Raw genomic sequence first — 111,139 nt, forward strand, 5'->3', positions numbered from 1 at the left:
TCGTTGATGCGAACGGTCGTCCTGCCGAGTGCCAACGTGTCCCCAACAGCAACGTCCAGCCGGGCAAGGAGCGCCAGATCTGCAACCGCGCCCCAGACACCGTCGCTTTTTGCAAGCGCATCATCGAGCGGTTGTCCGGACGCCAGATCGAGCGAACCGTAAAGTGGATAGGCGTTGTCGACGGCTTTCAGTTCGACGAGTGCCTGGTCGCTGTTGTCAGCACGGCGGGACATGGCACGAAGCGTGGCGACTCGCGACACGGATCCGAGCGTGTCCAGAAAGGCGGCCTCTTCGGTGTCGGCCTGACGATGTATCAGCGAAAACGAAAGATCACCGCCCAGAATGGCCTGGCCTTCGTTTGCGATACCATCCGTCAGGGCGCGCGAGACAGACGTCACGCCGGCAATTGCGGCGACGCCAAGCGCAATGCAGGCAATGAAGATGTAAAAGCCGCTCAAACCGCCGCGTAACTCGCGCAATGCGAATCGGGAGGCCAGCTTGAAGGTCTGGTGACTGGAATGCACGTTCGCAGGAACGAAGCTGCTCATGCAGATACCTCTTGCTGTGCAACCGTTTCGTCAATTTGCGCTTCTTTGATTTCACCGGAACGTACGCGAATCATGCGATCGCACTGTTGGGCAAGTGACGGATCGTGTGTCACCAAAACGAGCGTCGTCTTGCGGTCCCGCTGTGCCGTGAACATGAGATCGACGATCTGTGTTCCGGTTGAATCATCAAGGTTTCCGGTCGGTTCATCCGCAATCAGGATCTCCGGTTCCACGACCAGTGCCCGGGCGACGGCGACGCGTTGCTGTTCTCCACCGGACATTTGCGCCGGATAGTGATGCAGGCGATGGCCAAGACCGACGGCTTCAAGCTCTGCCCGCGCCTTGTCAAAAGCGTCGTCATCGCCTGCAAGTTCAAGAGGCACTGCCACGTTTTCGAGCGCGGTCATGTTCGGGACAAGATGAAAAGACTGGAAGATAATACCGACGTTCCTGCCACGGAACCTGGCCAACTGGTCTTCAGAAAGCGGACCGAGCTCCGAGCCTGCAACAGTCACTGACCCTTCGTCAGCGCGTTCAAGTCCCGCCATCACCATCAGCAGCGTTGATTTTCCGGAGCCGGAGGGGCCGACAAGCCCGACAGAGATGCCTTTTTCAATATCGAGGTCTATCCCTTTAAGAATATGTACCCTGCCGGCGCCTTCCCCCAAAGTTAGATGAACGTTCTTGAGGGATATTGCAGGAGAATTTGTCATCTTGAGGCCTTTACAACGGCTGCGTTTACCGGCTTCCTGAAGGGTGTTCGCCCTAGACAAGCGAACGCTTTGCGACCATATGGGCCCGATATGCTTGATCTTCCAGTCCCGAAAGAGTTTTAGCGTGCGCCGACTATACGTAATTCTGAGCTTCCTGGTTTTCTGCCTTTCGCCCATAGCGGCTTATTCTGCCGACCTCAAGCTTGTCGTTCTGGGAGACAGCCTGTCCGCTGGCTATCAGCTGGCCCCGGAAGAGGGCTTTCCAGAACAGCTGCAAAAAGCGCTGGATGCGCGCGGGTACTCCGTTCAAGTCGTGAACGCAGGGGTCTCTGGCGATACATCATCCGGAGGACTTTCGCGGCTTGACTGGTCTGTCGGTACGGATGCGGACGCCGTTATTGTCGAACTGGGCGCAAACGATGCGCTCAGGGGTATCCAGCCACAGATCACACGCAACAACCTGGATGAGATCACGAAACGGCTTCGGGAGCGCGGCGTCGAAGTGTTGCTGGCGGGCATGCTGGCACCGCGCAATCTTGGGCCGGAATATGCTGAAGTTTTCGATCCGATCTATTCCGAACTTGCCAAACTTCACGGGGCTCTGCTTTATCCCTTCTTTCTTGAGGGCGTCGCGCTCAATCCCGACCTGAACCTTTCCGACGGGATCCATCCCAATGCGGATGGCGTCGCCATCATCGTGGAAAACATCTTGCCGAAAGTTGAAGAACTTTTGGCCAAAGCCCAGTCTTCTTGAGGGATCCGGCCTGACCCCCAGCCTTCCAATCCTCTCGGAGGCCAATCTCAGCACTTGAAGGAATGCCTGATGGAACAGCGCCGTCTTGGCCGCACCGATATAAAGGTGAGCGCCCTTTGCCTTGGAACCATGACCTGGGGCGAGCAGAATTCCGAAGCCGAAGGCCACTCCCAGATGGACTACGCCTTCGATGCAGGGATCAATTTTTTTGATGCGGCCGAGCTCTATCCGATACCGGCGAAACGGGAGACCCAGGGCCGAACCGAGCGGATCATCGGATCCTGGTTCCAAAAGCGCGGGCACCGCGACAAGGTCGTTATGGCAACAAAGGTTGTCGGACGAACCGTCATGGACTGGTTTCGCGAAAACGGAGAGACCGGCGAACTGAAGCGCAGCCAGATAGAGTTCGCGGTCGACCGGAGCCTCAGGAACCTCCAGACCGACTATATCGACCTTTATCAGATACACTGGCCGGACCGGAATGTGTCAGGGTTCGGGTCCAATCCGACCCGCTGGCTGGATGCAGAACAGGTCGAAGACGAAAACAGTATCCAATCCGTTCTCGAAGTCATGGGTGATCTGGTGAAAGCCGGCAAGATCCGTCATGTCGGGGTCTCGAACGAGAGCGCCTGGGGAACAATGCGCCACGTCACGACTTCAGAGCTCTATGACGTACCCCGGATCGTTTCGATCCAGAATGCCTATTCGATGGTGAACCGGACATTCGAAACGGGACTGGCGGAGGTTGCACGCCGCGAGAATGTCGGCCTGTTGGCCTATTCCGCTCTCGCGCAGGGTTACCTGACTGGCAAATACCGCCATGGAGCCTTGCCGAAGGGCGCGCGTAAGACGCTGTTCAACAAAATGCAGCGCTATGAGCACCACAGAACGTTCGAGGCGGTCGAAGCCTATTTCAGTCTTGCCGAGGCAGCAGGGCTCGATCCGGCACAAATGGCTATCGCCTTTGCAAAATCGCGCAGTTTCATGACATCAGTCATCATCGGTGCGACGCGCATGGAGCAGCTGGAGACAGATATTGCTGCGGCCGATCTGACGCTGTCGCCGGAAGTTCTTGAGAAGATCGACGCGATCCATCAGGAATTCGGCAACACGGCTCCCTGACCTGATCCAGCGCAAAACTGTCCCAGAGAATCATTTTCGGGCGGGATGTCAGATTGACCGTCCATAGAGCGGTGCAATGGAACTGCCGCAGAGCGAATTATGATTCTGCGTCAGAAACTTAGATTTTTGTCTTGCGATTTTCATGAAGTTGATTCCTCATGGCTTTTGTCAGCGACAGCGGAGGGAGAACCCATGCCGCGCCTATTTACAGGCCTTGAGATACCGTCTCAGACAGGTCTCATGCTTTCACTGCTCCGGGGAGGCCTTCGGGGCGCCCGCTGGATCGATCCGGAAAACTATCATCTGACCTTGCGTTTCATCGGAGACATTGACGATCGCACTGCCGATGAAGTGGTCGCGGCGCTTGACCGTGTCCGCCGGGATCCTGTCGAAATCAGGATGAATGGTCTCGGATCCTTCGGCAACGGCAAGCCGCATGCGGTGTGGGCGCGGGTCGAACCGACGGCGCAGCTGGCAGAACTTCAGGCGGAGCAGGAAAGAATTCTGCAGCGCCTAAATCTTCCGGCAGAGCGGCGCAAATACACTCCACACGTCACGATCGCGCGCTGCAAGACGTCGACAAACGAAGACGTTGCGAAATGGCTCAGCGAGCGGGGAAATTTTCAGGCGCCGCCCTTTGTTGCCGGCCGCTTTGTCCTGTTCTCAGCAAAGTCGAGTGTTGGCGGGGGTCCTTATCTGGTCGAAGAGGCTTATCCACTCGCCGCCTGATCCAGGAGATTTGCATAAACAGCAAGCGTTCTGGCGCACATGGTTTCGACGGAAAAGTTCTGCTCCACGTGGGTTCGCGCCCGGCCGGTCAGTTCCTTGCGTGCGTCTTGCGGCAGCAATAGTGCATTCTGGATAGCGTCCGCCAGCGCAACCGCGCTTCCCGGCGGAACGCGCCAACCGGTTCGCCCGCCCTCACAAGTCTCGGGCGGAGCAAGAACGGTTTCCGGCACCGCGCCATGATCAGAGACGATCACCGGAACATTTGCGGCCTGGGCCTCGACTGCGGCTCTGCCGAAAGCCTCCGGTTCGACAGAAGCCACCACTGACACGTCGGCAAGCGCCAGGGCCGCCGGTACATCGGCGCAATGGCCGACTAAGCGCACCTGCTCCTGCAGCTCGTGATCCGCGATCATCTTCTTAAGCTCGGCAACATATCCGTCACGCCCCTGGGCGTCACCCGCAAGGATCGCAATGGGATCCTTCAATCCCATGGATTTCAGGTTGACCATCGCATCGATCAGGATTTTCTGGCCTTTCCAGGCGGTCAGGCGCGCCATGTTCAAAATGATCGGACGCCCGGCAGGAACGCCCCAGCTGTCCTTGAGTGCCTGCTGGCGAAGGGCGCTGACGTTTTCCGGAGCAAGGCTCTTTAGATCCGAGCCGCGCGGGATGACGGTTATTCTGGCCGCAGATTGCGGGTGCCTGCTTGCAATGAGATCCGCGATGAACCTTGAATTGGCAATGACGGCATCGCCGCGCGCCATGACCGAATTGTAAAATGCTTTCAGACCGTTGGATTGATTATAAGTGCCGTGATAGGTGGTCACGAACGGAATTTTTGTACGTCGCGCAGCCCTGAGTGCCGACCAGGCCGGCGCCCTGCTTCTGGCGTGAATGATATCCACGTGACGTGTGGCGATCAGATCGGAAAGAGCTGACGCGTTCTTCCAGAGCGTGATCGGGTTCTTCGATTTGACTGGCAGAACGATATGCTCAGCACCGGTTGCTTCCAGTTCGGGAACCAGTTGCCCACCCTCGCTGACCACCAGGGCGGAACTGCCCGCCTGGACCAGCGCGCGTGCCACATCAAGCGTCGTTCTTTCCGCGCCGCCGGAATTCAGGTCCGGGATCACTTGCAAAACAGTTGTCGCGGGAGGTAGTTGACGCAAATCGGATCTCCGAAGAACTTACTGCGCAATGGCGCTGAGATGTGTGACGGCGCGCCGGGAAACAGATACGGAATGAGAGCCATAATATGGGTGATAGAGAACCGCAATTCATCCAGGTTGGAAAAAATGCTCTGGCGCGCAGTATTGCGGTCGACATCGAGCCCGGAAACGAGCCGGCCCTGATGTGGCTTTCGGGTTTCAAGTCGGACATGAGCGGAACCAAAGCGGAGGCGCTTGCCGCTTTCGGTCGCGAGACCGGGCAGGAGGTCGTCCGGTTTGACTATTCGGGACACGGAGCGTCCGAAGGAGACTTTGAAGAGGCTTGCGTGTCGGATTGGCTGGAAGAAGCAGAAGCTGTTTTCGACAGGTTCTGCCAGAGTAAAACGATACTCGTCGGATCCTCCATGGGGGGCTGGATCTCCCTGCTTCTGACACTACGGCGGAAGGCAACGCACCGGATCAAGGGACTGGTTCTGATTGCCCCCGCAGTCGATTTCACTGAAGAACTGATGTGGAAAGAGCGCTTTTCCGAAGAGATCAGAGAAGCCATTTCGAAAGACGGGCGCTGGGAGCAGCCCTCACAATACAGCGCTGATCCTTATGTCATAACCCGGAAACTGATCGAAGACGGCCGAAGCCACCTGCTTCTGGACAAGGATCTGCATCTGGGCGTTCCGGTCACGATCCTGCAGGGAGCGCAGGATTTGGACGTACCGGCCCGGCATGTGCAGCGGTTGGTTGAAGCCCTGCCTTTGGACGACGTGACATACTCTCTGGTTCCTGATGGGGATCACCGCCTGTCGCGGCCGCAGGATATAGACCTGCTCTTGAGGGTCATAGGAGATATGTCGTCGCGCTAGGAAGCAGGGTCAGACCGGCAAAGTCTCCCGTCCCTGTTTCTGGACGCGGTACCAGGCCCAGAAGAGCCGTGCCGCGATCGCACGATGGGGCTTCCACGCAACGGCAATCTCGTCCAGTTCTTTCGGTGCGGGCCTGTTTCCCAGGTCCAGAGCGTCATGAACGGCGATCTGGAGTGCCAGATCCCCGCTTGGAAAAACATCCGGATGGCCAGCGCAGAACAGGAGAAAGATGTCCGCACTCCAGCGGCCGATACCCTTGATGGCACAGAGTTCAGCATGCGCTTCGTCGGCTGGGCAGGTCGCCAGGCGAGCGAAGTCCAGTCCGCCCTCGCAAGCGGCGGCGACGGCGCGCAACGTTCTGATCTTTGGCCGCGAGAGTCCCACGTCGGCGAGATCCTGATCCGAATGCAGGGCTATCGTTTCAGCGGTCAACGGAGTAACGCGCTCCTGGAAACGATTGAAAATCGCCGTTGCACTGGCAACAGAGACCTGTTGCGCGGTGATGATCTGTGCCATGCCGCCAAAATCCGCCGGCCGGCGCCGGAGTGGCAGAGGACCTGCAGCAAGAGCAATCTCCTCAAGGCGTGGATCGATTGAAATCAGGTTTGCAAGGCCGGTGTTTACGTCATCCTCGGTCGCAACGGGTTTCATCTTTTCGCTCACCTTTCGTGCCCTTGCGCGGATTGGTGCAAGTGATAGGAATACCGTCGGTCATGTTCCATGCCCGCGCGCACGTCAACCCGGTTCTCCTTGCCAAATGACAAAGCCCTGCTTTCGTTTCGCACCGTCTCCGAACGGGCATCTTCACATCGGGCATGCGTTGTCCGCACTGCTGAACGTTCGTGCGGCTGTTGCGCTCAGTGGCCGGTTTTTCGTGCGCGTCGAAGACATTGATCAAACAAGGTGCACGCAGCAGCTGGAAAAAGACATGTTCGAGGATCTTGCCTGGCTCGGCGTTCCGCTGGATGAACCGTCACCGAGGCAATCGGAAGCCTTTCCGTTCTACCGTGCGGCGCTGGAGAAGCTTCAGGACCTCGGGGTGGTTTATTCTGCCTTTTTGACCAGGTCGGAAATCAAAACCTTCGTTACCGAATACGAGACGGATGGCAAAACATGGCCAAGGGATCCCGATGGGGCGCCTCTTTACCCAGGGGATCTGGCCGTGTTGTCGGAGGGGACCATAAGGGCACGCGCCAGCAGCGATGCCTCCTTTGCGCTGCGGCTCGACATGAAGAAGGCTCTTGCCCGGATCGGTTCCGATCTGAGCTGGCAGGAGGCAGGTGCAGAGGGAAAGTCACTTTTCGACCCGGGAAATCGCGTTCCCGTCGAAGCGGATTGCTGGGGGGACGTGATCCTTGCGCGCAAGGACACGCCGACAAGTTACCATTTGTCAGTCGTGGTCGACGACGCCCGCCAGGGCGTTACCGACATTCTCAGAGGCCAGGATCTCTTTCATGCCACGAGCGTGCACAGGGTCCTTCAGGAGTTGCTCGGACTTCCCGAGCCCCGGTATCGGCATCACCGGCTCGTATTGGGTGCGGACGGGCGAAAGCTGTCCAAATCCAATCGGGATACCAGTCTGAACGCCCTCCGTGCGGAAGGGATGGCGCACACCGAACTTCGCAGGCGTATCGGGCTATAAGCGCCTATAAGAAGTCGCGGCCGAACCAGAAGCTCAGGAACGAAACCCAAAGGCTGGTGGTCACGATCGCACTCAAAGTCGTCATGGTGATCGCGTTGGCGGACATCGCATGCCCGGTCCCGTATCGATTGGCAAAGATATAAGCATTGACGCCGGTCGGGCAGCCCGCAACCAGGGTCGCAGCGGCGACCCAGAGCGGCGGCAGCTGAAACAGGAAAGCGCCTGCAAGAAACACGACCGTCGGCATGACGATGATCTTGATGGACCCAAGCAGGAACCCGGGCAGCATGTTTCCGCGCAGACCGTATTGCACAAGGCTCATGCCGAGGGACAATAGCGCGAGCGGCAGCGCTGTCGCGGCAATCCGCCCGAGCACTTCTTCACCCAACTCCGGCAGCTCCAGACCAGTCTGCCGCCACGCAAAAGCGAGAAGGATCGTTATGATCAGGGGATTGGTGATGATATTGCGTCCGGCGTCCAGAACCAGTTTGCCCAGTGAGGGCATCGCCGTACCGCTATCGATCGCCGCGGTGCGTTCCATGGCGATTGCCATCACGATTGTCATCGTCGCGAGATGGATCGAAATGATCAGAAGCACGGGAACCAGGCCCGCGTTGCCGTAAACCGCCGCGACCACAGGCATTCCGACCAGGAGCAAGTTGGCGTAGGAAGAGGAGATGCCGCCGATTGCGCCTGCACGTGCTTCTCTGCCAAATCCCTTGCGAATGACCAGCGTGCCAAGGATCCAGGCAGTTGCAACGCCCAGAAAGTAACTTGCCCAGAGTGCGAACGGCAGCCCGCCCGAAAGGTCTGCGCCAATCAGTGACCGGAATACAAGAACAGGCAGTGCAACCACGAAAACGAATTGGCCGAGCGCATCTCCGATGCCTTGCGACAGCACTCCAAATCGCGCCAGGCAATATCCGATGCCGATCAAGAGGAACACCGGAGCGACAATGGAAAAAGTCTGCGCAATCATGTGGGGTCCGGTTAGGGTCTGGAGAAGTGGCGTAGCAGGGCGAGCAAGAATTTGCGGTTGGGAACTGTTTTTAGGGGATTGGATCACGCACCGCCAGCCTTCAAAATGAACCCGCAAGAGGACGATGCATCATTCAGTCACGGCGGTGTTTGACGGCCGGAAATGACAGGTTGCCCCGTTCTTCAGGAGGAATAGGGCAGAATGCCGGATCATGACGACGACAATGCCAGGCTTGCGCTATTGGCGCATGATCTCAGAACACCTCTGTTTGCCATGCGGCTTACAGCCGATCTGATCGGAAACGGGTCCCTGGATGATGATCAGGCGGAAAAACTCGCGATCCTGATCAAATCCATAGACTCCCTGACTGAAATGACAGGCGATCTTGTGGAAACGGCGAGTGCTGGCCATGCCTCAAGCACCGGCCCGCAAAGTATCATCGCGCTTGTCACGGAATGCGCAGACCTTTTCCGGATCGCCGCGGAAAACAAGGGCCTTGCGTTTGACGTGCGGATTGATGCGCAATTGCGAGATCTGTGGACGGCGCATCCGATCGAGCTGCGCCGTATTCTGATGGCTGTCCTGGATAACGCGATCAAATACACCGAGACGGGAAAGGTGAGCGTCTCCGTGCAACAGTCGATGCACAGCGAGGCAGGCGACCAGAACCGGACCGATCAGGCTTTTGCCTGCATTGCGGTTTCAGATACCGGGCCGGGCATCGATCCAGACGAAGAGGTCCATCTCTTCCGCCCCTTTTCACGAGGCCGCCGAGGCGCCTCGGCGGTCGCCGGACATGGGCTTGGATTGTGGGGTGCCACCCGGCTGGTAGAGGTGCTGCGAGGACGGTTGTTCCTGCGCCGCCCGGCTGACGGAGGAAGCTGCTTTGAAATTCACATACCCGCATCCACGAGTGAGGCAGCGCCCGTTCCGGAAGCGGCGCCCGGCCTGACAGCGTCAAACAAGGAAAACACACGCGGTCTCAAGGCGCATGTCCTCATTGTGGACGACAACGCCACAAATTGCCGGCTGATGGCTGCTTTGCTGGAAACCTTCGGATGCACATTCGACGTTTCCCAGTCTGGCGAAGACGCGCTTGCGCTGATCGGGGCCCGGGACTACGACGCGATCCTTCTCGATCTTAACATGCCCGGAAAGAGCGGTATCGAGACGGCGCTCGAAGTGAAGGCGGATCCCTCGAAGTCGGGGCTGCCGCTTATTGCGGTGACGGCGGCATTGGAGGGTGTCAGTGAACGTCAACTGCGGGAGGCAGGGTTCCGCGAGACTGTGACCAAACCCCTGTCACCGACCGATCTCTATGCGGCGCTGGTTCGTGCTTGCAGTGATCCTGCCTGAGAAGCCGGGATCTCATTCGCACTCCGGCCAGTTGGGTACGGCTCCCGCGCATTCAAAGGCGTGCTGCCACTTCCAGGGCCTGTTCGAGACGATCGTCGCCCCAATAAAGGTCACGGTTTGACAGTACGAAACTCGGTGCCCCGAAAATTCCCAGCTGTTCCGCCTCCGCGACCGCCGCTCTCAGTCCGATTTTCGTTTCAGATGATTTGGCTTCATTGAGTGTCCGATCGACGGGTGCGCCCGTTTCCAGCAGGAGGTCTGCCATCAGAGCTTCATCGGAAATGTCGAAACCTTGGCCGAACTGCGCGACATAGACCGCACGTGTAAAGGCGCCGATCCACGCTTCCTGGCGGCCACAATAAGCGATCCGCGCCGCTGCCAGGCTGTGTTGTGGAAAAGGCGCTGGCATGCGAAACGGCAAACCGTACCGTTCGCACTGACGTTCCATGTCCCGCCACATGTAACTGCCCTTTGCCGGCTGCAGGTTGAAGGGCGAGGTGTCCCAGCCCTGCTTCTTGAAAATGGGGCCGAGCAAAAAGGGGCGCCAGACGATTTTCACGTTGCAATCGGTTGCGAGGGTCTGAATCCGCATGGCCGACAGATAGCTGTATGTCGACGCAAACTCGTACCAGAATTCGACGATCGGTTTGCCGTCGGACTGCAGGGACACGATGTTCGAGCCTTCAGGCTGATTGGACTGGCGGTTCATTGTCACCTTGTGATACTCCGCAAACGATTAGCCGGGCTTTCGGGGATTGGATGCTCCTGGCGAATGAGCTAGATCATGAGTTCTCAAATCGGCCTGAAATACAGTGATGACACAAAGCGATCTCTCCAAGAATAGTTCGAAGTCATGGGTTCGCAAGCTGGCCGTGCGGTGTATGGCCCATCCAATGATCGCCGTCACGGCTTATATTGTCGCCGTTTCGCTGTTTTTTCTGAGTTTCCCGGGCGTTGATTTTTGGGCCAGCGGCGTATTTTACAACGAGGTTTCGGGTTTTTGGGCGCAGAATGAACCGTTCCTGCGGGATGTACGGCACCTCGGCCCGTTTCTTGTGAAGGTGATTGCGATCGCCTGTGTCGGTGTGCTCGTCATCAAGTTGCTTGCACCCGGACGTCCACCCCTCATGCCGCTTCGCCAGCCGGTCTTTCTCCTGACGACGCTTATTTTGGGTCCCGGCGTGATCGTGAACGCGATCCTGAAGGACAATTGGGGGCGCCCAAGGCCTCGGTATGTCGAAGAGTTTGGCGGTGATTTGCCTTATCAGCCCGTTTGGAAAATCACCGACCATTGCGACAGCAACTGTTCGTTCGTCTCCGGCGAGGCGTCGGCGGCCATGTGGCTCACATCGATCGCGTTTCTGGTTCCAGTGACCTGGCGCAAGGCCTCGCTGTTATTCCTAGTGCCTCTGTGTCTGGTTCTTTCGGCCAACAGGGTCGCGTTTGGCGGACATTTTTTCTCAGACACGCTGATATCGTGGGGGATCACGCTATTGCTGATCCTGGCTGTCTATCACCTTCTGTACCAACGGGTTCCGCCAATCGTGAGTGACCGGAAACTGGATGAATGGTTCACGGTGAACGGACGCAGGCTGCACCGGCGGCTCAACCGTTTAATCCTTCGCTCCAGGATCATTGTGCGCGGAGTGACCCGTAAATTTTCAGAACACTAGCGCCATTCAAACTGGCAGAACGTTTTGCGATTTCATGTTCGGCTTTCCGCGTCTCGTTGATGCCGGATTTTGCGCGGCCGGGTTCGCTTCAAAATACGCGCGAAGCGAAGTGGAGATCTGTTTTCCACCCAGGTGATTGCGTCGTTCAACGGTGGCGTGTTCCTGCGTCGCTTGCGAAGATGGCGGGCGGCACTGCGGCTGGTGCCGACAATGACGACAAGCCCAAGCGCGAGTAGCGGGACGCCGGTTGGAATTGGGAGCCAAACCGTCGCAAAGCCGAGCAATAGGAGCAGAGCGGCCAGTGACCACCACAGAATTTTCATCGCAAAGCCAAGCTAACAATCACGAGGGCCTGTCATAACGCAGGCTCCAAGAAGAATTTATGAAATCGAACGCTCAAATTCTCTTAGCTGAGCAAGCAAGCCAGTATCAGGTATAGGCGTCGAGCAGTTGCCCGCATCCGGACCGGATGAGATGATACACCTCGTCAAAGCCTTCGGGACCGCCAAAGAAGGGGTCGGGGACATCTCGAGGCGGCGCGTTCAGCAAAAGGCGAACATCGGCGGGCGCGGCCGGACTCAACTCTGTCAGCGTCGACAGGTTCTGCGCATCCATGGCTACGATGACATCGAATGTCTCGAAATCAGCGTCGGCCACTTTGCGAGCGCGTTGACCGGAAATATCGATGCCATGCCGGGCTGCGATCTCAATCGAGCGGGCATCGGGCGGATTGCCGACATGCCAGGGGCCGGTTCCGGCTGAATCTATTGTGAACGTGTCGGAGAGGCCTGCATTTTCAACAAGGTCCTTGAAGATCCCCTCGGCGAGCGGCGATCGGCAGATATTGCCAAGGCAAACGAACAAGACAGCACGTGACAATATGGCCTCCAAAGTGCGCAATATGCGCAAGGTGCTGCCTTAGGAAGATAAATGCAATGGCATGTCAGGGAAATCGCCATCGTCTTCGTGACGTGATGCCACTAGACTGTGACATGTCATGTGTTCCATTGAAGGCACATCGTCAAAGGAGAGTAGGATGGCTGAGCGACTGAAACCTGAAGACCGCGCCGCGGGACTTACCACGTTGCCGGAATGGCATCTGTGCGAAGGGCGCGAAGCGATTTTCAAATCTTTCAAGTTCAAAGACTTTCGGGAAGCCTTCGGGTTCATGACACAGGTCGCGCTCGTGGCCGAGAAAATGAACCATCATCCCGAGTGGTCAAATGTCTACAGAACAGTAGACATCACGCTGGCAACGCATGACGTTGGCGGTTTGAGTGAACTCGACCTGGAGCTGGCCGGTGAAATCGAAAAGATCGCATCGTCGTCATAATTACGGCGACCCGGTCTTCTCACCCTTCGACAGCCGGAAGCGGTGTCCGAACTCGGTCCGTTCACCTTCGATCAGCGTATGGCCGTTCTCCTGGCAGAAGTGCGGGATATCGATTTCCGCCATCGGATCGGTTGTCAGGACAATGAGCTGATCGCCGTCGCTCAGCCGTGTCAGCGCCTTTCGGGTTTTTAGAACCGGGAGCGGACATTTCAGCCCCTTGAGATCGAGCATTGTTTCAGACACTGATATTATTCCATTGATTTTTGGCCGATATTTCAATTTCCACCCGGTGCCCTTGTCGGCTGAATCGCGGATCTTCAAGCGGCATTAATGGTTCAGAACTAGAATGGTGGCTGACTTTACAGAACCCCTTCAATGGTTCCTTGCAACAATTAGCAGAGACGTCAAATGCTTTGTTTTGATCCGGACAAGAGAACAAAACCTTTGCAGATCCTCGCCGTTGCGCTCGCGGTGCTGCTGGGCAGTGTTGTTGCCGCATTAAGCGAAGCAAGGGAAATCAGAATCGTCACGCAAAATTTCGCGCCCCTCCAGTGGGACAACAATGGGGTGCCCGACGGGTATGTAGCGCGCTACATCTCGGCGGTGTTTGAACGGGTGAATGAGGATCTGCCGGTAGAAATCGGATCGTTCGAGTTTCTGCCCTGGAAGCGGGCGATCCTGACAGCGAAGTCCGCTCCGAACGTGATGCTATTTTCCATGTCGCGGACGCCTCAACGCGAAGACCAGTTTCTTTGGCTCGGTGAGGTTTCACCTTACGGACAGTACTTGTTCCAGCTGAATTCGCAGCCCCGTTTTGTGGTCGACACAGTGGAAGATCTGCTGGATCTCGATGTGAAAATCGGCGTGCAGGACGGCGGAAACACACATTCCTACCTGAAGAGCCTGGGGCTTGACGCCTCCGGACAACTGGTCCCGATCACCGACTATCGTCAGGGTATCGAGATGCTCTATTTAGGCCGGGTCGATCTGTTGCCGCTGACCGGATTTCTTGCCGAAGCAGCCGCCTGCAAGCAAGGTTATGATGGCAGTCTCCTGCAGCCGGTTGTCTATATCGAAGATCTTGCAAAGCCCCTCTGGGCGGTCTTCAGCAAAGGGACTGACCCGGATCTCGCCGATGCCTTTCGCCTGGAAATGGTTGCGTTGAAAGAAAGCGGATATCTGGAAGATTTGACCCAGATGCATCGGGATAACTGGCAGATTCAGGCCTGCGGACAGTAAAGAAGGTTGCTTCTTGTTTGCATGAGTGCTTTCGAAAGACTTGTCTTTCGCTTGCACGCCTGAACTGGAAAAACCGATGAACGATACCGCGATAACGCCCTTGGATGTGCTTGATTTCTGGTGGCAGGCCGGGTCTGCGAAATGGTTCGCCGGCGGTGACAAGTTCGACGGCAGTTGCCGCGATCGGTTTGCCGCAAGCCTTGCTGCGGCAAAAGCCGGAGAGCTGGATCACTGGCAGGAAACAGCAGATGGAACGCTTGCGCTGCTTCTCCTGCTCGATCAGATGTCGCGCAATATTCATCGCGGTTCGCCCGAGGCCTTCAGCGGCGATGCCAAGGCGATTGCCATCGCAGAAAGAGCAATCGACCGGGGGTTTGACCGGGCTTTTCCAAAGGATGCGCGAGGATTTTTCTACCTTCCCTTTGAACACTCAGAGGATATGGAGCACCAGGAAAGGGCGGTCGACCTGTGCAGGCGGCTCGGAGACAAAGAGCTTTATCATTACGCGCTAGTGCATATGGATGTGATCCGGCGCTTTGGCCGGTTTCCTCATCGCAACAAGGTTTTGGGGCGCGCGACGACAGCGGAGGAAGACGCCTATTTGAGGGATGGCGGCTTTTCGGCCTGATGCTTTCAGGCTCCTGCGAAGCGTTCCGTTTCGGCCGGACGAAGTCGCCAAGATCAGCTGGCAGGTTCCAAGAGTTCCTGCCTTTTTTCGGTGCTTTTGCTCACAATTAGCCCTGCACAATTTTTCACCCGCAGCTCTCAATTTGTCTATTTTTTGAGCGAAGAAGCTGCCCAGTTTTTCATCATGCATCTGCAATTAACGAAGTCCTGAATCGCTAAATTCTCTTAAGTCTCTGAAAAACATATATTCTTTCATTCACCTCCCTAGTTGGCACGGTCCTTGATTAAGAAAGGCCGACGTTGGGCCGGCTCACCAGAAAATGGTGCATCTCAAGACCTGAGTACCCTTCCAGAGGGGGAACTGAACAGGCGCGTGTCCGGTGCCGACGACCGAGCTTCTTCGCAGGGAAGGGGCAGAAAAAGGGGAATGGTACGAGCAATGAAAATAGTGATGGCCATCATCAAGCCGTTCAAGCTCGACGAAGTGCGCGACGCCCTGACAGGCATCGGCATCCAGGGCCTGACGGTGACCGAAGTGAAAGGCTATGGCCGCCAGAAGGGGCACACCGAAATCTACCGCGGCACGGAATACGCGGTGAGCTTCCTGCCGAAGCTGAAAATCGAAGTCGCCGTCGATACTGCCGACGTCGAAAAGGTCATTGACGTTATCTCCGGCGCCGCGAAAACCGGTCAGATCGGAGACGGCAAAATATTCGTTCACTCGATCGATCAGGCTGTGCGCATCCGCACTGGCGAAACAGACGCCGAAGCTCTGTGATTTAGGTAAGGAAACGTATCATGAAAAAACTTGTCGCTAAGAGTGCGGCGACGCTTGCCGTGTTGAGCCTTTCGGTTCTTCCGGTTTTCGCTCAAGACACTGCGGCTGAAGCTCCGGCTGTATCTCCGGAAGTCGCCTATATTCTCAACACGCTTCTGTTCTTGATCGGTGGCTTCCTGGTTATGTGGATGGCCGCCGGTTTCGCCATGCTCGAGGCAGGTCTGGTCCGTTCCAAGAACGTGTCCATGCAGTGTCTGAAGAACATCTCGCTTTATTCAATTGCGGGCCTGATGTTCTGGATCACCGGCTATAACCTGATGTACACGGGCGTTGACGGCGGTTTCATGGGCTCCTTCGGCCCGTATTCATTTGACGAAGTTGGCGGCAATGCGCTCGACACCGGCTATTCGACAGCCTCTGACTGGTTCTTCCAGATGGTGTTCTGTGCGACCACCGCGTCCATCGTGTCCGGAACGCTTGCCGAGCGTATCAAGCTGTGGCCGTTCCTGATCTTCACGGTCGTTCTCACAGGTTTCATCTACCCGATCGCGGGTTCCTGGCAGTGGGGTGCCGGCTGGCTATCCGAAATGGGTTTCTCCGATTTCGCAGGCTCCACGCTGGTTCACTCCGTTGGTGGCTGGGCCGCACTTGCAGGTGCCATCATCCTCGGCGCGCGTAAGGGCAAATATGGCGCAGACGGCACCGTTCATCCCTTCCCGGGTTCTTCCATGCCGCTGGCAACACTCGGCACCTTCATCCTGTGGCTGGGCTGGTTCGGCTTCAACGGTGCTTCTCAGCTCGCTATGGGAACGATTGGCGATGTCTCCGACATCTCGCGCATCTTCGCGAACACCAACATGGCCGCCGCGGCCGGTGTGGTCGTCGCTGTTCTGCTCACCCAGGCTCTCTACAAGAAAGTCGATGTGACCATGGCTCTGAACGGTGCTCTGGCCGGTCTCGTGTCTATTACCGCTGAGCCGCTGGCACCAAGTGTCTGGCAGGCCGTGTTCATCGGTGGTGTTGGTGGTGCGATCGTCGTGTTCACTGTTCCGCTTCTCGACAAGCTGAAAATCGACGATGTCGTCGGTGCCATCCCGGTTCACCTCATCGCAGGTATCTGGGGCACCTTCATCGTGCCGCTCTCCAACGGCGACGCTTCCTGGGTCACCCAGATCATCGGTATCGTTGCTTACGGTGTCTTCACACTGGTGGCGTCCGCGGTTGTCTGGTTCATCCTGAAAGCTGCAATGGGCATCCGCGTATCCGACGAGGAAGAAGCGCTTGGTCTCGACAAGGTCGAAATCGGTGTGGAAGCCTATCCGGAATTCGGAACAGGTTCCCAGCGTCTCTGATTTAACAGAGGCGTTAGAACAAAATCTCCCAGGCGGTCTATTGGCTCGGACCGCAAACTGGAAACCCGGGGGCAACCCCGGGTTTTTTTTGCCTGCACCGGTAGCACGAGATGGGTCAGACGACGGCCGGTTTCAATTTTTCAGCAACGTCCTGAACCGCATCGGATGCGCGCTTTGCAAGCTCAATGTTTTTGGCTGAGCCCTTGATTGCGTTTTCCGTATCCTGCCGGATCTTGTGCAAGTTCGTTGAAACCTCGTCCAGCGCCGACGTCTTGTCGTTCATCTGTCTGGACGTCGCCTCATTCCTGGAGGTCAGGTCCTGCAAATAGTCTTCGACCGTCGAGATCTGTTCAAGGCTGCCGGCACTCTGCGTATCGGAAAGTTCAAGTTTCTCCTTGGCTGTCTTGACGAGCTCCCGGGTCTCGGCGAGCGACTGCGTCATTTCCGACAAGATCGTCGCAATCGACTCGACCGCCTTTTCCGTCGATCCGGCCAGTGCCTTGACCTCACTGGCTACCACCGCGAAGCCCTTGCCTGCATCTCCGGCCCGCGCTGCCTCAATGGTTGCGTTGAGTGCCAGAAGATTGGTTTGTGCAGAAATGGATGAAATTTCCTGAGCGAGATTTTCTATGTCGTTGAACTTGTTCGTCAGGTCCGAAGTTGCAGTGTTCAATTTCCCAATCAGATCGGCAGCACCGAGGCAAGTTTCGGAAATCGTCTGGATGCTCTCGCGCGCTTCGGTGATTTTCGTTCCAGCATTTGCAAGATCCTGCGTGCAGCTTTCGGCCCGCACGCCGACCGAACGCAGGTCGTCCTGGATCTGATCGGCCGTCGAGATGAGTTCGGCAAGGAATTCCGCCCGCTCCCTGCTGGCTGAATTCACCGCCCTGGCATTCTGACCGATCTGCGAAACCACCGCCCACGCATCCTTGAGCTGTTCGATTTCGGCTTCAGCGGCCGGGCCTGGCGGGGCTGCGAAGTTTTGCCCGTCACTGCGGGATGCCTCATCGGCGGGAGCTGCCTGCGGATCGAGCGCGTTGTTTTTGTGATTGGCGTCCTTGTGCCGTAATGTGAGGTAGGCACTGACAAGCGAGACGATGAACGGTACCGCAGTCGACAAAAGCGCTTGCCAGATGACAAGCTCTGCCTGGCCGAAAACAGCGTCCACCTGATTGATAATCGTCAAAATGGAGCCCACGACGATCGCCGTAATCAAGGCACGTTTAAACATCGGACCAGTCCCTTCGTCACTGTCTCAACAGGATCGTCGAACATGGTTAATAGTGTAAAAACCGTCGGTCCGGCGTCAGTTTTTGAGGATTGAGCGCGTGCCGTGGTAACCACCCTTTTGGGGCAAGGTCGTGTCTGAGCTGATGGATTGACCCGCAGGCTATGCCCGTCGGATGCCCGGGGGAAGGGGGCGAATTGCCGATATGGGTCGCCTTAGGCCGGTGCTTCGCTGCTCAAGAGTTCAGCCATGTTACCGTGGCTTTCAACAACCTTGTGTGCGCCTGCTTCCAGTAATTGTCCCGCATGGCCATCGTGACTGTGCCCGCCGCCGACAAATCCCCAAACCGTCATGCCGGCGGCAAGGCCTGCTTTCACACCGTTTGAGCTGTCTTCGACCACAAGCGTTGCTGCAGGGTCTACGCCGAGTTTTTCAGCGGCAAGCAGGAACAGATCCGGCGCCGGCTTGCCGTTGGCAACCTGTTCGCCGGAATAAATATGCGGCTCGAAATAGTCATAAAGACCTGTGTGCTGAAGCTTATGGACCAGCCGGTGAAGGCGCGACGAAGATGCAACAGCCCTTGGGCCGTCATGCGCCTCCAGCAGTTGTTTGATACCCGCTATCTCCGACAATTCCCGATCAATCCGGTCCATCGTCGCGGCATCGAGCTCGGGACCGAAGGTTTCGGGCAACGGGCCCTTGCCTATCGCGCGATGGTCCCGGTCGAGCGCGGCCCAGAAATCAGAGCTGCCAAGGCCCTGGAACCTGCTCATATATTCATCCAGGTCGTATTGAAGGCCAATACGCGCCAGATGTTCGCGTTCCACCTCGACATAGATGATTTCCGAATCAACCAGTACGCCGTCGCAATCGAACAGGATCGCTTCAAATGTCATGCGATATTCGCCTTCTTTGAGGTCAGTTTCATCAATGCGAGCCGTCAAACAGTCCTTTAATGACCTGTCTTTGAAACAAGATGACAAGGATTGACGGCGGAAGAATAGCCAGGATTGCCAGCATCAATCCCGGCAGGCTTGCCCGTCCGAAAAACTGCATGCCCCGGACGACGGTATAGGCGGATTCTTCTGACGTGACGATGACGGGCCAAAGATACTGGTTCCATCCGTTCACGAACAGAACCAGAAAAAGAGCCGCAGCCGTCGGAAGGGACAGGGGCAGCAGGATGTCCTTGAAAAATTTCCAGGCACCTGCGCCATCCAGCTTGGCCGATTCAAGCAAAGTATCCGGAACGGTCATGAGAAATTGCCGGAAGAACAATGTCCCCAGTCCGGACGCAACAAGCGGCAGCACAAGCCCGGTGCGTGTGTTCACGAGACCGAGATTGGCGACCACTTCATAGGTCGGCAGAAACCGCGATTCCAGCGGGAGCATCAGCGTGAGCATCAAGATTGCGAAAATCACGCTGGCTCCCCTGACCCGGAAATAAATCAAGGCGTAGGCGGCAAGCAGGGAGACAGCAACTTTCAATGCGGCAAAGCCCGCACCAAGAATGAATGAATTCCAGACCATGGCGACAACCGTGATGTCTCCGGAAAATCCCGCACTTGAGGTCAGAAACGAACCGTAATTTTCCAGCAGCGCCCCACCCGGATCGAGGCGGGGCATTATCGGGGTGCCGGGGACATGTGTGGTTGCCGCGAACAGGGCATAAACCGGCACGCACATGAGCAAGGCGCCCGCGATCAGCAGTACATGATCCAGGGCCTGAGTGACCCGGCGTTTGTGAGACGCGTTCAACGACAATTCCTGCTTGATTTCATCTTTGGCAAATCTCTCAAAGAACGACGATACCAGAGTGTTTGGCCTTGTGTTCGGGCTCGACATGTATCGTGATATGCGCTCCGGGAACGTCTTCCTTGATTGCGATTTCAATTCGGTCGCAGATATCGTGGGCGGCGTCTACCGACATATCGCCCGGAACGACAAGGTGGAAGTCAATGAAGGTCGATTTTCCTGCGATCCTTGTTCTCAGGTCATGCGCCTCAATCGCACCTTCGCCCTGCTCTGAAATCTGATCGCGAATTTTTTCAAGGACATCGCCTGAGGCTGCCTCATCCATCAGTCCGCCAATGGACTCCTTGACCAGTTCCCAGCCTGACCAGAGGACTGTAAGGCCGACGAGAAGCGCCAAGGCCGGGTCGAGCAGGTTCCATCCTGTCATGAGCGCCAGGACAACACCCACAAGCACCCCAAGCGAGCTGAGAACATCGGTCCTCAAATGTTTGCCGTCGGCGATGAGCGCAGGCGATCTCGCCTTCTTGCCGTATCGCATCAGATAGCGCGCCCAGGCTCCGTTGATCAAAGCTGCCGCGAGATTCATCGCGATGCCCTCGGGCGAGAACTGGGGGCTGTCGCCAGCGGTGAAGCCTATCCACGCGGCTCTGAAAATAGATATCGCGGCAAGCACGATCATGACGCCGACCAGAACAGCGGCAAAGTACTCAGCCTTGTCGTGTCCGTAGGGGTGGTTGCTATCTGCCGGCTTGGAAGCAAACCAGATCGCGGCGAGAGCTGCAAAAGACGAGGCAATGTTGACCGTTGTCTCAAGCGCATCGGATAACAGCGCGACAGAGTCGGTCAAAAGGTATGCGCCTGTTTTCAGGGCGAGCACCAGAAAGCCGACAAAAATGCTGATTACGGCAACCCGGATCCTGACCTTAAGGTCCATGCCTTACCCCTGTCGCGAAGATCAAGCCGCGGCAAGGGGTATCAGTTTTTACAAAGGTTACAAGGCTGCAGCCGCGATAATCCTGCACTTTCTGCGGGCTCGCCGCTGGCCAACGCATCCAATTGTTCTAGGAAGCGTCCTGCCAGTCCATGACCGCCGCGCCTATGATTTTTCCCGGACCATCCCGGTCCTCGACCTGGATCAGGATCGCGCACCGGGCATCGCCTTTCAGCATCAGCTTCGACTTCGGCATGCGGAAGGTCACAGACCCTCCTTCCCAGACGCCCATCGGCTCAAGGTTGCGGACAATGTTCACATATTTGATCTGACGGCCCGCGTTTTCGCCGCGGCCGATTTCAACTGTGGCCTCGTCTTCGATCCTGAGGAAGTACACGGTCGCCATTTTCGCGCCGCTGGGCAAGGTGCCATCCACCTTGGCCTGGACAACCATGTCAGAGATCGTCAGATCGACATCCGCGGTAAAGGGTTCCGCCCGGTTCAAGGCCGCGCGGACTTCGCGCTCCCGGCTACCGACAACGTGTTCTTCACCGTTGATCACCATTTGCGGCGTATAGACGGACCTGTCACCCCTGCGCGTGGCGTAGGAGCGCTGACGCTGGGAGTGTACCGGGCTTGCGAACGTGTCCTTCCAGCCCAGGTAATCCCAATAATCAACGGGCATGAGAACCGTCAGAACATCCTTGTCTTCCTCGACCAGGCGCTCAGCAAGCTGATCGGCCGGTGGGCAGGACGAACAGCCCTGGCTCGTAAAGAGTTCCACAACCTTTTGCGGCTGGGCGACCGCAGCCTGCATAGCGGCGATTGAGCCGGCTATTCCAGCGATAACAACAATTCCTGTCCGGAAAGCCTTGCGTGCTTTCCGATATGAGAGACCCACCATTTGGCTCGTTTCCTGTTTTGCTTGACCGTAAAGTATGCAACTTGGCATTCAATCGCGAGTCACGAGCCGGTGACATGCTGATCAGGATATGGAATTCGCGGGAAAGTGACAAACGCTGGAGCTGCTGTTACTGGCCCGAAGCAATGATTTTTTGCAGTTCCGGCAGGAAGACCTGCTCATAGCTCAAAGGGCCAAGCGGTCCGATGAACTTGTAGCGGATCGTGCCTTCGCCATCGACAACAAAGGTCTCAGGAACACCGTAAACGCCCCAGTCAATCGCGGTTCGCCCTGCAGCGTCAGCGCCGATACGGTCGTAAGGATTGCCGAGGCTGCCAAGAAAACGGCGCGCGTTTTCAGGCTTGTCCTTGTAGTTGATGCCGATGAGCTGAATTCCTTCGACCTTTGCAAGCCTTTCCAGAAGCGGGTGCTCGTCCCGGCAAGGTCCGCACCAGGACGCGAAAACGTTCACGACTGAAATCTTGCCGATGAGATCGTCCCGGGAAAAACCAGGCACTGCAGTTCCATCCTTCGAAAGCCCCTCAACGGCGCTCAGGGTGACGTCCGGCGCCGGTTTGTTGATCAGGGCGGATGGTATCGCCTGTGGGTCGTTTCCAAGAAGGAGCTGAAACATGAACAAGCCCGCCAAGGCCATGAACACGATCAGGGGCAGCAGAACAAGGATCGGAAAGCCGCGCTTTTGGTTAGGTCCGCCGGTCTCTGGATCTGTATTGAGGTCAGATTCGGAGGTGCTCATTTCCTTCACCCGCGCTCGTGCTGGGGACGCGCGCGCGAAATGCCCTGATCGGCGAGCTCCTTCAAGGCACGGTCCTGATTTGCCCTGTCAATTTTCACCCATGCGACAAGACCAAGCACGGTCAAAAGGCAAAGCCCGTAAGATGCCAGAATAAAGCCAGCGTGTGGTCCGAGATCCATGGTGCTACTCCGCTGGCTGTGCCGTTGCTGCGGCCGTACCGGGCTGTGATGCGCTTGCAGCCCGCATCCTCAGGGCACGCACGCGGCGCCGCAGCACCTCATTGCGCATGGCCATGAGATGCAGCACAAGGAACAACAGGGTGAAGGCAACCGCCATGACCAGCAGCGGCCAAAGCTGATCGGGATGAATTGTCGGCCCGTCAAGGCGGACCACGCTTGCAGGTTGGTGAAGCGTGTTCCACCAGTCGACGGAAAACTTGATGATCGGAAGGTTGAGCGCACCAACGAGTGTCAGAACCGCGGCGGCCTTCCCGGCCTTGATCGGATCATCCATGGTCCGCCACAGCGTCATCAGACCAAGATACATGATCAAGAGCACAAGTACGGATGTCAGCCGTGCGTCCCAGACCCAATAGGTGCCCCACATGGGCTTGCCCCAAAGCGAGCCCGTCACCAGTGCCATGAACGTGAACGCCGCTCCGATCGGTGCAGCGCTTTTCGCCGAGACGTCGGCCAGCGGGTGCTTCCAGACGAGGGTGCCGATCGAGGACAGCGACATGACCGTGTAACACATCATGCAAAGCCAGGCGGCCGGTACATGGATATACATGATGCGGATGGTCTGGCCCTGCTGATAGTCTTCAGGGGCCAGGAAGCTCATATAAAGTCCGGTGGCAAAGGCGAGCACGCACAATGCAATCAGCCAGGGCAGTACGACCTGGACGATCCTTAAAAACCGCGTCGGATTTGCATAATCCCAAAATGCCATAGCGTCTTACTTACTTTACTCTCCCGCGTCCTTCAATGCACCGCGTCGCCGCAGACTGCATTGCGATCGATCAAGACAGAGTGAGCAGATAGAGCGGACTGTCCGGATCTTGTCGCTGCAAGCGGTAACGCATTTGCCCTGATCGCGAACGGCCGGAAGCACGAATGACGCGCCTTGCGCAGGTGTTCAAGCCTGATCCGGCAATGTCAGCTCAAGCCGGATTGCGACACCCAGACCTTCAAATTGATACCCCGGGAGAATCTCCAGCTCCGCCTGTTGGTGTTCATTCCTTTCGGTCAGTGTGAAGCTTGCCGCCTGAATTGGATACGCGCCCCTGCGCTCCGGACGCAATTCCCACGGTCGTGGGTGAACCGAACGGTCAAGCCAATCCTGAACATGTTGTTGAAAGGCTTCACCGATGGGTTCAGGCCAGTCTGCCGCCATGCGCATAACGTGGTGTGCATAGCGGCTGACGCAAAGAACATAGGGTAACCGGCTCAGCACGACTTGGCGTGCCTCTTCTTCCGGATCGGCAATCTTCCCAGCGTCCGGCGTGTTCAGCGACTGCGCTCCGAAAAATACGGGTTTTGCACGGCCTTTCCGCGGTAGCAGTGAAATTAGGCCTTCCCTGGCCCATTTTGTCTCAAGTCGCTCGTCGATCAGCAAATCCAGCGGCGTCATCACGTTGGAAGGGGCATCGGTTGTCGGCAACGCAAGCTCCGGCAAACCCGCAACTTCACCGCCGCCATCGGCGCCACGGATCCTAACGGCCCAGCCATAGGTTTTCGCCGAACGGCCAACATTCGCCGCCATAGCAAAGGCTGAGTTGATCCACAAAAAACCAGCTGCATCTTCGAACGACACATCTTCTACTAAAACAAATGCCCCTGCCGAAGGCGCCTCGTTGCCGTAAGGCAGCCGCCCTAGGACTCGGGGCAGGCACAATCCGATGTAGCGGCTGTCTTTATGCCGCCGCAGAGCCGCCCAATCGGGATGGCTGAGCAACGGATCGGAGTTCTTTGGTTCAGATTTTCGTTTAGTTGCTAGCCTGTCTGCAGAATAAAGCGAAGGGGAAACACCGGCGAGCAGCGGTGTTTGCGCCTTCGCGCAAATCTGGCCGAGCGCGCGCAACAGATTGATGTCTGCCGGAGTGTTGTCGACAGCTTCGTCCAACACCAGGAGCCCGTAGGGTTCGCCGCCCGGCGATTGGTACACGTCTTCGAAAAGAGCTCGCGAAACCCGGTCTCCGGGTCTGAGCTTAACGGGGCCATCATGTAGAAGAGATTGCAGCTCACTCCGATTGATGTTCATTGCTCGAAGCCGCAGCAGCTCGTCCCACTCAACGTTGGACGCCAAGTAAAAAAGCCCGCGCCATGTACTCTCCAGGTCCCGGAATGCGGGATGATGGAGAATTTGGGTGAGCTGTGCCGAGAGGTTCCTATCTAAGTGAGCGATCATGGCGTCGAGTGTCTCGGCGCCGTTGTCTTTGACCAGGTATGGCCGCTCCAATGCAACTCTTGCGATGTGGGGTTTGGCAGCCTCAAGTGCCCGGTCGATATCCGCCTGCGAGGGCAAACCACTTAAATCGTCTGGATTGTGATCTGCGTGGTCTTCGGATGGAGCGGAAGCAGCAGGCGCCCTACCGGACGCCTCCTCGATGTGCGTGCCGGGTTCATGAGACATATTCAGACCAAGAAATCGGCGCAACATGGAAAACACTGCGGGATTCCTTCAAAAACTTACTTATAACGTTGGTTTGGCGCGGAACTTCACAACAATAAACCAGATACTAGCACAAGCCGCGCCGGGATCATTTGAAGTGTAATGGTTCCGAGCTGGGCTCGCACTTGTCAGTCCGCCGCAAATCGCAACGCGGCAGCAGAGGCGATGGGTCCGACGACTGCGGCAATCAGCGTCAGCGCGCACAGGATAAGAAATGGTGTCAGGAACGGCACCGGGTCGTGTATGGCCGCGTCGGCTGCGCTGACACCGAAGATCAGCACCGGTATTGCGAGCGGGACCACGAGGACTGCAAGCAGCAATCCCCCGCGGCGCAGGGAGACCGTCAGAGAAGCGCCGATTGCGCCGATCAACGTCAAGGCGGGTGTGCCCGCAAGCAGCGTCAGGGTGACCGCACCCATGGAGACCGGATCAAGGTTCAGAAAAATCGCAAGCAGCGGTGCCGCGACAACGAGGGGCAGGCCCGTTGCAATCCAGTGTGCAAGGCACTTTATCAGGACCACCAGTTCCAGCGGCCGCCCGGCCATCATCATAAGATCCAGCGTGCCGTCTTCCCGGTCCGCCTGAAACAGCCGGTCCAGTCCAAGGAGCGTTGCCAGAAGCGCCCCTATCCAGAGGATCGCCGGCCCGATTCGAGCCAGAAGGTTGAGATCCGGTCCGACGCCGAAGGGAATGACGGTGACTACCGCAAGGAAAAACAGAACACCTACCAGAGCACTGCCGCCAATGCGGACGGACAGACGCAGATCGCGCTGAAACAATGCCATTGCCCAGCCCGTCACAGCAATGCCTCCTCGAGAATCTGTTCGGCAGGTTCCGCGGCCTTGAGGTGCAGCGTTTTCATACTGTCGAGCGCAAGTTCGGTATGGGTGGCGGTGACGATCAGACCACCTTCGGCCAGGTGCGTATTCATCAGGCCAAGGAGCTGGCCCTCGGATGCCTTGTCGAGCGCTGAAGTCGGTTCATCCATGAGCCAGATGGGGCGCGGTGTAACCAGAAGACGGGCGAGGGAGAGGCGGCGTTTCTGCCCGGCGGACAGATAGGCGGCCGGGAGCTGCGCCGTATGTGCAATGCCGAGTGTCTGAAGTGCCTCCGCAGGTGACTGCGGAACACAGCTAAAGCCCTTTGCCTCGCACCGGGACATGAAACTTTGCCAGAAGCCGAGATTTTCCAGGACGGACAAAGCTCCTTTTACGGCATCCTGGTGCCCAAAATAATGCGCCTGCTCATGCGGCAGCTTGTCCGGCTCGCCGTTCTCGAGCCGGAGCGTTCCCTCGGCAAGCGGGACAAGTCCTGCCAGCGTTCGCAAAAGAGACGATTTGCCGATCCCGTTGGCACCCGTCACCACCAGGGCGGTTCCGTGCTCCAACGAAAAGGACAAGTTCTGGAACACCCGCCGTCCGCCGCGGTCAATGGTCAGATTTTCGGCGATAAGTTTCAGGGCGCTGCTCCGATGGAAACTGGATATTGGTCTTGTTAGTTCCCACAGCAGATATCATGCAAGGAAATTCAACGGCTTTAATCTCGGTCAAACTTGCGACGGTTCGGATCGTTGAGCCGGTTTGAGCATGGCGATCAGTGGAGGGAGCGGCGCCGGTGGGCGACGCTCCATAGACACGTTATCAGTCGAACACCGATGCGATCTGGTCGACGTTCACGCCTTCCTTGATCTCGCGAAGCCGCGCGTAAATCAGCGCGATCAGGATACTGATGTAACCGGCGCCCAAAGTGGAAATGGCGGCAAAGAGTATGACGCCGATGATCAATCCGACAGTGCCGAGCACGGCGATGAGGCCGACGACAAACAGGGCCACAAAGCTGATGATCATGGAGAGGATGATCGCAAGGACAAGCGCACCGACGATCGGCCAGCGGTATTCCTTGGTAAGTGCCCGGCTGCGCGCCATAGCGCCAAATCCGACGCGTTCGATCACGATAACCGGGGCAATGACCGCAAAGACCGCGTAGACCCAGATACCGGGCACAATGAGCAGCATCAAGCCGATGACAACCAGTATGGTGACGGCAATCGTCATGATTGCCAGCGGGACGACGACGCTGATCGCCGGGCCAATATAGCGTCCGATCTGGATTGGACGGGCCAGCTTGGCGTCATAGGCGAGCTGAACCAGCAGGGCAGTCGTGATGGAATAGACCACCATGTTGATGACGACCGACAAAATGCTGGCAACGACGCTGCCAGGCCCGGTGAATTCCTGCGGTTCTATGCCCAGGGCAACGTTGAACCCCGTCAACAGGCCGGAAATCACGAAACCGATGAGCGTCGGTACGAAACCGATGATGATGACCTGGATGAAGTGGCCGAAAAGGATCGAGAAACTCTCGCCGATGATTGAGCCTACACCAAGAGACGCCTTGGGTTGGCCAAGGGATGCGTCAGTCATGCAAATTCTCCGTTCATTTCAAAAGCTAAATGCAAAAAAATGTCTAAGAACAGTTCGCACGCCTCGACGGGCGTGATCGATTCTTATGGCGAGGCACAATAAGTCCAATAGGTAGTTCCGACAAGCGCCGGCGGTCGGGCCAGTGCCGTATCAATAGGTCAATCGAACACACCCGCAATTTGTTCCATAGTGGTTCCCTCCTTGATCTCGCACAGGCGAGCAAAAATCAAAGTGATCAGAACGCTGAGAAGGCCGGAGGCCAACGATGAAATGCTTGCGAGGACAAGTACCGACAGAATGATTCCAACGAAGCCTCCTGACATGCCGAAGAAAAAGACGAAAAACCCCAGCACAAGCGACAAGATAACGATAAAGAAGATTGTGAGCGTTATCGCGGCGACGATGGGCCACCTGTAGTCTTTTGTCAGGTGGAAGCTTCGCAAAATACCGCGAAAACCGTCTCGTGAAATCACGACCGCCGGGATCGTGACAGAGAAAACAGAGTAGACCCAGAGCAATGCGACCAGGAGAAGCGGTACGAGAACGACAGGACTGAGATTGGCGGCTCCGGCCGCGGTCGCAATTGTAAATGCGACAAGGCCCAAAACCAGGAGAATCAAAATGTTCAGAGCGGCATTCGGTAGCAGCGTTCTGAAGGCTGTGGTGATGTAGCGTTTGAGTGCCAATGGGCGGTGGAGGTTCGCGTCGAACGCATATTGAACCAGCAACGCGAAGGTAATCGACATGGCTGCAATGCTGATCACCCCTGCAAGAATCGAAGCGAAGTTTCCTGTCAGACCACTATACGCAAGCTGCTGCGAGGCCAGGGTGAGGTTTGCTCCGGCGAGAAAGCTCGAAGCCAGCTGACCTATGAATGTCGGAACGAACCCTAGAACGATCACCAAAAACCAACGTTCAAAGACGATTGTAAATGTCTCGCTCACAAGCGTGCCGATGCCAAGCGATGCTTTCGGCTCTGACTCAGGCACATACGCTTTCTTGCCTTCAGAGGATTCGACGGCTTTTTGTGCGGATTGTCCGTCCTGATTATGCAAGTGCCCAAGCCTGTTTTGTTTTTAAAGCGACTCTCCAACCTTAGGTTGATGGCTGGCGACGTTCAAGCGTTATTCGTCAATTTTGCGGATGCGGGCCGCAAGGCAATTCCAGGCAACTGAAAGCTAAAGAAATGCCTTGGATTGATCGATACCCGCATCTCAATTTGACCGCCTCTTTGCGCTTAATCGAATACCCCTGCGATCTGGTCGACGCTGACACCTTCCTTGATCTCGCGCAGGCGCGCGTAGATGAGCGCCACCAGGATACTGGCGAGGCCGGCACCGAATGTAGACATGATCGCGTTCAGGATAAGGTCCAGGGCAACACTGCCGACAACAATCGACAAAATGCCGATAACAAAGCCGGTGATCATGTTGATACCGATCAGGATCAGGAGGAACAGGACCAACAAGCCTATGATTGGCCAACGGTATTCCTTTGTCAGACGGGCGCTGCGCCCGAGGCCGCCGAAGCCTGCCCCTTCAATAACGATTGCGGGTGCCAGAACGCAAAACACCGCATAGATCCAGAGACCCGGTACAATCAGCAAGGCAAAGCCAATCATGAACAGGATGCCGGAAACGAGACTTAGGACGACGAGCGGAACCACGGATGCAAATGCCGGTCCGAGATATTTCGCAAGACGCGGCTGCCGGTTGAGCTTTGCGTCATAGGCAAGCTGAACCAGCAGAGCCGTGGTGAGGGCATAAACAACGATCTGGATCAGGATGGTGAGCACAATCGCAATCGCGAAACCCGGGCCGCTGATATCCGGTACCGCGGTGCCTGCAACCACGCCAAACCCAAGCAGTGCACCTGAGAGCAGTAAACCGATCAGCGCCGGGCCGAAGGCCAATTGGAACACTTTGAAAAAGTTTCCGAAGAAAATTGAGAAACTCTCGCTCAGCAGCGTTGTGACGCCAAGCGGCGGCCTGGTGTGCATTGCCGATATGTCTGCCATCAATAAAACCCCCGATATTCAGTCTGACACCGAAAATTGCGTCTGATGCCCGTCTCTGTGTCCGAATGTGGAATTCAACCGGGCAGATGCGACGGTGGTAAACCCGAAATCAAAATGAACTCTTAAGTTGATCATGCCGATTTCGTTCAATCGAACACCGCTGCAATCTCGTCGACGCTGACCCCTTCCTTGATTTCGCGCAGCCGCGCATAGATAAGTGCGGTCAGGATACTGATGAGGCCGGTTCCGACAGCGGTCAGCGCTGCGTAAATGACGATCGAGACTGCCAGGATGCCGCTCGTCAATGCAAGGTCGGCAACGACCAGGGCGATGATGATGATCACCAGCGCACATATCCAGGTGATTACCAGCGCGCCGACGATTGGCCAGCGGTAGTTTTTGGTGAGTTTCTCGCTTCGGCCAAGGCCCTTGAAACCGAGACGTTCGATGACGACGGCGGGCTCCATGACGGAAAAGACGGCATAGACCCAGAGGCCGGGTATGATGAAGGCCAGCGCTGCCACTCCCATCAGAATTCCGACCGCGATACCCAGGATTGCGATGGGAAAAATCGCGGACATCGCCGGACCAATGTATTTTCCAATTCTGACGGGTCGCTTGAGCTTTGCGTCATAGGCGAGCTGAACCATGAAAGCCGTGGTGATGGAATAGACGACAAGATCAATAAGGCTGACAAGCGCGCTCGCGCCACCGGATGACGCGTTGGTTTCTTCAAAACCCAGAACAGCTTCAAAGCCGACCAGATACCCGCCAAGGACGACACCGAGCAGACTAGGAACAAAGCCGATCACGACGACCGGGACGAACTGCCTGAACAGGATCGAGAAACTCTCGGCAATCAGGGTTCCGACCCCGAGAGGGATATGGACTTCGATGTTTTCCGCGTCAGTCATTTAAAGGTTCCACGTTCACGCAATCGAACCCGGGAGCATTGGCATATCAGCCGGACAAGTGTTTAGGCGTCTTCCTCGTTCTGAGCATAGTGCTTGTTAGCGCGGCGGTCGCCAAACAATTGGCGCTGTTCCAGATGTTCGCGTTGCGCCTTGTAAAAAGCCTGAAGGAAGCGCAACCGGTCTGCCTGCGGGACCGGGTTCGCGTAGCCGATTTTCTTGCGGATCTTTTCGACAATCGCTTCGATTGTCTTGTTTCTCTCTGCATCACTACCGGTGGGGCGCGTGCTTTGAGCCCTCAACAGTCCCTCGAGCGTCTGTAACTCGAACGCACCGTAGTGATCGAGCTGGTGGGACAGGAAGACGAACCCCTTTTTGTCCTGGGAAATTGTGCGCGGTTCGCTTGCCAGGTCTTTCAGCAGCACAGGAACCGGCATGTGAATGACATGGGTACCGGCCATCATGTCGCCCAGGCGTCTTCGGTAACGATCGAATATGGGCACCAGAAGGCAGACCAAAATCCACGCGAAGGCGGCGAGCGAGGCGAACGGCGAAGATGCATCGAGCATAAGAACCAGTGTTCCCGGCAGGAAGACCTCGGCTTCCTTCATCATGTTCCGCAAGACAAGCGCATGGGTCGTCAGTGGGCCACCGTCATGGGAGACGACCTTGATCTTCAAGATGCGCTTGCCGAGCGTCTGACCGTTCCAGACGAGTTCGGCAAGAATGTAGTAGGGAACGCGGATCAGAAAGAACAACAGAGCGCCGATTGCGACAATCGTCTGCGGCCCCGTGATGTTCAGAGCCGAGAGCAGGATCATGATGGCGACCAGCGCGATTGTCGTGATCACGATATCGGTTATCTGTGCGCCCAACCGGACACCGACACCAGCGATCTGCATGGTGAGCGGGACCCCTTCCGGCGGCATGAGCTGATTCCGCGACGGCCGGTCCTGTTTCTGTTTTTTGCGCAGGCGCAGCCTCATTTTTGTTCCCGTCCCGCAAACAAGAACCAGATCAGCCACAGCGCGCCAATGCCCCAGCCGATAATGAACCGCATATAGATATCCTGAACGAGTTGCCGGCCAAAACCTTCCAGAAAGGCCGCCACGAGCAGCATGAGCGCGGCGACAAGTGCCAGTTTCAGGGCATCCCGCCCGGCGTGTCGCAGCGAGGCCACCCTTGAAAGATCTCCCGGGAACAAGAGAGCTGCGCCAAGCTTGATTCCGCCGGCGCAGGCAATGCAGATTGCCGAGAGTTCCGTAACACCGTGGATCGAGAGCCAGCCGGCGATGTCGGGGCCAAGTCCCCGGTCGACATGCAGCGCGAAAAATGCTCCCAGCATCAGGCCGTTGTAGAAGGTCAGCAGGATCGCGGGTGCGCAGGCAAAAACGCCGAGCCCGAACACGAATATCGCAATTCGGGTGTTGTGGGAGAACAGATAGGTGGCGAAGGCCCCGAGCCCCGATGCGTCCGGATTTTCGTCGTAGATCACCGATCGAAGCGCCTCGTAGGTTGCGTCCGGACCACGCCCGCCGGCAAGCTCCGCCGGCATGAAGACGTAAAACCAGTCAGCGCTTTCAAAATAGAGCAGATAGCCGGAGAGTGCGCCCAGTCCCATGCACAAGAAACCGAGCAGTATGAAGAACCAGGACCGCCTCATGGCCTGGGGTGCGCTGTAGGCAAAGAACTTCTGGAACAGGCCGCCAAGCCGTTCCTGTGGTGCATAGACGCAAAGATAGGCGCGGGAGGTGAGCGCCTCAAGATAGCCAAGCAGGGCCTTGTCGAGCGAAATTTCCCGTGCGATCGACAGCGATGTGGTTGCCTGCCGGTAAAGCGATGCCAGGTCTCGGGCTTCGGCGAAATCCATGTGCTGCAGCCCCCGGCTTTCAGCAGATAGGACCAGTTTTTCCAGGCGCTGCCAGTCGGCCTCCCTTTCCTTTCGAAAGCGCGCCGAACGCATGAGATCCTGATCTTTCATCAAATCATCTCCCGCGCCTTGATCTCTAAATAGGTTGAAATCAAACGGGCCGTTACGGCATTTGGCTTTGCATCGACGATGGTAACACCCATGCGCGCAAGCCGCTCCAGAACCAGCCGCCTTTCATTGATGGACTGGTTTGCAGCCACAATTGTTGCCGCGCCCTCAAGATTGTCCGGGGCCGTTTCGATCAGCGTTTCCAGGTCCGGATCGCGAATGGCGACAAAAATCAAGAGGTGCCGTTTGGCGAGAATTCCGATGTTCTCGATGAGGAGTTCGGCGGACGTCGTGTCGATGAAGTCGGTGAAGACAATGATGAGGCTGCGTTTCGGGGTGCGTGCGTTCAGCTCCGTCAGGGCCAGGGTGTGGTTGGTCTCGCGGCTGACATAAGTGAGTTCGGCCGTCCAGTTGCGCAGACGGGCAAAGGCGGTCCTTCCCGGTGCGGGTGCTGCGAATGTGCGCGGGCGTACATCATAGGAATAGTAGCCGACGAGGTCGCCGCCGATGGCCGCGGCCCAGGCCGTCGCAAGGCCGGCAGTAACCGCGTGATCGATCTTGGGCAGGCCGCCGATTTCCTCGCGCATCAAGTAGCCATTGTCGAGGGCGATGATGACATGGTGATTGCGTTCCGCGCGCAGCTCCTTGGCAACAAGCGAGCGCCGGCGGGCCGACCGTTTCCAGTCGATCGACTTGATGTCCATGCCCGGCACAAAATCGCGAAGCTGATGAAATTCCGACCCTTCTCCCAAGGCCCGGTTTTCCTTGACCCCGTAAAGCGTTGACATGACGGTCGTCGTGATTTCTCCGGACTGAACCTGTCGGATATTGGGCACGACGCGAAGCTCGGCGCCCAGATCAAGGCGGGGCACGAATTCCAGCAGTCTGAGGCGCGATTCCCAAAAGAGCCAAAGATGCTCCAGGCGCCAGACACCGCGCCGTACGGCGCGTACCGGGACGCTTGCGGCAAAGCCTCCGCTTGCGCCTTGGTAAAATGCGATGTCGTGTTCGCCGCTCAGTCCTTCCGGCCATTCGAGCCTCGCGTAAAGTTCGGCAGGTGCGCTTTCAAGGCTGAGCCGGAGCTCAACGGTCTCGCCGACAAAGATCTCCGGCGGGGCTTCAAAGGAAAGGTTCCTCGGGCGCCGCAGGGAAGACGCCATGTCAAAGGCGATCAGAAGGCCGAGAAGAACCCATGGCAGGATCGCAAGGTCACGCAGGGCCGTGCTGGCGACAATCATGATCAAAGAGATCAGGAGTGTGCCTGAGGCAAAAACCAGCAGTCTTTTGGACGGACGGATCAGCGTGGGGCCTCGATCTGGTTGAGGATGTTTTCCAGGACCTGGTCGGAACTGCGGCCTTCGATTTCAGCGGCAGGACCAAGCACGATCCGGTGCCGGAGTGCGGGAACAAACAACCGCTTGACGTCGTCCGGAATCGCAAAATCCCGGCCGTTGAGCGCCGCTGTCGCGCGCGTAGCACTCACCAGGGCATCGGCCGCACGTGTCGATGCGCCAAAGGCGATCTCCGAGTTCTCGCGTGTTGCCCGCACCAGGCGGAGAATGTAGGCGAGTATGTCGTCTTTCAGAATGATCCCGTCGACCAGAGCACGGGTTTCGGCAAGCGCGGCAGCATCAAGAACCTTGGACAAGTTCGCGGTTTCGAGACCGGATTCCAGCGGTTGCGCCGCATGTTGGCGCAGGATCGCCATTTCGATCGCCTCGGGTGGAAAGTCGATCACGAGCTTGAAGAGGAACCGGTCAAGCTGGGCCTCTGGAAGCGGATAGGTGCCCTGTTGCTCAATAGGGTTCTGGGTGGCCACAACGACGAATTCACTGCCGAGGGAATGATCGGTTCCATCGATGCTGACCGTGCGTTCGTTCATGGCCTGCAGAAGAGCTGCCTGGGTTTTTGGCGGAGCACGGTTGATTTCGTCTGCCAGAAGCACCTGTGAAAACACAGGCCCCTTGGTCAGGACGAAGTTGTTGGTGCGGAAATCGAAGATGGAGGTGCCGAGAACATCGCCCGGCATCAGATCCGGCGTGAACTGAATGCGGCCGAAGTCCAGGTCCAGTGCGGCCGCAAAGCTTCTGGCAAGGAGCGTCTTTGCGGTTCCGGGAGGTCCTTCGAGCAGGACGTGCCCGCGTGCGAACAAGGAGACCAACAGGAGGTCTATGATTTCGTCCTGACCGAGAACCGTTCGTCCGATCTCGGCCCGCAGGGCGTCTGTCCGTTGGCGGAGGACCTCAAGTGTCATGAGTGATTTGCTCCAAAACCTGTTCAAATTCATCAATCAGATGGATTGCCTCAGTCGCATGCGTGCGGACCGGCAATTGTCGAATATTTGCAAGGACCGATCTGAGCCGGGCTGCCTCATCAGGGTGCTGACGGTCCGCAAAGTGCAGAAACTCGTCTTCCTTTGCATAGTGGCCAGCATGGGCGGGACCAAACAGGGTCGCGGCAACGGCCGAAATGCGAGCGGAAACGTATTCGCGCACCAGTGCTCCGTCCTGTCCAGAGAGGCGTAACAACCGGGCCCGCGCCTCAATGGCCAGCGCCTTTCCGGCCCCCGAAGACGCACGGTCACGCAGTATCGGTCCATAGCGAAGCGATGCGCGCCAGAGGAACAAGACCAGCAGCAGACCGCCTCCAAGCCACAGGATAAGGAACGGCGGTCCGAAAAAACGGCTGAGATCGGCCCAGGTCCGCTCGCGTACCGGCTCCTGAAATGGATCGCGCAACCACGACGCCCTGCTGTAGTCGATCACGATGTTGCCCTCGTCGATGTTCGATGACAGGACATCAATTGCGATCCGGGCGTTGTCACCAAGGCGAAGGCCGTGATTGTTCAAAAGGTCCGGGTCGGACAGCACCAGAACACGTTCGCGTTCACCATCATCTGGATCTGTGCTGCGCGGCAGCGGACACTCGCCTAGGATCATCGCGTCCGAGCTTCCGATTAGCGGCGTACAGCCGGCGCTGCGGAACATCTGTGCCGCATAAAGATTTGCGCGAAGCCGGGTTCCGTCCCCGGACTGATAGCTGAACTCCGTAAACGGCGTTGTCGCATAAACCAGTTCGGGCGTGCCGCCGCCGGTGATCTCGTTCAGCGTGCGCTCGATCTGTTTCGGGTCGTTGAGCAGAACCGGGTGTGCGAGACCGGTCAGCCGCATCCCGCTTTTCCATTTGGGCAGCACGACGAGAGTCGGGACCCTTCGTGCTTTCGTCAGGATGACGTCGGTTGACAGGTCGTACTCATCCTGCTGCAGCAATAACTCTTCCTTGGTCGACGGTGGCGTGCGCGCGTTGTCCAGTGAGGTGTCGTAAACAGGCAGGATCAGCAGGTCGACAGTCGTCTGATCGATGGGCCAGCCGCCTGCAAAATTATACGATGTAACGTCGTTCGAGGTCAGCCAGATCTGCAAACCGTCGAGGCCGGCGGGCGAGCTGCGCAGCGATTGCTGACGTTGCGACATGACATACCAGAGCCCGGCAACGACAACGATGAGCACCGCGGCAATCATGAGAAATTCGATGCGCGGTCCGTTGGGCCGGGTTTCGGTGGATGTTGTGCTCATGCGCCTCCGGCTCCCAGTAGCTGCTGGCAGGAAGAGACATGGTTCCGGAATTCGTCTTCGGTGACATCGCGTCCCCCGAACTGAACGCGTTCACTGTTCAGAACCAATGTTCGCAGAACCGTATGCTGGGTCTGTTCGAGGGGGATGTGACCAAGGGTGTCGCGCGCTGTCCAACTGCGCTGCATCAATACGCCATGAGTGGAGGCCAGGGATGCCAGCACCTTCTGAGTGAGAAGGACAAGCGCCCGGCGCCGGTCTTCTATGCGCAGAATGTCGTTGAAAGAACCCAGTTTTTCAGCCCAGGCAGGCGTGTTTTGCGTGTTCGACCCGCGCTGGCTGCCGGGATTTTCCGCGTCCCGGTTAAGCGAAACCGCGATGTTCCCGCCAAAGCGCAGAACAACAAATACGATCCCTGCCAACACAAGACCGGCTATGATCGCCGAGATCCACCTGGCGCTGCCGACTTGCCCCGTACTGACTTCCGTCTCGCGGGTTTGCGGCGCGGGTTGTTGCTGTGTGTCCAGTTCCGGCGCCGGTGCGGTCGGGTCAAAATACGCGACATCGGAATCAATCCCGCGCAGACGGATCGACCGCAGATATTCGGTACCTGCTTCGCCGATTTCGACGGGCTCTTGAACCGCCTCCTGGGCGCTGGTTTGGAATACAGAGGCCGCGAAGCTGAAAATGCATGCAATCAGAAATAAACAACGCATGCCGTTTGATAGCGGGAACCGGTTAACGGCGCAATAATCGTTAGCGGCCGAAGTGCCGAAAAGTTTGTCCGGCAGCGGCGTCAATCCGCCGCTGCCGACAGTCTTAGAAGTGGACCGATTTTGTGTCCAAAGGCTTTTGCAGGGGCGGTGCGAATTTGGTCAGGTCGATACCCTCGACTGCTGTCTTGTATTCGTCCACGGTCGGTGTTCTGCCGAGGATTGCGGAGAGAACGACAACGGGTGTCGATGCAAGCAGGGATTCGCCCTTCTTGTCGTCGGAGTCCTCGACAACACGGCCTTTGAAAAGACGCGTCGATGTTGCAAGCACCGTGTCGCCCTTCGCTGCCTTCTCCTGGTTGCCCATGCAAAGGTTACATCCGGGCCGTTCCAGATAGAGAATGTTCTCGTATTCGACGCGAGCGGCCTGTTTCGGTGCCGTATCGTCGAATTCGAAGCCGGAATATTTCTGCAGGACGGCCCAGTCGCCTTCCTCCTTGAGCTCATCGATGATGTTGTAGGTCGGTGCGGCGACGACAAGAGGTGCCTTGAACTCGACGCTGCCGGAGTCCTTCTCAAGGTTCTTCAGCATCTGCGCGACGATTTTCACGTCGCCCTTGTGCACCATGCAGGAGCCTACAAAGCCGAGATCCACTTTCTTCTCGGCATTGTAGTGGGAAATCGGCCGGATCGTATCGTGCGTGTAGCGCTTGGAGATATCGGCGTTGTTGACGTCCGGATCCGCGATCATCGGCTCGTTGATCTCGTCGAGGTCGACAACGACCTCCGCGAAATACTTGGCGTTGGCATCTGGCGACAGTGCCGGCTTTTCTCCGGACCTGACTTCCGCGATGCGCTGTTCGGCGATGTCGATCAAGCCCTGCAGCATCCGGTTTTCATTGTCCATGCCCTTGTCGATCATGGTCTTGATGCGGGCTTTGGCGATTTCGAGGGATTCAATCAGCGTTTCGTCTTCGGAAATGCAGATGGATGCCTTGGCCTTCATTTCGGCGGTCCAGTCCGTGAAGGTGAAGGCCTGGTCAGCCAGCAACGTTCCGATATGTACCTCGATGATCCGTCCCTGGAAGACGTTGTCTCCGAACTGCTTCAGCATCTGTGCCTGGGTCGCGTGAACGACGTCGCGGAAATCCATGTGATCCGCCATGGCGCCCTTGAAGGTCACTTTTACGGATTCGGGGACCGGCATGGTTGCTTCGCCGGTGGCAAGCGCGAGTGCAACCGTGCCGGAGTCAGCGCCGAAGGCGACGCCTTTTGACATGCGCGTGTGGGAGTCCCCGCCGATGATGATGGCCCAGTCATCCACTGTGATGTCGTTCAGGACCTTGTGGATGACGTCCGTCATGGAGTGGTAGACGCCCTTTGGGTCGCGCGCCGTGATCAGGCCGAACCTGTGCATGAAGGCCATTAGTCTCGGCGTGTTGGCCTGCGCTTTCAGATCCCAGACCGAAGCTGTGTGACAGCCGGACTGGTAGGCACCGTCGACGGTCGGCGAGAGAACGGTCGCCGCCATTGCTTCGAGTTCCTGGGATGTCATCAGCCCGGTGGTGTCCTGCGAACCGACAATGTTCACCTCGACCCTGACATCGGACCCGGCATGGAGAACCGTACCTGGTTTCACACCGACAGCATTCTTGTTGAAGATCTTTTCAACCGCTGTCAGGCCCTGGCCTTCGTGGGACACGACCTTGGACGGTGCGAAAGCGGATTTCAGTTCGATGCCGAGAGCGTCTGCGGCAAAGCTCTGCAGTTTCTTGCCGAACACGATCGCATACGATCCGCCGGCCTTGATGAACTCGAGCTTCTGCGGCGTAAAGGAAGAAGCGACATCGACGAGTTCGTCTCCGCCCTCGCCGTTCAGAAGCTTCTTCGTCCTGGTGTTGATGGTCAGGACGGTTCCGGTCTCGACAGAGTATTTCTGTTCAAGGACAGGGTTTCCGTCGTTGTTCAGAATTGGGTTGCCGTCGTCATCCAGCTTCTTGACCCAGTTTTTCAGGTCGATACCGATGCCACCGGTAACGCCGACAGTCGTCAGGAAGATCGGAGAAATGCCGTTCGTGCCAGCGACAATCGGGGCAAAATTCACAAACGGGACATAGGGGCTGGCCTGTTGCCCGGTCCACAGGGCGACGTTGTTGACGCCGGACATCCGCGACGAACCGACACCCATCGTGCCTTTTTCGGCAATCAGCATTACCTGCTTGTCCGGATGCTGCAGCTTCAGCGCCTGAATTTCCTCCTGGGCTCTCTCGGAAATCATGCATTTGCCATGCAGTTCACGATCGGCGCGGGAGTGGGCCTGGTTTCCGGGTGACAGAAGATCCGTGGAGATATCGCCTTCCGCTGCGATATAGGTAACGACCTTGATTTCCTCGTCAATCTCCGGAAGCTTTGTGAAAAATTCCGCGTTGGCGTAGCTCTCGACGATGTCTTTGGCAATTTCATTGCCGGCGTCCAGTGCTTCTTTCAGGCGGCTGGTATCCGCGTCGTAAAGGAAGACCTGTGTTTTCAGTACTTCGGCTGCGTTCCGGGCAATTGTCTTGTCTTCGCCGAGGGCGAGGTCAAGGAGGACTTCAACCGACGGGCCGCCTTTCATGTGCGACAGGAGTTCGAAGGCGAATGCGGCCGAGATTTCTTCGACTACCGAATTGCCAAGAATGATTTCTTTGAGAAACTTCGCTTTTTCACCTGCGGCGCTCGTCGTGCCGGGCAGCGTGTTGTAGATGAAGAACTTCAGGGAGTCCTGCCGGTGCTCGTTTCCCGCTTCCTTGATCTGAGCGACGATCTCTTTCACTAGGCCACCGTCATCAATGGGCTTCGGATGCAGGCCCTGGTCTTTGCGTGTTTCGATTTCTTGCAGGTAGTCTGAATACAAGCTCATGATGGGTCCCGGCGTTCTGACATTGATTGAAGCTTGATCACCGGATCACGGTCTAACTGGCGTGCCGGAACAAGCTGGTTGAGCGAGGTCTTAGTTCAGTATACAATGGTATGCAATATCTTTCTGTTCAATAGTTATGGGTCTTTTTCAGGGCTCGCATACCTGGTTGTCCTGACTTCGCTGGCAAGCGCTCTAAATGGACGGAGATACAACACGATCAATTCTGATCAGGCCGGAAACGTGCTGTCTGGCGATCAAGGCCAAAGATTGGTATAGGGGCGACGCATCCAATTGCGGTGGCGAAGGAGGGAGAGGCTCTCAATCGCATCCCCGCGAACATACGCCGGGCGAGACCCTTGACGGTCACCGTTCGGTGCCAAGAGAGATTATGCCAGGCCGGAGCAGATTTGACCGGACCTGCGGACAATTCAGGAGATCGCGCGCCGTGACCCAGTCCCTCGACAGTTTCAAAGCCAAGACAACCCTTCAGGTTGGCGACAAGACCTACACCTACTTTTCAATTCCCGAAGCGGAAAAAAATGGCCTGGAAGGCGTCTCCCGGCTTCCGTTTTCACTGAAGGTCGTTTTGGAAAATCTTCTGCGCTTCGAAGACGGGCGCTCGGTCACGAAGGATGACATCCTTGCCTGTGCGGAATGGCTCAAGACGAAGAAATCCTCGCAGGAGATTTCCTACCGTCCCGCGCGTGTCCTGATGCAGGACTTCACCGGTGTTCCGGCGGTCGTAGACCTCGCCGCGATGCGCGATGCCGCCGTGAAACTCGGTGGCGACCCGGAGAAGGTCAATCCGCAGGTGCCCGTCGACCTGGTTATCGACCACTCGGTCATGGTCGACTATTTCGGCACCAAAGACGCGTTCAAATTGAACGTGGACCTTGAATACGAGCGCAACCGGGAACGCTACGAATTCCTGCGTTGGGGCCAGTCGGCGTTTGACAATTTCCGCGCCGTGCCTCCCGGAACGGGCATCTGCCACCAGGTGAACCTGGAGTATCTTGCCCAGACCGTCTGGACCAGGGAAGAGGGCGGTGAAACCGTCGCCTATCCGGACACGCTGGTGGGGACCGATTCCCATACAACGATGGTCAACGGGCTTGCGGTTCTCGGCTGGGGTGTCGGCGGCATCGAGGCGGAAGCTGCCATGCTCGGCCAGCCGATTTCCATGCTGATCCCGGAAGTCATCGGCTTCAAGCTGTCCGGCCAGTTGAATGAGGGCATTACCGCGACCGACCTCGTGCTGCGGGTGGTTGAAATGCTCCGCCAGAAGGGTGTCGTCGGCAAGTTCGTCGAATTTTACGGGCCTGGCCTCGACAACCTGAGCCTTGAAGATGCGGCCACAATTGCCAATATGGCGCCGGAATACGGTGCGACCTGCGGCTTCTTCCCGGTCGACCGCGAGACGCTCAAATACCTTGAGGCGACCGGACGCGACAAGGATCGGGTTGCCCTCGTCGAAGAATATTCCAAGGCGCAGGGCATGTTCCGCGCAGGCGGCGAAGAACCGGAATTCAGCGATACGCTGGAGCTCGACATTTCCACCGTCGTACCGTCGGTTTCCGGTCCGAAGCGCCCGCAGGACCGTATCAACCTCTCCGACGCGGCTACCGGCTTTGCCAAGACCATGGCGGACGAATTCAAGAAAGCGGATGAGTTGACCAAGCGTGTTGCCGTCGATGGCAAGGACCACGACCTTGGCAACGGCGATGTGGTGATCGCCGCGATTACCTCGTGCACGAACACGTCGAACCCGTCCGTTCTTATCGGGGCGGGACTTGTGGCGCGTAACGCGCTGAAGAAGGGCCTCGACGTCAAACCGTGGGTAAAAACATCGCTGGCGCCAGGTTCCCAGGTGGTGACTGATTATCTGGAAAAAGCGGGTCTCCAGGACGATCTCGACGCGCTCGGGTTCGATCTTGCAGGTTATGGCTGCACCACCTGTATCGGCAATTCCGGCCCACTCGACCCGGCAATCTCGGCCGCCGTCAATGACAATGACCTGATTGCCTGTTCCGTGCTCTCCGGAAACCGCAACTTCGAAGGCCGCGTCAACCCGGACGTGCGCGCCAACTACCTGGCGTCGCCACCGCTCGTCGTCGCTTACGCGATCGCCGGCAGCCTGAACGTCAATATCACTGAAGATCCGCTCGGCGAAGACCAGGACGGCAATCCGGTCTATCTGAAAGATATCTGGCCGACCACGGAGGAGATTACCGATCTGATCCGGTCCTCGATCAGCGAAGACATGTTCCGCGACCGCTATGGTGATGTGTTCAAGGGCGACAAGCAGTGGCAGAACATCAAGGTTGAGGGCGGGCTGACCTATGGCTGGCCTGTGTCCTCCACCTATGTCCAAAACCCGCCTTACTTCGAAGGCATGACGATGGAGCCGGCACCGCTTGAGGATATTGAGAATGCAGCCGTGATGGGCCTGTTCCTGGATTCCATTACGACAGACCACATCTCACCAGCCGGTGCCATCAAGTTCGACAGCCCGGCGGGCACATATCTGTCCCAGCATCAGGTCGCACAAAAGGATTTCAACTCCTACGGATCGCGCCGTGGCAACCACGAAGTCATGATGCGCGGCACTTTCGGCAATATCCGCATCAAGAACCAGATGGTGCCGGGCGTCGAAGGTGGCGTCACCATGAAGGACGGCAAGAAAGAGTGGATCTACGATGCCTGCATGGAATACAAGGAAGCCGGCACGCCGCTGGTGATCTTTGCGGGCAAGGAGTACGGCACCGGCTCGTCCCGTGATTGGGCAGCTAAAGGCACCAAACTGCTGGGTGTGCGCGCCGTGATCACACAGTCGTTCGAGCGTATCCACCGGTCCAACCTTGTCGGTATGGGCGTCATTCCGCTGACCTTCAAGGACGGCGAGAGCTGGCAGTCTCACGGTATCAAGGGTACAGAGCGCGTGACCATCAAGGGCATTGCAGACATCAAACCGCGTCAGATGATGGATGTCGAAGTTACCTACGCGGACGGCACCACCAAAACCATCGAGTGCCTGTGCCGTGTGGATACCGAGGACGAGCTGGAATACATCAAGGCCGGCGGCATCCTGCACTATGTGCTTCGGAACCTTGTCAGCAGCTAACCGGCAGGCAAATAAAAGCTTTTTGAACGGGCCTTTCGGGGCCCGTTTTTCGTACAACCTGGAGCTGCTGTTTGATTGTGTTGTGTGTACTATTTAATTTACTGTCACTTAATAACTTGCAGTAAAAATCATGCATGAATCCTGTTATATTTGGAACATAGCATGCCAGAGAACCTATATAGCGAAGCGGGACTTGTATTTATCGCAGGCTTAACTCTCATTTTAATGATTTTTATTACAATAATCTGGTTGCTTTTATCTAAAATTTTTAGCTTTATTCCACGCAGCGCTCAATTGCGCCCAGCGTCGCCAGGCTTTGTCGTGCGCGCCGACCGTATTCAGGACGTGCTTGAAAACACCAATAACCGAACCGTACGCCGGGTCAAAAAGCCCGCCGCAGAAGCCCTTTACCGGCAAGCTGCAGCGCAGGAAGAGCCGGTCGCCGCATCGGCATTCGATGCACCCGAGGCCACAAGCGCATCCATTCAGACAGATGTGCAGGACCTTCCCGGCGCGGTTCTGGAAACGGTCTCGGTCGTGCTCCGCCGGCAAGTGCCGATACGTGGCGACGAAGCGCCGCGTTCGTGGTTCGGTGGATTGCCGATGATGCCTGAGAACGTTCCGTGGCCGACGTCGATCTCGCGTGATCAGCCACAAAAGGGGGAGTTTCCCTTGCATTTTCTGGCGCAGCTGTCCTGTGCGGACCTGCCGGAAGATCTTTGGGGCGGCCTGGGACCACGCAGCGGCTGGCTGTTGTTCTTCTTCGACCCGAATTCCTGTGAGCCGGAAAGCGGGGGCGAGGGCTACAGAGTGATTTATACAAAGACGCTTGGAGCGGAGCGGCAAGCGCCGGCGGACCTTGGGCCCGTCTATGACGGCACGTATTCCGGGCCGCAATACCGCCATCTGGAAGGTGTGGATGCAATACCCGACACGTGGCGCCGCTGGCCGGTCGATTTTGTGACGGTCCCGAACTCGGTTGTCGAGGACGGTGAGTTCGCGCGGGTGACACCGGAACACTTTGAAAAAACGCTTTATCCAGGTGAGGCACACTCCGATAGCGAGCGCCCACCGGTTCCGGATCCATTCACGCAGCGAATGGTTCTTGCCGTCCTCAAATCCATCGAAACGCGCCTTGGAAAGCAGCCACTCAAACCGGCTTTGCCTGACACAGTGCTGGACGGGCTGCGCGATGCCGAGGTCTTTCAAGCACTTAAGGTCGACACTTCCGATCTTGAGGAAAAGATAGAGGCACTTCAATCGAGTTTGCAGAACTTTGGAGAGCCTGATGATGCGGAAATCGACAGCAAGGAGGTCGATGACGCAAGGAACCGGCTTGCGGACCTGAAGGACCGCCTTGAGAGCGGGCTCAGGCTGACAGCGTTGCTGGCCCGCTATCCGTCAGCCGAAGCGCTTCAGGACTATCAGCGCGACTCTGGTACCGCCAACAACAGTTGGCGCGAGAGTGCCTTGCGGGATCTGCGGGATATGATCGGTCAGGTCCGCTCGCAGGATCTGGACAGAAGCGTTACGCCCGCTGACTGGGACAACATCAAAAACTATTTGCAGGAAACAGGAACGCGATATTTCAATTTCTTCGATCTCGGTCAGCTAAGGGATCCGAGTTCCAGGTATTCCGCGCTCGAGAAGAAAGTGACGCTGTGGGATCTTTACGATGCCAACTACGTGCAACTTTGGGAGTTTGTCGCCGACTATTACGCAGACCCGGGGCGCCGCGCGCTCATTCCGGCGGAGACACTTCGCGGTTTCGTGCCTTACTGGCGTCAGCTTCGACAGAACCGTCCCCACAGGGTGGGTGGTGAGTTCGACGCCCTGCAGTCCAGTCCCAAGGCCGGACCAACTGACAGGTTGCTGCTTTTGCATCTTGCCGGCGATGTTGCCATGAACTGGACATGGGGGGACGCCGGCATTGTCTATTTCCGGATTTCACCGCAAGATCTGGCGACCGGCAGTTTTGAGAACACCGAGGCTGTGCTCGAGTGCTACTAGAACGCCGGGATCTCTCGCAAGTCATTACAGCGCGGAGGCCGGAAAATGACACAAACCACATCACCCAAGATATCTCACATTGCACCCGTTCTCAGGGTAAAAGACCTTGCCGCTTCGCTGGCCTACTACCGCGACGGTCTTCTGTTCAAAGTTGCGTTCGAGTGGGCGGATAACGAGGGCGACCCGATACGCTATGCCGTTCTGGAGCACGGAAAATCGGGCATTCATCTGACACAGAGCGATGCACCCGGCGGCACCACCGCCTATTGCTTTGTCGAAGATATCGATGGCTACCATGCGCTCGCGAAGTCAGCGGGGGCGAACATCACCGAGGATATCGACGATCAACCATGGGGCATGCGCGAATTCGAAACCCGGGATCCGGACGGGAATGTCCTCATTTTCGGCGAGCACAAGGACAACATCGCCGAACGTAACGCGCCCAAGCACAAACACCTGAAAGACAGCTTCTGGTATCACGGCATCCTGCACCCGCACGATCACACCGAATCGCAGAACTGACGATCCCGTGCCAAGGGCGAATTCAATTGTCGGCCCAAGGGTGTGTGCGGGTTCCGGCTATCCCGAAACAGGCATCTGTGCCGCTTCCCTGGGTTGAACACAGGATCGATTACTCGGTTTACGACCTGAAGGAAATCATAGGTAGATAGCGCTCCAGGTTTCCGGTGAAATACGCGGCAGCCGTGATTGTGGTCTGGCCGCGCCGGAATGTGCGGCGCCGGTCGCCTGGACATGCGTCATGCGGAACGGGAATCGAGACGATTCCTGCTTGCCGCTTCGTCCGGGGATTGGCTACGCTTGCGGCTGTAGTCGTGGATGCCTGCAAATGACAGGAGCCGATTTATGTGGGATTTCGATTTTTCACGTGCCGTCGGACTGATGGTACGAACATTTCCATATCTGATTTTCAGAGTGATAGTTTATGGCGGCATTGCCGTTGCCTATGTTGTCGTGACCGGATTTGGAGCCGGTATCGGCTACGGCCTCGGATGGTTCGGCGGTCCGGACTCGCAGGCCGGATTTGCCTTCTGGGGCGGCCTGATCGGTTTCGGTCTGACCGCCACCGCGATCTACCTGCTGCGCGAATATCTTCTTTACACCGTCAAGGCCGGGCACATCGCGGTTCTGGTGGAACTCATGGACGACAGAGAATTGCCGGACGGGCAGGGCCAGGTCGCCTATGGCGCCAGCGTGGTCAAGGAGCGTTTCGTCCAGTCGAGTGCGCTGTTCGGTCTCGATCAGCTTGTCAAAGGTGTGATCCGCGCGATCAGCGGCGTTGTCGAGGGCGTTGCGTCGATCCTGCCGATCCCTGGGCTGAACGGTCTCGTCTCGCTTTTCAGGGCCTTCATGAAGGTGGCTGTCGGATTTGTCGACGAGGTTATTCTTGCTCATGCAATCCGGACACTATCCGACAATGCCTGGGCATCGGCGCGCGAGGCGCTTGTTCTTTATGGTCAGAATTACCAGGCGATGCTGAAGAATGCTGCCTTTATCGCGCTCTTCACCTACATAATCGCAATTCTTGTTTTCCTGTTCATGCTGGCGCCTGCTGCCGGTCTCGTCTATCTGATGCCGGGCTCGTGGAGCGCAGGTGGTCTTGTGTTTGCCATCATTTTTGCCTGGGCCGTCAAGGCTGCGGTGCTCGAGCCACTCGCTATCACGCTGATGATGCAGGTATTCTTCAAGGTGACGGAAGGCCAGACGCCGAACCCGGAATGGGACGCAAAGCTGTCGCAGATGTCGGACAAGTTCGTCGAGATCAAGGACAAGGCTTTCGAAGGAACCCGGCCCGGTGGTGCTGCCGCTCCCGCTGAATGAGGTTGGCGCAGAATGGAAAACCGGCAAGGATAGAGTTTCAGGTCCGAATTTTTTAAGGGGTTGCCAATGAGGACTTTCAAGACTCCGATCGGCTGTGCCGCCGTGATCCTTGCCGGGCTTTCACAGCCTGCTTTCGCCGATGCCTGCAGCAATCGCTTCACGGAAATTTACATGCAGCTCGACCAGGGCGTTCCGACGAAAACGGTTGCGAAGACCCAATTCAAGGGCGCTCCGGCAACGGTGAATGATTTTCTCTATCTCAGCCAGGATCATCACATGACGGTGCCGACCGATCCGGCGGGCCCCTGGGTGCTGACCTATCAGAACGTCATGTATCAGTCGCCGGATGAGGGCAAGACCTGGAGCAAAGTGCGAGATCTCGACAGCGCGCAGAATGCGGATGGCGCAATCGCGGCTAAAAAGACAAATGCGGAAACCATCCGTAATGCGGAGTGCGGCGAAGACACCATCGATGGCATTCCCCTGGAAAAGATTGCGGCAGACCTGACGGTCAGTCAGGGCATGGTCACGGAAAACCGTTACACATACTGGCTGACGCGTGACGGTGGGTTCATCGTAAAGGCCATCTACGAGACGACCGCGCCCAATTTCGAGATGGTGACGACCCAGACGATCGAGCCGGCACCGGAGCTATCTCTACCGACTCCGGAGTAAGGGTCGGCTTAAGCCGGCTCACCCCCGCCCGCGATAAGGGGCAACACCCTGCTCGGGGATCCAGACACCCTCGGGGGCCGGGCCGGTCTGGTAAAAGACATCGATCGGTATGCCGCCGCGCGGGTACCAGTACCCGCCGATCCGGAGCCACGCCGGGTCGAGCAGTTTCACCAGACGTTTGGCGATGGACACGGTGCAGTCTTCGTGAAAGGCACCGTGATTTCGAAACGAGCCGAGAAAGAGTTTCAGTGATTTGCTCTCGACCAGAAAGGCATCCGGCACGTAGTCGATCACAAGATGCGCGAAATCCGGAGCACCGGTGATCGGGCAAAGTGAGGTAAATTCCGGCGCGACGAAACGCACCATATAGGGCGTGCCGGCCTGGGGGTTCGGAACCTTTTCCAAAACCGCCTTGTCCGGATCTTCGGGAAGCTCTGTCGATGCGCCAAGCTGGGTCAGGTTTTCGTAAATGTTGTCTTCGGACATGGGTCTTTCCTTTTGACGAACGGTGGTCGGCTTGGCGCTCAAACGCCCCGCAAATTGCCCCAAATCAGCGTGTGCAGCTGCGGCAGCACGGTTGCGGAGTACAGCCGGTCGGTGGAAACCTTGTCCACCAGCCAGCGCATGCGCTCCATGATGCCCGACATATCGATCGCACCGTTTTCTTCGTCCGGGTGTGGAGGTGTGTGATTTCCGGGCTGAAGAAAAAGTGGAAGCTCAGGGTAGCGCGCGGCGGCGTCTCGCGCGAAGGCGTAGTCCTCGTCATCGAAGATCACGACTTTCATCACGATCCGTGCAACCGGGCCCGCTGCCTCGAGACACTCGGCCAGCTTCTGCCAATCTGTAGTCATGCCGCTGGAAGGGGGCTTGGGGCTGAGTGTCAGCGTGTCCAGCATGGCGAACCAGTCCCGGGCAATGCTGCCCTGGGTTTCCAGCGCGAACCTATAGCCTTCCTGCCGTCCCAGTTCGATCAGACCGCCGAGCGGCTGAATGGCCGGGTTGCCGCCGGAAAGGGATACGATCAACGGCTTTCCGCCAGACAGGATGTCGACTTGCATCATGATGGCCGCCGGTGACATCGGCAGCCATTCGTCCCGATATGCGCTGTCGACGGCATGCAGCGTGTCGCACCAGCTGCAGCGGTAGTCACATCCCCCGGTCCTCACGAATACGGTTGGCTGACCGATCAGGGCGCCTTCGCCCTGAATGGTCGGGCCGAAGATTTCGTTGACACGAATGGTCTCATGAGTCATCGGCCTGCCTCCAGGGGCACATATGCCAGCGGCCGGAATTCGGCGCAGGTCTTCGGCGTTTCCCTGACCCGAACCGCCATTGTTTCCACCCACTCGGCCTTGCACCAATCGTAAAGGTGCTTCGCCAGACGCTCTGCCGTCACGCAGTCATCTCCCAGAACGTCATTGAGATGTCGGTGGTCGAGCGTGTCGTCGATATACGTCTTCAACGCTTTCAGCTCGTTGTAGTCGCGCACGAAGCCGACGGCGTTCAGTTCATTGGAGGCCAGCTCGACCTCGACAACATAATTGTGTCCGTGAAACCGCGCACAGGGATGGTCTTCTCCAAGCCCGATCAACTGGTGGGAAGCGGAGAAGTGGAACTCCTTGGTGATTCTAAACATTGCAGGCGGCCTTCCAGAAGTCCGTGTCCGCATAGGCCGTCGGATCGATACCATTTGCCAGGTGAAAAGCTTCCCGCCGCTCGACGCATGTTCCGCATCGGCCACAATGGGTTTCACCGCCCTTGTAGCAGGACCAGGTCTTTCGATAATCAACGCCCAGACGCAGGCCTTCGGCCGCGATATCCGCCTTGCTGACGTGAACGTAGGGCGTGACGAGGCTGATCTCCGCGTAGCCGTCGAGGGCATAGCGCTGCATTGTCTCGAAGCTGGATGTGAAGGCCGGACGGCAATCAGGATAGATGAAATGATCGCCACCATGGACGGCCGTCGCAACGGCATTGGCACCGCGTGAGGCGGCAATGCCGTAGGCAATGGTGAGCATGATTGCGTTGCGGTTCGGCACAACGGTGACTTTCATGGTGTCTTCGGCATAGTGCCCATCGGGAACGTCGACGTCATCGGTAAGCGCCGAGCCGGTGAGCTGGCGGCCGATGTTTTCGATATTCATGAGGATATGCTCGGTGTTGAGCTCGTCTGCGCAGGTGCTGGCAAAATCCAGTTCCTTGCGATGCCGCTGGCCATAGTCGAATGAGATCAGGCCAACAAGCTCATGATCTTGCGCAATTTTGTGCGCAAGGGTGACGGAATCCATTCCGCCGGAACAGATGACAAGTGTTTTCAACGATATAGTCCCTTGTTTTCGCTGTGAACGTCCGTTGAGACGCTCGTCACCGGGTAGGCTGCGACCGGTGGCTCACCTTCAATGAGCGGCGCGCCTTTTAGCAGGTTCTGGCGAAAAGGGAAGGGCTGAGCCCTTCAGAGGGTTGAAACAGCGCTGTTGACATTTCTTTGCGAGTGTATAGAAATAATTACTATGCAGTCGTAGAGAAATAGATTCATGGCCCGTCCAAAGAGCTACATCGTTGAAGAGGTTGTCGAGCGCGTGGTCTATGCGTTCTGGCAAAACGGCTATCAGGCACTTGGCCTCAGAGAACTTGAGCGCCTGACAGGCCTCAATCAGTTTGCTATCCGGACCGAGTTCGGCGGCAAGGAGGGGCTCTATCTCGCGGCCCTGGATTTCTACACCCAGAGCGCAGTCACAACCGCTATGCAGCCGATGAGAGATGGCGGTTTGCCGGAGATCATTGGTTTCCTGAATTCACTGGTCACGGACGGCTCGATGACATCGAGCGAGTACGGATGCCTGGTCGTGAATACGGGGATCGAAAATGCCAGGGTCGGCAGCCCTCGGCTTGAACAAGCGGTCAGGCGCTACTGGGACGAACTGGAAAGCTGTTTTCGGGCGTGCCTGCAAAAGGCGCTCTCAGAAGGCAAGTTGGATCCGTCGATTGATGCATCCTCGGTGGCAAAGGGGCTGGTGTCCGGTGTCATGGGCGTACATGCACAAAACCGGCTGGACCAGTCAAACCGGGCCGGGCGTTTCCTTGTCGATGTCCTGTGCAATCAACTCAAATCCATGGAGAAATCATGACAAAACGCAAGGCTTCGCTTGAGCGCGTCGAAGGTCATGACACCCTCTGGACTATCCGGAAAGGAAATCTGAGATGCATCATTGTCGGTCTGCCCGATGGCGGTGTCTGTCTTTATAGTCCGGTTGAAAAGATCAGCGGGATGGTCGCTGAAACGCACGACGTCAGATTTCTGCTGGCACCCAATCACTATCACAACAAGGCGGTTTCCGAGCATGTTCAGGTGTTTGGCGAGGCAAGACTCGTATGCACCGATGCGGCACGTCCACGGCTCGACAAGATAACCGGTCAACGTTTCGAGACGTTGTCCTCACTCGCCGATGCGCTCCCGGATAATGTGGAATTTGCCGAACCTGAGGGGCTCAAGACGGGAGAACTCTGGCTGGTGGTTCGCACGGGCAATGAGCTTGCCTGGATCGTTACCGATGCTTTTTGCGGACTTCAGGACAAAGAAGACGAAACGTCCCGTCCGGGTTTTCTGAAGACCTTTCCGAAGTACGGCTTGCAGGACAAGGCGCTCTTTTCCGACTGGGTGCGCGCGCGGCTCGAAACGGCAAGTCCGACCATGATCATTCCCTGTCACGGGGAGATTGTGCGTGGGCCTAGCCTTCGCACGGATTTGGAAAACCTGCTCAAAACACTTTGAATTGGGCGCATTGTAACTGTCCGGTGAGAATGTCAGTTCTTCAAGCCCAGATCGCCATCCGCAATCCGCGCTCGTCCCGCCGGTAGGATGTCGGAAACGGTTCGGCCTGGCCCAGCAGGCACCTCTCCGCAATCAGACTGTTTGCGGCGGCATCGAGGAGATCATCCCGGCCACATCCCTTTGGCGGTTTCTGGTCGAGAAATGACTGCGGCAGCCCTTTGGACACCAGCAAGTCGCGGCGCTGATCGAGACCGTCGGGGTTCGGGCGGCTTTTGACTTTCTTTGGCAAGCTCATTTCTCTGCCGCCATTCAGCCGCCAGAAGGCAAGTTCCGGATGCACTTCGAAGACGCGTTCTTCCAGTTCCGGTGTCATAAGTTCATCGATTTCCCGGATTTTCGGAAACAGAAAGAAGCACTGTTTGGAGACTTTCTTAGGCGGGGAAGACGTCTGGAGTGCGGTTGCACAAGCGTCTCTGTAGTCTGTTTCATAAACCGAGGCGCGTGAGGGCACGGTGAAGACAGACGATTGACGCTCGCCCAGGTGTTTACGTGCGGCTTTTTCCGGACCGCGACCCTCCGGAGAAATAAAGTCCGGCAAGCCGATCGGCATATCGACCGCGATGATGCTGAGGAAGGGATCGGCCGCTAGAATATCCCAAAAGGACGGAAACACCTTGAGCACCGGATTGTCGGGATCGGTCCGGTTCCGCATGACAGCAACCCAGCCTGCCTTGCAGCCGTCAACGCCGGCAAGCCAGACGTCGCCACCGTCAGGCACGGGCTTTGGTTTCAACAACGCGCCGGGATGTCACAAGAGCCATCGCTCGTACGACCGACTGCTGTTCTTCGGCAAACAGCAGTTCGTTCGCGCCTTTTTTCACGCTTCTGGCCACAAGCTCGAAAACCGACGCGGACGCCCGTTTCAGGGCCTCTTCATCGTTGAAACCGGCAAGAGAATTGGCCAGGAACAAACCTGCGATCAGATCGCCCGTACCGTGCGGCGGCTTTTCGATCGCCGCGTGTTCTGCAGCAACCGCACCCCGCGGACCGGCCAGAAGGTTGGCAATTGCATTGCGGCGTAGCGCTGGCGAGGACGTGATCAGCACCCTTTTGTTTCCAAGCGTCCGCGCCGCGGAAAGCGCCTGAAGCTCGCCCTCGATTTCACGGTTCGTCAGCCAACCGAGTTCGAAGGAATTCGGGGTCACGATGTCCGCAAGGGGTACCAGCTTATCTCGGATTGCCTCGGCCGTGGCCTTCGGCACGTAGAGCCCGCCGCCGCCTGCACCGTGATGGTCGCCGATCACCGGGTCACACAGATAGGGGGCGTCCGGGTTCGCCGTCTTGACGGCTTTTATGAGCTTTGCAATCGGGCCGGCCTGTTCCGCAGCACCAAGATAACCGGACATGATCCCGCCCAGGTCCGCAAGTTTCGGCGAACTGGCAAGATCTTCGGCGATCGAAGAAAAATCGTTTTCGGATACGACGATCCTGGTCCCCTTGCCGTGACCGGGATGCCATGGCAGCAGGATTGTCGGCAGGAACCAGACATCGTGCCCGATCCGCTCCAGGGCAAAGGTCAGTCCGCGTCCGCTGATGCCGCCGTTGACCACCTGGGAGGTGATCACGAGAAGCGGCTTTTTCCGAGGCTCGGGCACGCCCGGCTGTTGCATCATGATCAAAACCTTAAAGTGCCGGATCAGGCAGCGTCGGAGGACGATTTTGTCCTGGTGCCATACCGCTTCTCGATATAGTCCAGAACCATCTGCTTGAAGTCGTCGGCTATGCCTTCGCCGCGGAGCGTCGTAACTTTCTGGCCGTCGACAAATACAGGTGCTGACGGTGTTTCGCCGGTGCCCGGCAGCGAAATGCCGATATCGGCATGCTTGGATTCGCCGGGGCCGTTCACGATGCAGCCCATAACCGCGACATTGAGATTTTCGACGCCGGGATATTGCTCGCGCCATGCCGGCATGGAGGTCCTGATGTGATCCTGGATGTCGCTTGCCAGTTCCTGGAAAACGGTCGACGTGGTTCGCCCGCAGCCGGGGCAGGCGGCAACGACGGGAACGAACGCCCGAAAGCCCATCACCTGCAAAAGTTCCTGTGCCACCTGTACTTCGCGCGTTCGGTCGCCGCCCGGCTCTGGTGTCAGGGACACCCGAATGGTGTCGCCGATGCCTTGCTGCAGCAAAATGCCCATGGACGCGGCGGATGACACAATCCCCTTGGTGCCCATGCCAGCTTCGGTGAGGCCAAGGTGGAGTGCGTAGTCGCAGCGCCGGGCGAGATCAGCATAAACGGCGATCAGGTCCTGGACCTGGCTGACCTTGGCCGACAGGATGATCTTGTCGCGGCCCATGCCAAGACCCTCGGCTCGTTCCGCGGACAGGAGGCCAGATTGAATGATCGCTTCGCGCATGACAGCAGCAGCGGAAACAGGAGCTTCGCTTTCTGCGTTTTCGTCCATGAGCCTGGTGAGCAGCTCTTGGTCGAGCGAGCCCCAGTTGACACCGATACGGACCGGCTTGTCGTGCTTCAACGCGATATCGATGATTTGCGAGAACTGCGTGTCGCGCTTGGCCTTGAAGCCGACATTGCCCGGGTTGATCCTGTATTTGTCGAGTGCGGCAGCGCAGTCGGGATAATCCGTCAGCAGTTTGTGGCCGATATAGTGGAAATCGCCAACCAGCGGCACATCGATGCCGATCCGTTCGAGCCTCTCCTTGATACGCGGCACCTGGGCCGCGGCTTCAGGCCGGTCGACGGTGATGCGCACGATCTCAGAACCTGCGCGCGCTAGGGCGGCGACCTGGGCAACCGTTGAATCTGCGTCGGCGGTGTCCGTATTGGTCATGGACTGGACGACGATCGGAGCTTCACCGCCAACCTCGACATTGCCGACCATGACACCGACGGATTTGCGGCGCGGCAGGGGATTTGCGAAATCATCAATCATGACTGGAACCAACCGGTTTTGCGCATTCACCCACCATATGAGGGAAATTGGCTCAACTTTCCAGCTTTGGATTGAAGGTGTTGGTGAAAAAGATCGATCACCCACCAAGTCGTTTTAGTTTCTTCAAGCGGACGTTGCAAATTTTAGTGTCAATCGGCTTTCTTTCCCGCTTAAATGAGTGAGAGTATTTGATCGGGCTGCGAATGCTGGGTGATTCGATATTTTCTTAATTTGGCTTTGATCTTATGGATTTCAACAAAATTGACGGGAAGCCAGGATTGTACCTGGTCTGTTTCGCAGTATTGTCGTTGATGATTTTTTGCGCCAATTTCTACTTCTATTCATTTCTTGTCAGAATTATTCATTGGTTGGGAGATGGTTTTTCGTTTTATTTATATTCATTTCCAATTTACTTTATTTCCTCGATTGTTGTTTTGAGTGTATCCTATGTGGTTTTTTCGCGAACGCTTTGGGGGGCAAGTCGACTAAGCTTAGGGATCGTTGCCAGATATCTGGTTGCGTATAGCGTATTTGTGGTTTTGATTTTCATTTTGACGCGCTACCCGGTGAGCATGGCGAGCGGTTTCCTGACGCAATCGCTCGAAGGCTACACTGAAGAACTTTCGGTAAGCCGCACACGATTTGTCCACTTCGTTACTGGCGTTGTTCTATTGATATTTGGATGCCTGTTCGCGCCCTTTTTCTTTCGGATTTCCTTTATATTTCCGTCCGCGATTGTGCATCGTTCCGTAAATATCCTGTCCGCTTTCAGCCGGTCGCGCGGAATGGGCCGTTCCATGGCTTTGGCAATAGGTGCCTATGCCGTACCATATTGGCTCATTTTCAAATTGTTGCCAGCAGTGAGCGGGAGTCTGGCAGACCTGCTGACAATAGATGCCTTCGATTGGGCGTTTGGAGTGGCTGAGGCCACATTCGCTGCGGCCTTGATCCTTTATTCGTTAAGGGTAATTGCCCAGGCATTCAATTCGACGACAATAGGTGTACTCGACGAGACATGGGACTAGCAGGCTGCAATCTGTTCGATTGATTTACTCGGAGGTTCAAGATGCTTTTGCCAAGTCCTAACATCACAAATTGAGACAAATGCTCAAAACCGGAGTCAGGCCATGTTCATCACTGTTCTGGAACGTTCAGTCTCCCTTGCGCAACACAATATCGGGACGCTGTTCAGGACCGGATGGGCCTATATCCTGCTGCTTCTGGCGCTCAACTTTGCCATTGGTTCGTCACTGATGCCCGAAAGCGGGTTTACCACCGTTTCCTATATGACCGAGCCTGTCGCCCAGGCCGATGAGGGCGCTTTGCGGGCGATTGCGGCAATAGCCAACTTGATCGTCGGGTTTTCCATTGCGATTGCCTATGTTCGCCGGATACTGATCGACGCGCGCGATTTTCCGGTCACGTTCGGAAAACGAAACATCAACGTCATCCTCTACCAGATCGTGCTCGGGCTCATCGGTTTTCTGTCCCTGATCCCGCTCATCATCGTGTCCTCGATCCTGGCCGCGCTGACAGCCGGATTCGGGCTTCTGCTGATGTTCCTCGCGCCCTTTATCGCTCTGATGGTGGTTCAGAAATTTTCCGTCGTATTGCCTGCTGCGGCCGTCGACGACCCGCTGACCCTGAAGGAGAGTTGGCGGGCGACATCCGGTCTTGGCTGGGCAATGGCATTCGCCGCGCTCATCATGAGCCTGCTTGCCGGTTTCCTGGCGCTTGCCTGGGGATTTCTTCTGAGCGTCAGCGACGGATTGCTTCCGGCAAATGATCTGTGGCAGCAAATCCGTTCCGCGATTTTTCCGATGGGAACGATGCTGATCCTAGTCTGGGTTTTTTCCAGCCTGCACGCAACATTTTATGGACTGATCCGGGAGCGTTTCGCCGAAAGGCTGGGCCTACGCGAGGAAGACTACGTCCAAGCCGATGCCCAGAGACAGGTTTCGCGCGAACGTGCCCAAAAAGCACTTTCGGGAGCGCGCCGGATGAAGAGGCGCTGACGCCGTTCGGCAAAGGACAGACGCAGCGATCCATTCGGTTCATCACTTTTCTTCATTGTGATGTTGCAGTGCGGCGATAACTGGTGAAATGTTGCACCAGATAATTTCGTCTTCCGGGAGACCCCTTATGCTTGCCAACAAAACCGCCGTCGTTACCGGTTCAACGTCCGGTATCGGACTTGGCTGCGCCCGCGCCTTTGCCGAGCAAGGTGCCAATGTCGTTATCAACGGTCTTGGTGATGCTAACGAAATCGAAGCGACACGAGCCGCGATCGAGGCCGATTTTGGCGTGCGGTGTACCTACTCCCCCGCAAACATGCTCAATGGTGATGAGATCGCCGCGATGATCGCGGATGCTGAAAAGGCCTTCGGGTCCGTCGATATCCTCGTGAACAACGCCGGTATTCAGTTCGTGTCCCCAGTCGACGAGTTTCCGGTTGAGAAGTGGGACGCGATTATCGCTATCAACCTGTCTTCGGCCTTTCACGCCATCCGGGCCGCTCTTCCGGGCATGAAGCAGCGCGGTTGGGGCCGGATCATCAACACTGCGTCCGCACATGCCCTGGTGGCTTCGCCCTACAAGTCAGCCTATGTTGCCGCAAAGCACGGCATCGCAGGGCTTACGAAAACCGTCGCGCTTGAAGTTGCGGAACAGGGCATCACCGTAAACGCCATCTGCCCGGGTTATGTCTGGACGCCTTTGGTCGAGGCCCAAATTCCCGACACGATGAAGGCGCGCAACATGACCGAAGAGCAGGTGAAAAAAGACGTCATGCTGAAGGCGCAGCCCACCAAGGATTTTGTCACTGTCGAGCAGGTCGCGGGATATGCGGCGTTTCTGTGCTCCGATACGGCATCGTCGATCACAGGATCCGTGCTGCCGATCGACGGGGGCTGGACCGCGCAATAATTGCTGATCGCAAGGATCTGAAAGGCGTTTGATTTGGCCGCTCCGAAAAAGATAAATCTCGCATTGCAGGGGGGAGGTGCTCATGGCGCCTTTACCTGGGGTGTACTCGACTATTTTCTCGAGGATAGCCGCCTGGCGATCGATGCCATCACCGGAACGTCTGCCGGGGCGATGAATGCCGTCGTCCTCGCGAGCGGCATGGAAGCCGGCGGCGAGGACGGTGCCAGAGCCAGCCTGGAAGCGTTCTGGCGCGAGGTAAGCGACGAGGCACGGTTCAGTCCGATCCAGCGGTCGCCGCTTGATGTGCTTCTTGGCAACTGGAGCCTCGATCATTCGCCGAGCTACCTTTATTTCGACGTTCTGTCACGATTTGCGTCGCCATATGAATTCAACCCTTTGAATGTCAATCCGCTTCGCGATGTCGTTGAAAAGATGGTCGATTTCGAAAAAGTGCATTGTTGTTCCGGCGTGAGGCTGTTTATCGCCGCGACGAATGTCTTTTCGGGCAAAATCCGCGTTTTTAGCGAAAAGGAGGTCACGCTCGACGCGGTCATGGCATCGGCCTGTCTGCCTCAGCTGTACCAGGCGGTCGAAATTGAAGGCGAACCCTATTGGGACGGCGGCTACATGGGCAATCCGCCGCTCTATCCGCTCTTCTACGAAACCGAGACACCGGACGTCATCCTTGTCCAGATCAATCCTCTGGAGCGGCGACAGGTGCCGCGCACGGCGCGAGAAATCGTCAATCGTCTCAACGAAATAACATTCAACTCAACGCTTTTGCGAGAGCTGCGCGCCATCGATTTCGTCACCCGTTTGATCGAGGAAGGCAAACTTTCGTCGGCCGAATACATGAAGGTGCACTTGCACCGGATTTTTGCGCGCGAACTCAAGCCGCTCCAGGCGTCTTCGAAAATGAACGCCGAATGGGCGTTCCTCACAGAATTACGCGACCTCGGCCGCCAGACGGCCAGAGAGTGGCTGGACGCCCATTTCGAGGATTTGGGCGTGCAATCGTCTGTCGATCTCAGGGACGAGTTTTCGTGAACGTTGATTGCAGATGGGGCTAAGGCGTTAACTCTTTCTTAGGCCTGTTCGCAACCGGCTTTGCAGATTGCAATGCATGAGAAGTAAACGCTTTGTAAACAATATCAACATCTTGTGTTGACGGCAGTGTTGCCAACCAGATCTGGTCATTTTTCCGCGAAAACAAACTGGCAAGCCTTTTGCGATTGACTTGGCACGCTGATTGTCAGGTTGTGCGTCGTCAGCGCCTTATGTGGATGGAAGAAGTGGGCAACTGCGACCCCGCCCGCTTCTTTCCTCCCATAGCGGGCTCCGCCGAGCCTTGAACGTCAAGACCCAATTGACGCGTTTTCAATGCGAACTCTCATCAAAATAGCCGAATAGCATTTTTCTGGACAGAAACTGTCCTTAAAGTGTTGGTATTGGATACCTATCTTTAGAGCAGATCGAAAAAAGGTTTTGGGATGAGAGACAGGTTAACGCATTTTCTGGCCGGCTGTCTTGGCGCCGTGGCACTGTGGTCCCTTCCGGCAGGTGCACTCGCTGGCAGCGACGAAGAAAAAATGGCCGAGATCAAGGAAAACGGCGGTTGTCCCCGCTGCGATTTGCGATTGACCGAGCTGAGATTCCTGGCAGTAGAAAACGCCAATTTCAACAGGGCCAACCTGCGCGAAACCGACCTCAAGGAAGCGGTTCTGCCGGGTGGCGACTTCCAGAATGCCGATTTGCGGCGTGCGGAGGCCGAGCGAGCGGATTTTGCCGGCAGTAACTTTGCCGGGTCCAACATGCGTTCCGCAGATCTCGAAAAAGCCAATTTCACGGATGCAAATCTGAAAGGGGTCGACCTTAGAGACGCCGACCTCAATGCAAGTATCGCCAATGGAGCGGTTTTCGACGATGCAGATCTGCGCAATGCAGCGCTCATCCGGTCCGTTGCCGTCGGTGCCTCGTTTGAAGGGGCAAAGATGGACGGTGTCAACCTGGAGCGTGTCGATCTGACGGATGCCAATTTCAAGGATGCCCGCATCCGCCAGGGTAAACTCGACCGGATCAAGGCGGTTGGCGCGGATTTTTCCGGAGCCGATTTTTCAGGCGTTCGCCTGGTGAGCGCCGACCTTACCAACGCCAATCTGACAAAGGTGGATTTTGACGGTGCTCTGCTTCGCCGGACCCGGCTTGTGGGTGCCGACCTGACGGGAGCCTACAATCTCGATCCGAGCCGGATCCTGGGCGCTTGCGGTGACGAGACCACCAAGCTTCCGCGCGGCATAGAGCTCATCGAGTGTTCCTACTGATCCTCAGCACGCGGGTGCTATAAATGAAAAAGGAGGCCGCGGCCTCCTTTTTTGCAGGACAAGATAACGTCGAACATCAATGCTTTAGAAGACGTCGAAAGCGAACCGGTAGCTCACGCCGACGCCCAGCGTAAACTGGTCCTTGCTGCCGGCCTCTGCGATCGGGCTGTCGGCGGCGTCACCAATCAGACGGTCGTAGGTGCCACGGATGTGCAGCCGGACATCGTCGTTCCAGTCGTAACTTCCGCGAGCGGCAAGGCCGACGCTCTTGAAGCCGGCGCTCGGGTCGTACTCGGTCAGACGGCCACCACTATTGGCCGCTTCCCGCGCGGTGACACCGAAATAAGTGTCCATATACTCGCCGGAAGCAAAGCTGGCGCGCGGGCCGAAGCTGACTTCCCATTTGTCACTCGGATAAATGATGCCGTCGAGCCCAAGCTGGCCAACCTGACCGGTGTGGCCGTTGATCCCCTGACGCAACTCGGCGAAGGCGCGGAAGTGTTCCGTGCGGAAGCCGCCGCCAAGACCGAGTTCCAGCGCCCAGTCAACCGTTTCCGTCCCGGTCAGGTCCGAGCTGTCGCCAGCGTCTCGTTCGCCGATGAAGTTGAAAGACGGGAAGAAAAACACACCGGCACGGCGCCGGCCGTCCACCACCTGCCCAAGGCCCGGCAGATAGAATCGCCCGACCGATATGATCGGCATCGGGTAGATCAGGTAGGAATCGGCAGATTCATATCGCGGTTGCGCTATCGCGCCGATGCCCAGATCGACCACGAATTGCTTCGTGGCGTCCTGCGCGGAGATTTCGCCGCTTTGAGCCAGCGCGGTTCCGGACACGGCGCTCAGCGACAAGGCGAGCGCAACGCGTGACAAGGTCTTGAACATTAAGGCTTCATCCATATGGAGTTCGTTGCCGGCAAGATAGCACGAAGCTGGCTTACTCAAAGCCTAACGAATCCCGGTTTTGACGGAGTGTTGCATTTCCGCATCGGATTTCCAGACCGGCAAAGGCACCGCATTATCTTCAAACAATCTTTCGTTCTTGAAAGTGCCGTCTTGCAGGCGTGCGATCTCGGAGCTACATGAGAAACGTGACAGAACCTGAACGGCAACGGACCAGATCATGACCGCACTCTTTAACGTCATCCTCCTCGCGCTGGAGCTCTATACCTACGTGATCATTGCCAGTGCGATTTTTTCCTGGCTCTACGCTTTCAACATCGTGAATTCGAGCAACCAGATCATCAATTCGATCGGCAGGGTGCTCTATAATCTGACCGAGCCGGCGCTGCGCCCCATACGCCGTTTTATGCCCGACCTCGGTGGGATCGACATTTCTCCCGTTATTCTGCTTCTCGGGATCATCTTTCTCCGTCAGATCATCGTCATCAATGTCTTGCCTATGGTGCGTGGCTACTGACGAACGGCAGAGTAAAACGCCAATGGCCCGGATCATCGGATCCGGGCTTTTTCTGTCTCGCACAAGAACCTAGTCTTCGAGTGGCCTAGCCTCATCCGGAAGCATGATGGGAATCCCGTTGCGGATCGGATAGGCGAGCTTGGCCGATCTTGAGATCAGTTCTCTGGCGTCCGCATCATATTCGAGCGTTGTCTTGGTCACGGGACAGACAAGCAGTTCAAGCAGTTTCCGGTCAACCGGACGTTCTGTCGTGTCGTTCATCTGAAATTCTCTTTGCTGGCGAGAAGTCCGGGCGGACTACTGAAGCGTGGAGCCGCCGTCATTCTGCGATCTTGCCAGATCCATCTCGGTGATGGCAATGAGCGTTTCGGCGCGCGTCTTCAGGTCGCGGGCTTCCAGCAAAGCCTGTTTTTCCTGCGGTCCATAGGGGCACATCATGCAGAGCGCATTCACAAGCACTTCAGTTTCCGCTTCCGAAACACTTTGCCAGTCCGCTTCCAGGTTGTTCGCGTCGAGATAATCCCGTAGCGTTTTCAAAAGACCGTTGCGATCAACATCATCTTCGCCGTCGCCGCATTTAAGGTCGCCGGAGAACGGTGCAAAGTCGCATTCGACCTCTCTGAAGGCACTGTAAGTGCGCATTTCCTTGCCGAGCGCGAACCGGGTAATGCCCTGCAGCGTGATCAGGTAGCGGCCATCACCCGTTTCCTGAAAGCTCGTGAGGCGGCCGACACATCCGACATTCGCGAGCGACGGCGTTTCGCTCTCGTCGCCCATGGCTTCGGAGGCGGGCTGTACCATGCCTATCAACCTGTTTCCGGACAGGGCGTTATCCACCATGTCGAGATAGCGCTGCTCGAATATGTTCAGCGGAAGCTGGGTTCTGGGAAGAAGCAACGCACCGGACAGAGGAAAAACAGGCAGAACGGGCGGAAGATCCGCGATGGTGTCATAGATGGCATTTCCCGCCTGCATTTCTGCGCCTTTTTATTTTGTTGCTTCCGGCACCGGTCCCCAAAATTCCGGGCTCTTTCGTAAATGTGTGTCAGTTCCGCCAATCGTCAAGAAAACAGAACGGCCGAGAGCTTGCGGCGGCCGTAATTGCTGGCGGGATCCTTGAAGCCCCAGGCCTCGAAAAACTGCAGGAGCTGCTTGCGCGCACCGTCTTCGTTCCAGTCGCGGTCGCGGCGGACGATTTCAATGAGCTGATCAACCGCCCCTTCCTTATCTCCCTTGCCGTTGAGACCGAGGGCCAGATCGAAACGTGCCTGATAATCGAGCGGATCCTTGGCGATCCGGTCATGAAACTCGGCGAGATCGCCAAGCGAGGACGCCTGCTCGGCAAGATCGACAGCCGCCTTTGCAGCGACATAAGCTTCGTCGGACCGCTTGTCTTCGGGCACGAGTTCCAGCGCCTGCTGGGCGCGTTCAAGTTCATCCGCACCCAGATAACACTGTGCGAGACCGGCGATAGCCTTCACATTTTCCGGTTCCATCTGCATCACCGCGCCAAAGAGCTGAGCGGCCTGGGGGAAATCCTGCGCGGCCAGAAGCTCCTCTGCCTGCTCCAGATAAGCGTCCGTCTGGTTCGTCGGAGCCGGTCCGCCGAGCTTTTCGATGAATTCCTTCACCTGGCTTTCCTGCTGAGCGCCCATGAAGCCGTCGACAGGCTGGCCGTCCTTGAAGGCAACCACGGCAGGGATTGACTGGATCCCCATCTGGCCGGCGATTTCCGGATAGTCGTCAATGTTCATCTTGGCCAGCTTGACCGTGCCGCCTGCCGCCTTGACGGCGGCCTCGATAATCGGTGTCAGCTGTTTGCAGGGACCGCACCAGGGAGCCCAGAAGTCGACAAGAACGGGTTGCTGGCGCGATGCTTCAAGGACGTCCGCCATGAAGGTCTGAGTTGTCACGTCGAATATCAGTTCACCTGCCGGCGCATCACCGCCGCCGCCACCGCCATCGCCGCCGAAGCCGCCACCCTGGCCGCCATATCCGCCGCCCATGCTGGCACCGAACCCGCCGCCGACCTGGCCGCCGACGTTGTAGTTGCCATTGCTCATTTATCCGCCTCGTGCTTTCCGGCCGCTCTATGCCAAGCGGCCAATATCGAATCGTCTATAGGCCAAATTTGCTCCTAACATGGAGCCGCCACGCCGGAAATACAAACTCCGGTGCCTGGATACCTAAAGTCCCGCCGCAATGGCCTGGTCGCTTGCCGCCAGAACCTTGGGGTCGTGGCCGCAGGCCCGGGCGAATTTCAACAGGTCCTGAGCGCTTATCGTTGTGGTCGCATCGTTTTTCAGCGGATGATAGTTGAGGACCTCTTGCTGCATCATTGATGCGTCAAAGACAGGTGTCACCCGAAGGGCTTCGCGATCGTTGATCAGCGAGAAGGGTGTCACTGACCCGGGCTCCACACCCAGAACCTCCATCAGGAGATCCGCGTTTCCGAAGGATACTCTGCCCTGTGCGCCGATGATCTGGTGAACTTTCTTAAGATCCACAGTCGCGTCGTGAAGGAGCACAATCAGAAAGAGGCGGCTCTTCTTGTCTTTCACAAACAGGTTTTTGGTATGCCCGCCCGGGATCCTGTCGTGGAGATCTCCGGATTCCGCGACGGTGAAAACCGGCTGATGGTCAACCGTGGATATCTCGATCTCGAGATCGGCCAGAAAGGCCATGAGTTCGTCGCGTGTTGCTGGCATGTTTTTTCCTGAATATTGTGTTCCTGCGGGCTGTTTAACGTGATTGCCGTGCCGCTCACAAGTGGAAATTTTGGTAAAAAGTCTTTGTTTTCTGCGAGTTTTTGCCTTTCATTTTCGGATCGCCCCTCAGAAAGACAGCTACAAAAATTTCTTGAATTTCCTTGTTGCAATCCGTCCCGGCTTAGTCCATATACTGCGCCACCGACGCCGAGGCTATTGCTGCCCGGCGCTGGAACACTATGCGGGTGTAGCTCAGGGGTAGAGCACAACCTTGCCAAGGTTGGGGTCGTGGGTTCGAATCCCATCGCCCGCTCCAGATTTCAAAAAAGGCTCAGGACAATTCCTGGGCCTTTTTTGTTTTTGACGGTGATCTACTGGTTCCAACCAATTTCCGTTCACTTGAAAAAGTGTTCACATTCGCGCTTTAGCTGTTCAGTGTGGCACGTCGGGTCAATCAGAGCTGATCGGGCAACTATCCGTAAGAGGGCCCCGTTCACCCCTCAGCCTACCTGTTCAACGTTAGCCGCATACTCTCGTTGCAGCAGGATAAAGCAGAAATACCCGGTCATCGCTTTGTGAAAGGTCGGGTGAAAAATCTGCTCCTTCCACAACAAGGTAGTCAATGACGGACAGGCGCAGGTTCTCGCCGCGGTCCGTGAACTGCACGCTGCCACCATCGCCTTCCGTTGCGCAGCGGCCATCGGTGCTGCAATAGGCAAAGCTGCTGTAGGCGCGGCCATCCCGCAATCTGAACCCGAATTCAAGCGCAAGGCGGTCGTTGCCAGTGGCAGCTGAAGGTGTATTCAAAAACCATATATGCGCGACAAGCTGCCGGGGATGTTTGGTAAGGTGGTCCGCCGTATAGGTGCGTGCATAACAGGCTTGTGCTGAAAACCGGTCGGACAGGCTCATCGCATATGCTGCGCCGGCCAAGCCCGTTCCAACGATCACCGATATTGCCGAGACGATCGCATTCCGCGTGGATTTTCTGACTTTTCCGCTGCACATGCGCGCTGCCCCGCACTTTTCAAGCCCGGCCGTGAGCAAAGCATGGATGGCAAGAATTTGCATCAGGTCTTTCGCAAGCCGGCTGTCCCGATACTTCGTATCTGCGCCGTTTTTCAACGGACTTCATGATGGCGGCGCCACGCCTCTTGTCCGCTCGCGGGTGCTGCTCTCGAATTACAACTAAAAATCAACCGACAACTCTTGCGTTTTTCCGGATGCTCATGTCTTCTGGTGATTGTGCTGTTCACGCTTAAAGTTTGAGATGCAAGCCTGTCTATTTCATGGGCTCAAAGCTGATATTTGCGATATTTTTAGTTTGTGGGAGCTGCAATATGACTGATTTCGACGAAGTTTCTCTACGTAATCCGAGTTTCAGTTGGCAAGCCATGCTGTCTCTGGCGCTCATCTCGAAGCGCAGTTACAGGGACCTTGCTGCCTTCAAGGCCGATGCCGAGGCCGACCTGGGGATGAAGGTCACCGCACATGCTGACATTGCCGATACGCAAGCCTACCTCGTGGAGAGCGATAACGCCGCGGTACTTGTCTACCGTGGGACCAAAGGCATCGCCGACTGGCTGGTCAACATTCAAGTTTTCGATCTGGAGGGCGCATTCGGCGACGTCCATGGCGGGTTCCTGGAAGCCCACAGGGCTGCGCAGGGTATCTTGGTGCCACCACTTCAGGCCGCGAGTTCAGCCGGCAAAACGCTTTGGCTCACCGGGCATAGCCTTGGCGGCGCAGTTGCGGTGAATACCGCCATTGAAACACACGGATCCGTCAATGTTGCCGGGATCGCGACCTTCGGTCAGCCGCGTCTCGCCCGCAGGCGGACGGCCAGAAAAATCATGGATGTGTTCGGCAGCCGCTATTACCGTTTTGTCAATGACGACGACGTGGTGCCGCGTGTACCGTTCACCTATTCTCACTCCGGGCAACTCTTCCATTTTGACGGTTCGGGTCAGGTCAAGGCCAGGAACGAGGGTTTCGAAGCGAACCTTGAATCTGCAGGTCCGGGTGAGCCAGATCAGGGACCCGCACCTTTGAGCGAAGAAGAGTTCGAAAAACTGCGGCAACAGATCCAGGATGCAGCGGCGCATCCGCAGGCGGGGCTGGAAAGTGTGCCAGGCGCTGGTGGAACCGAGAACGTTGAAGGGGTCTTCGATGGTGCGTCCGAGGTGAATCTCGAGGGCTTTTTTCCCTCCATCAAGGATCATCGCATTGATCGCTACATTGCAGCGATCGACAAACAGGCTCCGTAGTCATCGGCCTCGCAGCGCGCTGTGTGCACCTTTGCCACAGTCTGCTGCGTGACCTTGAGTGTCTGCGACGTAATTCAAGACCTATTCCAATCCAGTCAATCAATCAGGGAGTTTGAGATGACTGACATTGATAAAGAGCTTCAGGAGATTTCCGCTTTCCTCGAGAGCGTCGAATTGCCGCCCGATATGACGGGAGGCGTGGAACTCGAAGCCGTGAGAGGGGCCGGGGCAACACCCGCAAAACCCGATTTCATGACGGACGGAAAGCAGGACGTTGTTGTCAGCAATCAGCTGGCCGGGTTTTCAGAAGATGTGCCACATGGTCTGCGCTCTGCCATCGCCAATGTCATGCTGCTGGCAGAACTTGCTGCGGACAGGAAACAGGGCAGCCAGGATATAACCCTCGACAGATGGATGGGACACTATGTGGGAACGCTGAACAAGCTGGGCTGGCGATCCTCCGGCTTCGGCGATGCGTCTCGCGCGCTCACGGGCACGTCGATGGAAGTTCATAAGGCCATTGTCCCCGTTCTGACGGCGGTTCTGGGTGGGGGCGCAGTCAGCGTTGCCTCGACGATCCTGAGTGTGCTCGACGGTTTGCAGGAAATGCACAAAAACCAACCCTGGTTTACGCTGTTCGACCGCAGGACCCAGCGTGCACGTGCGAACCAGTTCCAGATTTCCCAGGTGAGTATGCAAGGCGGAGAGCCGTCGATCACGCTCTTCGCCTTCATGCTGGATGCAGGTTCGGCGGTGACGCAGGTTCTGTTCTTCCGGTTCTCTTCTGACAAGGCGACGCTCAATCACGCACACCAAAGTGTTTCGATCAATCCGGTGCTGCTGAAGGAATTCGAGGCACGCGTCACGGCGAAACTGAGCACCCATCTGGACGGCGCGCTTGCCGATATCGATATCTAGATTTCCACCATCTTCGCCAGGAAATCGAGAAGGTAATGGGCCGTATCGTAACTCTGGATTGGCCAGGCTCCGGGATTGGCTTTGGCAGGGGGCGAAGGTTGGGCATCAGTGAATGATACTGGTTGGTACGTGCCACTGTCCGGCTCTCCAAATGGGCCGGACAGCAGGACTGTTCTGACAAGCGTCGGCAGATCAGATGTACCGTATCTGGGTCTTCGACAGGAGCGTTACCGCTTGCTTGCGTCCGCCAACGCTCTCCTGCTGGCCGAGCGGATCGAGATCGGCAAGACCACCAAAATCGATGGCTGCCTCCTCCTCGATGGACCGCACGGACACCTGGGCTGCCTGATGGGTGTGGCTTGATCTGAAGGCGCCGAAGACAAATTCCTCCTGGCTCGGCAGGTTCGCGGTCTGGTCCATTCTGTATCCGGTGGCGCATAACCTGCCCGTGCGGTCATGGACAAAAGCGATCACCTTCCAGAAGGCTACGGGAACCTTCACCCCGAAATGCAGCGGGTCGCTGTTCTTGAAGAACGGGCCCGTAAAGACACATACGCGCATACCGTCTTCGATGGCGTTGTTGAGCGCATAGTCTTCAAGTTCAAGCCAGACCGGTGAATTGAATGCCTGCATCTGCGGCGTGGCATTCGTGACATGCATGCTGTCTTCGTTGCCGAGCCTTGCATCCGCTTCCGCGCCCCAACCCGGATCGTTGTGGCGTGTCATGTGGCCCCGGCTGAATTTCGGCGGGTTGCCGTAGCATTCCTTCATGATCTGCTGCGTGCGCGGAATGCGGCCGTCCCATTTCCAGCCGACGCGGCTCGCCATCTTGGCGTGCGCGCCATCGATATTCACGGCCGAGAAAAAGCACATGCGGCGCGGCTTGTTCATGACGACGGAAAAATTGTGGTACTTCAGTTCACTCATTTCGGCGCCGTCGAATTCGAACGTCAGAAGATCCTTTTTGAGAAGAACCTCAGGCAGTTCCGTCGGCTTGTCTGCACCGAGAAACTCCGCGTTGAAGCCCTTGCGGTTGCGATAGGTTTCCGGACGGGCTTCTTCGTTCTCGTCAATGAGATCGTCGTCGCCCGTATCAGGGATTGAAGGCTGGCCCAATCCGGGCTCCGGTGCCAACGGCGCGGAGGCGTATGTCGTAGTGTCGGCACCGCCGGGTGCGCCAAGGGAAACCGTAACAGTGAGCGGGAATGTTACCGACTGCGCGCCCATACCTGGAACGGGTTGCGGAGGTGTTTGGAGGACAACGTCGCTACCGCCCAAACGGGGTTGTGACACCGCACCTGAGGAGCCGTCCGCGCTCCGTGAGCTCTGCCTGCGGCGTTCGGCTTCGTAAGCGCTGCTATCTCCGCGCTGGACCCGCTCCAGAGCTTCTTTCACAATGTCGGACCGGACGGCGTAGTTGGTGGTCATGAAGGCGCCGGAATAGTGCAGGCCGAATGCCTCACCGGTTTTAAGGTTTAAAACCACCGAACCCGAGTTGCCGCCCAAAGTGGTTGCATCATGCAGCAAGCGGTCTTTTTCCAGAAATGTAACGCTGCCCGGTGCGACGCGCTTGTGATTGTAGCGTTTGCCGTAGATGTCTTCCATCAGGGTGAAATCGGGAATGCGCGAGTCGTTGGCCGGATAGCCGATCACGGCAGCAAGCTGAGTTTCTGACGGCGCGGACGACAGAAGGATCGGGTCCGACAAAGGGCCGTCGCCGGCCGTCTGCTCGACGCGGAAAAAGGCCATATCTGGATACTCAATCACATCCAGTACATCGATCAGTTTGAAGACGCGTGCGCCCGGATTGTCAAATTCCTTCAGAAAGTCGATGTTCGCCCGCACCGAGCGCTCACCGTCCGTTGCAAAGGTGAATCCCTGGCCGTCGCGCATCGTGAATTCTTGAGCCACGTGGCGGTTCGTGACCATGATGTCCCGCGCGACGAGCCAGCCGGTACCAACCCAGTCCAGATAGTGGTTTTGCAGATTGATGCGCCCGCTTGCCTTGATGGCGTGTTCGAGAATGTCGGCCGCATTCTCCAGGCGGGCCTTCCAGGTTTTGCTTTCCGATTGCTCGACGAATTCCAGGACGGTCTCGTTGTTCAATACATCCAGCACCGGCCTGCCGGATCGCATGATAATGCTTTCCAGATTGAATTCGTCACCGAGCCCCGCCGGTTCAGCGCCCTCCGGCGTAAAGGTTTCGAATGCTTCCAGACTGGCCTCAAGATCGAGGCCGCCGCCGGTATCGGCAAGTTCTTCGTTCAATTCATTGTCGCGATCGAGAAAACGCTTCCTGAATTTCCTCATGCGTTCGATATTTTCACTTGAGGCAGACATAAATTCCCCCCTTTGAAATCGGACTATTGAAAATGCACGTAATGGTTTATTGGAGCACACTCTGGCAGAAATGCAATGCGTAAAGCCGTCCCGAAACCCGCAAATTCCGAGGGTTCAGGCCATGCACCAGTCACCAGGTGGGTTGCATATGGGAAATGCGATGCGCGACAGATCCATCCAGGTTGAGGCAGGACCGTTCAATTTGAACGGCTCGAACGCGCAAAAGACGTGTTTCGTCTAAAATTAGAGGAAAACCTGAGGCCTTGGCTGAACGAAGTGTCAGGGCAAGTGCGCTAGATTGTGCATACATTACATGAGGGATGGCGGAACACGACGTTCTTTCGGTGATGTTGCCTTGCTGTAGTACCCACTTTACGCGGCGGAGCCTGATGGCTCCGCCGCAATTCATTTCAGGGCAGGCTTACTCGGATACGGCATCCACCTTGAGAAACGCACCGTTCGCTGCGTCGGACCGTTCAGCGGTATCGAGTGCTGCCTGCAGAAGCGCGCCGTGGGCGAAATCCGGGTCAGGCCTGGCGTCGCCACGAATGGCGTCAATGAATCGCTCGTAAACCGTTGGAACAGGGCCGGCGTCGATCTCTTGCCAGCGTGCTTCGGTGAGGTCGCCGCCGTGGCAGATACGCAGACGTTCGATGCGATTTTCAAACGAGACCTCGAGCCCTCCCTTGTCGCCATAAAGGCGCAGGCGCAGGTCATTGTGATGACCTGATGCAAATCGTGTTGCACTGATCGTCCCGAGAGCGCCGTTTTCCAGTTCGGCCTGAAGTGTAAAGCTGTCATTCGCATCGAGCGGATAGTCGCCGATACGGTTTCCCTCCGCCTTGTCGAACGTCTTGAGGCGGCACGAAAGCTCGGACACGGGGCTCTGAGCGGCGAAGGCGGTGAAATCGAGAATATGAATGCCAACGTCACCTAGAACACCCTTCGAACCATGTTCGGTCGACAGGCGCCAGAGCCATTGGCTTTCCGTGCGCCAGTCGCCCCACGCCGGCTGTGTCAGCCAGCTTTGGAGGTAGGACGCCTCGAAATGCCGGAGGGCGCCGATTGAACCTTCGCCGACCAGCCGAGCCGCTTTTTGCAGGACAGCAACGTCCCGGTAGCTAAGATTGACCATGCCGATGACGCCCTTTTCCTTCGCGAGGGCCGTCATTTCCCGCGCATCGGCGGCGTTGGTCGCCAGCGGTTTCTCGCACAAAACATGTTTGCCGGCCGCCAAGAGCTGCAGCGTCGTCGGATGATGAGCGGCGTCCGGTGTCACATTGGAAACCGCGTCGAACTCACCCCAGGCAATTGCCTCCTGAAGGTCCTCGAATTTTTCGGGAACGTCGTACGCTGCGCAAAATTCGGCAAGCATGTCGGGGCGCCGGTCCACACCGGCGACGATTTCAACTCCCGCCATTTTCTGAAACGCGGCAGCATGGTTTCTGGCCATGTTGCCCGTTCCAAGAATGAGGACGCGCACGGGTTTTTTTAAAGAAGCCATGGGCGACTCCGTTGCGTGTGAAACATCGGACCTCGTTTTTCAGGTCCGCCGGGCGCGGTGTCAGCGAAAACCTTCTTCACCGTCTGCGTGAAGTTTCGGGCCGCGTTCTTCTATTTTCTCCGGCGCGGTGTCAACCGGAACATTCGGAGCGGCATTGGGGTCAGCAACGCGCACGAGCGGATTGTACGCCCATTTGACACCGTTTTTCAGGACAGTCTGGACCGTGGCGTCGTGGTAGGTCGGATAGGTCTCATGTCCCGGGCGGAAGTAGAAAACATTGCCTGCGCCGCGTTTGTAGGTGAGGCCCGAGCGGAAAACCTCCCCACCCTGAAACCAGCTGATGAAGACTGTTTCGAGCGGTTCGGGAACCCCGAAAGGCTCTCCGTACATTTCTTCCATCTCCAGCTCGAAACTGTCCGGCACATTTTTCGTGATTGGATGATTTCGGCTTGTAACCCAAAGCCGTTCCCGCTCACCCGCTTCGCGCCAGGTGAGATTGCACGGGCTTCCCATCAGCCATTTGAACGGTTTGGCAAAATGGGCCGAATGCAGGAACATCATGCCCATGCCGGACCAGACCGCATCACAGACACGGTCAACAACTTCGTCCGCGACGTCGCCGTGAGCTGCGTGCCCCCACCACACGAGAACATCGGTTTCGGCCAGTCGTTCAGCGGTCAAACCGTGTTCGGGTTCCTGCAGAGTTGCAGTCGTCGCGCTGATCTCAGGATCGGTATTCAGAGCGTCCGCAATGCATTGATGCATCCCGTCCGGATAGGTTCGCGCAACAATCGCATTGTGTTGCTCGTGGACGTTTTCGCCCCAAACCACGGTTCTGATCGGCATCGCCGCTTCTCCCGGTCGATATGAGTTTTCAGGAAGGGCACTTCTATTTTCAAAGCGCTTTGGATAGCGCTATCACTCCACTTTTTGCGTGTCAATCAGACAGTCGCCAGAAGTTGCAAATTCCTGATTATGCCCGTGACGTCCCGCCGCATTGCGGAGCTTCGCCAGAGAGACTAAACAAACCATAACATACGGTATGTTTGGAGAATCAAGATGAATTCCTTTCTCGTTGTTGCAGCCGCATTGTCTGCTTTCACTTGCCTGATCCACACGTTTCTGGGCGGCAGACAAATTGCGGTTCCCTTGCTGAAAGCAACCGGATTAAGTCCTGTCCCCAAGTATGTGAGTTACTATTGCTGGCACATCGCAACGATCGCACTTGCTGCAATGGCAATCATGTTTGCAATTGCTGCCGCGTATCCGCAAAGCTGGGAACTCGGATGGACCGCAACGGGACTGGCGGTGTCCTTCTGCCTGTTGGGACTGGCGCTTCCCCCCTTGAAAGAACAATCCTACAAAGCAATGCCGCAAGGCTGGCTATTCCTGCCGATTGCGTGTTTCGGTATTGCCGGTGGCATCTAGGAAGTTGAATGGCGCGTTTTTCGAAGAAGGATTGGCTGGATCTGGGGCTTGTGCGTCTGGCGAAGGAGGGTGCGGCCGGCCTGACGGTGGACGCGCTCTGCAGCGCAGCTGGCCGTACGCGGGGCTCGTTTTACCACCACTTCAAGGACCACAACGCGTTTCTTGAGGCGCTGTTCCTGGCGTGGAAGCAGCGCAACACTCTGGATGTCGCAGACGCGATCATGCAGCAGCCTGAGGAAAACCGAGCGCAGACCCTCTCCGATATTGCCAATTTGCTGGACCAGGACCTTGAGCGCGCGGTGCGCAAATTCGCGCAGTCAAACGCGATTGCACGACAGATCGTTCAGGACGTCGACGAGGTCCGGACCGAATTTGTTGTCGGGCTCTACCGCAGTGCGGGCCTGGAGGAGACGCTCGCCAGAGAGATCGCGCAGCTCGAATACGCGGCCTATGTCGGCAGCCAGATCATCTGGCCTGGCATGACCGCGCAAGACAGGATCCGGCTGGATCAGCGGTTTGCCTCCATGGTGGCCAAAGCTTTCCTGAAGGACTGAATAACCACACAGCTGTTCACCAGACCTTGACTGCTCGCTGAGGCGGTCTTGAGAATGAGTCGTTCACGCAAATGTGAACACTAACCAATCCTCAACGGATTTCTGGTAACTCATGACCAATCCAGAGTTCAGGGAACGGCATCTGTCATGCATGCACTTCGTCAGCCGATAACCGCAGTCGTCATCATCTTCTGGTTTTTCTTCTGGCTGCTGAACGGTCTCGACAAATTCTTCGCCCGGCAGGATATCTGGTTGGTTCACTGGTGGGGGAACCACCGGGTCGAGAAGTTCACCATGTATTTCGACAGGCTCGCGCTGGACCCCGCATTCATTCAGGCAACCCTGATCTTTGCGGGTCTTGTCGAATTTGCCGCTGCCGGCATTTTTGTGTGGGCGGGCATGAGGCTGCTCCAGGGCAAGCCCGGCGTGGCCTACCGTACGGATTTGGCCATCGCCGTTTCGATAACGGTTTTTCTGGGGTTCACGATTTTCGACGTCGTTGTCGGCGACCGGGCGGAGTTGCTCGAACATTCCACCTATATCGGCGTGCTGCTGGTGTCCTTCCTGGCCGTTTCGGCAGAAAGCTTCTTTCAACACCTGCGGGATCTGGACAGCCAGAGCACGCTCAATCGCCATTATCCGCCGAAAGCTCAGTAGCCCAGAGTGAGAGCCCCCTGACGGCGCGGGTCGGAAAACCCGGCCAGAACGCCATCGATGCTCATGATCGACTGCGTCGAGCCCATTGCGTTCTTTACCACCACGGTGTGTCCGCGATCCTCCAGCAGCCTGACCGTGTCCGGTGAAACGCCTTCCTCGATCCTGATTTCGTCGGGAAGCCACTGATTGTGGATCCTCGGCGCGACAGTGGCTTCGGCGATATTCATCTGGTGGTCGACAATGTTCAGGATGATCTGCAGCGTCGTTGTGATGATGCGGCTACCGCCCGGAGATCCGGTTGCCAGGTGAAACTGACCATCCTTGAAGACAAGTGTCGGGCTCATGGAAGAGAGTGGACGCTTGCCACCTTCGACGGCATTGGCGGTGCCGCCAATCAGACCGTAGGCGTTCGGGACACCGGGTTTTGCCGAAAAGTCATCGAGTTCGTTGTTCAGCAGAACACCGGTTCCGTCGGCAGTCAGTCCCGAGCCATAGGAAAAGTTCAGCGTGTAGGTGTTCGAAACAGCGTTACCGTCCTTGTCGACGACCGAATAATGAGTCGTTTCATTGCTTTCATAAGGCAATGGATTGGCCGGCTTGACCTCTTCGGAGGGTCTTGCCACCTCCATCTGAATGGTCTTGGTGAGTTCGGCCGCATAATCGGGGGACGTCAGTCCTTCAATCGGAACACTGACATAGTCAGGGTCGCCGAGATATTTGGATCTGTCGGCATAGGCCAGACGCATTGCCTCGGACATGGCATGAATGGAATCGGCCGAGTTCGGGCCGAACTCATTCATCGGGAAACGTTCCAGTATGTTCAGGATTTGGACGATGTGAACGCCACCGGAAGACGGAGGCGGCATTGAGGCGATCTCGTAGCCCCGATACTTTCCCACGACCGGATCGCGCCAGACGGGTTGGTAGTCTGCAAGATCTTCCACGGTCATGCTGCCGCCGGCATCCTGGACCTTCTTTGCGATTTTCTCAGCGATTTCGCCTTTGTAGAAGCCGTCCGCACCCTGTTCGGAAATCAACTCCAGGGTGCGCGCGAGATCCGCCTGAACAAGCGTTTCGCCAGGCAAGTAGGGCACTCCACCGGCCTTGAAGAATATTTCCGCGGTGGCAGGGTCCTTCGTCAGGCGTTCGGCTCTGGCGGCCAGGGCCGCGGACAAGCCGGGTGTCACTGTGATCCCGGCCCCCGCCAACTCAATCGCGGGCGCGATGAGATCCTGCCATGTCACATTACCGCTGCCGTATTCGGCGAACGCTGCGGCAAATCCGGCAACTGTACCGGGCACGCCGATGGCAAGGCCGGAGAACCGCGACTTCTGCTTGTCCGGTTCGCCGTCCGGCCCCAGAAACATGTCCTTGAACGCACCGGTGGGAGCCTTTTCGCGATAGTCCAGTGCCAGCGTTTCGTTGCTGTCGGCCATGTGGATCATCATGAAACCACCGCCGCCCAAATTGCCCGCACGCGGCAGCGTCACCGCCAGCGCGAAGCCTGTGGCAATTGCAGCGTCCACCGCGTTGCCACCCTTTTGCAGAATTTCTACTCCGACAGCCGTTGCGACAGCTTCCTGGCTTGCCACCATCCCGTTTTGTGACGTTACCGGGTGGAAAAGATCCGTCAGGGCATAGATGGGAGTGCTCTGCGCAGCGACTTGGATGGGCGGCAGTATCAGCGTCGTAGCTGCAAGCGCGCAAACCAGGGTTCTGAAGCGACGTCGCATAACATTATCTCCCATGTTGTGATTTCCGAAAGTGTGTCGGAAGCTTTCTTGTGTGGCAACACAAAAGCGCGCTTAGGTTGTTCGCACGGGGGGCAATTTGATCCACCGCAAGGCCGAATTGCGGGAAACAAGCCAGTCTCGAATTATCAAATCATCGGTTGTCAGAAGGAGACGCGCATGATCCGGTGCCCGGAAGTTTTCAGGTTATCGCGCTCTAGGGCCAGGAACGCAGCCCCATCGGTGCTGGTGCTTGCGATTCTGATGTTGGGTGCAATGCCCATGCCGGCTGTTGGAGCAGACGCAGCGGCTGGAAAAACCCTGGCACTGCAATGGTGTTCCTCCTGTCACCTGGTGTCGCAGGATCAACCGACGGCTGCGAGTGTTTCGCTTCCGAGCTTTTATGACATTGCTCAGGATCCGGACTGGACGGAAACCACGCTTGCGACCTTCCTTGCAGATCCGCACCCGAAAATGCCGAATATGAGCTTGGGAAACACGGAAATCGCAAATCTGGCAAAATACATAAATTCGCTGAGGCCGCAGTGACGTTTCAGGTTCCGTTTCATAAATCGAACTCGGCGCGCATGGCCGCGTGATACGAGCCTGCGTAGTCTTCGTCACCGGCGTCAAAAACCTCGTCGGGCAAGCCTGTGTTGAAGACGCGCACGTCCCGGGTCCTGTCGGTCAAGGTGACGCTTGCCAGAATATGATCGAGCGCCTGCCCCTTGCCCTTGTGAAGGACGGTCTGGCGCTTTGAAATCGGCAGGGACGCGTCTATCTGGAAAAGCCTGCGGTGCGCCCATTCCGGAGAGGCCGTGTCATCAGGGTCGGCGCGCAATAGACGCAGTGTTCCGGTCTCGCCCGTCGCGTTGAAGTCACCAGTCAGGATGATCTGTGCCTTTTCATCCCTGTCAAACAGGTCTTCAACCGCCAGTCGCAACTCAAGCGCCTGGGACGACTGCTTGAGGACAGACAGCTGGTATCCTTCTGCCCAGGCGGCTGTGCTTTTCCAGGTTCTTGCGGCCGTCTTGCCGCCGCGGATCATGGCTGCGATCGGTGCGCGCAGATGCACAACGAACAAATGCAGCGGTTTTGGCGCACCGAGATCGATTTGCGCTTTCAGGATAGGCCGTTCGAACGTGACTTCTTCGGGCGCGTCGTAGCCCGGGTCGGCGGTGGTCGGCTGCCACAGCGGCGCATGCGCACGCAATTGAAAGATGCTTTCGTGATTGCTGATCGGATATCGCGACAGGATGACAAGATTGTGCTTGTCCCCAGGACCTTTGCCAGGTGCGCGTTCGCTGGCGACCCGGTGAAAGGTTTCGTAAGCCGTGCCTGCCAGCAAGAGATCAAGGGCCAGGAATTGCCGCTGCGGAGCTGCCTTGACCTTTTGCGCATTCACTTCCTGTAGGCACAGGATGTCGGCTTCAAGTTCTTCAATGCGGGGACGCAAAGCCGCCAGGCGGGGCTTCAGCGCGGCGACTTCGTAGCGATCGCCGCCGTAAGATTCCATGTTGAACGTGGCAAGTTTCATCAAATCAATCCGTGACGGCAGGAATCGCAAGATGGCGGACGGGCGCTTCAAGTGTTAGGCAGCGTGTCTGTTGAAATCAACAAGAGGTTCGGATGGACAATCAGGTGTACCCATGTGGCCGGGGACCGGCCTTCGAGGCCTGCTGCGAACCCTATCTTACCGGCTCATCGCTCCCCAAAACCGCAGAAGATCTGATGCGGTCGAGATACACTGCCTTCGCACGGCACAGAATTTCTTATCTGAAAGACACCTTATGGCCAAAGCACCAAAGCAGTTTCGATGAGCCCGCAACCGCGCGGTGGGCTTCGGAAAACCACTGGGCGGGTTTGACCGTGCTTGAGGTGCATGGCGGCGGTGAGGCTGACCGTGAAGGGACCGTTCTTTTTGAAGCAAAGTATCTTTCGGGCGGCAAACTCGTCACCCACCGCGAACGCAGCCGGTTTCGGAAAAAGTCCGGCCGCTGGTTCTATGTCGAGGCAATTACGGATTGATGCAGCCACCGGTTAGGGCTGCTGCATCAATGTGCTTGAACGATTTCGGGTCAGTTACGCCCGGCCATGACGCCGCCATCGACATCCCAGATCGCTCCGGTTACCCAGCCGGCCTCGTCTGAAAGCAGGAAGTCTACGGCCGACGCAACATCGTCCGCGGTTCCGATTCGCCCGATCGGGTGAAACGCGTCGAAGCCTTGCTTCAAGGTCTGCGAGATCTGATCTTCCGGGATGAAGGCGCCGTAAATGGGCGTTTCAACGACCGCAGGAGCGACCGCATTGACCCGGATACCTTGATCACCAAGCTCCATGGCCAGGTGCTGGGTAAACGCGTGAAGGCCTGCCTTCGCCATGGAATAGGCTGACGATGGTGTGGCCTTGACGGCTTGGTGCGCCCACATCGATCCAAGGTTTACAACGGAGCCTTTTCCGGCTTCCGACATTTTCCGGGTCGCTGCCTGTGTGATCAGGAAGGTGCCGCGGTTGAAGGCGTGATACAAATCGAAGTCCTGGCCTGTGTGATCGAGGTAAGGCTTCGGACTGAAATAACCCGCAGCATTTACGAGATACCCGAGCGGCCGGTCCAGGTTTTCTATCCTTTCGACAACCCCCTGCACGTCGGCGGGCAGGGTGACATCTGCCTGCCAGGTATCAACGGCCACGTTGTGGCGTGCTTCGATCTCTGCACGGGCCGTGGCAAGTTTGTCTGTTTTGCGTCCGATCAGGACGAGCGGAATGCCTCGCGCTGCAAGGCGATGTGCGGTTGCAAGGCCCATGCCCGAAGTGCCGCCCTGAATGATTGCAATGTTTGTGTCCATTTCCGGTCTCCAGTCCATCTTCAGATTTCGAATTCGCATCTATCTATCGGTAGGTAGATTGCACGTCACTGATATCTGTATTGCGCGCCGGGTTGTCAAGCCCTATCTATCAGTCGGTAGAGAAGGAGAGCATCCCGTGACCGCGACGACTGCTGATACAGAAGAAAAAATCCTCGATCTGGCCGAAGCCCTCATTCGAACAAACGGCTACAACGGTTTCAGCTTTCGGGATATCGCGTCCGGCGTTGGCGTAAAAAGTTCGAGTGTTCATTACTATTTTCCCACCAAGGCGGACCTCGGTGCAAAGGTGGCGCGGCGGTACACCGACCGGTTTCTGGTTACTCTTGGAGACCCGGACACGCCAGCGGTCAGCGCAGATGAGCTTGTTGGGAAGCTTCATGCCGAATTTGCAACGGCTCTTGGAAAAGACGGGCAGATGTGTCTCTGCGGTGTTCTGGCTGCAGAATCGGCGGGTCTTCCGGACGCAGTCGTGGAAGAAGCCAAATCCTTTTTCGACAAGACCGGCGATTGGCTGAAAAGAGGATTGAAGAAGACAGCTTGGGGATCAGCCGCTACGGAAGAAGACTTGCACAAGCAGTCCCTGAGCGTACTTGCACAGCTTGAAGGAGCCATGCTGATTGCACGGGTGCAAGGCAAACCTGCCTGGTTCAACGATCTAAAGCCTAAGATTTCAGGTTCGATCGCCTAATAGAATAAAGATTTATTTTGATTAGAAGTCTAATGGAAATAAGTTCAACAGATATATTTAAAGCGATATATTATCAAAACGCGCTAAAATGAAAAAACCTTAATTTGAATATCTGAGTTCTGAACTACATCTTTCATTGTGTGAAGTGTTGATGAAATGGAGGATGTGTAAATGCTGAGATATGCAAGTAAACATATGGATGAACTTAGGAAGGAAATAGAGATCCTTCTGAATCGCCGCGACATAGATCCGTCCGAGAAAAGCAAGAAGCTCGATCGCCTGGATCGCTCCTACCAATTCTGGCGGCAATTTGCATAAGGCAGCCGCTGTTGCCTTTGCAACAAAAGCTGCCGGTGCAAATCCGGCGTGCGCTTCACAGTCCTGTTGAGCGCGCGCGGCGGACAAAAAACGGCCCAAAGGGGCCGTTCTGAGTTTTCAACTTGTTTTGCCAGTTATCCGCGCTTGCGACGGCGGGATGCAAATCCGAGGATCGCGAGACCAGCGGGAAGCAGCAGACCGGCTGCGGGGATCGGCACCGCCGTGATACTGACCGTGTCGATAAAGCCGCCAAGCGTGTTCTGTTTTCCTGTAGCACCAAACGCAAGCGTGTAATCGCCGGCCGTCTCAACAACAAAAAGAGCCTTCACGAGGGTCCAGGCCCCCACAGAAGTTACCGGTGACACGCCCGGACCTGTGATGAAGCCGGATACGAGATCGCTGCTGATCGAATATTCAATGCCATTGGAACTTGCGTCGTTGTTGCGCGGGCTGAACCAGAAGGACAGCTCGTATTTACCAACGTCGAGCGCAACTTCCTGCTCCATGGACGAATTTGAGTTCGGCCTCGGGTGACTGTCCAGTTCGATGTAGTGCTGGCCCGAATGTGCATCGACGCTCCCGAGCGTCCGGTTGGTCTGAACCTCAATGCCCGCGCCGCTGGCTGTGGTCCAGCCACTTATCTGCGTGAAAACATCCCACGACGAACCTGTTGTTGCCAGGTTTGAAAGTTTGTTTCCGTTTACAAGTCCCGTCGGATCGAGCGTTGCGGTGTCTTCGAAGTCACCGTTGATAATCATCGCATTCGCTGTGTTCGCGCCGAGGAGTAGAGCGCTCGCAAATGCTACTGTAGCTATTGCCTTAAACATCATTTTTGCCTTTGCACACGGGCCGATTGGCCGCGTGACATAACGTAAAACCGTTTGATGCCAAGCGGAGCGGCCTGTTTTAGTTGGTCTCTTCTCCCCCATAAGAGAACTCTAACGCTCTATAAGGTTTTTTTATTGCCTCGGCAATGCAGAAGGGGAAACACGGTTACGCTACCGTTTTTTAAGGTTAATTTTTGGCGCTGTTCGTGTCTGGGATACAGGGGTTTTCGGCCAAAAGCGCGAAGGCAAAAAAGGATCCGGCCCCTGCGCATTGGCGGCGACAGCAGGGACCGGATCGAAACGCGGATCGAAGGGGAGGCAACCCTCTTAATCCGCAATTGCACTCAATGCTGCGGGGTCTTGACCTTGTTCAGTCGGGATGGGGACGCAGCTGAGCGATTCATTTGTTCTCTATTTGTTCCAATTCTCGCGTGTTATGTCAAGCAGGAATGCGGCGCTTCAGACAATTCAGAGGGTACATAACCTTCTGCAACGGTCCGAAATTCACCGGGCTAGCGCCTTTGGAACGAAACCAACCGATTGTTTTTCTGGCAGACCACCTGGTTCTGAAGCCGGGAGAACAAGCGGCAACGACTTGGTCGCTCCCAAGGCATCTCAACGCACTTCGAAAAAGAAAAGCGCCCTGGCAAGCGGCCGGGATTGCTTTTGTTCGCAGTGCCGAATTGTGGTCAGGGCTCACGTATCTGTGAAGTCACGCCAATATTCAGCCCATGAAAGCCACGGAATATTAAGCCCCTCATGACATAAATACGGAAAGGTATTTTCAAGGGCCCCGAACGTGCGATTTACCGCCTATTCCTGGACGAAGCGTTTTCAAGACGCGACCTGGACGCAGGCGCTTGGCAAAAGCGTTGACCAATTTGTGTCTGCAGCATCTGGACCCGCGTCGGAAAAACAGGCGGCCGGGCGCATGGCGTTGTCAACGTTTGCTGTCAGGGTCGCCGGCGCTGCCCTTGCCTTTCTGTCTCAAATCGTGCTTGCGCGCTTGCTTGGTGCGCACGACTACGGCATCTACTCCGTTGCATGGACATTCGTCATTGTGCTGGGGGTCATGGCATGCGGCGGTTTTTCAACATCGGCCAGCAGATTCATTCCCCAGTATCGCCAGGCCGAAGACTTTGACAGCCTGCGCGGATTTTTGAAATCCAGCCGGCTGACCGCGTTTCTTTTCGGTGTCGGTACAGCAGCGTGCGCTATCGGGACCGTTTTTCTTCTGAGCCCGGCGATCGAGCCGTACTACACGCTTCCACTGGTCATCGTGTTCCTGGCTCTGCCGTTTTTCGCGTTCGGTCTGGTTCAGGACGGGATTGCGCGCAGCTACGACTGGCCGTCGCTGGCGATGCTGCCAACTTACATCTGGCGGCCGCTTGCCATCCTGTTTCTGCTGGTTTGCGCCGTCTTCCTGGGATTCCCGGCAAGTGCGGAAACCGCCGCGCTTGTCGCAGTGGCGGCCACTGTGCTGATCGCCGCCTATCAATATGTCCACCTGAAGAGGAAACTGCCCAGCAAGGTGGCACCCGGACCGGCGCGGGTCGAGCTGAAATCGTGGCTCGTCGTCTCGGCGCCGATGCTCATGGTCGAGGGCTTCTTGCAACTGATCACAAGCGCCGATGTGATCATGGTGAGTTTCTTTCAAAGCCCTGACGAGGTTGCGGTCTATTTCGCGGCATCCAGGACTTTGGCGCTGGTTCATTTTGTTTATTTCGCCGTTCGTGCCGCGTCGGCGCATCGGTTTTCCAGCTACATCCATAACCAGGATCTGAATGGTCTTGCCGCCTATACGCGTCAGGCGAGCCTGTGGACGTTCTGGCCCTCTCTTGCCGCCGGAGCAGTGCTCCTGCTGGTGGCGCCCCTCTTGCTGCGTCTCTTCGGCAATGGATTCGAGAGCGGGTACCCGCTCATCGCACTTTTGTTGATCGGGGTGCTGGCGCGCGCTTCCGTCGGCCCGGCGGATGCGCTGCTGTCGATGACGGGACACCAGAAAACATGCGCTGGTATTTATGCGGCGACATTTGCCCTCAACGTTGTTTTGAACCTGATGTTCATCCCTTGGCTCGGCCTGGCCGGAGCGGCAATCGCAACGAGTTGCGCAATTCTATTTGAAGCAACCGTGCTTGCATGGGCGGCCAAGCGAAGGCTGAACGTAACAACATTTGTGGTTCCGTTGATGCTTTCAAACGGGAGACGGCCCGTTGAAAGCTGATGTCGAAATGTCCGCGCCCCTTGAGGCCGTTTCATTCGATCCGCTGAGCCGCGACCTGCCTGTTGACGCCTGGAAAGCACTTGCCCGCAATGCGCTAGACCCGAACCCGTTTTTCAGCCCTGAATTCCTTCGTCCATTTTTGAAGAACCTGAAAGTTAAAGGGCTCAGGCTGGCGACAGTACGCAACAAGCGGTCGGGTGACTGGCTTTTGTCCTGTCCGGTCGGCCACGGCCCTGCGGGCCTTGCCGTGCCGATTGCAAAGGTGTGGACCAGTGACTACGCCCCGCTGGGAACACCTTTGATGCATCAGGATGCAGGGCCTGAACATGTCGATCTTTTTTTCAAGGCGTCATCGGGACCGCTCGGTGTACTGGCTTTACCGTTTCTGCCACTGGCGAGCGCGACAGCGGAACGCCTGCAAGCCCCGGATCGCCTGGCTACGGCGATCTACTCAAGATCGCGCCGGGCTGCGCACGCATCGGGGCCGGAAGGCGAAGCGCAGCTGGCCGATGCATTCAAGGGCAAGCGCCGCAAGGAAATGCGTCGTCTTCTGCGAAAACTTGAAGAGCATGGCGACGTCAGTTTTGAAAGCATCACCGGTCCTAAGGTCGGCGAACACTTTGACGCGTTTTTAAAACTCGAGGCCGGAGGCTGGAAGGGGCGCGGCCAGACAGCTCTTGCGAGCAATGCACAGACTGTGCATTTTTCCCAAGACGCAATTGCCGCGTTTTCACGGTCCGGCTCCATTCGCATAGACGAGTTACGCGCGGGCGACAGGTTGATCGCGTCAATCGTCTGCTTTGTTCAGAACGGACACGTCCTAACCTGGAAGATTGCCTTTGACGAGGAATTCGGCCGCTACTCGCCAGGCGCCCAGCTAGTCCTTTTCACGTTTCGGGAAAACCTTGCGTTGCCGGACTTCAAGTTTGCCGACTCCCTCGCCATTCCCGGCCATCCGATGATCGAGCCTTTGTGGCGGGGCCGCCTTGAAACGGGCACACTCATTCTGTCGGCGCAGCCTTTGGCAGAGGCGAAAATCCAGCTATGCGGCGCTGACCTTGCTCTGGAACGCAACCTGCGCAACGTAGCGCGCGCGGCGAGAGCAAGATTCAGGTTTCCCTAGGCCGACCTGTTAACGCGCCTCGGACCGGGCGAGTTCGCGCAGTTTTCGTCTGATGACCTTGCCTGTCGTTGTCATCGGAAGTGAGTCCATGAATTCGATCTCGCGCGGAAATTCATGCGCGGAAAGCCGTTCACGGACGAATGTCCTGATGTGGCTTTCCAGCTCCTCATTCGCAGATTCCTCTGGTTTCAGAACGATATAGGCCTTTACGATCTCCGTGCGGAGCGGGTCCGGTTTTCCAACCGCAGCAGCCAGGGCAACAGCCGGATGTTTAATGAGGCAATCCTCTATTTCACCCGGCCCGATGCGATAGCTCGCCGACGTGATGATGTCGTCGTCCCGGCCGACAAAACGAATGTAGCCGTCTTTATCCATCACACCCTGGTCGCCTGTCAGCATCCAGTCGCCCAGAAACTTTTCCCGCGTGGCGTCCGGTTTGTTCCAGTATTCCAGAAACATGACGGGATCTGGCCGTTTGATAGCAATCTGTCCGGGGGTCTCGGAAGGGAGCACATCGCCGCTGCTATCGATAATAGCCACCTTATGCCCGGGCATTTCCTTGCCGATGGCACCGGAGCGCGTAACGCCCAGGGACGCTGCCGACCCGAGGATCGCATTGCATTCTGTCTGTCCGTAAAACTCGTTGACCGGAAACCCGAATTCATCGGCGAACCAGTCATACGTCTCCCGCCCGAGGGATTCGCCGGCGGAGCCGACACTGCGCCAGTTCAAGGTGTACCTTCGGGAGGGCCTGTCAACCGCGCGCAGCATCTTCAAAGCCGTTGGCGGGATGAAGGCATTGCGAACGTTCTGACTTTCAAGCAGATGAAACGCGAACTCCGGATCAAATTTCCGGGACGCATAAGAGACCACCGGGACACCAAGTTTAAGTGCCGGAAAAAGCGCGTTTAACAGCCCGCCCGCCCATGCCCAGTCGGCAGGCGTCCAGAGCAAGTCGCCCTTCTGACCGAGAAAATTCTGGGAGAGCTCTATTCCGGGCATATGGCCGGGCAAAACCCTGTGCCCGTGAAGAACCCCTTTTGGCTGGCCTGTCGTGCCGGATGTATAGATCATCAGCGCAGGGTCGTCCGGCGTCGTGTCCAGCGTGTCAAACTGATCGCTTGCGCGTTCAAGCAGTGCGTCGAAGGCGACAGCGCCGGTCTCTGCCCCGTCGACGGAAATCAGGACCTCGAGTTCCGGTAACTCATCCCGAATTACCGACAGCTTTTCCAGACCGGATGCGTTCGTGACTACTGCTTTCGCACCTGAATCTGAGAGCCGGTACTGAAGCGCCTCCTGTCCGAAGAGAGCTGCCATCGGTACAGCAACTGCGCCAATTTTGTAGGCCGCAATATGGGCAATCGCTGTCGGCGGACTTTGCGGCAAAAGAAGAGCGACCCGATCGCCGCGGCGAACCCCACGTGCGGCGAGCGCGTTGGCGCAGCGATTGGCTGCCTGGTTCAAAAGGAGATGCGTCCAGTCCTGAATTGCGCCGTCCGGCAACACGTGACGGATTGCGAGACGATGCGGATCCCTTGCCGCCCAATCGTCACTGACGGCGGCTGCAATATTGTAGAGCGGCGGAAGCGACCAGCGGAAACGGTCTTTCAATGTTGCGTAGTCGCTGGTTGGTTGCAGCATTTTTGGCATCCGGTGCAAAAAAATTAGGCAGCGGAGTTTAGGCGCGCAATTGCTGCAGCGCAATAGAGAGGTTTTTCACCTTTGCGCCAATGGATGAGCGCTTTCAACAAGCTCCCGCAGACGCTCGTCCAGGACATGGGTATAGATCTGTGTCGTGGAGATGTCCGCATGGCCGAGAAGCTGCTGCACGACCCGCAAATCCGCCCCGTTTTGAAGCAGATGCGAGGCAAAGGCATGCCTTAGAACGTGCGGTGAGACTTTGGAAGCGTCGAGTCCGGCCGCCAGCGCAAGGTCCTTCAATTCGCGTGCAAAGTGCTGGCGTGTTAGGTGGCCGCTGTCACCATGCGAGGGAAAGAGCCAAGGACTTTTGTCGTAGGCGCCTTCTTCTGAGCGCAGCGCAACATAGCTTTTCATTGCCTGCTGCGCTGCCATCGACAAAGGGACGAGCCGTTCTTTTCCGCCCTTGCCCTTTATCTCGATCAGACGTTCGTCGCGCAGCGCGGCCCTGACCGGAAGAGCGACAAGCTCCGACACGCGCAATCCGGTTGCATAGAGGACTTCGATCAAGGCGAGCATGCGTTGCGCGCGAAGTCTTGTCGCGGCGCTTCGCTGTGGTTTTTTTGTCTCCGCTTCGGCCGTTTCGATCAAGCGGTCGACATCTGCCATGGAAAGAACCTTCGGCAGCGCGCCTCTCTTTTTGGGGGCAGACAGTGTCCGCGTCGGATCGTCCTGACGCGTTCCTTCCGAATAGAGAAACTTGAAAAACTGTTTCAGCGCGGACAAACGCCGGGCTTGCGAACTTTCCGCAAATCCGCGCCGGTTCAGGTCGCCCATATAGGCGGAGATGTCTTCACTCCGGGCGTCGGCGATCTTCGTTCTGCCGAGAAAGCCCGAAAAATCCTCGAGATCCCGCCGATAGCTGTCCAGAGTGTTGTCGGCTGCGCCTCTTTCGGCGGCAAGCATCTCAAGAAAGTTTTCCAGATCGAAGCCGGTAGCCATCTGCAAGTCCTGACCTAACGCCCAAAGCCGTCCTTTTTGACCCTGACCGTGATCTCCCGCTCGCGCGGATCGACCAAATTCGCAAGGCTATAGATCGCGCCGTAGCCGATCGCACCGAGCAGGGCGAGCACAAGCAGCAGGCGGGTCAAGGTGGGCACGTAACATCTCCCGGAGGCGAATCGAATACCCGATTGTTTCAAGAACACTGCCTTTTACGCAAGGCGCGCAAAGATATTCGGCAGCTTTGATCCCCATCGTGTCTTTTCCTTCGAATATGGTACAACGCAGCCATGACTGAAAACAAAAAGACACAGGACGTCGTTGCGACCTTCGACGATCCAAAAACAGAACCAGTGGATCTCGATCGCCTCACCGCGGCGCTCGGGAAGCGATCTATCGTGCTCGTCGGGATCATGGGGTGCGGAAAATCGACTGTCGGCAAGCGTCTTGCACACCGCCTTGGTCTTGAATTCATCGATGCCGATTCCGAGATAGAACGGGCGGCCAATATGACGGTTTCGGAGATCTTTGCAGCGCATGGCGAGCCCTATTTCCGCAGTGGCGAAGAAAGGGTCATTGCGAGGTTGCTTGGCGAAGGACCTCAGGTTCTGGCAACCGGCGGCGGTGCCTTCATGAGCGAGACGACCCGTTCGGAAATTGCGGAACAGGGCCTTTCGGTCTGGTTGAAAGTGGATTTCGAAACGGTGATGGCGCGTGTCCGGCGCCGTGCGACCAGGCCACTCCTGCAAAATCCGGATCCGGAAGGCACGATGCGAAGGCTACTTGCAGAGCGAGAACCGGTCTATGCGAAGGCGACCCTGACGGTCACCTCCAAGGATGTCCCGCATGAAGCTGTGGTAGACCAGATCGTCGTCGCCATGGCGCATTACCTTTTTCAAGGTGAGGACAATTTGACCTCACCCTCGTCTTTCACTTGAGACTTGGATTCACAACAACATGGCAGACACGATTGCGGCGCCAGCCCTATCAGACCGGAATACGGTGCGCGTCGATCTCGGCGCGCGCAGCTACGACATAAAGATCGGTCGCGGCCTTATTGAAAACGCTGGTTCTGAAATCGCATCGGTTCTACCGGGTGCGCGGCTTGCCGTGATCGTCGACCAGACGGTTGCCGGTCTGCATCTTGACCGGTTCTCACGAAGCCTCGATGCATCGGGCATCGATCATACCGTTCTCACCGTTCCGGCCGGGGAAAGCACCAAGCGCTTTTCCGAGTTCGAACGGCTTTGCGATGAGGTTCTTGCTGCGCGCCTTGAACGGGGCGACGCGGTGGCCGCACTCGGTGGCGGTGTCGTCGGTGATCTGGCAGGGTTTGTTGCCGCTGCAACACGGCGCGGCATGGCCTTTGTCCAGGTGCCGACAACACTCCTGGCGCAGGTGGACAGTTCTGTCGGCGGCAAAACCGGTATCAATTCGCGGCACGGCAAAAACCTGATTGGCGCGTTCTATCAACCGGCGCTGGTTCTTGCCGATACCGCGGTGCTCGATACGCTGCCGCTGCGCGACTTTCGCGCCGGATATGCCGAAGTCGCCAAATATGGTCTGTTGGGAGACGCCGACTTTTTCAGTTGGCTGGAGGAAAACTGGACGGCCGTACTCGAAGGCGGTCCGGAGCGCGATGAGGCCGTCGCCCGCTCATGCCAGGCCAAGGCGGATGTGGTCGCGGCGGACGAATTTGAATCCGGCCGGCGTGCACTTCTTAATCTCGGTCACACTTTCGGTCATGCTCTGGAGGCTGCGGTCTCTTACGAAACCGAACGTCTCGTGCATGGCGAAGGTGTTTCAATCGGCATGATGCTGGCGCACGAATTTTCCGCCCGCCTGGGGCTGATTGGAGAAGACACGGTGACGCGAGTGCGAAACCATCTCACCGAAGTCGGACTGCCTGTACGGATCCAGCAGATCCCGGGTCAGTTGCCAGGTGCGGAAACCTTCATGGATATCATTGGGCAAGACAAGAAAGTGAGCCGGGGGGCTCTTACTTTCATCTTGACGCGCGGCATCGGTGCCGCCTTTGTCGAGAAAGGCGTGGACCCGGCGCTTGTCCTGGAATTTCTCAAGGAGAAACTGGAACGATGATGGAAACAGCTCTCTGGCTGGCAATCGCAGCCATTTTCGTGCTCCTGTTCCTGTCAGGTTTCTTTTCCGGTTCGGAGACGGCCCTGACGGCGGCGTCCCGGGCACGTGTCCTGCAACTGGAAAAGACCGGTGACTGGCGAGCGCGGGTTGCGAGCCGCCTCATCGCTTCGCGGGAACGCCTCATCGGCGCTCTCCTTCTTGGCAACAACCTCGTCAATATCCTGGCTTCCGCGCTCGCAACAAGCGTGTTTCTGAGCTTGTTCGGGGAAGCGGGTGTCGCCATCGCCACCCTGGTCATGACGGCGCTTGTTCTGATTTTTGCCGAAGTGCTTCCGAAGACATGGGCGATTTCGAACCCGGAGCGTTTTGCGCTCATGGTTTCGCCGATTGTACGCGTTGTCGTTGCGGTATTCGGTCCGATCGTCGCCGGTGTGGAGTGGATTGTCAGGCACATATTGCGGTTGCTCGGTGTCAATGTGGGTGCCGATGCCTTCATCCTGTCCGCCCATGACGAGTTGCGTGGCGCGGTCGATCTGCAGCACATCGAAGGCGGGCTGGAAAAAGGTGAACGGGACCGCCTTGGCGGTCTGCTCGACCTTGCCGAACTGGAAGTGTCGGATGTGATGGTTCACCGCACCAACATGCTGGCGCTCAACGCTGACGACGACCCGGTAAAACTCGTCGACGCTATCTTGGCGGCCCCTTACACGCGCTTGCCGCTTTGGCGCGGCGAAAGCGACAATTTTGTTGGCGTTTTACACGCAAAGGATCTTCTGCGAGCTCTAAATGCGGCCGACGGCGACGCCACGAAGATCAGCATTCTCGATATTGCAGCACCCGCGTGGTTCGTGCCGGATACCACCAGCCTGCAGGATCAGCTGAACGCCTTCCTGCGGCACAAGTCCCATTTTGCGCTCGTCGTAGATGAATACGGCGAAGTCATGGGTCTGGTGACGCTGGAAGACATCCTGGAAGAGATCGTCGGTGAGATCGCCGATGAACACGATCTGGAGTTGGAGGGCCTGCGCCCCCAGGCGGATGGCTCGGTCATCGTTGACGGATCCGTTCCGATCCGCGATCTGAATCGCGCCGCTGACTGGAGCCTGCCGGATGACGAGGCGACAACCATTGCCGGTCTGGTTATCCATGAGGCCCGCATGATCCCGGAGGAGCGTCAGATCTTCACGTTTCACGGCTTCCGTTTCACCGTTTTGAGGCGGGAGAAAAATCGGGTCACGCGGCTGCGCATCATGCCGCTCGGGCAAATGAGGCCATCTCCCAGCGGCGAAACGTCGCGGACGACGGCTCAGGGCTGACCGTCAGGCGCTGTCACTCACCCGTGCTGCGCGTGGATCCGGCTCATCCGGTGACCGGATCTCGAGGGCGAGCGCATGGACGCTGCGATCCAGCTCTTCGCGGAGCAGGTCGTTGATGGCCCGGTGACGCGCGACACGGTTCATGCCTTCAAAGGCCTTGGCGGAGATCTGGACCCGGAAATGCGTTTCGCCACCTTCCCGCCAGCCACCATGGCCCCTGTGATTCTCGGATTCGTCGATCACATTCAGGAACTCGGGGTCAAATGCGGTCGTCAGTTTCGCTGTAATTGTGTCTTTTGTGGTCATGATCCTCAACGTGTGATCGGTGTTTTCAAAGTCAAGTCTTTGCTGGCCCAGTCGTGGCTGGTAGAGTGTCGGGCTGTTCGAGACCCGGGATAAAAGGTGAGCGGAAATTAACTTTGGACACCGGGGAAATGCAACACCAAGCGGGTTGCCCGCGCATTGATAGAATTCGATATTCAGCCACATGAAACTGGAATCAAAACTCTTTGACAGTATCCGCGTGAAGCCGGACAAGGAGCGCGCTGCGCAGGACACTCATCCTGTGTGCGACCACCCCGGCTGTAAGCGCCCTGGCACGCATCGGGCGCCTAAAGGGCGCGACCGTGAGGGCGAGTATTTCAATTTCTGTGTCGACCACGTAAGAGAATACAACAAGTCCTACAACTACTTCACCGGCATGGGTGACGAGGATGTGCGGTCGTATCAAAAGGACAGCCTGACAGGGCACCGGCCGACCTGGAAAATGGGCGTCAACAAGCAGGCTGCCGACGGTCCGGACGGGCATGATCCCAGAGCCAGGATGCGCAGCAACGCACAGCAAAGAGCCGAGCAGGGACGCCGTCCACGCCAGCGAAAACTTCTAACGCTTGAAAAACGGTCCCTGGATGTGCTCAATCTGCCGCAAACAGCCCGTGGCGCGGAGATAAAAGCGCGCTATAAGGAGCTTGTGAAATTGAACCACCCGGACGCCAATGGCGGTGACCGATCTTCCGAGGACCGCCTGCGGGAGATCATTCAGGCCTATAACGTCCTGAAAAAAGCCGGTTTCCTTTAAGCTAGCAGGGTCCTGCCGGCTTTTCCCAAATGATCCTGCCCGTAAATCCGGGGCAGCGGAGGACTGATGACTGAGACGACGACTGCGGCCACGGCCATGCCGGACACCGAGGTTTCTGTAGAAGAGGTTTTCGGATTCAATTCCAGCCTCAAGGTACCGGCTTTTTCCGCGCCGTCGGAACACGTGCCGGAACGCGACGACGACTATCTTTTCGATCGTGCAACGACCCTGGCGATCCTGGCGGGTTTTGCGCATAACCGCCGCGTGATGGTGACGGGTTACCACGGCACCGGAAAGTCGACCCATATCGAGCAGGTCGCAGCACGCCTGAATTGGCCTTGCGTCCGCGTCAATCTCGACAGTCACATCTCGCGTATCGACCTGGTCGGCAAGGATGCGATCGTGATCCGGGAAGGCCAGCAGGTCACCGAATTCAAGGACGGTATCCTGCCCTGGGCCTATCAGCACAATGTTGCGCTCGTCTTTGACGAGTACGATGCCGGCCGTCCCGATGTGATGTTCGTGATCCAGCGTATCCTGGAATCGTCGGGGCGCCTGACACTGCTCGACCAGAGCCGCGTTATCCGCCCACATGCGGCGTTCAGGTTGTTCGCCACGGCAAATACCGTCGGTCTCGGCGACACGTCAGGCCTCTATCACGGCACGCAGCAGATCAACCAGGCTCAGATGGACCGCTGGTCGATCGTGACGACGCTGAACTATCTGCCGCACGACAACGAGGTCGATATTGTCCTGTCAAAGGCCAAGAGCTTTCAGACAGACGAAGGCCGGAACACCGTATCCAAAATGGTGCGTCTTGCCGACATGACCCGCAATGCCTTCATCAATGGCGATTTGTCGACCGTCATGAGCCCGCGTACCGTGATCACCTGGGCTGAAAACGCCGACATATTCGGCGATGTCGGGTTTGCCTTCCGGCTGACATTCCTCAACAAATGCGATGATATGGAGCAGTCGCTTGTGGCTGAGTTCTATCAGCGCTGCTTCGGGGAAGATCTGCCCGAGTCCTCCGTCAACGTTGTAATGAGCTGAGGAATTAATGGCGCCACGTCCGGGTCACAACACTCTTCCGGGAAACAAGCCCGCTCCGTCGACCGAACCTTTCAAGCAGTCGGTCAGTGGAACCATGCGGGCGATCTCCGGCGAAGCGGAACTGGAAGTTCTGTTTTCCGGTGACCGGCCGGGTTTGAGCGGTATGACGGCACGGCTGCCCGAGCCGTCAAGAAAAGTCACAGCACGGGACGTTGCGGTCACCCGTGGACTTTCGGATTCCATGGCGCTGCGCATCGCGTGCCACGACAAGGCGTTGCATTCGAAAAACCTGCCTCAGGGATCGGAAGCCAGGGCCATTTTTGAAGCTGTCGAACAAGCCCGGTGCGAGGCAGTTGGTGCCCGGCGTATGCAGGGTGTTTCCGAGAACCTTGCGGTCATGCTCGACGACCGGTTCCGGAAATCCGGCGCGCCGGACATTTCCAGCCGGGAAGAAGCACCTCTGCAGGATGCACTTTCGCTTATCGTCCGCGAAAGGCTGACGGGAGAGTTGCCGCCTGAAAGTGCAAAGAACCTTGTCGACATGTGGCGCGGCTGGGTCGAGGACAAGGCCGGTGCCGAGCTTGATCTGCTGCAGGCCGAAGTCGAGGACCAGGGGTCCTTTGCCAACCGGTTCCGTGATGTTCTCAAGTCGCTCGACATGGGTGACGACCTGGGTGATCAGGACCAGGACGCTGATCCCGATCAGAACGAAGACGACGGAAACAACGAGGAAGCTGAAACCGGCGACGACGACGAAAACGATAGCGGCGAGCAGGACGCCTCGCCACAGGATATGGAGCTTTCCGGCGAAGAGCAGGAAGCCGGCGACACAGAAGCCGCCGACATGGATATGGAAGATATCGCCGAACAGGATATGGCGGAGGATTCCGAGGAACCGGGTGAAGCCGATCGTCAGGACACACCGTTTTCCAACAGGCCCGAGACAGACTACAGGGTCTTCACCCAGCAATTCGACGAGACGGTCACCGCCGAGGAACTTTGCGATACGGCGGAGCTGGACCGGTTGCGCGGGTTCCTCGACAAGCAGTTGACGCATCTTCAGGGCGCAGTCGCGCGGCTGGCCAATCGGCTTCAGAGAAAACTGATGGCACAGCAGAACCGTGCCTGGGACTTTGACCTGGAAGAAGGCCTGCTCGACACGGCGCGTCTGACCCGAGCAGTTACCGACCCGATGTCGCCACTCGCCTTCAAGCAGGAGCGGGATACGAATTTCCGCGACACGGTGGTCACCCTCCTTCTCGACAATTCCGGTTCGATGCGTGGGCGGCCGATCACGGTTGCCGCGACCTGCGCCGACATCCTGGCACGCACGCTGGAACGGTGCGGTGTCAAGGTCGAAATCCTTGGCTTTACCACCAAGGCCTGGAAAGGCGGACAGTCACGCGAGAGCTGGATCGGTGCCGGCAAGCCACCAACGCCTGGCCGTCTGAACGACCTGCGCCACATTATCTACAAATCGGCCGATGCGCCCTGGCGCCGCGCCCGCCGTAATCTTGGCCTGATGATGCGCGAAGGCCTGTTGAAGGAAAATATTGACGGTGAAGCGTTGCTGTGGGCTCACGACCGGTTGCTCGGCCGCCCGGAGCAGCGACGCATCCTGATGATGATTTCAGACGGTGCGCCGGTTGACGACACCACATTGTCGGTCAATCCCGGGAACTACCTGGAACGGCATCTGCGCTATGTGATCGAGGAAATCGAAACGCGTTCGCCGGTCGAGCTGATTGCTATCGGGATCGGTCACGATGTCACACGATACTACCGGCGTGCCGTAACGATTGTGGATGCGGAGGAACTGGCCGGCGCGATGACGGATCAGCTTGCCGACCTCTTCGACGACGAAGTGCAGCAAGAGTATCAAACCCGTGGCAAGCGCCGCGGTGGCCGCCGATAGGAGATCGGGTCGGGGATGGCAATGCGATTGAGACTATTGTGTTTCAGCATCGCATTTGTCGCACTTTTTTCCCTTTCGCCTCACGCCGTAAGCGTTGCTGATGCTCAGGTTCAGGAAATCCTGAAGGACGCCAAGTCCGTTGCGGCGCGCACGCGGCCAATCGAAACGTTTCAGATCGGTCATCCCGAGACGGTGTTTGGTGACCTCACCTTCCTGGGTGGTCTGGAATTGCTCGCTTCAGACCGGAAGGTGGGCGGGCTTTCGGGCCTGCTCAGCCTTGACGAGGGGCAGGGCTTTCTTGCAGTGACTGACAACGGTCACTGGGTCAGCGGTGAGGTCGACCAGGCTGCGGACGGCGCTCCGCTCGACATCAGGAACATTCGCTTTGCTCCTCTTCTGGGTGCCGACGGAAAGACCCTGCAGGCGCGCTGGGGGCATGACACAGAAGCTTTGACACTTGCAAGCTCCGGTCTTTACGTTACCGCAGAGTTCAAGAACGCAATCTATCACTATCCCTGGCCGCTCACGACGGGCAAGGAACATATGCTGGGCCAGGTCAGTTTGCCGGCAGATGTGCGTTCCCTGCCGCGCAACGCTGGTCTTGAATCCCTGGAAGCCGCTCCTGAAGGGAGCGCACTTCATGGGAAAATGATCGCCGTTGCGGAATCAAGCAGGAGCGACGCCCATGATTTTTCGGCGTTCATCATCGGGCCGGACGGGTTCGAGCGGTTTTCCATCAAACGCCGGAACCGTTTCGACGCCACGGATGCGGCGTTTCTTCCGAACGGCGACCTCATCCTGATGGAGCGGCGCTTTAACTTGCGAGACCTGATCGGTCTGCGGTTGCGCCGGTTCGATGCTGCGTCGATCATACCCGGCGCCGTGCTTGAGGGTGACGTCATGCTTGAGGCGGATTTCAACTACCAGATCGACAATATGGAAGCACTCGCGGTTCACCAGACCGGCCAGGGCGAAACCATCCTGACGCTCCTGTCGGACAACAACCGGTCCATGTTGCAGCGGACGGTATTTTTGCGTTTCCGTCTCAACGATTGATCTTTTGAATCCCGGATTTGGGTGTCGCGAATTCGCACCGTCTAGGGAAGGGCCGGATTATTAATCCTCAGTTCGGCTGTCCGAGCTCCGGTCGCGGGCGTAACGAGCTTTCAGCGGAAACTCGGGCAACCATTTCTCCCTGCGTTCCGTCCAAAGCTCATATGTCGGTTTGAACTGATCCGTGGAATCAAATGAACCAAGATTGATTTCGATTTCATCAGCCGTTCGCGAAAAGACGGATGATCCGCAGTGAGGGCAAAAGAAGCGTCCCTGGTAGCTGCGCGTCTCACCTTCGATCTCTACCGCGCTCTGCGGAAAGATGGCGGACGCATGAAAAAGCGCACCGTGCTGCTTGCGGCAGTCCATACAATGGCAAAGGCCGACGCGATATGGCTGCCCTTTGGCGACGAACCGGACCTTACCGCACAGGCAACCGCCGGAAGTCACTTCCATATTTTCACTCCGTCTTTTTTAAACGTTCGGATGTGCGCCATCACGTGCGTAGCACATCCGGCGTAAAACGGAGAATTGGTTCTTGGACGGCTGTTTCGGATTTATGCGACTGATCCGTCCGGGACAGGCCGGAAGATATTCAGAACGATCCGGTAAGGCGCCAGCAGGGCAAGGGCCACCAGCACTTTGACCATTAAGTCACCCACTGCAAGCGAGATCCAGAGCAGAACTTCCGTTTCACCGCCGATGCCGAGGAATGGCACCGGAAAGGCCAGCGAGCCGTCCTCGGAGCCGAACAGCGCGTCCACAAAGGCGAAACTTGCAGAAAAGGCGATGCCGAAGAAGAGCAGCGTGTCGATCACGGAGCCAATCAGGGAAGAGGCCATCGGCGCCTTCCACCAGGTCATGCGGCGCAATTTGTCAAAGATGGTGACGTCAAGCAGTTGGGCGACGAGAAACGCTGTGCCGGAAGCGATCAGGATGCGCGGCGTCGTAAAGGCTTCGTCCAGGGTCCAGAAGATCATCGGAACAACAATCGCCAGGGCAAAACCCGAGATGACAACCTTGCGGGCTGCAGCGGGGCCAAAGCGGCGGTTGGTCAGGTCCGTGACCAGGAACGCGATCGGGTAGGTGAAGGCACCCCAGGTGAGCGTATCAGCCAGGTTTATGCCGCCGACGACATGCTCGACGGGAAACTGTACCAGGTAATTGGACGCTGCAACGACAAGCGCCATCGCGAAGATCGCGATGGCGTGATGTCCCGCAGAGAAACTCCGCGTATCCGTCATGTGATTTGCCCCGGGGCGTTAAGCGGCAGCGGCTTCCGACTGCTTGCGCTTGATGCTGACCTTGATCTTGCGGGCAGCGTCGGAAAGCTGATCGTCGGATGCTTTCATAAGATAGGCGTCCAGACCACCGCGATGTTCGACGGAGCGCAATGCATGTGCACTTACGCGCAGTTTGAAGGTCTCACCCAGCGTGTCGCTCAGCAAGGAAACGTTGCACAGGTTCGGCAGGAACCGGCGGCGGGACTTGTTGTTAGCGTGTGAGACGTTGTTGCCAGTCATCACATCTTTGCCGGAGAGTTCGCAACGACGTGCCATGATATCACCTTTTGTTTTCGTGGCCGGGCCGTTACATGGAACCCAGCATGTCCAAACCGAATCCGGCGCGGACCTGAGGCCCGGCGACATCGTCTCCGGCATTTCTCGGAAAAAGTTGCCCCGCTATAATGGCAGCGTGCGCCAACGTCAAGACATCTCCTGCCCATCTGCGCGATTCTGTGATTTTATTCTTCCTTGTGCGCCGTGTTAACCACTGAGTTACCATAATTTAGAATGATTGATCCCGTTCGCTAGGTAATTTTCATGCTAGTGTTAACCGTGCGGAACATTGTTGGAGCGGGGCCATAGTTCGCTACCGGAGGGTGGCGCGGAGGTTTGTTAAAGTGTTTGGTCTGACGTCACTCGGACGCCTCGTCGTCCTCCCTATGCTTGCCGGTGCGCTGTTGGTTTCTCCGGCAGAGGCGAAGAAAAACAGCGTCGGCGGCGTTTATTCGATTTCGCTCGCCGGGTTCAAGATCGGGCGGGGAACCTTGTCGCTCGTGATGCAGGGCAACGCCTATTCGGCAAAGGTAACCGTTGCGCCCGCCGGGATTGGAACGCTTTTTTCAACCGGCAAAGGCGGTGCTGAAGCGTCCGGATGGCTGGTCGGTTCCAAGGTCGTGCCTTCCAAGTACCGCATGGCGTCGCAGGCGGCCAATCTCGACTTTTATGTGAACCTGACGCAGGGTTCGCGCAACATCCGGTCGATGGAAGTCGCGCCTCAGTTCAAACCGAACAAAGAGCGGATCAAGATCACCAATCGCCATAAACGCAACGCGATTGATCCGCTCAGCGCGGCATTGATGCCTGTCCGGCGGTCAAAAGACAGCTTTGGCCCGAAGGCATGTTCCCGCAAGCTGCCCATCTTCGATGGCTGGACCCGCTTCGATATCAAATTGAGCTACGAGGGCACCCGGGAAGTCTCCGGCCGCGGCTACAAGGGAACCGTTGTAGTCTGCAAGGCCCGCTGGGTCCCGGTTGCCGGACACCGTCCGTCCAAGGAATCAGTGAAATACATGGCCAAGGCGAATATGGAGGTCTGGATCGCACCCATGGGTCGCGACAACGTCCTGATACCCTATCGCATCGCCATCGACACAAAGAACGGGCGGCTTTTGGTCGAAGCCAGCAAGCTGACGATTGATGGCGCAGGGAGCGATCAGGCGTCGCGGTAGGTTTTGCGATACGGTGCTTGCCGCCAATACCTCAGAATTGTGCCTTGAATTGATTTGGAAGTGCTGGTGAGGATGAGGCCTGAGACTTGCGCCCACTTGCGTCTCTTGTTACAGCGCTCCACATAACGCCATCGGGGTGCGTAATCACCTTTTGTCAGTTTCCGGAGCGGCCACTGAAGCGCCGATGACCGGGTTTGTTTCAGGTAATAAAGTACATGCACAGCTATCTGGAGTTTGAAAAGCCCGTCGCGGATATTGAAGGCAAGATCCAGGAACTGCGGGCGATCGCTGCAGAAGATGGCGAAGAGGTCAATGTTGACGGTGAGATTGAACGGCTGAACGCAAAATCGGCCCAGACGCTCCAGGACCTTTATTCCAAACTGACGCCCTGGCAGAAGACGCTTGTTGCAAGGCATCCGGACCGGCCGCATGCAGTTGATTATGTGGCAGGCCTTATTGAAGACTTCACACCGCTCGCCGGAGATCGCAAATTCGCAGAAGACCATGCGCTTCTCGCCGGCATCGGCCGGTTTCGCGGCCAGTCTGTTGCGGTGCTTGCTCAGGAAAAGGGGCACGATACGGAATCGCGGCTGAAACACAATTTCGGCATGGTGCGTCCCGAAGGATACCGCAAGGCCGTCCGCATCATGGAACTTGCCGAACGATTTGCTATTCCGCTGATCAGTTTCGTTGACACGTCCGGGGCCTATCCGGGACGCGGGGCGGAAGAACGCGGGCAGTCCGAAGCGATTGCACGATCCACGGATGTCGGTCTTGGTCTTGGAACACCTTCGGTTGCTGTGGTCATTGGCGAAGGCGGCTCGGGTGGCGCGATTGCGATTGCGACCGCAAACAAGGTTCTCATGATGGAGCACGCGATCTACTCCGTGATTTCGCCGGAAGGGGCCGCGTCTATCTTGTGGCGGGACAGCGCAAAGGCTCAGGACGCTGCAACCGCACTGAAAATAACGGCGCAGGATCTCAAGCATCTTGGCGTGATCGATGACATTATCGTCGAGCCGGTCGGCGGAGCGCACCGGGCCCGTGAAATCGTAATCGACACGACCGGAAAATCGATCGAAGCTGCGCTTAGTGAACTGAACGGCCTCAGCACCGAAGAAATCCGCAAGCAAAGGCGCGAAAAATTTATCGCGATAGGCAGAACCCTGACTTAAGGTTAACGGCCTTAATTCACGATAACGTCAGAACAAATTTCGACCAAGTCGCGGTCAATCGCGGCTTTTTTGCCTTTCTGTGGCCAGATTCTGCCTTCATTCAGACACTTCCGAGGCATTCAGATGGGTGTTTGTCTCACTTTTTTGTTCTTATCACCGGAATTTGCTTCGCAGGGGCAGGCGGGTTTCAGTAACTTATCGTCAACTAACATTCCCTAGCCTTTGCGCGGGGGCGAGACGCAGGAATTCCAGAAACGGCAAGGCAAATGTACTGCCGCGTTTTTCGGTTTCCGATTTGTTTGGGATAGTCACATGGTCTTTGGGCGCCGTTTACTAACGCCAGCCGCGCAGCATGAAAGTTCCTCCCGCATGCGGAGCCGTTCAGCCGTCAGAGCCGGTGCGCTGGTTTTGGCTGCAGCCGTCCTTGCGGGCTGCCAGGCCGACGAGTTCGGTGCCGGGCCGAAGCATCTGCGTCCCGTTAGCGATTCGATCAAGCGCAAGATGACCGATCTCAACATGAGTTCGAATTCGCCGATCATGATCCGTATCTTCAAAGAAGAATCCGAAATGGAAGTCTGGAAACAGACGCGGACGGGGAAATACAAGAAGCTCGAGGAATTCGAGATCTGTAAATGGTCGGGCAAACTCGGGCCGAAATTCAAGGAAGGCGACCGTCAGGCCCCGGAAGGTTTCTATGAAATCACGCCGGCCTTGATGAACCCGAATTCAAGCTATCATCTGGCCTTCAACCTCGGTTATCCGAACAGGTATGACCGCGCCCATGGCCGCACCGGATCCCATCTGATGGTCCATGGCGCCTGCTCATCGCGCGGCTGTTACGCCATGACCGATGAGCAGGTCGAAGACATTTACGCCCTGGCGCGCGAGAGTTTCAAGGGCGGTCAAAAGTCCTTCCAGGTGCAGGCCTTCCCGTTCCGCATGACGCCGGAAAACATGGCCAAGCACAGAGACAACGAACATCTCGGCTACTGGAAGATGCTCAAGACCGGTTACGATCATTTTGAGGTAACGAAAACGCCGCCGAAGGTATCGGTTTGCGAAAAGAAATATGTTTTTGACGCGACCACTCTCGTCGAAGGCGTGCCGTTCCGCGCAAGTGCGCAGTGCCCGGAGTATCAGGTGCATCCGAGCATCTCTTCAGCGGTTGCGGCCAAGCAGAGCAAGGACGACGAAAAGTTCCAGCAGCTTGCCTCTCGGTTCGACGCGCGCGAAGAACGTCTGCAGCGCCGCGAAGAACGCAACAAGCGCATTGCTGAAGTCTTTGGCAACGCTGGCGACGAGACCGAAATCACGACAGCGACGATCCCGTCCGCTGACCGGCCGGCTTCCGAAGCCTCAGCAAGTGCCGTGGCAGCTGCAAACCCACCGACCGATGCGCAGGGCGAGACCGACGCCACAGCCGTTGAAACGGCGTTTGCCCCTCAGGAACAATCAAGCGGCAGTGTGGCAGGTCGTTTCCTGAAGCGTTGGGTTCCCTTCGGTTCAAAGACAACCGAGGCCGAGGCCAGTGTCGGGCCGATCACAACCGACGTTGTTCCGGGTGCCAAACCCTGATCTGGACGATCAGGGTTCCACGCTTTTTTCCGATATCGACTGATATCTGACGGCAGGGCTATTCGGGTGCCTGGGTTTTTGGCAATGCCTTCTCGACCGCCAGACCTAGCGCGAGTAGATGCCGGTCACTGAATGCCGGCCCGTCGAGTTCAAGGCCGACCGGCAGACCCGCCGCCGTCAGACCGATCGGTAATGACAGACCCGGTATGCCCGCGATCGAGCCAGGGTCTGTATTGCGGATAAATGTCTGGAACGTCGGCACATCCTCCCCGTTCAGCGAGACAGTCATGTCCGAGCCTGAAATAGCTTGGGCGGCGAGCGGTGTTGTCGGAAAGACGAGGGCATCCAGCCCGTTTGCGGCGAAGACTTCAGCATAGCCCGACTGTACAAGGGGCCTGAGATCAGTCACTGCGGCCGCGTAGACCTCATCCGGGATGGCCTGATCGCCGAGCACGAGATTTTCGAACACGAATTTGACATCCGGGCTTGCAACCTCAGCTGCAACATCTTCCAGTGTAAGACCGCTGCCGCTCGCTTCCAGGAACGCGGCCAGGTCACGTTTGACTTCCCAAAGGGCAATCGGAAAGCCGGCTTTCCCGGCGAGTTCGAGTTCCGCGCTGATGTCGACCTCAACCAGTGTTACTCCGGATTTTTCGAGCTCAGCCAAAGCAGCCTTGAAGAGCCTTTCCGTTTCGGGCGACAGATTTTCAGTCAGACCCGACGGCACGCCGAGGCGAACCGTGCCGAGATCGAGAGGTGCTACCTCATCGGATGCGCCTGTGATGACGGCGTCAAGAAGTGCAAGATCGGCAATGGTCCGGGCGAGCGGTCCTGCCGTGTCGCGGGTTGCGGAAATCGGAATAATACCACCCGCCGGATATCGTCCAACCGTCGGGCGCAGACCGGCAACCCCATTCAGAGCCGCGGGAATGCGAACGGATCCGCCGGTATCGGTTCCAAGGCCGGCGGGCGCCAGACGTGCGCCGATGGCCGCGCCCGTTCCCCCGCTCGATCCTCCGGCGAACCGCGCCGGATCGTAGGCATTCGCCACCGCTCCGAACGCGGCATTGTTGGACGTGATGCCAAAGGCGAGTTCGTGCAGGTTGGTCTTGCCGATCAGGATCGCGCCGGCCTCCCGCAACTTGGCCAGCACAGGTGCGTCTTCGGCGGGTATCCAGCTTTTGAGTGCCGGCGTTCCCCCGGTGGTCGGCAATCCGGCCGAGGCGATATTGTCCTTCACCACAATCGGTACACCGTGGAGCGGGCCGACCTTATCGCCGGATACGATGCTTTCGTCGGCAGCTGCTGCGGCAGTCAAGGCGCCCTCGCTTTCAAAGGTGATAAAGACATTGCCCGGATCGTCGCCGGTCTTGGCGATGAGCGCATTGACGAGGGCTGACGACGAGAGTTTTTGAGTTGCGATCGCCTCGGCGGCCTCAATCAAAGTGAGGTCAGCCGGGTCGTCGGAGGCGGATGCAGGACTTGCAAATACAGCCGCAACTGCGGCCAATCCAACTGTCAGGTGCCTATTCATGGTGTTCCCCTTTCCTGGACGGAGAACCACGAAACGCTCATTATTCAATGGGCGCATCCTCCAAAATGAGGAGGCAGGAAAATTATTGCATGCGCATCTGGCCGTTGATGCTCGCGATCAGCGCCGACCTGCTCGTTGTCCCGGACTTTTGGAAAATTGCTTTCACATGAGAGCGCACGGTCGTTGCGGAGACACCGAGGGTTGCTGCGATATCGCGGTCCCGCAAGCCTTCGCACAGAAGGTGCAGCACGTCTTGTTCCCGCGCAGTCAGCCCGTGCCGGACTGTCCAATTTTCCAGGCGCCGCCCAGGGTCGGCTCGATCCAGTTTTTCCTCGACCTGTTTAAGGTTCTCCAGTGCCTTACCGAACGCTGTACCGATCGCATTGAGAAGCTCCAGGTCACGCTGCTGGAACGTCGCCCGCTTTCGGCCGCGCCAGATCCGCAGGTCGCCCAGATGGCCCGATCCGGCAAAGGCGTGAAAATTCATGCCATGATGCAATCCGTCGCGCGCCAGAAAGTCATTGTAGAATTCGGTGCGCAGAAATTCGTCACGGGACATCACCTGGTCGACGTGGGTTGCGCGGCCGCACAGGCGCAGTCTCGGAGTGATCGGGTCGCAATACTGAAAGTGGTCCTCGTAGGCTGCAAGGTTGCTTGCGTCCATGTTCAGGAAGACGCCCGATGTATCGCCGTCGCTGCGTGACCAGACATAGGACGCAAAAAAATCGGCCTTCAAAAGATCAAGCAAAGGTGTGCCGATCCGGTTTCTGAGTTCATCCGCATCCTGAACGGCAATCATGTCCTGCATGATGGCCAGCAGCAGGTTGGTTTCCCGTGCCGAAAGCGTTGTGAGCATGCGCAGCCTCCTCTCAGGTCATGGTACTCCCGATGCCGTGCCACGTCATCTGCTGGTAACTGGTTGTATTGCCAGTCTCACGTCGGCATCAGGGCCCAGTAGTCAAAATCGAGGATGATGTCTTCCAGGTATTTGCCGTCGCCGTCCTTGAGCGGGAAGTCGCGGCAGGGGCGGTTCTTGGTCGCCACCAGGCGCAAGCGCAGCGCGCCGACATCCTTGCGTCCTTCTATTTCGGAGGCATCGAGCACTTCCGACCAGGCATAGACGGTATCGCCGGCGAACAGCGGGGCGACATGCCGGCCGCTGTTGATGCCGGCAATATGAAAGGCGTTGCCGAGGCCGTTGAAGGAGAGCGCCCGGGCGAGCGAGATCACGTGGCCACCATAAATCAGCCGCTTGCCGAACCGGCCTTTCGATTCCGTATGCTGGTTGAAATGAACCTTGGCCGTGTTCTGGTAAAGCCGGGTTGCCATCTGGTGCTCGGCTTCTTCCACCGTCATGCCGTCGACATGGTCGATCTTCTCGCCGATGGCATAGTCGGCGAAACGGAACTCTGAGCCTGACAGGTCGTTGTCCCAATTCACGCTGTCGAGCAGCGGAACCGCGGTCCCCAGCGCAATCGGCTCAATGGCCGCAGGCAGATCGGGAACGACGGGATCGGGTGCCGGCGAACCGGGGTCGCGCTTGTTGACCATGACCCAGCGGACATAGTCCAGAACTTCGGTTCCCTTGGACGTGTAGCCGGTCGAGCGGACATAGACGACGCCGGTCTTGCCGTTTGAGTTTTCCTTCTTGCCGATCACTTCCGAGACGGTCGACAACGTGTCTCCGGGATAGACCGGCGCCAGGAACCGGCCCCCGGCATAGCCAAGATTGGCGACGGCGTTCAGCGAAATATCGGGAACCGTCTTGCCGAAGACGATGTGAAACGTCAGCAGATCGTCAGCGGGCGCATGGGCGTAGCCGATGGCGCGCGCAAACGCGTCGGAGGACTGAACCGCGAAACGCGAGCCGTATAGCGCCGTATAGAGTGCCTGGTCACCGCTTGTGACCGTGCGCGGCGTTGCATGCCGGATGACCTGACCAATCTCGAAGTCTTCGAAAAAATTGCCGCGATTTGTCTTGCTCAACGGTTCCTCCCGGGTGCGGTTCGTCGCGCGGATTAGAGCCTATTGCAGCGCACACAGGCAAGTACGACGTTTTGGGTAAGCGCGGGTGTTGCGCCGATGGAGCTCTGAAACCGATCAATCCAGATGCAGTGTCAATCTCCAGTTGTCAAAAGCAACAGCGCTTTCACTGAGATGACGAACTATGGCACGGCCAATCGACAGCGATGAGAACATTTTTTGTCAGCAAACATTGCAGCCCTTTGCGCAACGCCCGGCAGCGACACGCTGGATCCGAGACGGGCCCTTGCCGCTGCCAGTGCCAACCACTGTTCTGTGCCCGCAAACGGGACGTTCACCCGGTTACGTCGAAACACCGAAAGCAGTCATTGATGACTATCGAAGCAAATGGCTGAAAGGCGGCAAAAGCGGTTGTCGGGCTTTCAATCTCAAGGTCGGCTTTGAAGCATTACCGCTGGCCGTCAAAAACCAGTTTTGCGGCAAGGCCGCCAAATACGAGAGCAAGGAAGTATCTTGGCCACTTTGTGAAAGCCCATTTGTTCTTCGATAGGGATCGCCCGACACCGGCCAGCCAAATCACAACAGCATGAACGACGAGATCAATCACAACAAAGATGGTTGCCAGCACTAAAATCTGGATGCCAACGAAGCCTTTTTCTGGGTTCAAGAACTGCGGAAAGAGTGCAAGGTAAAACAGCGCAACTTTTGGATTTAGGAGGTTTGTAAGAAGTCCCTGCCTAAAAATTACATCCAACGACGGATGCTTGTGCGCGGGCGCTTTTGAAGAAGGCCTGTCACGTGAAGTGATTGCTTGCCAAGCCAAATAAAGCAAATAGGCAGCGCCGAGATATCTGACGAAATCATAGGCATACGGGACCGCCAAGAACAATTGAGAAAGCCCAAGCGCCAATATGACAGCATGAATTATTGATCCTGCAGATATCCCGAATTGCGTCACCAGCCCGGCCATTTGGCCTTGCGCTGCACTTCGCGCGGCCACGAGGATCATATCCGGTCCCGGGGTCACAGCCAATGCGAAGCTGGCGAGTCCAAAAAGCCAAATCGTTTGCCAATCAACAATCATTCTGTCGTTTCGCCATCTGTTCAGTGCTACGTCCTCTCGACATTCGGGGAAACGGCCGCACCCGTCAAGCTGGGCTCAAAGCTGTCCTTCGCCCTATTTGGACGACACGGCAACTCAGCGTTCTTGTTTCGGACTTCTGTCAGGTCAGCGCGCTAAATCGGAAAGTGACGTTCGTCTCGGAGCTTAAGGACAGCAAGAGGTCGAGTGTTGCCCTACTTTTTCCTGCCGTGCCTGAATACAAAAAGACCTGCCAGAACGGCAGGTCAAGTTGAACCAATCTGCGGTATAAAGATCAGGCTGTTGTTGTTCTGCGCCTGCGGTGGGCAGCAAAACCCGGCAATCCAAGGCCGTTGACCAGCAGCGGAAGCGCTGCCGGAAAGTACGGCGTTTTGGGTCGGAGAGGGTGACTACGCGGTTTGGCATTTGCCGGGCTGACAGAAGCGTGTGTGTGCTGTCGACCATTGTTTTCTGTCCCCATCGCCAAATGCGATTCAAGCAGGCGGCACGTACCGATCCAGCAATGCGTCGACGAGGCCTGAGAGAAGTCGGTCGCCCTCTGACCGATCCGCCCCCAGAATGTCCTCCAGAATGATGAATTGCTCCATGCCTGTTGTCATCGCCAAGCGCCGTGTCAGGTCCTCATACTCCCGGGGCTCCATGCGTTTCCGGACGGGCTCTAGCGCTTCATCAAACGCGGCCACCCTGCGAGCTCCTCGTTTTTTGGCTTGTCCTGCTTCCAACGCTGCTTTTAGGGACTCAGCCAAAAACTGCCGGAAGTAAGCCTCATGATCCCGCGAGAAATCCAGGTAATATTGCGCGACTTTATGTACCCGGCTTCGAACGTCGTCGAGCCCTTCCAGGAGTTGTGACGTCGGAGTAACCTGGACGTCGAGTGTCGCATCCAGCGCCAGGATGCCGGGGTCTGAGAAGTATCTATAGACCGTTGCCCGACTGGTTTTCGCGCGATCTGCAACTTTGGCCAGTGTAACCTCACTCCCCTCCGACATTAGCTCGCGCGCGGCGATGAGGAGTGCTTCTCTCGTCCTGTTTTTCTGATTGGTTCTGGGTGCCACTTTTTCTATTCCAAAATGATACACTTGTCTCATTAAGAGAGTTGTGTATTATAAATGAAAATATGCGGAAATAAAAGGAGCCATCAGCATGGAGCAGTCTCGCCCTCGCATTTATCACCTTCTTGGAAACCTCCTGACATTTCATGCATTTCCGGAAGAAACCGGAAACAAGTGCACAATTGTCGAAATCAAAACGGCACCTGGTGCCGGCGCGCCGCCCAATCACCACGCTGGTGAAGATGAAAGCTTCTTCGTACTCGACGGAGAGTTTGAGTTCTTTGTGAACGGAGAGACCAAGCGCGCCAGCGCCGGAGATTTTGTAAAAGTGCCTGACGGAGCTGTTCACGCTTTTACCTGTACCGGGCAGTCGGCGGGACGCCTTCTGTGCATAAATGCGCCGGGCGAAATGCACGATACTTTCTTCACGGAAGCTGGCGAAGCCATGCCGGACGGCACGTCAGAAATTCCAGTACCCGACGGTCCACCAGACATCCCTGCCATAATGGCTGTAGCCAGCAGAATTGGTATGACAATCCTGACACCGGACGAGGCACCAGCCTGAGCGCGGTGTTGCGGTTTTAGGACCAAAATGCTGCATTCCAACGTCGCTTTTGGCTCCATTTTTTGCAAACGCCTGTTCAAGAGCATTGGCGAGGTCTTTGGCAATACTCGTTCCCTGCGAACCCAAAAAAAGGGCCTGCCAGAACGGCAGGCCCAGTTAAACCAATCTGCGGTATACAGATCAGGCTGTTGTTGTTCTGCGTCTGCGGTGGGCAGCAAAACCCAGCAATCCAAGGCCGCCGACCAGCAGCGGAAGCGCTGCCGGCAAGGGTACGGGAACCGGAGCGCTGCTATACTCCACGAGATAAGCGCGTACGCCAGTAATGCCGGGCACATCGTTCCAGGTACCTGACGCGCTGTCTTCCCACCAGGCGACCACGTAGTCCTCACCGCCTGCGTTATTTGGCTCGCCCGGCTTCCAGTTGGTGTATCCCAGAGGATTTCCGTCTTCGGGCCCTCCCATCCATTCAAACGACCCTTCGGTGTCGCGGTCCGTCGCACCAATCAGGAAGTAGCTGTAGTCCAGGAACTGACCCGTCACGCTGCCCGCACCGGTCCAGTTCGAGTTGAGAAATGTCTGTTCGGCGGCGGACGTGATCGTTGCAAGATAGCCACCCAGACCCATGAAGGACGATGACTCGGCAATCGCTTCGGCTTGAGTGGCCGACAAAGATGGATCGCCAGACCCGAGTATAACAAATTCGTACCAGTGATCGTTGCCTCCGGATCCGGCAGACCATTGGAAGGGTGCAGCCGCCGCCGAGGAAATGAGTGCAAGGCTCACGACTGCAGTTGATAGTATCCTTTTCATGAGTGTTCCCCATACTATACTTAAAAAAACTTCGACGCTTCACAGATAGACTAACAGTAAATTTTTTGGCAAAACCGACAATATGCCCTCATTTTCCGCCAAATCGCGCCCGGTTGTAGTTATAGTTGTGTTTCCGGACACCAAGCTTTTGGACGTCACTGGTCCAATGCAGGTCTTTGCCGATGCAAGACGCGTAGGGGGTGAAAACTACGAGATCGTGCTTGCATCTGCGGAAGGCGGCGCTCAGCTGACGGATACCGGGGTGGAACTCGTCACAGAATCCATGGAGCGATGGCATGACAGAGATCTCCATACGCTGCTGATTGCAGGGGGCTTTGGAGCGCAAGAGGCAGCGCAAGACCTGAAACTTGTCGAAAATACAGTCCTTCTTGCCGAACAGGCCGCGCGCGTCGGGTCTGTTTGCACAGGCGCATTCGTTCTTGCGGCAAGCGGTCTGCTTGATGGCCGCAGCGCGGTAACTCATTGGTTTTCATGCGATGATCTGGCAAATAAGCATCCGGGCGTGACGGTCGAGCCAGACCGTATGTTCATTAAGGATGGAAATGTCTGGACGTCGGCAGGGGTGACCGCGGGCATTGACATGGCGCTTGCCATGGTGGCGGAAGATTCAGGGAGAAAGGTTGCCGTTCGTCTGGCGCAAACACTGGTTGTTTACATGGTCCGCTCCGGCGGCCAGTCCCAGTTCAGTTCCGTGCTGCTCAGTCAGACAAATGATGCCGACGGCCGGTTTGATGCTCTTCACGCCTGGATCGGTGACAATCTCAAGGGAGACTTGCGCGTCGATCGGTTGGCCGAGCAGGTGGGAATGAGCGAACGCAATTTTACCAGGGTCTATCGGGACGCCACCGGCCGAACGCCTGCCAAGACCATCGAACTCTTTCGCGTTGCGGCAGCCCGTGACTTGCTTGAGGTCACCGAGCTACCCATTGCGACGATCGCGCAACGAACCGGCTTTGAGGACGACGAACGTTTGCGGCGTGCCATGCAACGCGTTCTCGGAATCTCACCGACAGAGTACAGAAAGCGTTTTGGACTCGGAAAATATTGAGCTTCTGCTGGCCCTTGAGGAGACAAATTTCGGGCTCGGCAAGCAATGGCGTGTGTTGTTGCTTAAGTCATTTCACGCTGTAAGTGCGTAACCGCAAAAGACTGTTTTGAAACGCCAGCTTTGCGTAACTCACCGCAGTGACATTAAGCACCGTGACAGGTTTCAGGATACCCGTGACCAGGAGCTTGGGACGTTGCGGCACTTCAGCGGACTGGGCCAACGATCACAACGTCCCGTGACAGTGGGTCAGAACTGAGCTTGCTTCTCACCGATGCGGGGCAATTCACGCAAGTTTCGGGTTGAGGCATTTGCGAACCGAGAAGTTGGCCGAAGCTGCTTTGCGGTTGTGCCGAGTTCGCCAAGGTTCTCCAGCCATGACAAGAATTCGCCCGGTTCCCTGGCGGGCCAAATGTGATCTGCGTCCGGTATTCTGTGACCTGAAATGGTTGCCACCCTTGCGGCGGATTCGCTTGGGATCGTCCAAACCTTTCCCGATTGCCCGCCCCATGCCACATGAACCGGAACGGATAAATTCGCCAGGTCCTCCACTGCTACGGAAGTAAAGCGATGCTTTGAGTTCAGGAGAGGGATCAGGGTGTGTGCATTCTCGGCGCAAATCCTGCGCAGTTCGGGTGGCAGTTTCTTGAAGGTCCCCGGCCCGCCGACCGCATCAATGAATGCGCTCAGAACTCCAAACCCGTCTCCTGAAGAGGCCGCCGCGGTTATAGGCGAAAACGTCTCACGCATACTGGTCTGATGCGCCTCGATTGAAGAGCTGTCGCTGACGAGACTTGTCGAACTGGGTTCATAGGCAACGACGCGCGAGACGAGGTCCGGCCTGTCGACGGTCAGTCGCAAGGCGACATTCGCGCCATAGGACCAGCCGATTATGAAGACCGGGCCGCACTCAAGGCTTTCGATGATTGCAGCAAGATCTTCCGCGTGGGTTGCCTCTCCAAACTCTGCAGAACTTGCGGGCCAGTCTGTTGGTCCGAACCAACGCAGGGTCGGGGCGATGCACCGGTAATGCTGCGCGAGATGCGTAACATGAGGCGTCCAGATCCGATGATCGCAGGCCGCGCCATAAACGAACAGAATGGGGGCACCTTCCCCGAGACCCATACATGGATACATGCCTGTCAGTGTGTGAACAACCATGAGGTTCGCTCCTGATAGGGAATTAAATTGAAAGCTGAGCATCGGTGCCGTGACGGCCTCGGCAATCATCGCCAGCATCGGCGACGGACATCAGTTCAGCAATAGGTGAGAATTTGCAACTTGGTTGGCACTGACGCCCGCAAACAAGTCTAGCGGTGGCAGAGAGAAACTGGGACGGATTGCGAAGATCGGCAACCAGTACCTCAGGCAACTTCTGGTCGTTGGAATGACGTCACTGGCACGACAAACCCGATCGCATCCAGAGCGCGCCAGCAAATGACTCACTTCTCTTCTGGAACGCAAACCTGCTCGCGTTGCTTCCGTTGCAATAGCCAACAAAACCGCAGGATCGTCTGAGAAGTTCTCACCCGAAACCATTCTTGCACTCCACACAACGCTTGAGCGAAAAAGGGACATTGAGTCAGCAAGACCCGCGAAATGATGGTGCATAAGTCCGCCGCCAAAATCAGTACTCCCCGCCGAATGGCCCTGGCATCATGGTCCGCAAAGCTGTTAGGAACCAGGATTGCGGAACCCATCAGGGCCAGCGGTCAAACCGCGCGAACAGGCCGGACACATGACTGCTTCTTACAAATCCACAAATCTGATCGAAAATGTCTTGCTATGCAGGAGCCATCCACACAAGTCATTCGCTGCGAGTACGACGAATGACCGAAACGGAACCGGATGTTGTTTTTGCCGTCGTTGAGGACGAAGCTCACGTATCCAGAGACGGTACGTCTCCGAGGCGGATGATGAACTCAGGCTCAGTATAGTCACCAAGTTCGATATCGACTTCAATTGAAAATGCGTCGATTCCGGCATAAGAACCGCCGTCAAACATCCTCCGCGCACGAGCTTCTGCTTCGGCCGAAGTCTTGCATTCAATCGCAGATGCCTTGATAAGCACCGACTGCTTAGCCGACCCTTTGCCACGTTCTAAGTACCGGTATGCCTGACATACGAAGTGTAGACTAACGGTCATGCTACGATAGTCCCCGGTGTTGTACGGACAGAGAATTGTGCGCGCCCCGCCACTGGACAGGTACACCCCCACTGACGGCAATGGGACTATGTCCGGGTGCAACCCGTTTTAACCAGGAATGTGTCTGTCCCGAATACACGGAACCCATTGGTCTATTTGCCCTTCTTTTGCCCGAGGACCGGCAACTCCCTACCTTTGTTAGTAACCGCTGTTGCTGGAGTTTTTTCTATGATCTTCTTCGGCTTTCTATTCTCACGATTTCCTCGTCTATTGTTGCCTTTGGACATCTGTTTCCCTTTCTGATAAACGGGTGTGCTCGTTTGTTAGGCGGCTGGGTTATGCGCAAGAGAGCGGAAACAGGTCGATTCCCCGTGAGGATCAATCGGACCGTGGCCACCTTACGGAGTTTTCTCCCGCAATGATCTGTTTGATCAGCTTCGAGACCGCTAGGTGCATTTCCTTGTCGGCTTCAGGGCTGGCCGCATTTTCGTGCGTTGCTGCTGCATCGTGTAAGATGCCCAGGATTTCGTACCCGGGCAGAACTTCGTGTTCGGTCAGTGCCAGCAAAAGCGCTTCGCAGATCGTGAGCGCTGCCATTCCGGAATAGTCTTTCTGATCAGACATCTTGGCTACCACTTTCATGAACTAGAGCCCGAGCTTAGGTGCCAGTCCAGTTAACTTCACCATAATGACAGAAAATCAGTATGCTAGACTGATCTAAAGCAGTCTTGGCTCAGACATTTCGGATAACGGATTATTGCCTGAGGGAACGCCTTTGAACCTTATCGAAAATAGTCCGTTCGCCCGCAAACTTTCCAACTTCGTTGTCCTGACAGCGAGCGAGCTCAGTGCATTGCAAAATCTGCACAAACGTCGCCGTATCTTCCTTGCTGGACGTGACCTTGTCCAACAGGGACAGTCGGATCAGGCAGCCTACATTCTTTCAGAAGGTTGGGTCTGCTCGTACAAAGTCCAATCTGACGGAACACGCCAAATTGTCGATTTCCAGATCCCGGGCGACTTTCTGGGATTGCGTAGCGTACTCCTTCGCGCTTCGGATCACAGCTTCGAACCGATCACCGATATTCAGGCGGTTGAAGTTCAGACTGGCGATCTTCTGGAAACGTTTGCAAATTCCCCTCGACTGGCGACTGCGGTTTTATGGGCCGCGTCGAGAGACGAAGCTATGGTGGTCGAACATCTCGTAAACCTCGGACGGCGCGACGCGGATAGGCGCATGGCACATTTTCTGCTCGAACTTGGCGCGAGGTTGGCTCTGGTCGGCATAGGTAGCCAGACGGGCTATGACTGTCCGCTGACACAGTATCACCTCGCCGATGCACTGGGGCTGAGCGCAGTGCACGTCAACCGTGTCTTGCGGCAACTGCGTGAAAACGGGCTTATCACATTTCGAAGCGGCA

General features: G+C 57.0%; 114 protein-coding genes, 1 tRNA gene and 1 pseudogene (2 of these 116 only partly in view). 50 read left to right on the forward strand and 66 right to left on the reverse strand.

Annotation, left to right across the window (positions count from 1 at the left end):
• On the reverse strand, window positions 1-548 hold the 5' end (the start) of the coding sequence (locus Q0915_RS21065; protein WP_299478329.1) for an ABC transporter permease. Its footprint begins 2,035 nt before the window's first position; the window shows 548 of its 2,583 coding nt (coding positions 1-548); the start codon lies at window positions 546-548; the stop codon falls past the left edge of the window.
• Window positions 545-1,261 (reverse strand): ABC transporter ATP-binding protein, encoded by a 717-nt coding sequence (locus tag Q0915_RS21070; RefSeq protein WP_299478332.1) that lies wholly within the window; start codon window positions 1,259-1,261, stop codon window positions 545-547. The genes Q0915_RS21065 and Q0915_RS21070 overlap by 4 nt, the downstream gene beginning before the upstream one ends.
• Before the next feature lie 124 nt (window positions 1,262-1,385).
• Here Q0915_RS21070 and Q0915_RS21075 point away from each other — a divergent pair, with 124 nt between their 5' ends.
• The 3 genes from Q0915_RS21075 (at window position 1,386) to thpR (ending at window position 3,866) form a co-directional block, all read left to right on the forward strand.
• Window positions 1,386-2,015 carry an arylesterase gene (locus Q0915_RS21075; RefSeq protein WP_299478335.1) on the forward strand — a complete coding sequence of 210 codons (630 nt, stop codon included), beginning with the start codon at window positions 1,386-1,388 and terminating at the stop codon, window positions 2,013-2,015.
• A gap of 69 nt (window positions 2,016-2,084) precedes the next feature.
• Window positions 2,085-3,137, forward strand: coding sequence for an aldo/keto reductase (locus tag Q0915_RS21080; protein ID WP_299478337.1), 1,053 nt, complete (start codon window positions 2,085-2,087; stop codon window positions 3,135-3,137).
• 192 nt (window positions 3,138-3,329) lie between these two features.
• The gene (gene thpR / locus Q0915_RS21085) at window positions 3,330-3,866 is read left to right on the forward strand and encodes an RNA 2',3'-cyclic phosphodiesterase (RefSeq protein ID WP_299478339.1); all 537 of its coding nucleotides are present in this window, start codon (window positions 3,330-3,332) and stop codon (window positions 3,864-3,866) included.
• Here thpR and Q0915_RS21090 read toward each other — a convergent pair.
• On the reverse strand, window positions 3,848-5,035 hold the full coding sequence (locus tag Q0915_RS21090) for a glycosyltransferase family 4 protein (RefSeq protein WP_299478342.1): 1,188 nt from the start codon (window positions 5,033-5,035) through the stop codon (window positions 3,848-3,850). The two genes, thpR and Q0915_RS21090, sit on opposite strands and share 19 nt — an antisense overlap.
• An 86-nt stretch (window positions 5,036-5,121) precedes the next feature.
• On the opposite strand from Q0915_RS21090, the gene Q0915_RS21095 reads away from it, so the two are divergent.
• Complete coding sequence (locus Q0915_RS21095; RefSeq protein WP_299478345.1) at window positions 5,122-5,895, forward strand: alpha/beta hydrolase; 774 nt, start codon at window positions 5,122-5,124, stop codon at window positions 5,893-5,895.
• A gap of 9 nt (window positions 5,896-5,904) precedes the next feature.
• Here Q0915_RS21095 and Q0915_RS21100 read toward each other — a convergent pair whose 3' ends face one another.
• Window positions 5,905-6,546, reverse strand: coding sequence for a DNA-3-methyladenine glycosylase 2 family protein (locus Q0915_RS21100; protein ID WP_299478348.1), 642 nt, complete (start codon window positions 6,544-6,546; stop codon window positions 5,905-5,907).
• A 106-nt stretch (window positions 6,547-6,652) separates the two neighbouring features.
• Here Q0915_RS21100 and gluQRS point away from each other — a divergent pair, with 106 nt between their 5' ends.
• Entirely contained in the window at window positions 6,653-7,537 is an 885-nt protein-coding gene (gluQRS, locus tag Q0915_RS21105; RefSeq protein ID WP_299478351.1) for a tRNA glutamyl-Q(34) synthetase GluQRS, read from the forward strand.
• Window positions 7,538-7,541: 4 nt separating this feature from the next.
• Here the strand turns inward: gluQRS and Q0915_RS21110 are convergent, their stop codons facing one another.
• Window positions 7,542-8,516: an AEC family transporter gene (locus Q0915_RS21110; RefSeq protein WP_299478354.1), complete on the reverse strand. Its 975-nt coding sequence runs from the start codon at window positions 8,514-8,516 to the stop codon at window positions 7,542-7,544.
• Window positions 8,517-8,717: 201 nt separating this feature from the next.
• Between Q0915_RS21110 and Q0915_RS21115 the strand changes: the two genes are divergently transcribed.
• Window positions 8,718-9,872 carry a hybrid sensor histidine kinase/response regulator gene (locus Q0915_RS21115; RefSeq protein ID WP_299478357.1) on the forward strand — a complete coding sequence of 385 codons (1,155 nt, stop codon included), beginning with the start codon at window positions 8,718-8,720 and terminating at the stop codon, window positions 9,870-9,872.
• A gap of 52 nt (window positions 9,873-9,924) precedes the next feature.
• Here Q0915_RS21115 and Q0915_RS21120 read toward each other — a convergent pair whose 3' ends face one another.
• Window positions 9,925-10,581 (reverse strand): 2-hydroxychromene-2-carboxylate isomerase, encoded by a 657-nt coding sequence (locus Q0915_RS21120; RefSeq protein WP_299479140.1) that lies wholly within the window; start codon window positions 10,579-10,581, stop codon window positions 9,925-9,927.
• A gap of 184 nt (window positions 10,582-10,765) precedes the next feature.
• Between Q0915_RS21120 and Q0915_RS21125 the strand changes: the two genes are divergently transcribed.
• The gene (locus tag Q0915_RS21125; protein ID WP_299478360.1) at window positions 10,766-11,545 is read left to right on the forward strand and encodes a phosphatase PAP2 family protein; all 780 of its coding nucleotides are present in this window, start codon (window positions 10,766-10,768) and stop codon (window positions 11,543-11,545) included.
• A 429-nt stretch (window positions 11,546-11,974) separates the two neighbouring features.
• Here Q0915_RS21125 and Q0915_RS21130 read toward each other — a convergent pair whose 3' ends face one another.
• On the reverse strand, window positions 11,975-12,427 hold the full coding sequence (locus Q0915_RS21130; protein ID WP_299479143.1) for a low molecular weight protein-tyrosine-phosphatase: 453 nt from the start codon (window positions 12,425-12,427) through the stop codon (window positions 11,975-11,977).
• A gap of 154 nt (window positions 12,428-12,581) precedes the next feature.
• Here Q0915_RS21130 and Q0915_RS21135 point away from each other — a divergent pair, with 154 nt between their 5' ends.
• Window positions 12,582-12,878, forward strand: coding sequence for a 4a-hydroxytetrahydrobiopterin dehydratase (locus Q0915_RS21135; RefSeq protein WP_299478363.1), 297 nt, complete (start codon window positions 12,582-12,584; stop codon window positions 12,876-12,878).
• Here the strand turns inward: Q0915_RS21135 and Q0915_RS21140 are convergent, their stop codons facing one another.
• Window positions 12,879-13,121: a sulfurtransferase TusA family protein gene (locus Q0915_RS21140; protein WP_299478366.1), complete on the reverse strand. Its 243-nt coding sequence runs from the start codon at window positions 13,119-13,121 to the stop codon at window positions 12,879-12,881.
• Window positions 13,122-13,286: 165 nt separating this feature from the next.
• Here Q0915_RS21140 and Q0915_RS21145 point away from each other — a divergent pair, with 165 nt between their 5' ends.
• The 4 genes from Q0915_RS21145 to Q0915_RS21160 all read left to right on the forward strand — a co-directional run bounded on the left by Q0915_RS21145 (window position 13,287) and on the right by Q0915_RS21160 (window position 16,874).
• Complete coding sequence (locus Q0915_RS21145) at window positions 13,287-14,117, forward strand: ABC transporter substrate-binding protein (RefSeq protein WP_299478369.1); 831 nt, start codon at window positions 13,287-13,289, stop codon at window positions 14,115-14,117.
• Between the two features lie 76 nt (window positions 14,118-14,193).
• Window positions 14,194-14,745, forward strand: coding sequence for a DUF924 family protein (locus Q0915_RS21150; protein ID WP_299478372.1), 552 nt, complete (start codon window positions 14,194-14,196; stop codon window positions 14,743-14,745).
• 438 nt (window positions 14,746-15,183) lie between these two features.
• The gene (locus Q0915_RS21155; protein WP_299478375.1) at window positions 15,184-15,522 is read left to right on the forward strand and encodes a P-II family nitrogen regulator; all 339 of its coding nucleotides are present in this window, start codon (window positions 15,184-15,186) and stop codon (window positions 15,520-15,522) included.
• Window positions 15,523-15,542: 20 nt separating this feature from the next.
• A complete protein-coding gene (locus Q0915_RS21160) occupies window positions 15,543-16,874 on the forward strand; it encodes an ammonium transporter (RefSeq protein WP_299478378.1) in 1,332 nt (443 codons plus the stop codon).
• Window positions 16,875-16,989: 115 nt separating this feature from the next.
• On the opposite strand, the gene Q0915_RS21165 is transcribed toward Q0915_RS21160, so the two are convergent.
• The 22 genes from Q0915_RS21165 to Q0915_RS21270 all read right to left on the reverse strand — a co-directional run bounded on the left by Q0915_RS21165 (window position 16,990) and on the right by Q0915_RS21270 (window position 39,629).
• Entirely contained in the window at window positions 16,990-18,105 is a 1,116-nt protein-coding gene (locus Q0915_RS21165) for a methyl-accepting chemotaxis protein (RefSeq protein ID WP_299478381.1), read from the reverse strand.
• Between the two features lie 212 nt (window positions 18,106-18,317).
• The gene (locus Q0915_RS21170; RefSeq protein WP_299478384.1) at window positions 18,318-18,998 is read right to left on the reverse strand and encodes an HAD family hydrolase; all 681 of its coding nucleotides are present in this window, start codon (window positions 18,996-18,998) and stop codon (window positions 18,318-18,320) included.
• Window positions 18,999-19,029: 31 nt separating this feature from the next.
• A complete protein-coding gene (locus tag Q0915_RS21175; protein WP_299478387.1) occupies window positions 19,030-19,860 on the reverse strand; it encodes an ABC transporter permease subunit in 831 nt (276 codons plus the stop codon).
• A gap of 37 nt (window positions 19,861-19,897) precedes the next feature.
• Complete coding sequence (locus Q0915_RS21180) at window positions 19,898-20,791, reverse strand: cation diffusion facilitator family transporter (protein ID WP_299478389.1); 894 nt, start codon at window positions 20,789-20,791, stop codon at window positions 19,898-19,900.
• 127 nt (window positions 20,792-20,918) lie between these two features.
• A complete protein-coding gene (locus tag Q0915_RS21185; protein ID WP_299478392.1) occupies window positions 20,919-21,692 on the reverse strand; it encodes a thioredoxin family protein in 774 nt (257 codons plus the stop codon).
• A 127-nt stretch (window positions 21,693-21,819) separates the two neighbouring features.
• The gene (locus Q0915_RS21190; protein ID WP_299478395.1) at window positions 21,820-22,446 is read right to left on the reverse strand and encodes a DsbE family thiol:disulfide interchange protein; all 627 of its coding nucleotides are present in this window, start codon (window positions 22,444-22,446) and stop codon (window positions 21,820-21,822) included.
• A 5-nt stretch (window positions 22,447-22,451) separates the two neighbouring features.
• A complete protein-coding gene (gene ccmD / locus Q0915_RS21195; RefSeq protein ID WP_299478398.1) occupies window positions 22,452-22,625 on the reverse strand; it encodes a heme exporter protein CcmD in 174 nt (57 codons plus the stop codon).
• A 4-nt stretch (window positions 22,626-22,629) separates the two neighbouring features.
• Complete coding sequence (locus Q0915_RS21200) at window positions 22,630-23,394, reverse strand: heme ABC transporter permease (protein ID WP_299478401.1); 765 nt, start codon at window positions 23,392-23,394, stop codon at window positions 22,630-22,632.
• 186 nt (window positions 23,395-23,580) lie between these two features.
• On the reverse strand, window positions 23,581-25,104 hold the full coding sequence (gene tssC, locus Q0915_RS21205; RefSeq protein WP_299478404.1) for a type VI secretion system contractile sheath large subunit: 1,524 nt from the start codon (window positions 25,102-25,104) through the stop codon (window positions 23,581-23,583).
• A gap of 140 nt (window positions 25,105-25,244) precedes the next feature.
• Window positions 25,245-25,901 (reverse strand): heme exporter protein CcmB, encoded by a 657-nt coding sequence (ccmB, locus tag Q0915_RS21210; protein WP_299479146.1) that lies wholly within the window; start codon window positions 25,899-25,901, stop codon window positions 25,245-25,247.
• Between the two features lie 11 nt (window positions 25,902-25,912).
• Entirely contained in the window at window positions 25,913-26,626 is a 714-nt protein-coding gene (gene ccmA, locus Q0915_RS21215; protein ID WP_366525319.1) for a heme ABC exporter ATP-binding protein CcmA, read from the reverse strand.
• Window positions 26,627-26,756: 130 nt separating this feature from the next.
• A complete protein-coding gene (locus Q0915_RS21220; RefSeq protein WP_299478407.1) occupies window positions 26,757-27,539 on the reverse strand; it encodes a hypothetical protein in 783 nt (260 codons plus the stop codon).
• A gap of 158 nt (window positions 27,540-27,697) precedes the next feature.
• A complete protein-coding gene (locus Q0915_RS21225) occupies window positions 27,698-28,528 on the reverse strand; it encodes a hypothetical protein (protein WP_299478410.1) in 831 nt (276 codons plus the stop codon).
• 248 nt (window positions 28,529-28,776) lie between these two features.
• Window positions 28,777-29,556, reverse strand: a complete 780-nt coding sequence (locus tag Q0915_RS21230; protein WP_299478413.1) for a hypothetical protein — start codon at window positions 29,554-29,556, stop codon at window positions 28,777-28,779.
• 146 nt (window positions 29,557-29,702) lie between these two features.
• A complete protein-coding gene (locus tag Q0915_RS21235; RefSeq protein ID WP_299478416.1) occupies window positions 29,703-30,470 on the reverse strand; it encodes a hypothetical protein in 768 nt (255 codons plus the stop codon).
• 62 nt (window positions 30,471-30,532) lie between these two features.
• Window positions 30,533-31,396, reverse strand: coding sequence for an RDD family protein (locus Q0915_RS21240; protein ID WP_299478419.1), 864 nt, complete (start codon window positions 31,394-31,396; stop codon window positions 30,533-30,535).
• Window positions 31,397-31,449: 53 nt separating this feature from the next.
• On the reverse strand, window positions 31,450-32,448 hold the full coding sequence (locus tag Q0915_RS21245; protein WP_299478422.1) for a stage II sporulation protein M: 999 nt from the start codon (window positions 32,446-32,448) through the stop codon (window positions 31,450-31,452).
• Complete coding sequence (locus Q0915_RS21250) at window positions 32,448-33,683, reverse strand: DUF58 domain-containing protein (RefSeq protein ID WP_299478425.1); 1,236 nt, start codon at window positions 33,681-33,683, stop codon at window positions 32,448-32,450. The genes Q0915_RS21245 and Q0915_RS21250 overlap by 1 nt, the downstream gene beginning before the upstream one ends.
• Before the next feature lie 59 nt (window positions 33,684-33,742).
• Complete coding sequence (locus Q0915_RS21255) at window positions 33,743-34,699, reverse strand: MoxR family ATPase (protein WP_299478427.1); 957 nt, start codon at window positions 34,697-34,699, stop codon at window positions 33,743-33,745.
• Window positions 34,689-36,020, reverse strand: coding sequence for a hypothetical protein (locus tag Q0915_RS21260; RefSeq protein ID WP_299478430.1), 1,332 nt, complete (start codon window positions 36,018-36,020; stop codon window positions 34,689-34,691). Before Q0915_RS21260 ends, Q0915_RS21255 begins: the two co-directional genes overlap by 11 nt.
• On the reverse strand, window positions 36,017-36,733 hold the full coding sequence (locus Q0915_RS21265) for a DUF4129 domain-containing protein (RefSeq protein ID WP_299478433.1): 717 nt from the start codon (window positions 36,731-36,733) through the stop codon (window positions 36,017-36,019). The genes Q0915_RS21260 and Q0915_RS21265 overlap by 4 nt, the downstream gene beginning before the upstream one ends.
• Window positions 36,734-36,836: 103 nt before the next feature.
• Window positions 36,837-39,629 (reverse strand): bifunctional aconitate hydratase 2/2-methylisocitrate dehydratase, encoded by a 2,793-nt coding sequence (locus Q0915_RS21270; protein ID WP_299478435.1) that lies wholly within the window; start codon window positions 39,627-39,629, stop codon window positions 36,837-36,839.
• Between the two features lie 445 nt (window positions 39,630-40,074).
• Here Q0915_RS21270 and acnA point away from each other — a divergent pair, with 445 nt between their 5' ends.
• The 5 genes from acnA to Q0915_RS21295 all read left to right on the forward strand — a co-directional run bounded on the left by acnA (window position 40,075) and on the right by Q0915_RS21295 (window position 47,274).
• Window positions 40,075-42,750 carry an aconitate hydratase AcnA gene (gene acnA / locus Q0915_RS21275; protein WP_299478438.1) on the forward strand — a complete coding sequence of 892 codons (2,676 nt, stop codon included), beginning with the start codon at window positions 40,075-40,077 and terminating at the stop codon, window positions 42,748-42,750.
• 294 nt (window positions 42,751-43,044) lie between these two features.
• Window positions 43,045-44,760 (forward strand): DUF1963 domain-containing protein, encoded by a 1,716-nt coding sequence (locus Q0915_RS21280; RefSeq protein ID WP_299478440.1) that lies wholly within the window; start codon window positions 43,045-43,047, stop codon window positions 44,758-44,760.
• Between the two features lie 45 nt (window positions 44,761-44,805).
• A complete protein-coding gene (locus tag Q0915_RS21285; RefSeq protein WP_299478443.1) occupies window positions 44,806-45,282 on the forward strand; it encodes a VOC family protein in 477 nt (158 codons plus the stop codon).
• 342 nt (window positions 45,283-45,624) lie between these two features.
• Window positions 45,625-46,599, forward strand: a complete 975-nt coding sequence (locus tag Q0915_RS21290; RefSeq protein ID WP_299478447.1) for a hypothetical protein — start codon at window positions 45,625-45,627, stop codon at window positions 46,597-46,599.
• A 66-nt stretch (window positions 46,600-46,665) separates the two neighbouring features.
• Window positions 46,666-47,274 carry a hypothetical protein gene (locus tag Q0915_RS21295; RefSeq protein ID WP_299478450.1) on the forward strand — a complete coding sequence of 203 codons (609 nt, stop codon included), beginning with the start codon at window positions 46,666-46,668 and terminating at the stop codon, window positions 47,272-47,274.
• Window positions 47,275-47,292: 18 nt separating this feature from the next.
• Here the strand turns inward: Q0915_RS21295 and queF are convergent, their stop codons facing one another.
• Genes queF through queC form a run of 4 tightly spaced genes read right to left on the reverse strand, consistent with a single transcriptional unit; the run spans window position 47,293 to window position 49,592 of the window.
• Window positions 47,293-47,760: a preQ(1) synthase gene (gene queF / locus Q0915_RS21300; RefSeq protein WP_299478453.1), complete on the reverse strand. Its 468-nt coding sequence runs from the start codon at window positions 47,758-47,760 to the stop codon at window positions 47,293-47,295.
• 38 nt (window positions 47,761-47,798) lie between these two features.
• Window positions 47,799-48,527, reverse strand: a complete 729-nt coding sequence (queE, locus tag Q0915_RS21305) for a 7-carboxy-7-deazaguanine synthase QueE (protein ID WP_299478456.1) — start codon at window positions 48,525-48,527, stop codon at window positions 47,799-47,801.
• The gene (queD, locus tag Q0915_RS21310) at window positions 48,524-48,910 is read right to left on the reverse strand and encodes a 6-carboxytetrahydropterin synthase QueD (protein ID WP_299478459.1); all 387 of its coding nucleotides are present in this window, start codon (window positions 48,908-48,910) and stop codon (window positions 48,524-48,526) included. The genes queE and queD overlap by 4 nt, the downstream gene beginning before the upstream one ends.
• Window positions 48,903-49,592 carry a 7-cyano-7-deazaguanine synthase QueC gene (queC, locus tag Q0915_RS21315; RefSeq protein WP_299478462.1) on the reverse strand — a complete coding sequence of 230 codons (690 nt, stop codon included), beginning with the start codon at window positions 49,590-49,592 and terminating at the stop codon, window positions 48,903-48,905. Before queC ends, queD begins: the two co-directional genes overlap by 8 nt.
• A 216-nt stretch (window positions 49,593-49,808) precedes the next feature.
• On the opposite strand from queC, the gene Q0915_RS21320 reads away from it, so the two are divergent.
• Window positions 49,809-50,402: a TetR/AcrR family transcriptional regulator gene (locus Q0915_RS21320; RefSeq protein WP_299478465.1), complete on the forward strand. Its 594-nt coding sequence runs from the start codon at window positions 49,809-49,811 to the stop codon at window positions 50,400-50,402.
• Entirely contained in the window at window positions 50,399-51,046 is a 648-nt protein-coding gene (locus Q0915_RS21325) for a hypothetical protein (RefSeq protein ID WP_299478468.1), read from the forward strand. Before Q0915_RS21320 ends, Q0915_RS21325 begins: the two co-directional genes overlap by 4 nt.
• Before the next feature lie 40 nt (window positions 51,047-51,086).
• On the opposite strand, the gene Q0915_RS21330 is transcribed toward Q0915_RS21325, so the two are convergent.
• From Q0915_RS21330 to ispG, 3 genes are read right to left on the reverse strand one after another with little or no spacing between them, the layout of a single operon-like run.
• Window positions 51,087-51,839 carry a DUF429 domain-containing protein gene (locus Q0915_RS21330; RefSeq protein ID WP_299478470.1) on the reverse strand — a complete coding sequence of 251 codons (753 nt, stop codon included), beginning with the start codon at window positions 51,837-51,839 and terminating at the stop codon, window positions 51,087-51,089.
• On the reverse strand, window positions 51,817-52,719 hold the full coding sequence (gene pdxY, locus Q0915_RS21335; RefSeq protein WP_366525309.1) for a pyridoxal kinase: 903 nt from the start codon (window positions 52,717-52,719) through the stop codon (window positions 51,817-51,819). Before pdxY ends, Q0915_RS21330 begins: the two co-directional genes overlap by 23 nt.
• Window positions 52,720-52,742: 23 nt before the next feature.
• A complete protein-coding gene (gene ispG / locus Q0915_RS21340; RefSeq protein ID WP_299478473.1) occupies window positions 52,743-54,002 on the reverse strand; it encodes a flavodoxin-dependent (E)-4-hydroxy-3-methylbut-2-enyl-diphosphate synthase in 1,260 nt (419 codons plus the stop codon).
• A gap of 245 nt (window positions 54,003-54,247) precedes the next feature.
• On the opposite strand from ispG, the gene Q0915_RS21345 reads away from it, so the two are divergent.
• The 5 genes from Q0915_RS21345 to Q0915_RS21365 all read left to right on the forward strand — a co-directional run bounded on the left by Q0915_RS21345 (window position 54,248) and on the right by Q0915_RS21365 (window position 59,248).
• The gene (locus Q0915_RS21345) at window positions 54,248-55,027 is read left to right on the forward strand and encodes a hypothetical protein (protein ID WP_299478476.1); all 780 of its coding nucleotides are present in this window, start codon (window positions 54,248-54,250) and stop codon (window positions 55,025-55,027) included.
• Window positions 55,028-55,129: 102 nt separating this feature from the next.
• Entirely contained in the window at window positions 55,130-56,017 is an 888-nt protein-coding gene (locus Q0915_RS21350) for a 4-hydroxy-3-methylbut-2-en-1-yl diphosphate synthase (protein WP_299478479.1), read from the forward strand.
• Window positions 56,018-56,144: 127 nt separating this feature from the next.
• Window positions 56,145-56,927 (forward strand): 3-hydroxybutyrate dehydrogenase, encoded by a 783-nt coding sequence (locus Q0915_RS21355; RefSeq protein ID WP_299478481.1) that lies wholly within the window; start codon window positions 56,145-56,147, stop codon window positions 56,925-56,927.
• 33 nt (window positions 56,928-56,960) lie between these two features.
• The gene (locus Q0915_RS21360; protein WP_299478484.1) at window positions 56,961-57,974 is read left to right on the forward strand and encodes a patatin-like phospholipase family protein; all 1,014 of its coding nucleotides are present in this window, start codon (window positions 56,961-56,963) and stop codon (window positions 57,972-57,974) included.
• A gap of 443 nt (window positions 57,975-58,417) precedes the next feature.
• Window positions 58,418-59,248: a pentapeptide repeat-containing protein gene (locus Q0915_RS21365; protein WP_299478487.1), complete on the forward strand. Its 831-nt coding sequence runs from the start codon at window positions 58,418-58,420 to the stop codon at window positions 59,246-59,248.
• Window positions 59,249-59,332: 84 nt separating this feature from the next.
• Here the strand turns inward: Q0915_RS21365 and Q0915_RS21370 are convergent, their stop codons facing one another.
• Window positions 59,333-60,193, reverse strand: coding sequence for a MipA/OmpV family protein (locus Q0915_RS21370; RefSeq protein ID WP_299544409.1), 861 nt, complete (start codon window positions 60,191-60,193; stop codon window positions 59,333-59,335).
• A gap of 178 nt (window positions 60,194-60,371) precedes the next feature.
• Here Q0915_RS21370 and Q0915_RS21375 point away from each other — a divergent pair, with 178 nt between their 5' ends.
• Window positions 60,372-60,668 carry a YggT family protein gene (locus Q0915_RS21375; RefSeq protein ID WP_299478493.1) on the forward strand — a complete coding sequence of 99 codons (297 nt, stop codon included), beginning with the start codon at window positions 60,372-60,374 and terminating at the stop codon, window positions 60,666-60,668.
• Between the two features lie 69 nt (window positions 60,669-60,737).
• Here the strand turns inward: Q0915_RS21375 and Q0915_RS21380 are convergent, their stop codons facing one another.
• The 4 genes from Q0915_RS21380 to Q0915_RS21395 all read right to left on the reverse strand — a co-directional run bounded on the left by Q0915_RS21380 (window position 60,738) and on the right by Q0915_RS21395 (window position 63,376).
• Window positions 60,738-60,929, reverse strand: a complete 192-nt coding sequence (locus Q0915_RS21380) for a Trm112 family protein (protein ID WP_299478496.1) — start codon at window positions 60,927-60,929, stop codon at window positions 60,738-60,740.
• 36 nt (window positions 60,930-60,965) lie between these two features.
• Entirely contained in the window at window positions 60,966-61,643 is a 678-nt protein-coding gene (locus Q0915_RS21385; RefSeq protein ID WP_299478499.1) for an LON peptidase substrate-binding domain-containing protein, read from the reverse strand.
• A gap of 86 nt (window positions 61,644-61,729) precedes the next feature.
• Window positions 61,730-62,731, reverse strand: a complete 1,002-nt coding sequence (gene trxA, locus Q0915_RS21390; RefSeq protein ID WP_299478502.1) for a thioredoxin — start codon at window positions 62,729-62,731, stop codon at window positions 61,730-61,732.
• 123 nt (window positions 62,732-62,854) lie between these two features.
• Window positions 62,855-63,376 (reverse strand): prolyl-tRNA synthetase associated domain-containing protein, encoded by a 522-nt coding sequence (locus Q0915_RS21395; protein WP_299478505.1) that lies wholly within the window; start codon window positions 63,374-63,376, stop codon window positions 62,855-62,857.
• A gap of 241 nt (window positions 63,377-63,617) precedes the next feature.
• On the opposite strand from Q0915_RS21395, the gene Q0915_RS21400 reads away from it, so the two are divergent.
• A tRNA-Gly gene (locus Q0915_RS21400) sits at window positions 63,618-63,692 on the forward strand.
• 203 nt (window positions 63,693-63,895) lie between these two features.
• Here Q0915_RS21400 and Q0915_RS21405 read toward each other — a convergent pair.
• On the reverse strand, window positions 63,896-64,501 hold the full coding sequence (locus Q0915_RS21405; protein WP_299478508.1) for a hypothetical protein: 606 nt from the start codon (window positions 64,499-64,501) through the stop codon (window positions 63,896-63,898).
• Window positions 64,502-64,716: 215 nt separating this feature from the next.
• Between Q0915_RS21405 and Q0915_RS21410 the strand changes: the two genes are divergently transcribed.
• Both Q0915_RS21410 and Q0915_RS21415 read left to right on the forward strand, forming a co-directional pair.
• Window positions 64,717-65,643, forward strand: coding sequence for a lipase family protein (locus Q0915_RS21410; RefSeq protein ID WP_299478511.1), 927 nt, complete (start codon window positions 64,717-64,719; stop codon window positions 65,641-65,643).
• A gap of 117 nt (window positions 65,644-65,760) precedes the next feature.
• Window positions 65,761-66,561 (forward strand): hypothetical protein, encoded by an 801-nt coding sequence (locus tag Q0915_RS21415; RefSeq protein ID WP_299478514.1) that lies wholly within the window; start codon window positions 65,761-65,763, stop codon window positions 66,559-66,561.
• A 192-nt stretch (window positions 66,562-66,753) separates the two neighbouring features.
• On the opposite strand, the gene Q0915_RS21420 is transcribed toward Q0915_RS21415, so the two are convergent.
• The 3 genes from Q0915_RS21420 to Q0915_RS21430 all read right to left on the reverse strand — a co-directional run bounded on the left by Q0915_RS21420 (window position 66,754) and on the right by Q0915_RS21430 (window position 71,251).
• The gene (locus Q0915_RS21420; RefSeq protein ID WP_299478517.1) at window positions 66,754-68,901 is read right to left on the reverse strand and encodes a DNA/RNA non-specific endonuclease; all 2,148 of its coding nucleotides are present in this window, start codon (window positions 68,899-68,901) and stop codon (window positions 66,754-66,756) included.
• Window positions 68,902-69,322: 421 nt separating this feature from the next.
• Entirely contained in the window at window positions 69,323-70,405 is a 1,083-nt protein-coding gene (locus Q0915_RS21425) for a Gfo/Idh/MocA family oxidoreductase (protein ID WP_299478520.1), read from the reverse strand.
• A 60-nt stretch (window positions 70,406-70,465) separates the two neighbouring features.
• Window positions 70,466-71,251: a ThuA domain-containing protein gene (locus Q0915_RS21430; RefSeq protein ID WP_299478523.1), complete on the reverse strand. Its 786-nt coding sequence runs from the start codon at window positions 71,249-71,251 to the stop codon at window positions 70,466-70,468.
• A gap of 213 nt (window positions 71,252-71,464) precedes the next feature.
• On the opposite strand from Q0915_RS21430, the gene Q0915_RS21435 reads away from it, so the two are divergent.
• The 3 genes from Q0915_RS21435 to Q0915_RS21445 all read left to right on the forward strand — a co-directional run bounded on the left by Q0915_RS21435 (window position 71,465) and on the right by Q0915_RS21445 (window position 73,044).
• Window positions 71,465-71,833: a hypothetical protein gene (locus Q0915_RS21435; protein WP_299478526.1), complete on the forward strand. Its 369-nt coding sequence runs from the start codon at window positions 71,465-71,467 to the stop codon at window positions 71,831-71,833.
• 8 nt (window positions 71,834-71,841) lie between these two features.
• The gene (locus Q0915_RS21440; protein WP_299478529.1) at window positions 71,842-72,387 is read left to right on the forward strand and encodes a TetR/AcrR family transcriptional regulator; all 546 of its coding nucleotides are present in this window, start codon (window positions 71,842-71,844) and stop codon (window positions 72,385-72,387) included.
• Window positions 72,388-72,534: 147 nt separating this feature from the next.
• The gene (locus Q0915_RS21445) at window positions 72,535-73,044 is read left to right on the forward strand and encodes a hypothetical protein (RefSeq protein WP_299478533.1); all 510 of its coding nucleotides are present in this window, start codon (window positions 72,535-72,537) and stop codon (window positions 73,042-73,044) included.
• Here Q0915_RS21445 and ggt read toward each other — a convergent pair.
• On the reverse strand, window positions 73,038-74,777 hold the full coding sequence (gene ggt / locus Q0915_RS21450) for a gamma-glutamyltransferase (RefSeq protein ID WP_299478536.1): 1,740 nt from the start codon (window positions 74,775-74,777) through the stop codon (window positions 73,038-73,040). The two genes, Q0915_RS21445 and ggt, sit on opposite strands and share 7 nt — an antisense overlap.
• Before the next feature lie 177 nt (window positions 74,778-74,954).
• On the opposite strand from ggt, the gene Q0915_RS21455 reads away from it, so the two are divergent.
• The gene (locus tag Q0915_RS21455) at window positions 74,955-75,323 is read left to right on the forward strand and encodes a c-type cytochrome (protein ID WP_299478539.1); all 369 of its coding nucleotides are present in this window, start codon (window positions 74,955-74,957) and stop codon (window positions 75,321-75,323) included.
• 16 nt (window positions 75,324-75,339) lie between these two features.
• On the opposite strand, the gene Q0915_RS21460 is transcribed toward Q0915_RS21455, so the two are convergent.
• Window positions 75,340-76,311, reverse strand: coding sequence for an endonuclease/exonuclease/phosphatase family protein (locus tag Q0915_RS21460; protein WP_299478542.1), 972 nt, complete (start codon window positions 76,309-76,311; stop codon window positions 75,340-75,342).
• A 92-nt stretch (window positions 76,312-76,403) separates the two neighbouring features.
• Here Q0915_RS21460 and Q0915_RS21465 point away from each other — a divergent pair, with 92 nt between their 5' ends.
• Complete coding sequence (locus Q0915_RS21465) at window positions 76,404-76,802, forward strand: YchJ family metal-binding protein (protein ID WP_299478545.1); 399 nt, start codon at window positions 76,404-76,406, stop codon at window positions 76,800-76,802.
• 50 nt (window positions 76,803-76,852) lie between these two features.
• Here the strand turns inward: Q0915_RS21465 and Q0915_RS21470 are convergent, their stop codons facing one another.
• On the reverse strand, window positions 76,853-77,620 hold the full coding sequence (locus Q0915_RS21470; RefSeq protein ID WP_299478548.1) for an SDR family oxidoreductase: 768 nt from the start codon (window positions 77,618-77,620) through the stop codon (window positions 76,853-76,855).
• Window positions 77,621-77,756: 136 nt separating this feature from the next.
• Between Q0915_RS21470 and Q0915_RS21475 the strand changes: the two genes are divergently transcribed.
• Complete coding sequence (locus tag Q0915_RS21475; protein WP_299478551.1) at window positions 77,757-78,329, forward strand: TetR/AcrR family transcriptional regulator; 573 nt, start codon at window positions 77,757-77,759, stop codon at window positions 78,327-78,329.
• 452 nt (window positions 78,330-78,781) lie between these two features.
• On the opposite strand, the gene Q0915_RS21480 is transcribed toward Q0915_RS21475, so the two are convergent.
• A complete protein-coding gene (locus Q0915_RS21480) occupies window positions 78,782-79,474 on the reverse strand; it encodes a hypothetical protein (RefSeq protein ID WP_299478554.1) in 693 nt (230 codons plus the stop codon).
• Window positions 79,475-80,405: 931 nt separating this feature from the next.
• Here Q0915_RS21480 and Q0915_RS21485 point away from each other — a divergent pair.
• A complete protein-coding gene (locus tag Q0915_RS21485) occupies window positions 80,406-81,698 on the forward strand; it encodes an oligosaccharide flippase family protein (RefSeq protein ID WP_299478557.1) in 1,293 nt (430 codons plus the stop codon).
• Window positions 81,688-82,821, forward strand: a complete 1,134-nt coding sequence (locus Q0915_RS21490) for a GNAT family N-acetyltransferase (RefSeq protein WP_299478560.1) — start codon at window positions 81,688-81,690, stop codon at window positions 82,819-82,821. The genes Q0915_RS21485 and Q0915_RS21490 overlap by 11 nt, the downstream gene beginning before the upstream one ends.
• Window positions 82,822-82,830: 9 nt before the next feature.
• On the opposite strand, the gene Q0915_RS21495 is transcribed toward Q0915_RS21490, so the two are convergent.
• From Q0915_RS21495 to Q0915_RS21505, 3 genes are all read right to left on the reverse strand, one after another.
• Window positions 82,831-84,462 carry an AMP-binding protein gene (locus Q0915_RS21495; protein ID WP_299478562.1) on the reverse strand — a complete coding sequence of 544 codons (1,632 nt, stop codon included), beginning with the start codon at window positions 84,460-84,462 and terminating at the stop codon, window positions 82,831-82,833.
• A 75-nt stretch (window positions 84,463-84,537) separates the two neighbouring features.
• Entirely contained in the window at window positions 84,538-85,461 is a 924-nt protein-coding gene (xerD, locus tag Q0915_RS21500) for a site-specific tyrosine recombinase XerD (RefSeq protein WP_299478564.1), read from the reverse strand.
• Window positions 85,462-85,475: 14 nt separating this feature from the next.
• Complete coding sequence (locus Q0915_RS21505; RefSeq protein ID WP_299478567.1) at window positions 85,476-85,619, reverse strand: hypothetical protein; 144 nt, start codon at window positions 85,617-85,619, stop codon at window positions 85,476-85,478.
• A gap of 132 nt (window positions 85,620-85,751) precedes the next feature.
• On the opposite strand from Q0915_RS21505, the gene Q0915_RS21510 reads away from it, so the two are divergent.
• Genes Q0915_RS21510 through Q0915_RS21520 form a run of 3 tightly spaced genes read left to right on the forward strand, consistent with a single transcriptional unit; the run spans window position 85,752 to window position 88,877 of the window.
• Window positions 85,752-86,399 (forward strand): shikimate kinase, encoded by a 648-nt coding sequence (locus Q0915_RS21510; RefSeq protein ID WP_299478570.1) that lies wholly within the window; start codon window positions 85,752-85,754, stop codon window positions 86,397-86,399.
• Window positions 86,400-86,418: 19 nt separating this feature from the next.
• Window positions 86,419-87,561, forward strand: coding sequence for a 3-dehydroquinate synthase (aroB, locus tag Q0915_RS21515; protein ID WP_299478573.1), 1,143 nt, complete (start codon window positions 86,419-86,421; stop codon window positions 87,559-87,561).
• A complete protein-coding gene (locus Q0915_RS21520; protein WP_299478576.1) occupies window positions 87,558-88,877 on the forward strand; it encodes an HlyC/CorC family transporter in 1,320 nt (439 codons plus the stop codon). Before aroB ends, Q0915_RS21520 begins: the two co-directional genes overlap by 4 nt.
• Before the next feature lie 3 nt (window positions 88,878-88,880).
• Here the strand turns inward: Q0915_RS21520 and Q0915_RS21525 are convergent, their stop codons facing one another.
• A complete protein-coding gene (locus tag Q0915_RS21525; RefSeq protein ID WP_299478579.1) occupies window positions 88,881-89,183 on the reverse strand; it encodes a BolA family protein in 303 nt (100 codons plus the stop codon).
• Window positions 89,184-89,364: 181 nt separating this feature from the next.
• Here Q0915_RS21525 and Q0915_RS21530 point away from each other — a divergent pair, with 181 nt between their 5' ends.
• The 4 genes from Q0915_RS21530 (at window position 89,365) to Q0915_RS21545 (ending at window position 93,979) form a co-directional block, all read left to right on the forward strand.
• Window positions 89,365-89,955 carry a DnaJ domain-containing protein gene (locus Q0915_RS21530; RefSeq protein ID WP_299478582.1) on the forward strand — a complete coding sequence of 197 codons (591 nt, stop codon included), beginning with the start codon at window positions 89,365-89,367 and terminating at the stop codon, window positions 89,953-89,955.
• Window positions 89,956-90,021: 66 nt separating this feature from the next.
• Window positions 90,022-91,008 carry a cobaltochelatase subunit CobS gene (gene cobS / locus Q0915_RS21535; RefSeq protein WP_299478585.1) on the forward strand — a complete coding sequence of 329 codons (987 nt, stop codon included), beginning with the start codon at window positions 90,022-90,024 and terminating at the stop codon, window positions 91,006-91,008.
• Window positions 91,009-91,015: 7 nt separating this feature from the next.
• Complete coding sequence (gene cobT, locus Q0915_RS21540; protein WP_299478587.1) at window positions 91,016-92,923, forward strand: cobaltochelatase subunit CobT; 1,908 nt, start codon at window positions 91,016-91,018, stop codon at window positions 92,921-92,923.
• A 21-nt stretch (window positions 92,924-92,944) separates the two neighbouring features.
• Window positions 92,945-93,979: an esterase-like activity of phytase family protein gene (locus Q0915_RS21545; protein ID WP_299478589.1), complete on the forward strand. Its 1,035-nt coding sequence runs from the start codon at window positions 92,945-92,947 to the stop codon at window positions 93,977-93,979.
• A 60-nt stretch (window positions 93,980-94,039) separates the two neighbouring features.
• Here Q0915_RS21545 and Q0915_RS21550 read toward each other — a convergent pair whose 3' ends face one another.
• From Q0915_RS21550 to rpmB, 3 genes are all read right to left on the reverse strand, one after another.
• Entirely contained in the window at window positions 94,040-94,432 is a 393-nt protein-coding gene (locus Q0915_RS21550; RefSeq protein WP_299478592.1) for a GFA family protein, read from the reverse strand.
• Between the two features lie 101 nt (window positions 94,433-94,533).
• Window positions 94,534-95,220: a queuosine precursor transporter gene (locus Q0915_RS21555; protein WP_299478595.1), complete on the reverse strand. Its 687-nt coding sequence runs from the start codon at window positions 95,218-95,220 to the stop codon at window positions 94,534-94,536.
• Between the two features lie 18 nt (window positions 95,221-95,238).
• Window positions 95,239-95,535 (reverse strand): 50S ribosomal protein L28, encoded by a 297-nt coding sequence (gene rpmB, locus Q0915_RS21560; protein WP_299478598.1) that lies wholly within the window; start codon window positions 95,533-95,535, stop codon window positions 95,239-95,241.
• Between the two features lie 344 nt (window positions 95,536-95,879).
• Between rpmB and Q0915_RS21565 the strand changes: the two genes are divergently transcribed.
• From Q0915_RS21565 to Q0915_RS21575, 3 genes are all read left to right on the forward strand, one after another.
• Complete coding sequence (locus Q0915_RS21565; RefSeq protein WP_299478601.1) at window positions 95,880-96,710, forward strand: DUF3108 domain-containing protein; 831 nt, start codon at window positions 95,880-95,882, stop codon at window positions 96,708-96,710.
• A 215-nt stretch (window positions 96,711-96,925) separates the two neighbouring features.
• Window positions 96,926-97,885, forward strand: coding sequence for an acetyl-CoA carboxylase carboxyltransferase subunit alpha (locus Q0915_RS21570; RefSeq protein WP_299478604.1), 960 nt, complete (start codon window positions 96,926-96,928; stop codon window positions 97,883-97,885).
• A gap of 369 nt (window positions 97,886-98,254) precedes the next feature.
• Window positions 98,255-99,460 carry a murein L,D-transpeptidase family protein gene (locus Q0915_RS21575; protein WP_299478607.1) on the forward strand — a complete coding sequence of 402 codons (1,206 nt, stop codon included), beginning with the start codon at window positions 98,255-98,257 and terminating at the stop codon, window positions 99,458-99,460.
• A 58-nt stretch (window positions 99,461-99,518) separates the two neighbouring features.
• Here Q0915_RS21575 and iaaH read toward each other — a convergent pair whose 3' ends face one another.
• From iaaH to Q0915_RS21600, 5 genes are all read right to left on the reverse strand, one after another.
• A complete protein-coding gene (gene iaaH, locus Q0915_RS21580; RefSeq protein ID WP_299478610.1) occupies window positions 99,519-100,994 on the reverse strand; it encodes an indoleacetamide hydrolase in 1,476 nt (491 codons plus the stop codon).
• Between the two features lie 82 nt (window positions 100,995-101,076).
• The gene (locus tag Q0915_RS21585; protein ID WP_299478613.1) at window positions 101,077-101,850 is read right to left on the reverse strand and encodes a LuxR C-terminal-related transcriptional regulator; all 774 of its coding nucleotides are present in this window, start codon (window positions 101,848-101,850) and stop codon (window positions 101,077-101,079) included.
• Window positions 101,851-101,927: 77 nt separating this feature from the next.
• A complete protein-coding gene (locus Q0915_RS21590; RefSeq protein WP_299478616.1) occupies window positions 101,928-102,980 on the reverse strand; it encodes a MaoC family dehydratase in 1,053 nt (350 codons plus the stop codon).
• 445 nt (window positions 102,981-103,425) lie between these two features.
• Window positions 103,426-104,061 (reverse strand): LysE family translocator, encoded by a 636-nt coding sequence (locus tag Q0915_RS21595; protein ID WP_366525312.1) that lies wholly within the window; start codon window positions 104,059-104,061, stop codon window positions 103,426-103,428.
• Between the two features lie 491 nt (window positions 104,062-104,552).
• Window positions 104,553-105,134, reverse strand: a complete 582-nt coding sequence (locus Q0915_RS21600) for a TetR/AcrR family transcriptional regulator (protein WP_299478618.1) — start codon at window positions 105,132-105,134, stop codon at window positions 104,553-104,555.
• An 88-nt stretch (window positions 105,135-105,222) separates the two neighbouring features.
• Between Q0915_RS21600 and Q0915_RS21605 the strand changes: the two genes are divergently transcribed.
• Complete coding sequence (locus tag Q0915_RS21605; RefSeq protein WP_299478621.1) at window positions 105,223-105,696, forward strand: cupin domain-containing protein; 474 nt, start codon at window positions 105,223-105,225, stop codon at window positions 105,694-105,696.
• Window positions 105,697-105,876: 180 nt separating this feature from the next.
• On the opposite strand, the gene Q0915_RS21610 is transcribed toward Q0915_RS21605, so the two are convergent.
• Window positions 105,877-106,506, reverse strand: a complete 630-nt coding sequence (locus Q0915_RS21610; protein WP_299478624.1) for a lectin-like protein — start codon at window positions 106,504-106,506, stop codon at window positions 105,877-105,879.
• A gap of 82 nt (window positions 106,507-106,588) precedes the next feature.
• Between Q0915_RS21610 and Q0915_RS21615 the strand changes: the two genes are divergently transcribed.
• Window positions 106,589-107,575 (forward strand): helix-turn-helix domain-containing protein, encoded by a 987-nt coding sequence (locus Q0915_RS21615; RefSeq protein WP_299478627.1) that lies wholly within the window; start codon window positions 106,589-106,591, stop codon window positions 107,573-107,575.
• Window positions 107,576-107,821: 246 nt separating this feature from the next.
• Here Q0915_RS21615 and Q0915_RS21620 read toward each other — a convergent pair whose 3' ends face one another.
• A complete protein-coding gene (locus tag Q0915_RS21620) occupies window positions 107,822-108,733 on the reverse strand; it encodes an alpha/beta hydrolase (protein ID WP_299478630.1) in 912 nt (303 codons plus the stop codon).
• Window positions 108,734-108,854: 121 nt separating this feature from the next.
• On the opposite strand from Q0915_RS21620, the pseudogene Q0915_RS32120 reads away from it, so the two are divergent.
• Window positions 108,855-109,013 (forward strand): annotated as a pseudogene (locus Q0915_RS32120) (transposase); the annotation flags it as partial.
• 438 nt (window positions 109,014-109,451) lie between these two features.
• Here the strand turns inward: Q0915_RS32120 and Q0915_RS21625 are convergent.
• Both Q0915_RS21625 and Q0915_RS21630 read right to left on the reverse strand, forming a co-directional pair.
• The gene (locus tag Q0915_RS21625) at window positions 109,452-109,718 is read right to left on the reverse strand and encodes a hypothetical protein (protein ID WP_299478633.1); all 267 of its coding nucleotides are present in this window, start codon (window positions 109,716-109,718) and stop codon (window positions 109,452-109,454) included.
• A gap of 378 nt (window positions 109,719-110,096) precedes the next feature.
• Window positions 110,097-110,342, reverse strand: a complete 246-nt coding sequence (locus Q0915_RS21630) for a hypothetical protein (protein WP_299478636.1) — start codon at window positions 110,340-110,342, stop codon at window positions 110,097-110,099.
• A gap of 151 nt (window positions 110,343-110,493) precedes the next feature.
• Between Q0915_RS21630 and Q0915_RS21635 the strand changes: the two genes are divergently transcribed.
• Window positions 110,494-111,139, forward strand: partial view of a Crp/Fnr family transcriptional regulator gene (locus Q0915_RS21635; RefSeq protein ID WP_299478639.1) — the 5' portion only. The gene runs 89 nt beyond the window's last position; only the first 646 of its 735 coding nucleotides appear in the window; the start codon lies at window positions 110,494-110,496; its stop codon lies off the right edge, out of view.

This window comes from uncultured Roseibium sp. (assembly GCF_947494555.1).
Taxonomy (GTDB): Bacteria; Pseudomonadota; Alphaproteobacteria; order Rhizobiales; family Stappiaceae; genus Roseibium.

What these genes read in the sequence shown, in the direction of transcription:
- Q0915_RS21145 (WP_299478369.1), top strand. Translation starts at nt 13,287, where the DNA reads ATGCTTTGTTTTGATCCGGACAAGAGAACAAAACCTTTGCAGATCCTC.
- Q0915_RS21240 (WP_299478419.1), bottom strand. Translation starts at nt 31,396, where the DNA reads ATGCCGCCGGAAGGGGTCCCGCTCACCATGCAGATCGCTGGTGTCGGT.
- queE (WP_299478456.1), bottom strand. Translation starts at nt 48,527, where the DNA reads ATGACTCATGAGACCATTCGTGTCAACGAAATCTTCGGCCCGACCATT.
- Q0915_RS21435 (WP_299478526.1), top strand. Translation starts at nt 71,465, where the DNA reads ATGAATTCCTTTCTCGTTGTTGCAGCCGCATTGTCTGCTTTCACTTGC.
- ggt (WP_299478536.1), bottom strand. Translation starts at nt 74,777, where the DNA reads ATGCGACGTCGCTTCAGAACCCTGGTTTGCGCGCTTGCAGCTACGACG.
- iaaH (WP_299478610.1), bottom strand. Translation starts at nt 100,994, where the DNA reads ATGAATAGGCACCTGACAGTTGGATTGGCCGCAGTTGCGGCTGTATTT.
- pdxY (WP_366525309.1), bottom strand. Translation starts at nt 52,719, where the DNA reads ATGATGCAACAGCCGGGCGTGCCCGAGCCTCGGAAAAAGCCGCTTCTC.
- xerD (WP_299478564.1), bottom strand. Translation starts at nt 85,461, where the DNA reads ATGGCTACCGGCTTCGATCTGGAAAACTTTCTTGAGATGCTTGCCGCC.
- Q0915_RS21605 (WP_299478621.1), top strand. Translation starts at nt 105,223, where the DNA reads ATGGAGCAGTCTCGCCCTCGCATTTATCACCTTCTTGGAAACCTCCTG.
- Q0915_RS21180 (WP_299478389.1), bottom strand. Translation starts at nt 20,791, where the DNA reads ATGGACCTTAAGGTCAGGATCCGGGTTGCCGTAATCAGCATTTTTGTC.
- Q0915_RS21160 (WP_299478378.1), top strand. Translation starts at nt 15,543, where the DNA reads ATGAAAAAACTTGTCGCTAAGAGTGCGGCGACGCTTGCCGTGTTGAGC.
- cobT (WP_299478587.1), top strand. Translation starts at nt 91,016, where the DNA reads ATGGCGCCACGTCCGGGTCACAACACTCTTCCGGGAAACAAGCCCGCT.
- Q0915_RS21630 (WP_299478636.1), bottom strand. Translation starts at nt 110,342, where the DNA reads ATGTCTGATCAGAAAGACTATTCCGGAATGGCAGCGCTCACGATCTGC.
- Q0915_RS21255 (WP_299478427.1), bottom strand. Translation starts at nt 34,699, where the DNA reads ATGACACTTGAGGTCCTCCGCCAACGGACAGACGCCCTGCGGGCCGAG.
- trxA (WP_299478502.1), bottom strand. Translation starts at nt 62,731, where the DNA reads ATGAGCAATGGCAACTACAACGTCGGCGGCCAGGTCGGCGGCGGGTTC.
- Q0915_RS21080 (WP_299478337.1), top strand. Translation starts at nt 2,085, where the DNA reads ATGGAACAGCGCCGTCTTGGCCGCACCGATATAAAGGTGAGCGCCCTT.
- Q0915_RS21345 (WP_299478476.1), top strand. Translation starts at nt 54,248, where the DNA reads ATGGATTTCAACAAAATTGACGGGAAGCCAGGATTGTACCTGGTCTGT.
- Q0915_RS21440 (WP_299478529.1), top strand. Translation starts at nt 71,842, where the DNA reads ATGGCGCGTTTTTCGAAGAAGGATTGGCTGGATCTGGGGCTTGTGCGT.
- Q0915_RS21520 (WP_299478576.1), top strand. Translation starts at nt 87,558, where the DNA reads ATGATGGAAACAGCTCTCTGGCTGGCAATCGCAGCCATTTTCGTGCTC.
- Q0915_RS21120 (WP_299479140.1), bottom strand. Translation starts at nt 10,581, where the DNA reads ATGAACCGCCAGTCCAATCAGCCTGAAGGCTCGAACATCGTGTCCCTG.
- Q0915_RS21545 (WP_299478589.1), top strand. Translation starts at nt 92,945, where the DNA reads ATGCGATTGAGACTATTGTGTTTCAGCATCGCATTTGTCGCACTTTTT.
- queD (WP_299478459.1), bottom strand. Translation starts at nt 48,910, where the DNA reads ATGTTTAGAATCACCAAGGAGTTCCACTTCTCCGCTTCCCACCAGTTG.
- Q0915_RS21595 (WP_366525312.1), bottom strand. Translation starts at nt 104,061, where the DNA reads ATGATTGTTGATTGGCAAACGATTTGGCTTTTTGGACTCGCCAGCTTC.
- Q0915_RS21150 (WP_299478372.1), top strand. Translation starts at nt 14,194, where the DNA reads ATGAACGATACCGCGATAACGCCCTTGGATGTGCTTGATTTCTGGTGG.
- Q0915_RS21470 (WP_299478548.1), bottom strand. Translation starts at nt 77,620, where the DNA reads ATGGACACAAACATTGCAATCATTCAGGGCGGCACTTCGGGCATGGGC.
- Q0915_RS21350 (WP_299478479.1), top strand. Translation starts at nt 55,130, where the DNA reads ATGTTCATCACTGTTCTGGAACGTTCAGTCTCCCTTGCGCAACACAAT.
- Q0915_RS21425 (WP_299478520.1), bottom strand. Translation starts at nt 70,405, where the DNA reads ATGGCTTCTTTAAAAAAACCCGTGCGCGTCCTCATTCTTGGAACGGGC.
- Q0915_RS21200 (WP_299478401.1), bottom strand. Translation starts at nt 23,394, where the DNA reads ATGGCATTTTGGGATTATGCAAATCCGACGCGGTTTTTAAGGATCGTC.
- Q0915_RS21460 (WP_299478542.1), bottom strand. Translation starts at nt 76,311, where the DNA reads ATGAAACTTGCCACGTTCAACATGGAATCTTACGGCGGCGATCGCTAC.
- Q0915_RS21550 (WP_299478592.1), bottom strand. Translation starts at nt 94,432, where the DNA reads ATGGAAGTGACTTCCGGCGGTTGCCTGTGCGGTAAGGTCCGGTTCGTC.
- Q0915_RS21295 (WP_299478450.1), top strand. Translation starts at nt 46,666, where the DNA reads ATGAGGACTTTCAAGACTCCGATCGGCTGTGCCGCCGTGATCCTTGCC.
- Q0915_RS21235 (WP_299478416.1), bottom strand. Translation starts at nt 30,470, where the DNA reads ATGACTGACGCGGAAAACATCGAAGTCCATATCCCTCTCGGGGTCGGA.
- Q0915_RS21395 (WP_299478505.1), bottom strand. Translation starts at nt 63,376, where the DNA reads ATGCCAGCAACACGCGACGAACTCATGGCCTTTCTGGCCGATCTCGAG.
- Q0915_RS21380 (WP_299478496.1), bottom strand. Translation starts at nt 60,929, where the DNA reads ATGAACGACACGACAGAACGTCCGGTTGACCGGAAACTGCTTGAACTG.
- Q0915_RS21610 (WP_299478624.1), bottom strand. Translation starts at nt 106,506, where the DNA reads ATGAAAAGGATACTATCAACTGCAGTCGTGAGCCTTGCACTCATTTCC.
- Q0915_RS21410 (WP_299478511.1), top strand. Translation starts at nt 64,717, where the DNA reads ATGACTGATTTCGACGAAGTTTCTCTACGTAATCCGAGTTTCAGTTGG.
- thpR (WP_299478339.1), top strand. Translation starts at nt 3,330, where the DNA reads ATGCCGCGCCTATTTACAGGCCTTGAGATACCGTCTCAGACAGGTCTC.
- gluQRS (WP_299478351.1), top strand. Translation starts at nt 6,653, where the DNA reads ATGACAAAGCCCTGCTTTCGTTTCGCACCGTCTCCGAACGGGCATCTT.
- Q0915_RS21585 (WP_299478613.1), bottom strand. Translation starts at nt 101,850, where the DNA reads ATGCTCACAACGCTTTCGGCACGGGAAACCAACCTGCTGCTGGCCATC.
- Q0915_RS21165 (WP_299478381.1), bottom strand. Translation starts at nt 18,105, where the DNA reads ATGTTTAAACGTGCCTTGATTACGGCGATCGTCGTGGGCTCCATTTTG.
- ccmD (WP_299478398.1), bottom strand. Translation starts at nt 22,625, where the DNA reads ATGGATCTCGGACCACACGCTGGCTTTATTCTGGCATCTTACGGGCTT.
- Q0915_RS21620 (WP_299478630.1), bottom strand. Translation starts at nt 108,733, where the DNA reads ATGGTTGTTCACACACTGACAGGCATGTATCCATGTATGGGTCTCGGG.
- Q0915_RS21530 (WP_299478582.1), top strand. Translation starts at nt 89,365, where the DNA reads ATGAAACTGGAATCAAAACTCTTTGACAGTATCCGCGTGAAGCCGGAC.
- Q0915_RS21625 (WP_299478633.1), bottom strand. Translation starts at nt 109,718, where the DNA reads ATGACCGTTAGTCTACACTTCGTATGTCAGGCATACCGGTACTTAGAA.
- Q0915_RS21415 (WP_299478514.1), top strand. Translation starts at nt 65,761, where the DNA reads ATGACTGACATTGATAAAGAGCTTCAGGAGATTTCCGCTTTCCTCGAG.
- Q0915_RS21220 (WP_299478407.1), bottom strand. Translation starts at nt 27,539, where the DNA reads ATGACTGACGCATCCCTTGGCCAACCCAAGGCGTCTCTTGGTGTAGGC.
- Q0915_RS21480 (WP_299478554.1), bottom strand. Translation starts at nt 79,474, where the DNA reads ATGTTTAAGGCAATAGCTACAGTAGCATTTGCGAGCGCTCTACTCCTC.
- Q0915_RS21250 (WP_299478425.1), bottom strand. Translation starts at nt 33,683, where the DNA reads ATGATTGTCGCCAGCACGGCCCTGCGTGACCTTGCGATCCTGCCATGG.
- tssC (WP_299478404.1), bottom strand. Translation starts at nt 25,104, where the DNA reads ATGTTGCGCCGATTTCTTGGTCTGAATATGTCTCATGAACCCGGCACG.
- Q0915_RS21095 (WP_299478345.1), top strand. Translation starts at nt 5,122, where the DNA reads ATGGGTGATAGAGAACCGCAATTCATCCAGGTTGGAAAAAATGCTCTG.
- Q0915_RS21290 (WP_299478447.1), top strand. Translation starts at nt 45,625, where the DNA reads ATGTGGGATTTCGATTTTTCACGTGCCGTCGGACTGATGGTACGAACA.
- Q0915_RS21385 (WP_299478499.1), bottom strand. Translation starts at nt 61,643, where the DNA reads ATGCAGGCGGGAAATGCCATCTATGACACCATCGCGGATCTTCCGCCC.
- Q0915_RS21185 (WP_299478392.1), bottom strand. Translation starts at nt 21,692, where the DNA reads ATGGTGGGTCTCTCATATCGGAAAGCACGCAAGGCTTTCCGGACAGGA.
- Q0915_RS21285 (WP_299478443.1), top strand. Translation starts at nt 44,806, where the DNA reads ATGACACAAACCACATCACCCAAGATATCTCACATTGCACCCGTTCTC.
- Q0915_RS21420 (WP_299478517.1), bottom strand. Translation starts at nt 68,901, where the DNA reads ATGTCTGCCTCAAGTGAAAATATCGAACGCATGAGGAAATTCAGGAAG.
- Q0915_RS21375 (WP_299478493.1), top strand. Translation starts at nt 60,372, where the DNA reads ATGACCGCACTCTTTAACGTCATCCTCCTCGCGCTGGAGCTCTATACC.
- Q0915_RS21485 (WP_299478557.1), top strand. Translation starts at nt 80,406, where the DNA reads ATGGCGTTGTCAACGTTTGCTGTCAGGGTCGCCGGCGCTGCCCTTGCC.
- Q0915_RS21245 (WP_299478422.1), bottom strand. Translation starts at nt 32,448, where the DNA reads ATGAAAGATCAGGATCTCATGCGTTCGGCGCGCTTTCGAAAGGAAAGG.
- Q0915_RS21495 (WP_299478562.1), bottom strand. Translation starts at nt 84,462, where the DNA reads ATGCTGCAACCAACCAGCGACTACGCAACATTGAAAGACCGTTTCCGC.
- Q0915_RS21155 (WP_299478375.1), top strand. Translation starts at nt 15,184, where the DNA reads ATGAAAATAGTGATGGCCATCATCAAGCCGTTCAAGCTCGACGAAGTG.
- Q0915_RS21455 (WP_299478539.1), top strand. Translation starts at nt 74,955, where the DNA reads ATGATCCGGTGCCCGGAAGTTTTCAGGTTATCGCGCTCTAGGGCCAGG.
- Q0915_RS21190 (WP_299478395.1), bottom strand. Translation starts at nt 22,446, where the DNA reads ATGAGCACCTCCGAATCTGACCTCAATACAGATCCAGAGACCGGCGGA.
- Q0915_RS21260 (WP_299478430.1), bottom strand. Translation starts at nt 36,020, where the DNA reads ATGAGCACAACATCCACCGAAACCCGGCCCAACGGACCGCGCATCGAA.
- Q0915_RS21070 (WP_299478332.1), bottom strand. Translation starts at nt 1,261, where the DNA reads ATGACAAATTCTCCTGCAATATCCCTCAAGAACGTTCATCTAACTTTG.
- Q0915_RS21100 (WP_299478348.1), bottom strand. Translation starts at nt 6,546, where the DNA reads ATGAAACCCGTTGCGACCGAGGATGACGTAAACACCGGCCTTGCAAAC.
- ispG (WP_299478473.1), bottom strand. Translation starts at nt 54,002, where the DNA reads ATGATTGATGATTTCGCAAATCCCCTGCCGCGCCGCAAATCCGTCGGT.
- Q0915_RS21615 (WP_299478627.1), top strand. Translation starts at nt 106,589, where the DNA reads ATGCCCTCATTTTCCGCCAAATCGCGCCCGGTTGTAGTTATAGTTGTG.
- Q0915_RS21125 (WP_299478360.1), top strand. Translation starts at nt 10,766, where the DNA reads ATGATCGCCGTCACGGCTTATATTGTCGCCGTTTCGCTGTTTTTTCTG.
- Q0915_RS21110 (WP_299478354.1), bottom strand. Translation starts at nt 8,516, where the DNA reads ATGATTGCGCAGACTTTTTCCATTGTCGCTCCGGTGTTCCTCTTGATC.
- Q0915_RS21230 (WP_299478413.1), bottom strand. Translation starts at nt 29,556, where the DNA reads ATGGCAGACATATCGGCAATGCACACCAGGCCGCCGCTTGGCGTCACA.
- rpmB (WP_299478598.1), bottom strand. Translation starts at nt 95,535, where the DNA reads ATGGCACGTCGTTGCGAACTCTCCGGCAAAGATGTGATGACTGGCAAC.
- ccmB (WP_299479146.1), bottom strand. Translation starts at nt 25,901, where the DNA reads ATGGCATTGTTTCAGCGCGATCTGCGTCTGTCCGTCCGCATTGGCGGC.
- aroB (WP_299478573.1), top strand. Translation starts at nt 86,419, where the DNA reads ATGGCAGACACGATTGCGGCGCCAGCCCTATCAGACCGGAATACGGTG.
- Q0915_RS21510 (WP_299478570.1), top strand. Translation starts at nt 85,752, where the DNA reads ATGACTGAAAACAAAAAGACACAGGACGTCGTTGCGACCTTCGACGAT.
- Q0915_RS21270 (WP_299478435.1), bottom strand. Translation starts at nt 39,629, where the DNA reads ATGAGCTTGTATTCAGACTACCTGCAAGAAATCGAAACACGCAAAGAC.
- Q0915_RS21320 (WP_299478465.1), top strand. Translation starts at nt 49,809, where the DNA reads ATGGCCCGTCCAAAGAGCTACATCGTTGAAGAGGTTGTCGAGCGCGTG.
- Q0915_RS21555 (WP_299478595.1), bottom strand. Translation starts at nt 95,220, where the DNA reads ATGACGGATACGCGGAGTTTCTCTGCGGGACATCACGCCATCGCGATC.
- Q0915_RS21355 (WP_299478481.1), top strand. Translation starts at nt 56,145, where the DNA reads ATGCTTGCCAACAAAACCGCCGTCGTTACCGGTTCAACGTCCGGTATC.
- Q0915_RS21430 (WP_299478523.1), bottom strand. Translation starts at nt 71,251, where the DNA reads ATGCCGATCAGAACCGTGGTTTGGGGCGAAAACGTCCACGAGCAACAC.
- Q0915_RS21465 (WP_299478545.1), top strand. Translation starts at nt 76,404, where the DNA reads ATGGACAATCAGGTGTACCCATGTGGCCGGGGACCGGCCTTCGAGGCC.
- Q0915_RS21525 (WP_299478579.1), bottom strand. Translation starts at nt 89,183, where the DNA reads ATGACCACAAAAGACACAATTACAGCGAAACTGACGACCGCATTTGAC.
- Q0915_RS21265 (WP_299478433.1), bottom strand. Translation starts at nt 36,733, where the DNA reads ATGCGTTGTTTATTTCTGATTGCATGCATTTTCAGCTTCGCGGCCTCT.
- queF (WP_299478453.1), bottom strand. Translation starts at nt 47,760, where the DNA reads ATGTCCGAAGACAACATTTACGAAAACCTGACCCAGCTTGGCGCATCG.
- Q0915_RS21575 (WP_299478607.1), top strand. Translation starts at nt 98,255, where the DNA reads ATGCGGAGCCGTTCAGCCGTCAGAGCCGGTGCGCTGGTTTTGGCTGCA.
- cobS (WP_299478585.1), top strand. Translation starts at nt 90,022, where the DNA reads ATGACTGAGACGACGACTGCGGCCACGGCCATGCCGGACACCGAGGTT.
- Q0915_RS21325 (WP_299478468.1), top strand. Translation starts at nt 50,399, where the DNA reads ATGACAAAACGCAAGGCTTCGCTTGAGCGCGTCGAAGGTCATGACACC.
- Q0915_RS21135 (WP_299478363.1), top strand. Translation starts at nt 12,582, where the DNA reads ATGGCTGAGCGACTGAAACCTGAAGACCGCGCCGCGGGACTTACCACG.
- Q0915_RS21170 (WP_299478384.1), bottom strand. Translation starts at nt 18,998, where the DNA reads ATGACATTTGAAGCGATCCTGTTCGATTGCGACGGCGTACTGGTTGAT.
- Q0915_RS21570 (WP_299478604.1), top strand. Translation starts at nt 96,926, where the DNA reads ATGCACAGCTATCTGGAGTTTGAAAAGCCCGTCGCGGATATTGAAGGC.
- Q0915_RS21365 (WP_299478487.1), top strand. Translation starts at nt 58,418, where the DNA reads ATGAGAGACAGGTTAACGCATTTTCTGGCCGGCTGTCTTGGCGCCGTG.
- Q0915_RS21115 (WP_299478357.1), top strand. Translation starts at nt 8,718, where the DNA reads ATGCCGGATCATGACGACGACAATGCCAGGCTTGCGCTATTGGCGCAT.
- Q0915_RS21445 (WP_299478533.1), top strand. Translation starts at nt 72,535, where the DNA reads ATGCATGCACTTCGTCAGCCGATAACCGCAGTCGTCATCATCTTCTGG.